This is a genomic window from Alsobacter sp. P4_H11 (assembly GCF_056400925.1).
On the sequence record NZ_JBFUKI010000003.1, the window covers coordinates 280,191 to 392,811 of the forward strand.

97 protein-coding genes and 1 pseudogene (2 of these 98 only partly in view) are annotated in these 112,621 nt (G+C 70.0%); 34 read left to right on the forward strand and 64 right to left on the reverse strand.

Annotated elements, in window-relative coordinates; genetic code table 11:
• Positions 1–86: the 3' end of an FAD-binding oxidoreductase gene (locus AC1DSZ_RS07025; RefSeq protein ID WP_476837653.1), read on the forward strand. The gene continues 1,522 nt to the left of window position 1, outside the view; only the last 86 of its 1,608 coding nucleotides appear in the window; its start codon lies off the left edge, out of view; its stop codon occupies positions 84–86.
• A gap of 10 nt (positions 87–96) precedes the next feature.
• Here AC1DSZ_RS07025 and AC1DSZ_RS07030 read toward each other — a convergent pair whose 3' ends face one another.
• The gene (locus tag AC1DSZ_RS07030; protein WP_476837654.1) at positions 97–879 is read right to left on the reverse strand and encodes a sulfite exporter TauE/SafE family protein; all 783 of its coding nucleotides are present in this window, start codon (positions 877–879) and stop codon (positions 97–99) included.
• Positions 880–1,203: 324 nt separating this feature from the next.
• Here AC1DSZ_RS07030 and AC1DSZ_RS07035 point away from each other — a divergent pair, with 324 nt between their 5' ends.
• The 3 genes from AC1DSZ_RS07035 to AC1DSZ_RS07045 are packed head-to-tail and all read left to right on the forward strand — an operon-like array spanning position 1,204 to position 3,640.
• Positions 1,204–1,794, forward strand: coding sequence for a hypothetical protein (locus AC1DSZ_RS07035; RefSeq protein ID WP_476837655.1), 591 nt, complete (start codon positions 1,204–1,206; stop codon positions 1,792–1,794).
• Positions 1,795–1,823: 29 nt separating this feature from the next.
• Positions 1,824–2,834 carry an ornithine cyclodeaminase family protein gene (locus AC1DSZ_RS07040; protein WP_476837656.1) on the forward strand — a complete coding sequence of 337 codons (1,011 nt, stop codon included), beginning with the start codon at positions 1,824–1,826 and terminating at the stop codon, positions 2,832–2,834.
• Entirely contained in the window at positions 2,831–3,640 is an 810-nt protein-coding gene (locus AC1DSZ_RS07045) for a phosphate/phosphite/phosphonate ABC transporter substrate-binding protein (RefSeq protein ID WP_476837657.1), read from the forward strand. Before AC1DSZ_RS07040 ends, AC1DSZ_RS07045 begins: the two co-directional genes overlap by 4 nt.
• Here the strand turns inward: AC1DSZ_RS07045 and AC1DSZ_RS07050 are convergent.
• The 6 genes from AC1DSZ_RS07050 to AC1DSZ_RS07075 form a co-directional block, all read right to left on the reverse strand.
• Positions 3,637–4,617, reverse strand: coding sequence for an ABC transporter ATP-binding protein (locus AC1DSZ_RS07050; protein WP_476837658.1), 981 nt, complete (start codon positions 4,615–4,617; stop codon positions 3,637–3,639). The two genes, AC1DSZ_RS07045 and AC1DSZ_RS07050, sit on opposite strands and share 4 nt — an antisense overlap.
• Before the next feature lie 16 nt (positions 4,618–4,633).
• On the reverse strand, positions 4,634–5,266 hold the full coding sequence (locus AC1DSZ_RS07055; RefSeq protein WP_476837659.1) for an ABC transporter permease: 633 nt from the start codon (positions 5,264–5,266) through the stop codon (positions 4,634–4,636).
• Between the two features lie 16 nt (positions 5,267–5,282).
• Entirely contained in the window at positions 5,283–5,912 is a 630-nt protein-coding gene (locus AC1DSZ_RS07060) for an ABC transporter permease (RefSeq protein WP_476837660.1), read from the reverse strand.
• Complete coding sequence (locus AC1DSZ_RS07065; RefSeq protein WP_476837661.1) at positions 5,909–7,423, reverse strand: HAL/PAL/TAL family ammonia-lyase; 1,515 nt, start codon at positions 7,421–7,423, stop codon at positions 5,909–5,911. Before AC1DSZ_RS07065 ends, AC1DSZ_RS07060 begins: the two co-directional genes overlap by 4 nt.
• A 45-nt stretch (positions 7,424–7,468) precedes the next feature.
• Positions 7,469–8,347, reverse strand: a complete 879-nt coding sequence (locus AC1DSZ_RS07070; protein WP_476837662.1) for a glycine betaine ABC transporter substrate-binding protein — start codon at positions 8,345–8,347, stop codon at positions 7,469–7,471.
• A gap of 91 nt (positions 8,348–8,438) precedes the next feature.
• Entirely contained in the window at positions 8,439–9,134 is a 696-nt protein-coding gene (locus tag AC1DSZ_RS07075) for a DUF1684 domain-containing protein (RefSeq protein WP_476837663.1), read from the reverse strand.
• A 197-nt stretch (positions 9,135–9,331) separates the two neighbouring features.
• Between AC1DSZ_RS07075 and AC1DSZ_RS07080 the strand changes: the two genes are divergently transcribed.
• The 7 genes from AC1DSZ_RS07080 to AC1DSZ_RS07110 all read left to right on the forward strand — a co-directional run bounded on the left by AC1DSZ_RS07080 (position 9,332) and on the right by AC1DSZ_RS07110 (position 17,399).
• Complete coding sequence (locus AC1DSZ_RS07080) at positions 9,332–10,999, forward strand: methyl-accepting chemotaxis protein (RefSeq protein WP_476837664.1); 1,668 nt, start codon at positions 9,332–9,334, stop codon at positions 10,997–10,999.
• Between the two features lie 4 nt (positions 11,000–11,003).
• Complete coding sequence (locus tag AC1DSZ_RS07085) at positions 11,004–12,566, forward strand: xylulokinase (RefSeq protein ID WP_476837665.1); 1,563 nt, start codon at positions 11,004–11,006, stop codon at positions 12,564–12,566.
• A 91-nt stretch (positions 12,567–12,657) separates the two neighbouring features.
• On the forward strand, positions 12,658–13,599 hold the full coding sequence (locus tag AC1DSZ_RS07090; protein WP_476837666.1) for an ABC transporter permease: 942 nt from the start codon (positions 12,658–12,660) through the stop codon (positions 13,597–13,599).
• A 30-nt stretch (positions 13,600–13,629) separates the two neighbouring features.
• Positions 13,630–14,574 (forward strand): sugar ABC transporter substrate-binding protein, encoded by a 945-nt coding sequence (locus tag AC1DSZ_RS07095; protein WP_476837667.1) that lies wholly within the window; start codon positions 13,630–13,632, stop codon positions 14,572–14,574.
• A gap of 412 nt (positions 14,575–14,986) precedes the next feature.
• A complete protein-coding gene (locus AC1DSZ_RS07100) occupies positions 14,987–15,754 on the forward strand; it encodes an ATP-binding cassette domain-containing protein (RefSeq protein ID WP_476837668.1) in 768 nt (255 codons plus the stop codon).
• Positions 15,754–16,677, forward strand: a complete 924-nt coding sequence (locus AC1DSZ_RS07105; protein ID WP_476837669.1) for a nucleoside hydrolase — start codon at positions 15,754–15,756, stop codon at positions 16,675–16,677. Before AC1DSZ_RS07100 ends, AC1DSZ_RS07105 begins: the two co-directional genes overlap by 1 nt.
• Before the next feature lie 197 nt (positions 16,678–16,874).
• Positions 16,875–17,399 carry a hypothetical protein gene (locus AC1DSZ_RS07110; protein WP_476837670.1) on the forward strand — a complete coding sequence of 175 codons (525 nt, stop codon included), beginning with the start codon at positions 16,875–16,877 and terminating at the stop codon, positions 17,397–17,399.
• Between the two features lie 12 nt (positions 17,400–17,411).
• Here AC1DSZ_RS07110 and AC1DSZ_RS07115 read toward each other — a convergent pair whose 3' ends face one another.
• From AC1DSZ_RS07115 to AC1DSZ_RS07125, 3 genes are all read right to left on the reverse strand, one after another.
• Complete coding sequence (locus tag AC1DSZ_RS07115) at positions 17,412–17,798, reverse strand: hypothetical protein (RefSeq protein WP_476837671.1); 387 nt, start codon at positions 17,796–17,798, stop codon at positions 17,412–17,414.
• 81 nt (positions 17,799–17,879) lie between these two features.
• Positions 17,880–19,277 (reverse strand): chromate efflux transporter, encoded by a 1,398-nt coding sequence (gene chrA / locus AC1DSZ_RS07120; RefSeq protein WP_476837672.1) that lies wholly within the window; start codon positions 19,275–19,277, stop codon positions 17,880–17,882.
• Position 19,278: 1 nt separating this feature from the next.
• A complete protein-coding gene (locus AC1DSZ_RS07125; protein ID WP_476837673.1) occupies positions 19,279–20,097 on the reverse strand; it encodes a chromate resistance protein ChrB domain-containing protein in 819 nt (272 codons plus the stop codon).
• A 233-nt stretch (positions 20,098–20,330) separates the two neighbouring features.
• Between AC1DSZ_RS07125 and AC1DSZ_RS07130 the strand changes: the two genes are divergently transcribed.
• Both AC1DSZ_RS07130 and AC1DSZ_RS07135 read left to right on the forward strand, forming a co-directional pair.
• Positions 20,331–20,864 carry a hypothetical protein gene (locus AC1DSZ_RS07130; RefSeq protein WP_476837674.1) on the forward strand — a complete coding sequence of 178 codons (534 nt, stop codon included), beginning with the start codon at positions 20,331–20,333 and terminating at the stop codon, positions 20,862–20,864.
• Positions 20,865–20,994: 130 nt separating this feature from the next.
• Positions 20,995–21,207, forward strand: coding sequence for a hypothetical protein (locus AC1DSZ_RS07135; RefSeq protein ID WP_476837675.1), 213 nt, complete (start codon positions 20,995–20,997; stop codon positions 21,205–21,207).
• On the opposite strand, the gene AC1DSZ_RS07140 is transcribed toward AC1DSZ_RS07135, so the two are convergent.
• The 4 genes from AC1DSZ_RS07140 to AC1DSZ_RS07155 all read right to left on the reverse strand — a co-directional run bounded on the left by AC1DSZ_RS07140 (position 21,191) and on the right by AC1DSZ_RS07155 (position 23,776).
• On the reverse strand, positions 21,191–21,469 hold the full coding sequence (locus tag AC1DSZ_RS07140; protein WP_476837676.1) for a hypothetical protein: 279 nt from the start codon (positions 21,467–21,469) through the stop codon (positions 21,191–21,193). The two genes, AC1DSZ_RS07135 and AC1DSZ_RS07140, sit on opposite strands and share 17 nt — an antisense overlap.
• A 92-nt stretch (positions 21,470–21,561) precedes the next feature.
• Positions 21,562–22,569 (reverse strand): ABC transporter substrate-binding protein, encoded by a 1,008-nt coding sequence (locus AC1DSZ_RS07145; protein ID WP_476837677.1) that lies wholly within the window; start codon positions 22,567–22,569, stop codon positions 21,562–21,564.
• Between the two features lie 157 nt (positions 22,570–22,726).
• A complete protein-coding gene (locus tag AC1DSZ_RS07150) occupies positions 22,727–22,954 on the reverse strand; it encodes a hypothetical protein (RefSeq protein WP_476837678.1) in 228 nt (75 codons plus the stop codon).
• A 564-nt stretch (positions 22,955–23,518) separates the two neighbouring features.
• Positions 23,519–23,776, reverse strand: a complete 258-nt coding sequence (locus tag AC1DSZ_RS07155; RefSeq protein WP_476837679.1) for a helix-turn-helix transcriptional regulator — start codon at positions 23,774–23,776, stop codon at positions 23,519–23,521.
• Between the two features lie 77 nt (positions 23,777–23,853).
• Here AC1DSZ_RS07155 and ybaL point away from each other — a divergent pair, with 77 nt between their 5' ends.
• Positions 23,854–25,584 (forward strand): YbaL family putative K(+) efflux transporter, encoded by a 1,731-nt coding sequence (gene ybaL, locus AC1DSZ_RS07160; RefSeq protein ID WP_476837680.1) that lies wholly within the window; start codon positions 23,854–23,856, stop codon positions 25,582–25,584.
• A 52-nt stretch (positions 25,585–25,636) separates the two neighbouring features.
• A complete protein-coding gene (locus AC1DSZ_RS07165) occupies positions 25,637–26,470 on the forward strand; it encodes a DUF1206 domain-containing protein (RefSeq protein WP_476837681.1) in 834 nt (277 codons plus the stop codon).
• A 3-nt stretch (positions 26,471–26,473) separates the two neighbouring features.
• Here AC1DSZ_RS07165 and AC1DSZ_RS07170 read toward each other — a convergent pair whose 3' ends face one another.
• Positions 26,474–27,172 carry a GntR family transcriptional regulator gene (locus AC1DSZ_RS07170; protein WP_476837682.1) on the reverse strand — a complete coding sequence of 233 codons (699 nt, stop codon included), beginning with the start codon at positions 27,170–27,172 and terminating at the stop codon, positions 26,474–26,476.
• Positions 27,173–27,338: 166 nt separating this feature from the next.
• Here AC1DSZ_RS07170 and AC1DSZ_RS07175 point away from each other — a divergent pair, with 166 nt between their 5' ends.
• Positions 27,339–28,169: a transporter substrate-binding domain-containing protein gene (locus AC1DSZ_RS07175; protein WP_476837683.1), complete on the forward strand. Its 831-nt coding sequence runs from the start codon at positions 27,339–27,341 to the stop codon at positions 28,167–28,169.
• Between the two features lie 385 nt (positions 28,170–28,554).
• Here the strand turns inward: AC1DSZ_RS07175 and AC1DSZ_RS07180 are convergent, their stop codons facing one another.
• Positions 28,555–29,589 carry a PdxA family dehydrogenase gene (locus AC1DSZ_RS07180; protein WP_476837684.1) on the reverse strand — a complete coding sequence of 345 codons (1,035 nt, stop codon included), beginning with the start codon at positions 29,587–29,589 and terminating at the stop codon, positions 28,555–28,557.
• 104 nt (positions 29,590–29,693) lie between these two features.
• Here AC1DSZ_RS07180 and AC1DSZ_RS07185 point away from each other — a divergent pair, with 104 nt between their 5' ends.
• Positions 29,694–30,671 carry an alpha/beta fold hydrolase gene (locus AC1DSZ_RS07185; RefSeq protein ID WP_476837685.1) on the forward strand — a complete coding sequence of 326 codons (978 nt, stop codon included), beginning with the start codon at positions 29,694–29,696 and terminating at the stop codon, positions 30,669–30,671.
• 74 nt (positions 30,672–30,745) lie between these two features.
• On the opposite strand, the gene AC1DSZ_RS07190 is transcribed toward AC1DSZ_RS07185, so the two are convergent.
• Together AC1DSZ_RS07190 and AC1DSZ_RS07195 are read right to left on the reverse strand one after the other, a co-directional pair.
• A complete protein-coding gene (locus AC1DSZ_RS07190; protein ID WP_476837686.1) occupies positions 30,746–31,093 on the reverse strand; it encodes an antibiotic biosynthesis monooxygenase family protein in 348 nt (115 codons plus the stop codon).
• The gene (locus AC1DSZ_RS07195) at positions 31,090–31,419 is read right to left on the reverse strand and encodes an NIPSNAP family protein (RefSeq protein ID WP_476837687.1); all 330 of its coding nucleotides are present in this window, start codon (positions 31,417–31,419) and stop codon (positions 31,090–31,092) included. Before AC1DSZ_RS07195 ends, AC1DSZ_RS07190 begins: the two co-directional genes overlap by 4 nt.
• Before the next feature lie 118 nt (positions 31,420–31,537).
• Between AC1DSZ_RS07195 and AC1DSZ_RS07200 the strand changes: the two genes are divergently transcribed.
• Positions 31,538–32,242 carry an ArsR/SmtB family transcription factor gene (locus AC1DSZ_RS07200; protein ID WP_476837688.1) on the forward strand — a complete coding sequence of 235 codons (705 nt, stop codon included), beginning with the start codon at positions 31,538–31,540 and terminating at the stop codon, positions 32,240–32,242.
• A gap of 21 nt (positions 32,243–32,263) precedes the next feature.
• On the opposite strand, the gene AC1DSZ_RS07205 is transcribed toward AC1DSZ_RS07200, so the two are convergent.
• The 3 genes from AC1DSZ_RS07205 to AC1DSZ_RS07215 are packed head-to-tail and all read right to left on the reverse strand — an operon-like array spanning position 32,264 to position 35,890.
• Positions 32,264–33,340 carry an isocitrate/isopropylmalate dehydrogenase family protein gene (locus AC1DSZ_RS07205; protein WP_476837689.1) on the reverse strand — a complete coding sequence of 359 codons (1,077 nt, stop codon included), beginning with the start codon at positions 33,338–33,340 and terminating at the stop codon, positions 32,264–32,266.
• A gap of 17 nt (positions 33,341–33,357) precedes the next feature.
• The gene (locus AC1DSZ_RS07210) at positions 33,358–34,470 is read right to left on the reverse strand and encodes an AbrB family transcriptional regulator (RefSeq protein WP_476837690.1); all 1,113 of its coding nucleotides are present in this window, start codon (positions 34,468–34,470) and stop codon (positions 33,358–33,360) included.
• Positions 34,471–34,477: 7 nt separating this feature from the next.
• A complete protein-coding gene (locus tag AC1DSZ_RS07215; RefSeq protein WP_476837691.1) occupies positions 34,478–35,890 on the reverse strand; it encodes an MmgE/PrpD family protein in 1,413 nt (470 codons plus the stop codon).
• Between the two features lie 189 nt (positions 35,891–36,079).
• On the opposite strand from AC1DSZ_RS07215, the gene AC1DSZ_RS07220 reads away from it, so the two are divergent.
• Positions 36,080–36,742, forward strand: coding sequence for an FCD domain-containing protein (locus AC1DSZ_RS07220; protein ID WP_476837692.1), 663 nt, complete (start codon positions 36,080–36,082; stop codon positions 36,740–36,742).
• A 360-nt stretch (positions 36,743–37,102) separates the two neighbouring features.
• Here the strand turns inward: AC1DSZ_RS07220 and AC1DSZ_RS07225 are convergent, their stop codons facing one another.
• The 14 genes from AC1DSZ_RS07225 to AC1DSZ_RS07290 form a co-directional block, all read right to left on the reverse strand.
• Entirely contained in the window at positions 37,103–38,824 is a 1,722-nt protein-coding gene (locus AC1DSZ_RS07225) for an ABC transporter permease (protein WP_476837693.1), read from the reverse strand.
• 72 nt (positions 38,825–38,896) lie between these two features.
• On the reverse strand, positions 38,897–39,940 hold the full coding sequence (locus AC1DSZ_RS07230; protein ID WP_476837694.1) for an ABC transporter substrate-binding protein: 1,044 nt from the start codon (positions 39,938–39,940) through the stop codon (positions 38,897–38,899).
• 17 nt (positions 39,941–39,957) lie between these two features.
• The gene (locus AC1DSZ_RS07235; RefSeq protein ID WP_476837695.1) at positions 39,958–41,019 is read right to left on the reverse strand and encodes an ABC transporter ATP-binding protein; all 1,062 of its coding nucleotides are present in this window, start codon (positions 41,017–41,019) and stop codon (positions 39,958–39,960) included.
• Positions 41,020–41,164: 145 nt separating this feature from the next.
• Positions 41,165–41,965, reverse strand: a complete 801-nt coding sequence (locus AC1DSZ_RS07240; protein WP_476837696.1) for a sulfite exporter TauE/SafE family protein — start codon at positions 41,963–41,965, stop codon at positions 41,165–41,167.
• Positions 41,962–42,720 (reverse strand): SDR family NAD(P)-dependent oxidoreductase, encoded by a 759-nt coding sequence (locus AC1DSZ_RS07245; protein WP_476837697.1) that lies wholly within the window; start codon positions 42,718–42,720, stop codon positions 41,962–41,964. The genes AC1DSZ_RS07240 and AC1DSZ_RS07245 overlap by 4 nt, the downstream gene beginning before the upstream one ends.
• Positions 42,717–44,105, reverse strand: a complete 1,389-nt coding sequence (locus tag AC1DSZ_RS07250) for an MmgE/PrpD family protein (protein ID WP_476837698.1) — start codon at positions 44,103–44,105, stop codon at positions 42,717–42,719. The genes AC1DSZ_RS07245 and AC1DSZ_RS07250 overlap by 4 nt, the downstream gene beginning before the upstream one ends.
• Complete coding sequence (locus tag AC1DSZ_RS07255; protein ID WP_476837699.1) at positions 44,102–45,598, reverse strand: tripartite tricarboxylate transporter permease; 1,497 nt, start codon at positions 45,596–45,598, stop codon at positions 44,102–44,104. The genes AC1DSZ_RS07250 and AC1DSZ_RS07255 overlap by 4 nt, the downstream gene beginning before the upstream one ends.
• 3 nt (positions 45,599–45,601) lie before the next feature.
• On the reverse strand, positions 45,602–46,090 hold the full coding sequence (locus AC1DSZ_RS07260) for a tripartite tricarboxylate transporter TctB family protein (protein WP_476837700.1): 489 nt from the start codon (positions 46,088–46,090) through the stop codon (positions 45,602–45,604).
• Between the two features lie 33 nt (positions 46,091–46,123).
• On the reverse strand, positions 46,124–47,089 hold the full coding sequence (locus tag AC1DSZ_RS07265) for a Bug family tripartite tricarboxylate transporter substrate binding protein (protein WP_476837701.1): 966 nt from the start codon (positions 47,087–47,089) through the stop codon (positions 46,124–46,126).
• Positions 47,090–47,161: 72 nt separating this feature from the next.
• Positions 47,162–48,574 (reverse strand): MmgE/PrpD family protein, encoded by a 1,413-nt coding sequence (locus AC1DSZ_RS07270; protein WP_476837702.1) that lies wholly within the window; start codon positions 48,572–48,574, stop codon positions 47,162–47,164.
• Positions 48,575–48,583: 9 nt separating this feature from the next.
• On the reverse strand, positions 48,584–49,264 hold the full coding sequence (locus tag AC1DSZ_RS07275) for an FCD domain-containing protein (RefSeq protein WP_476837703.1): 681 nt from the start codon (positions 49,262–49,264) through the stop codon (positions 48,584–48,586).
• 55 nt (positions 49,265–49,319) lie between these two features.
• Positions 49,320–50,549 (reverse strand): OpgC family protein, encoded by a 1,230-nt coding sequence (locus tag AC1DSZ_RS07280; RefSeq protein ID WP_476837704.1) that lies wholly within the window; start codon positions 50,547–50,549, stop codon positions 49,320–49,322.
• The gene (locus AC1DSZ_RS07285) at positions 50,533–52,137 is read right to left on the reverse strand and encodes a thiamine pyrophosphate-binding protein (RefSeq protein WP_476837705.1); all 1,605 of its coding nucleotides are present in this window, start codon (positions 52,135–52,137) and stop codon (positions 50,533–50,535) included. The genes AC1DSZ_RS07280 and AC1DSZ_RS07285 overlap by 17 nt, the downstream gene beginning before the upstream one ends.
• 16 nt (positions 52,138–52,153) lie before the next feature.
• Positions 52,154–53,488, reverse strand: a complete 1,335-nt coding sequence (locus tag AC1DSZ_RS07290) for a tetratricopeptide repeat protein (RefSeq protein WP_476837706.1) — start codon at positions 53,486–53,488, stop codon at positions 52,154–52,156.
• Positions 53,489–53,680: 192 nt separating this feature from the next.
• On the opposite strand from AC1DSZ_RS07290, the gene AC1DSZ_RS07295 reads away from it, so the two are divergent.
• Positions 53,681–54,541 carry a CE1 family esterase gene (locus AC1DSZ_RS07295; protein WP_476837707.1) on the forward strand — a complete coding sequence of 287 codons (861 nt, stop codon included), beginning with the start codon at positions 53,681–53,683 and terminating at the stop codon, positions 54,539–54,541.
• Positions 54,542–54,571: 30 nt separating this feature from the next.
• Here the strand turns inward: AC1DSZ_RS07295 and AC1DSZ_RS07300 are convergent, their stop codons facing one another.
• The 4 genes from AC1DSZ_RS07300 to AC1DSZ_RS07315 all read right to left on the reverse strand — a co-directional run bounded on the left by AC1DSZ_RS07300 (position 54,572) and on the right by AC1DSZ_RS07315 (position 58,632).
• On the reverse strand, positions 54,572–55,210 hold the full coding sequence (locus AC1DSZ_RS07300) for a hypothetical protein (RefSeq protein WP_476837708.1): 639 nt from the start codon (positions 55,208–55,210) through the stop codon (positions 54,572–54,574).
• 322 nt (positions 55,211–55,532) lie between these two features.
• On the reverse strand, positions 55,533–56,492 hold the full coding sequence (locus AC1DSZ_RS07305; protein ID WP_476837709.1) for an Hsp33 family molecular chaperone: 960 nt from the start codon (positions 56,490–56,492) through the stop codon (positions 55,533–55,535).
• Positions 56,489–57,421: an ornithine carbamoyltransferase gene (gene argF / locus AC1DSZ_RS07310; RefSeq protein ID WP_476837710.1), complete on the reverse strand. Its 933-nt coding sequence runs from the start codon at positions 57,419–57,421 to the stop codon at positions 56,489–56,491. Before argF ends, AC1DSZ_RS07305 begins: the two co-directional genes overlap by 4 nt.
• Positions 57,418–58,632, reverse strand: a complete 1,215-nt coding sequence (locus tag AC1DSZ_RS07315) for an acetylornithine transaminase (RefSeq protein WP_476837711.1) — start codon at positions 58,630–58,632, stop codon at positions 57,418–57,420. The genes argF and AC1DSZ_RS07315 overlap by 4 nt, the downstream gene beginning before the upstream one ends.
• Positions 58,633–59,100: 468 nt before the next feature.
• Here AC1DSZ_RS07315 and AC1DSZ_RS07320 point away from each other — a divergent pair, with 468 nt between their 5' ends.
• Positions 59,101–59,637: a GcrA family cell cycle regulator gene (locus AC1DSZ_RS07320; protein ID WP_476837712.1), complete on the forward strand. Its 537-nt coding sequence runs from the start codon at positions 59,101–59,103 to the stop codon at positions 59,635–59,637.
• 6 nt (positions 59,638–59,643) lie between these two features.
• On the opposite strand, the gene AC1DSZ_RS07325 is transcribed toward AC1DSZ_RS07320, so the two are convergent.
• The gene (locus tag AC1DSZ_RS07325; protein WP_476837713.1) at positions 59,644–60,249 is read right to left on the reverse strand and encodes a CDP-alcohol phosphatidyltransferase family protein; all 606 of its coding nucleotides are present in this window, start codon (positions 60,247–60,249) and stop codon (positions 59,644–59,646) included.
• A 111-nt stretch (positions 60,250–60,360) separates the two neighbouring features.
• Between AC1DSZ_RS07325 and apaG the strand changes: the two genes are divergently transcribed.
• Positions 60,361–60,753, forward strand: coding sequence for a Co2+/Mg2+ efflux protein ApaG (gene apaG, locus AC1DSZ_RS07330; RefSeq protein WP_476837714.1), 393 nt, complete (start codon positions 60,361–60,363; stop codon positions 60,751–60,753).
• Positions 60,754–60,776: 23 nt separating this feature from the next.
• Positions 60,777–61,928 carry an acetylornithine deacetylase gene (gene argE, locus AC1DSZ_RS07335; protein ID WP_476837715.1) on the forward strand — a complete coding sequence of 384 codons (1,152 nt, stop codon included), beginning with the start codon at positions 60,777–60,779 and terminating at the stop codon, positions 61,926–61,928.
• 3 nt (positions 61,929–61,931) lie between these two features.
• Here argE and phoB read toward each other — a convergent pair whose 3' ends face one another.
• The 5 genes from phoB to AC1DSZ_RS07360 form a co-directional block, all read right to left on the reverse strand.
• Positions 61,932–62,636: a phosphate regulon transcriptional regulator PhoB gene (gene phoB, locus AC1DSZ_RS07340; protein WP_188516205.1), complete on the reverse strand. Its 705-nt coding sequence runs from the start codon at positions 62,634–62,636 to the stop codon at positions 61,932–61,934.
• 90 nt (positions 62,637–62,726) lie between these two features.
• The gene (locus AC1DSZ_RS07345; protein ID WP_476837716.1) at positions 62,727–63,797 is read right to left on the reverse strand and encodes an ATP-binding protein; all 1,071 of its coding nucleotides are present in this window, start codon (positions 63,795–63,797) and stop codon (positions 62,727–62,729) included.
• A 10-nt stretch (positions 63,798–63,807) separates the two neighbouring features.
• Complete coding sequence (locus AC1DSZ_RS07350) at positions 63,808–64,887, reverse strand: lysylphosphatidylglycerol synthase domain-containing protein (protein WP_476837717.1); 1,080 nt, start codon at positions 64,885–64,887, stop codon at positions 63,808–63,810.
• Between the two features lie 94 nt (positions 64,888–64,981).
• Entirely contained in the window at positions 64,982–66,055 is a 1,074-nt protein-coding gene (locus AC1DSZ_RS07355) for a malate/lactate/ureidoglycolate dehydrogenase (RefSeq protein ID WP_188516202.1), read from the reverse strand.
• 201 nt (positions 66,056–66,256) lie between these two features.
• On the reverse strand, positions 66,257–66,514 hold the full coding sequence (locus tag AC1DSZ_RS07360) for a hypothetical protein (RefSeq protein WP_476837718.1): 258 nt from the start codon (positions 66,512–66,514) through the stop codon (positions 66,257–66,259).
• A 162-nt stretch (positions 66,515–66,676) separates the two neighbouring features.
• On the opposite strand from AC1DSZ_RS07360, the gene AC1DSZ_RS07365 reads away from it, so the two are divergent.
• Positions 66,677–67,684: an aldo/keto reductase gene (locus tag AC1DSZ_RS07365; protein ID WP_476837719.1), complete on the forward strand. Its 1,008-nt coding sequence runs from the start codon at positions 66,677–66,679 to the stop codon at positions 67,682–67,684.
• Positions 67,685–67,688: 4 nt separating this feature from the next.
• Here the strand turns inward: AC1DSZ_RS07365 and otsB are convergent, their stop codons facing one another.
• Complete coding sequence (otsB, locus tag AC1DSZ_RS07370) at positions 67,689–68,465, reverse strand: trehalose-phosphatase (protein WP_476837720.1); 777 nt, start codon at positions 68,463–68,465, stop codon at positions 67,689–67,691.
• 133 nt (positions 68,466–68,598) lie between these two features.
• On the opposite strand from otsB, the gene AC1DSZ_RS07375 reads away from it, so the two are divergent.
• A complete protein-coding gene (locus AC1DSZ_RS07375; protein WP_476837721.1) occupies positions 68,599–69,747 on the forward strand; it encodes an acyltransferase family protein in 1,149 nt (382 codons plus the stop codon).
• Here AC1DSZ_RS07375 and AC1DSZ_RS07380 read toward each other — a convergent pair.
• The 6 genes from AC1DSZ_RS07380 to AC1DSZ_RS07405 all read right to left on the reverse strand — a co-directional run bounded on the left by AC1DSZ_RS07380 (position 69,726) and on the right by AC1DSZ_RS07405 (position 78,516).
• Entirely contained in the window at positions 69,726–70,823 is a 1,098-nt protein-coding gene (locus AC1DSZ_RS07380) for a glycosyltransferase (protein ID WP_476837722.1), read from the reverse strand. The two genes, AC1DSZ_RS07375 and AC1DSZ_RS07380, sit on opposite strands and share 22 nt — an antisense overlap.
• Positions 70,823–72,316, reverse strand: a complete 1,494-nt coding sequence (locus AC1DSZ_RS07385; RefSeq protein ID WP_476837723.1) for an oligosaccharide flippase family protein — start codon at positions 72,314–72,316, stop codon at positions 70,823–70,825. The genes AC1DSZ_RS07380 and AC1DSZ_RS07385 overlap by 1 nt, the downstream gene beginning before the upstream one ends.
• Positions 72,317–72,330: 14 nt before the next feature.
• On the reverse strand, positions 72,331–73,107 hold the full coding sequence (locus tag AC1DSZ_RS07390) for a WecB/TagA/CpsF family glycosyltransferase (RefSeq protein WP_476837724.1): 777 nt from the start codon (positions 73,105–73,107) through the stop codon (positions 72,331–72,333).
• 14 nt (positions 73,108–73,121) lie between these two features.
• Positions 73,122–74,909, reverse strand: a complete 1,788-nt coding sequence (asnB, locus tag AC1DSZ_RS07395; protein ID WP_476837725.1) for an asparagine synthase (glutamine-hydrolyzing) — start codon at positions 74,907–74,909, stop codon at positions 73,122–73,124.
• 54 nt (positions 74,910–74,963) lie between these two features.
• Positions 74,964–76,310: a UDP-N-acetyl-D-mannosamine dehydrogenase gene (wecC, locus tag AC1DSZ_RS07400; protein ID WP_476837726.1), complete on the reverse strand. Its 1,347-nt coding sequence runs from the start codon at positions 76,308–76,310 to the stop codon at positions 74,964–74,966.
• A gap of 133 nt (positions 76,311–76,443) precedes the next feature.
• Positions 76,444–78,516 (reverse strand): GumC family protein, encoded by a 2,073-nt coding sequence (locus AC1DSZ_RS07405; protein WP_476837727.1) that lies wholly within the window; start codon positions 78,514–78,516, stop codon positions 76,444–76,446.
• Positions 78,517–78,737: 221 nt separating this feature from the next.
• Between AC1DSZ_RS07405 and AC1DSZ_RS07410 the strand changes: the two genes are divergently transcribed.
• On the forward strand, positions 78,738–79,844 hold the full coding sequence (locus tag AC1DSZ_RS07410) for a glycosyltransferase family 4 protein (RefSeq protein WP_476837728.1): 1,107 nt from the start codon (positions 78,738–78,740) through the stop codon (positions 79,842–79,844).
• Here the strand turns inward: AC1DSZ_RS07410 and AC1DSZ_RS07415 are convergent.
• The 3 genes from AC1DSZ_RS07415 to AC1DSZ_RS07425 are packed head-to-tail and all read right to left on the reverse strand — an operon-like array spanning position 79,841 to position 83,036.
• Positions 79,841–81,100 (reverse strand): glycoside hydrolase family 5 protein, encoded by a 1,260-nt coding sequence (locus AC1DSZ_RS07415; RefSeq protein WP_476837729.1) that lies wholly within the window; start codon positions 81,098–81,100, stop codon positions 79,841–79,843. The two genes, AC1DSZ_RS07410 and AC1DSZ_RS07415, sit on opposite strands and share 4 nt — an antisense overlap.
• Entirely contained in the window at positions 81,097–82,395 is a 1,299-nt protein-coding gene (locus tag AC1DSZ_RS07420; RefSeq protein ID WP_476837730.1) for a VpsF family polysaccharide biosynthesis protein, read from the reverse strand. Before AC1DSZ_RS07420 ends, AC1DSZ_RS07415 begins: the two co-directional genes overlap by 4 nt.
• An 8-nt stretch (positions 82,396–82,403) precedes the next feature.
• Positions 82,404–83,036: an exopolysaccharide biosynthesis polyprenyl glycosylphosphotransferase gene (locus AC1DSZ_RS07425; protein ID WP_476837731.1), complete on the reverse strand. Its 633-nt coding sequence runs from the start codon at positions 83,034–83,036 to the stop codon at positions 82,404–82,406.
• A gap of 288 nt (positions 83,037–83,324) precedes the next feature.
• Here AC1DSZ_RS07425 and AC1DSZ_RS07430 point away from each other — a divergent pair, with 288 nt between their 5' ends.
• Entirely contained in the window at positions 83,325–84,773 is a 1,449-nt protein-coding gene (locus tag AC1DSZ_RS07430; RefSeq protein ID WP_476837732.1) for a glucosamine inositolphosphorylceramide transferase family protein, read from the forward strand.
• Between the two features lie 70 nt (positions 84,774–84,843).
• On the opposite strand, the gene wecB is transcribed toward AC1DSZ_RS07430, so the two are convergent.
• Positions 84,844–86,022: a non-hydrolyzing UDP-N-acetylglucosamine 2-epimerase gene (wecB, locus tag AC1DSZ_RS07435; RefSeq protein WP_476837733.1), complete on the reverse strand. Its 1,179-nt coding sequence runs from the start codon at positions 86,020–86,022 to the stop codon at positions 84,844–84,846.
• Between the two features lie 212 nt (positions 86,023–86,234).
• Between wecB and cobU the strand changes: the two genes are divergently transcribed.
• On the forward strand, positions 86,235–86,771 hold the full coding sequence (gene cobU / locus AC1DSZ_RS07440) for a bifunctional adenosylcobinamide kinase/adenosylcobinamide-phosphate guanylyltransferase (protein WP_476837734.1): 537 nt from the start codon (positions 86,235–86,237) through the stop codon (positions 86,769–86,771).
• Here the strand turns inward: cobU and treZ are convergent.
• The gene (treZ, locus tag AC1DSZ_RS07445) at positions 86,768–88,666 is read right to left on the reverse strand and encodes a malto-oligosyltrehalose trehalohydrolase (RefSeq protein WP_476837735.1); all 1,899 of its coding nucleotides are present in this window, start codon (positions 88,664–88,666) and stop codon (positions 86,768–86,770) included. The two genes, cobU and treZ, sit on opposite strands and share 4 nt — an antisense overlap.
• Before the next feature lie 190 nt (positions 88,667–88,856).
• Between treZ and AC1DSZ_RS07450 the strand changes: the two genes are divergently transcribed.
• From AC1DSZ_RS07450 to AC1DSZ_RS07460, 3 genes are all read left to right on the forward strand, one after another.
• Positions 88,857–90,461 carry an alpha-amylase family glycosyl hydrolase gene (locus tag AC1DSZ_RS07450; RefSeq protein WP_476837736.1) on the forward strand — a complete coding sequence of 535 codons (1,605 nt, stop codon included), beginning with the start codon at positions 88,857–88,859 and terminating at the stop codon, positions 90,459–90,461.
• A 135-nt stretch (positions 90,462–90,596) separates the two neighbouring features.
• Positions 90,597–91,358: a nucleotidyltransferase family protein gene (locus AC1DSZ_RS07455; RefSeq protein WP_476837816.1), complete on the forward strand. Its 762-nt coding sequence runs from the start codon at positions 90,597–90,599 to the stop codon at positions 91,356–91,358.
• The gene (locus AC1DSZ_RS07460) at positions 91,351–92,079 is read left to right on the forward strand and encodes a metallophosphoesterase family protein (RefSeq protein WP_476837737.1); all 729 of its coding nucleotides are present in this window, start codon (positions 91,351–91,353) and stop codon (positions 92,077–92,079) included. The genes AC1DSZ_RS07455 and AC1DSZ_RS07460 overlap by 8 nt, the downstream gene beginning before the upstream one ends.
• A 42-nt stretch (positions 92,080–92,121) precedes the next feature.
• On the opposite strand, the gene AC1DSZ_RS07465 is transcribed toward AC1DSZ_RS07460, so the two are convergent.
• From AC1DSZ_RS07465 to otsA, 7 genes and pseudogenes are all read right to left on the reverse strand, one after another.
• On the reverse strand, positions 92,122–94,446 hold the full coding sequence (locus AC1DSZ_RS07465) for a methyl-accepting chemotaxis protein (protein WP_476837738.1): 2,325 nt from the start codon (positions 94,444–94,446) through the stop codon (positions 92,122–92,124).
• A gap of 83 nt (positions 94,447–94,529) precedes the next feature.
• Positions 94,530–96,779: a 1,4-alpha-glucan branching protein GlgB gene (gene glgB / locus AC1DSZ_RS07470; RefSeq protein ID WP_476837739.1), complete on the reverse strand. Its 2,250-nt coding sequence runs from the start codon at positions 96,777–96,779 to the stop codon at positions 94,530–94,532.
• Positions 96,779–100,039, reverse strand: a complete 3,261-nt coding sequence (gene treS, locus AC1DSZ_RS07475; RefSeq protein ID WP_476837740.1) for a maltose alpha-D-glucosyltransferase — start codon at positions 100,037–100,039, stop codon at positions 96,779–96,781. Before treS ends, glgB begins: the two co-directional genes overlap by 1 nt.
• An 11-nt stretch (positions 100,040–100,050) precedes the next feature.
• Positions 100,051–101,997 (reverse strand): annotated as a pseudogene (locus AC1DSZ_RS07480) (alpha-1,4-glucan--maltose-1-phosphate maltosyltransferase); the annotation flags it as partial.
• A 68-nt stretch (positions 101,998–102,065) separates the two neighbouring features.
• Positions 102,066–106,901 (reverse strand): malto-oligosyltrehalose synthase, encoded by a 4,836-nt coding sequence (treY, locus tag AC1DSZ_RS07485; RefSeq protein ID WP_476837741.1) that lies wholly within the window; start codon positions 106,899–106,901, stop codon positions 102,066–102,068.
• The gene (gene glgX, locus AC1DSZ_RS07490) at positions 106,898–109,039 is read right to left on the reverse strand and encodes a glycogen debranching protein GlgX (protein WP_476837742.1); all 2,142 of its coding nucleotides are present in this window, start codon (positions 109,037–109,039) and stop codon (positions 106,898–106,900) included. The genes treY and glgX overlap by 4 nt, the downstream gene beginning before the upstream one ends.
• Before the next feature lie 51 nt (positions 109,040–109,090).
• On the reverse strand, positions 109,091–110,563 hold the full coding sequence (gene otsA / locus AC1DSZ_RS07495) for an alpha,alpha-trehalose-phosphate synthase (UDP-forming) (protein ID WP_476837743.1): 1,473 nt from the start codon (positions 110,561–110,563) through the stop codon (positions 109,091–109,093).
• A gap of 226 nt (positions 110,564–110,789) precedes the next feature.
• Here otsA and AC1DSZ_RS07500 point away from each other — a divergent pair, with 226 nt between their 5' ends.
• The 3 genes from AC1DSZ_RS07500 to AC1DSZ_RS07510 form a co-directional block, all read left to right on the forward strand.
• The gene (locus tag AC1DSZ_RS07500; protein ID WP_476837744.1) at positions 110,790–111,728 is read left to right on the forward strand and encodes an NAD(P)/FAD-dependent oxidoreductase; all 939 of its coding nucleotides are present in this window, start codon (positions 110,790–110,792) and stop codon (positions 111,726–111,728) included.
• A 70-nt stretch (positions 111,729–111,798) separates the two neighbouring features.
• Positions 111,799–112,122, forward strand: a complete 324-nt coding sequence (locus AC1DSZ_RS07505; RefSeq protein ID WP_476837745.1) for a hypothetical protein — start codon at positions 111,799–111,801, stop codon at positions 112,120–112,122.
• An 82-nt stretch (positions 112,123–112,204) separates the two neighbouring features.
• Positions 112,205–112,621, forward strand: the 5' portion of a protein-coding gene (locus tag AC1DSZ_RS07510; RefSeq protein WP_476837746.1) for an NADPH-dependent FMN reductase. 135 nt of this gene lie beyond the right edge of the window; only the first 417 of its 552 coding nucleotides appear in the window; it begins with the start codon at positions 112,205–112,207; its stop codon lies off the right edge, out of view.

Below are 112,621 nucleotides of genomic sequence, written 5' to 3' on the forward strand. Positions count from 1 at the left end.
TGCTGCAGGACGTGAAGCGCGCGCTGGACCCGCGCGGGCTGATGAACCCGGGATCGCTGGGGCTGAGGGGCGGGCAGGTGCGGTGAGGCCGCCGCCTCAGGGCCAGAGCTCGTGCCCGCCGCGCGCGATGCTGCTGACCGCGATCACGACCAGGAGCGCGATGGCGATGAGCCGGTGCGTGCGTTCGCCGCCGTGGCGGGACGCGCGATTGCCCGCGTGCACGCCGAGCACCATCACGGGCATTCCGATCACGGCCAGCACCAGGGCGCGCTTGTCGGCGAGGCCGAGCCAGAGCGCGCTGGCGAGCGCGAGCGTGGACGTCAGAAAGAAGAACACCAGCATGGAGGCGCGCGCCTGCACGCGGCTGACCGGCGAGGCGAGGTAGTAGGCCACGGCGGGCGGGCCCGGCATGGCGGCCAGGCCGCTGAAGATCCCGGCGAGCAGCCCGGCCCCGAGCGTCACCGCCTTTCCGGGCATGGCGGCCAGCGCCGCGCCGCGCGCCAGCGACACCGCGGCGATCAGCGTGATTCCGCCGATCGCGATTCGGGCGATGGAGGCCGGGGCCACGCCCAGCAGGGCCATGCCGGCCGGCGACCCGGCGAGCGCGCCGGTCAGGAGCCAGCGCAACGACGGGCGGTGGCAGTCGCGCCAGGACCGGCGCAGGTCGATGAGCCCGCCCAGCGTCTGCATGCACAGCGACATCGTGACGGCGACCAGCGGCGGCACGACCTGGCTGAGCAGCGGCACCGCCGCGATCGCGAAACCGAAGCCCGTGAAGCCGCGCAGCACCGCCGCGCCCAGCACGACGGCGATCAGGATCGCGACGACGCCGGGGCTGAGCGCAAGCCCGGCCAGAGCCCCTTCCAGATACGCCGTCACGCCATCCCTCTTTCACGCTCGGCGACCGCGCGTGAATGGGTCGCGGCGCCCGCAACCGATCGGGCCAAGCGCCCGCCGCGTCAAGCCGCGTCCAGCGCCCGGCAGCGCTGCGCGAAGGGCGCGGATGGGATGCAGTGCCGCTGACCGCTGATGGAACACCATCTCGTCATCGGGGGCAGGAGGCTTCGCTCCGCTCGCAAGCGAGGCGGTCGAGAGAAAGAGTTCAACGACAAATCCGCCAATCCGATCAAAGCTGCGTGTGGTGGGGTGGCGCGACGCAGGCGGGCGGTCGAGGATGCGGCATCCCCCTCCGGAGCATCCCGCATGCGGTTTTCCTTCTTCCTCAATCTCACCCTCGCGACGGTCGGCCTCGCGGCGGTCACGGCCACAGGCGCGAGCGCCCAGACGGCGCGCCTGCGCGGCGCAATCGTGAGCGCCAACGCGAGCGTGCTCCAGGTTCGCACCCGAGAGGGCGCCACCGTGAACGTCCAGCTCCCGCCCAACCTGACGGTCGGCCGGCGCGTGCGCGCCGAGGCCAGCCAGATCAAGCCCAACGACTTCGTCGGCGTGGCGGCCGTGCCGGCGACCGGCGAGACGCTGAAGGCCGTGGAGATCTTCATCTTCCCGGCCGCCATGCGGGGAACCAGCGAAGGCCACTTCAAGTGGGACCTGCTTCCCGAGAGCACGATGACCAACGCCACCATGACGGAAACCGTCGACACGAGCGACGGCAAGGCGATGAAGCTGACCTACAAGGGCGGCGAGAAGACCATCGCGCTGACGCCCGACACCAAGGTGTTCACCTTCGCGCAGGGCTCGGCCGAGAACCTCGTTCCGGGCCGGCAGGTGACGCTGAACGCCGAGCAGAAGGGCGACCAGGTGACCACCGCCCGCGTGACGGTGGACGATCCGTAAGACGAACGAGAGAGCAGGAGCGCGCCGGCATGTCGAAGGCCGAGTTGTATATCGATTACCTGAACGCCATCGACGTGGAGGCGCTCCAGCTCACGGACGCCGAGATCATCGACGCCGTGGAGGCGGGCCTCGCCGCCCAGGGCCGCGGCGAGACCGTGATCGAGCCGCGCATGCACCTGATGCCGAACGCGGGCGCGAACGGCCACTTTAATGTGCTGCGCGGCGCCTTCCGGGCGCCCATCGCCCGGGCCGGCGTGAAGGTGATCGGCGACTTCGTGGACAATTACCAGCAGGGGCTGCCCTCCGAGATGGGGCTGCTCCTGCTGATGGATCCGCTGAACGGCGTCCCCAAGGCCATCGTGGACGGCAGCCACCTCACCGACATGCGCACCGGCGCGGTGACGGCGATCGGGGCCAAGCATCTGGCGCGCAAGGGCTCGCGGGTGCTGGGCCACATCGGCGCGCGCGGCACGGCCTACTGGAACGTGCGGCTGCTCGATTCGCTGTTCGACTTCGACGAAATCCGCGTCCATTCACGCCGGCCCGAGAGCCGCCACGCCTTCGCGGAGCGGTTGAGCGCCGATCTCGGCAAGCGCGTCGTGGCGACGCCGGACTGGCGCTCCTGCGTGGAGGGCGCGGACATCGTCGTGGAGGCCTCGCGCCTCAACGCGCCGGAGCCGCTGCTGAAGACCGAGTGGATCAAGCCCGGCGCCTTCGTGGTCCCGTACGGCACCATGAGCGCCGTGGAGCTGTCGCTCACCGACATCATGGCGAAGCTGGTGGTGGACGACTGGGGCCAGTGCAAGGGCGGGCCGTTCGGGGCCTTGCGCCCGCATGTGGACGCCGGCAAGCTCTCGGCCGAGACGCTCCATGCCGAGATGGGCGAGATTGTCGCCGGCCGAAAGCCCGGGCGCGAGAGCGACGACGAGACCATCCTGTTCTGGCACCGCGGGCTGTCGCTGTCCGACATCGCGCTCGGGCACTTCATGCTCGAGAAGGCCGGCCGGATGGGGCTTGGCCAGCGGTTGCGCTACGCGTGAGACTGGTCGCCAACGCGCGCATGTATGCGGTGAACGCCGCCGTGGCGGCGGCGTGGACGGCGCTGTTCGGGCGCATCGCCGCCCTGGCGGGCGTCCCGCTCGAGGTGATCCCCCACGCCGCGCCGGCGCCGCTGGAGGAGCTGTGGCGGCGGCCGGACCTCGGGCTCGCCTTCATCTGCGGCTTTCCGTTCGCGACGGGCGGCTTCGGGCTCCGGCCCGTGGCCGCGCCCGTTCCGGCCAGCGGCGACGGGAGCCCGCGCTACGCCACGCGGCTGATCGTGCGGGCGGACGGGCCGATCCGGACGCTGGAAGACAGCTTCGGCGGCCGCATCGGCTGGACGGCGGAGCACTCGCAGTCGGGCTTCCAGGCGCTGCGGACGCATCTGCTGCCCTTCTGGCAGGCCGCCGGCGGCCAGCCGCTCTACGCCGCGAGCGTCGGCGGGCTCCAGACGCCGCGCCGGGTGATCGAGGCCGTGCTCTCGGGCGGGGTCGACATCGGCCCGCTCGACTCGTTTTTCCACGACCTGCTGCTTGCGCACGAGCCCGAGGCCGCCGCCCTGCTCCGGGTCGTCGGCGCTACGGCCCCGCGCCCCATGCCGCTGCTCGCAGCGTCGCCGGGCGTCAACGCCGACGATCTCGACCGGCTGCGCGGCGCGGTGCTGGGGCTCCATGATGATCCCGAAGGCCAGGCGCTGCTCGGCCGGCTTCAGCTGTCCGGCTTCGCCGCCGCCGCGGCCGCCGATTACGCCGTTCTTCGGGACGAAGCCGCAGCCGCTGACCGCGCCGGCTACGGCCGGCCCGGCTAGGCCCGCGCCGTCCCTTCCGGATGCGGGTTGTCGAGCACGCTCAGGCGCTGGATGGCGGCGAGCGAGAGGTGTCCGGCCGGCCTCCCCTCCCCGTCCAGGATGATGGCGGCGTCCCTGCCCTCGGCCAGCAGGGCCGAGAGCACGTCGCGGGCCGAGAGGGAGCCCGGCAGCCGCAAGCGACCATTGTCCCCACCGCCGTCGCCCGGCTCCGCGACGTCGATGGCGCGCAGCAGCGAGAGGCGGCGCAGCGCCCGGTCGGCGCCGACGAAATCGGCCACGAAGGCGTCCGCGGGCGCGGCCAGCAAACGCTCGGGCGCGGCGTACTGCACGAGGCGCCCATCGCGCATGATGGCGACGAGGTCGCCCATGCGGATCGCCTCGTCGATGTCGTGCGTGACCAGGATCACGGTTTTCTTCAGCCGCCGCAGGATGTCGAGGAACTCGTCCTGCAGGCGCCCGCGCACGATGGGGTCGATGGCGCCGAACGGCTCGTCCATCAGCATCACGGGCGGATCGGCCGCGAGCGCCCGGGCGACGCCGACGCGCTGGCGCTGGCCGCCCGACAGGTGGCGCGGATGGCGCGACAGGAACTGCCCGGGCTCCAGCCCCACCAGCGACAGCATCTCGGCGCTGCGCTCGCGGATCCGCGCTTCCGGCCAGCCCAACAGCCGCGGCACGGCCGCGACGTTCTCGGCGATGGTCATGTGCGGAAACAGCCCGACCTGCTGGATGACGTAGCCGATGCGCCGGCGCAGGCCCACGGGGTCCACCGTAGTGACGTCCTCGCCCTCCACGATGATGCGGCCCGCGCTGGGTTCGATCAGCCGGTTCACCATCCTCATCGTGGTGGTCTTGCCGCAGCCGGAGGGGCCGATCAGCACGCAGGTGCGGCCGGCCGGCACCTCCAGGTCCAGCGCGTCCACGGCGGGCCGGGCCGCGCCCGGAAACAGCTTGCTGACACCTTCCAGCCTGATCACGCCCTTGCGCCTTTCATCAGTCGCGAAGCCCCGTGGAGCGCGTCATCAGCCGTTCCAGCCCGGCGAAGGCGAGCTCCACCGCCAGCGCCAGCAGCGCCACCGCGAGCGCGCCGGCCACAAGCTGCGGAAAGTTGAAGTTCGCCATCCCGGAGGTGATCAGCTCGCCGAGCCCGCCGCCGCCGATAAAGGCCGCCAGCGTGGCGGCCGAGACGATCTGCACGGCAGCGGTGCGCACGCCGGCGAACACCACCGGCAGCGCCAGCGGGATCTCGATGCGGGTCATGACCTGCCGGTCCGAAAAGCCCTGCCCGCGCGCCGCGTCGACGATGTCGCGGTCCACCTCGGTCAGGCCCGTATAGGTGTTCAGCAGCAGCGCCGGCAGGCCGTACAGCGTCAGCGCCACCACGGATGGCAGGAAGCCGGTGCCGAGCACCGGCAGCATGATCACGAGCAGCGCCAGCGACGGCACCGTGCGCAGCACGTTGACGACCCCGATCGCGGCGCCCGCGAGCGCGCGGCGGCGCGTCAGCGCCAGTCCAAGCGGCAGCGCGATCACGAGCACGGCCGCGAGTGCGGCGGCCGAGAGCCATAGGTGGTTCTGCAACGCCACCGTGAAGATGCGGGGATTGTCGGCGATCCATCGGAGCATCAGCGCGCACCCGCCATCACAGGGCGTCCGCCTGCGCGGCGCGCAGCCGCATCTCGATCCGGCGCAGCGCCTCGTCGCACGCCACCGCGAGCGCCGAGGTCGCAATGGCTCCGATCACGACCTTTTCGCCGAAGTCCTGCGTGATGCCCTGGAAGATGATGTCGCCCAGCCCGCCGGCGTTGATGAAGGCCGCCACGGTGGCGACCGAGACCTGCGTGACGACCGTGATGCGAATGCCCGCCACGATCACCGGCATGGCGAGCGGCAGCTCGATGGCGAAGAGCCGGCGCATCGGGCCGTAGCCCATGCCTTGCGCTGCGTCGAGAATGTCGGGCGAGACCTGCCGCAGGCCGGTCGAAACGTTGCGGATGATGATCAGCAGCGCGTAGGCGACCAGCGCCACGATGGCGGGCCAGAAGCCGAGGCCGAGATAAGGGATCAGCAGCGCGAAGATGGCCAGCGCCGGCACGGTGTAGAGCGCGCCCGAGACCAGCAGGATGAACACCGCGAAGCCGGGGCGCCGCGCCGCCACGACGCCGAGCGGCAGGCCGAGCGCGAGCGAGATCGCCAGCCCGACGCCGACAAGCTGGATGTGCTCCCACAGGGCGACCAGCAGCCGGTCGTAGTTCTCGACCAGCCAGCTCATGCGGCGCCGCCCGCCGGAGCGAGCCGCCAGGGCAGCTCGCCGTCGAGGATGCGCAGCGCCAGAGCCTCGTATTCGCGTCCCATCGGGCGGTCGTCGTCCAGCGGCGCCACGGCGGCGCGCACGAACCCATACGCAAGAGCCGCGCCATGGCCGAGCGTGGCGCTTTCGCGCAGGTCGACCGCCTGCGCGGCGACCACGAGCTCGATCGCGACGAGACGGGCGAAGCGGCGCACGGCCGCGTGCAGCTTGTCGACGATGGCGGGCGTCATCGGGGCGTAATCCTCGACGCCGTCCGCGACCGGGATCGTGAGGGCGCCGAGCGGATGCGCGAGATGCCTGATCTCGGCTTCCAGCGCGGAGGCAGTTTTCTGCGTGGTGGCGAAGCCAGAATGCGATCCGCCATGGCGGGTGAGAAAGCGCGGTAGGCCGCTCGCGCCCGGCGACATCAACTTGGTGATGCGGGCGGCCGAGATCGCGGCGAGATGGGAGAGCGCCAGACCGGCGGCTTCCAGCGCCAGCGCGAGCTCGGTGGAATCGAAATTGACGCTGGACAGCATGGCGTCCCGCCCGGGCAGCACAACCGGGCTGTCGCCGACGCCGTTGAGTTCGGCTGCCGCGACAGCCTCCGCGGCATCGCAGGCCCGCAGCGCGCAGCCGAACACGGGGGCGAAGGAGCGAAACGAGATCGGATCCTGCACGCGCGGGGCGGTTCCGGGGTGGAACAGGGCAGAGCCATCCAGCGCGGCCCGCAGCGCCCGCACGCCAGCAGCATGGCCGTCGAGGCGGCGCATGCGGCTGAGATCGGGATCCAGCGGCGACAGGTTGGCGCGGTAGCCTTCCAGCGACAGCGCGCCGGCGAGCAGGCCAACCTCCAGAACGGTGCGAAGGTCCGCCAGCGCCAGCGTGGCGAGGCCGATGCTCTGGGCGTTGCTGTTGAGCAGCGCCAGCGCGTCCTTGGGGCCAAGCGTCACGGGCGTGAGCCCGGCCGCCGCCATGGCGTCTGCGCCCGGCAGAACGACGCCGTCATGCTCCGCCTCGCCGTCGCCGATCAGCGGCAGGAAGGCCTGCGCGAGCGGGCTCAAATCCGCCTCGCCGAGCGAGCCGATGCGGCGCACGCGCGGCGTCACGCCCTTGTTGAGCAGGGCCGCGACAGCGTCCACGAGCGGCGGCGAAATGCCGGACGCTGCCTGGCAGAGCCCGGCCAGGCGGGCGGCCAGCATGGCGCGCACTTCATCGGGCGCCATGCACTCGCCCACCCCGACCGCCCTGGCCCGGATGGCGCGGGCCTGGAAGGCCGCGATCTGGCTCGCGTACAGCCGTGTATCGACGGCGGCGCCGAGTCCCGTGGTCAGCCCGTAGACGGCGTCGCCCCGCTCCAGCGCGCGATCCACCACGGCGCGGGCCGCCGCGAGGCGCGGCCCTGCGCTCGCGTCGAGGCGCACCGGCGCGGCGCGGCGCGCGACCGCGACGATGTCGGCGAGCGCGATGGCGCTTGCGCCGAACGTCACCATGTCGTGTTCAGGTTCCGCCCCCACGGACCTGGCCCGAGGCTCAGGTCACAGGCCCTTGCTCTTCAGGAAGTTGGCCGCAACCGTGCGGGGCTCCTTCTTGTCGACCTCCACCTGCCGGTTCAGCTCCTGCATGGTGGGATTGTCGAGCGCCGCGCCGACCTTCTCGAGCACGGCCACCACCTTCTCGTTGGCGGCGATGTCCGGGCGCACCACCGGGGCGAGGTAGTAGGGCGGGAAGAGCGACTTGTCGTCCTCGAGCGCGATGAACTTCTCGGCCGCGATCTGCCAGTCCGTCGAGAAGCCGTTGGCGACGTCGACCTGCTTCTGGGTGAGCGCGTCGTAGCGCAGGCGCAGGGCGGCGAACTGCTTGAATTCCTGGAACTCGGCCCCGTAGACCTCCTTCAGGCCCTTGATGCCGTCGCGGCGATCCACGAACTCGGCGCCGGCGCCGAGCTTCAGCTTCGAGGAGGCCTTGCCGAGGTCGCTCAGGGTCTTGAGCCCATACTCCTTGGCGGTGTCGGGCCGCACCACGATCGCGTAGCCGTTGTTGATGCCGGACGGCTTCAGCCAGGTGAGGTTGAACTCCTTCTCGTAGAAGGCCTTCACCATGCCGCGGACCTTCTCGGGATCCGTCTCGGTCACGCCCTGCGCCTTCATGACGGCGTTCAGGCCGGTGCCGGTGTATTCGGGATAAAGGTCGATCGCGCCGCTCTTCAGCGCCTCGTGGGCCACCAGCGTGCCGCCGAGGTTGATCTTGCGCTCCACCTTGAAGCCCGCGCCTTCCAGGGCGGCCGCGTAGAGCTCGGCGACCACGAACTGCTCGGTGAAGTTCTTGGAGCCGATCTTGATGGTCTGGGCCGACACGGCCGACAGGGAGGAAATGACGAAGGTCGCCGCAACGGCGAGAACAGGCGCGATACGCATCGGAAAAGCCCCTCGGAGGATCATGCCGTCAGGCTATCGGTTGAAAACCGGCGCGCAAGCGTTCAATGGCGGTAGGCTCATCAACTCGCCGTCAGACGAGGCGCAGCCCCGCCGGCTCGCGGCGCTCGTCCGGCGCGTCGCGCTCGCCGCCCGCGATGGCGCGCTTCAACCGGTTCTCGATCGGCGACAGCGGGCAGACCCAGGCCTCCGAATAGGCGCAGGACGGATAGTAGCTGAAGTTGAAATCGAGGATGAGCCGCCCATCCTCGGCCGCCCCGAGATCGGCGCTCTTGATGGTGTCGAGCAGGTAGCGCCCGCCCGCAAAGGTCGTCCAGCCATTGGTGGCGTCGTTGAAGGGCAGGAAGACCCCGCCCGCATAGCCGTTGATCCAGTAGAGCGTCAGCTCCTTGCCGAGCGGCTGCTCCAGCCCCTGCGTGAGCGCGAAGGGAACGAGCGTCATCAGCCCGTCCTTGCCGGCCTCGGCCTGCAGCGTCTCGCGCCCGTCGGCAGGCTGCAACCCCACGGTGAAGCGCAGCGCGGGATCATAGGGGAAGTAGTTCACGCCTTCGAACTGGGTCCGGCGAGCCTGCGACAGCGGCGACTGCGCGTGGCTGCGGAACAGGCGGTCGCGCGTGTCGCGCCACAACGCCCAGCCCTCCTCGGGCTCCATCATGCGGATGTCGGCGTAGAGGTCGCCGACCGTGCGCCGCCAGTCGAGGAGGCTTGCGTAGAGATCCAGCTTGGCGCGTGCGTCGCCGCGCTCCCGAGTGTGTTGTTCGTCCAGCATCGACGGGTCCCCGGAGCACGGCGCAGTTCGCGCCGGTCGAGAACGCACGTCGAACGGAAAGGGTTTCATTGCGAGGCGGCGCTTCGGGCCGGGCGCATCGACGGCGAAACCGCGCCGGCGCGCTCGCGATGGTCATAGTCGTAAAGGCAGTATTAGGACCGCTCTGCTTTGTGTTGAGGCAGAGGGAATTCTGCGCAATGTTTCGCTGGCTTCGAGGCGTATCGATCAAAACCCACGCGTCCGTGGTGGTGGGCGGCGTGGCGTTGCTGGCCCTTGCGGTGGGCGGATCGGCGATCATGTCGACCTACTGGCTGATGGCCAGCGTGGCGAGCACGCGGGAGTCGGCGCACAACCTCGAAGGTTTCTACCGCGGCGTGATCGACGTGCAGGCGTTCGACCGTCGCGTGATCCGCAAGGCGGTGGACCCGGCCGCCGGGGCGGCGGTGACGGACGAGGTCAGGACCACGCGCGAAAAGCTCAACGGCACGCTGCAGTTCCTGGCCAGCATCGATCCGGCTCTGGCTCCCGAGGTTCCGGTCCTGCGGGATCGGCTCGTCCAGCACATCGCGGATGGCTCCGCGCTGGCGGATCGACCTCCGAGCGACCCGGCGGACCTTCTCCGGCGCATCGACGGCTATACGGACGACACGCGACAACTCGGCCGCATGGCGGCGGAGCTGCGCGGCCAGATCGGCGACGCGCTCGACGCATCATCGGTGGGCGCGGCGAGCTTCGCCCAGCGTCTGCGCTTCGCCACCGTGCTGGCGCTCCTGGTCACCTTGCTGCTGGCCGGGCAGCTCTACCGCTACCTGACGCGCAGCATCTCGCGGCCGATCTCGCAGCATATCGACCTCCTTCAGCGGATCGCCAGCGGCGACACCTCGGTGGGCGTCCCGGGCCTGCGGCGCCCGGACGAGATCGGCACGCTGGCGCGCGTGGTGGAGGCGCTGCGGCTCCAGACCGAACTCAAGAACGAGCTCGACGCCAAGGTGCGGGCCGGCGCGGTCGAGAAGGAGCGCCAGACCCGCATCGAGACCGCCATCCACGAATTCAGGCTCCACGTGGCCTCCGCGCTGGAGCGGATGGGGGCCTTCACGGCGAGCTTCGAGGGGCTGGCGGGCGAGCTTACGCAGGCGGCGCAAATCGTCGACCAGCACACCCGCTCGGCCGCCATGTCGGCGGCCCAGACCTCCAAGGACGTCGGCTCTATCGACCACTCGGCCAAGCAGCTCGAGCAGTCGGTGGAGAAGATCGCGACGCAGATCGGCGAGGCCAGCGGCATCGTCCGCCGCGCCACCGAGATGACCACCGTAACTCAGGGCTCGATCTCCAAGCTGGCCGCCTCCGGCGCGCGCATCGAGAGCGTGCTGGCGCTGATCCAGAGCATCGCACAGCAGACCAACCTGCTGGCGCTGAACGCCACCATCGAGGCCGCCCGCGCGGGCGAGGCCGGCCGCGGCTTCGCGGTGGTGGCCGCCGAGGTGAAGTCGCTCGCGGCCGCGACCGCCAAGGCCACGGACGGCATCACGGGCACGGTCCACGACATCGTGGGCAGCGGCGCCCAGGCCGTGCAGGCCATGGCGGAGATCGACAGCATCGTGGCCGAAATCTCCGGCGTGACCGATCAGATCGCCGGCGCCATCGAACAACAGACCGTCGCGACGGCGGAGATTGCATCCAGCATCTCGAGCGCGGCGGCGGGCGCGGGCCAGCTCGACCAGTCGCTCGCGCTCACGGCCGGCACCGCGGACGGCACCAGCGTGGCCGCGCTGCGCGTGCTCGCGGACGCGCGCGAGATGGGCCAGCTCGCCTCCGAGTTCCGGACGTCGGTGGATCGGTTCTTGCGGGAAGTGCAGGCGGCCTGAGGCCATGGCGCCCGTGCATCACACGACGTTCGCGGTGGACCTGGGCGGCACCAGCCTGCGCGCCGCGCTGGTGGGGGGCGACGGCGAAGTGGTCGCGATGGCGAGCCGGCCGCAACCCTTCGGCCCGGCCGGAAGCCCCGACGCCGATCCCGAGACGTGGTGGACGCTGCTCGCCGACGCCGCCGAGGAGCTCGAGAGCGTGGCGAGGGCGGCCTTCGCCGCCGTCACGGCGGTTGCGATCACGAGCGTGACGCGCACGCAGGTGTTCGTGGACGCCCACGGCCGGGCGCTCGGCCCCGCACTGACCTGGGCGGACGCCCGCTCGGCCGCCGACGCGGATGCGCTCCGGGCGATGCTGCCGCAGGACCACCCCGAAACCCCGCTCGTGAACGCGTTTCATCCTCTGGCGCGGCTCGCCTGGCTGCGCCGGACAGCTCCCGATCGCGCCGCCGCGGTTGCGCGCGTGCTGGAGCCGAAGGACTGGCTCAACGCCCGCCTGACCGGCCGTCTCGCGTCGGACCCCATCGCGTCGGCCAGATTGGCCGCCTGCCGCCAACCGGTCACGGGCGGCGGCTCGCTCTTCGTGGCGGCGGGCCTCGCCGATCCCACGCCCGACCTGCCGGCCCCGGCCAGCGTCGTCGGAACGGTGCAGAGCGGCCTCCCCGGCGCGCTGGGCCGGCTTGCGGGCGCGCGGGTCGTGATGATGTCGCATGACACCTGGGCGTCCGTGCTCGGCCTTGGCGCGCTGCGCCATGGCGGCGCGTATAATCTTTCGGGCACCACCGAAGTCGTCGGGGTCTTCTCGACAACGCCCGCGCAGGCGCCCGGTCTCATGAGCGTCGACTGGGGCGGCCTCACGCATCTGGGCGGCCCCGGGCAGAACGGCGCGGACGCGCTGCGCTGGGCGCTGGACCTGCTGGGCTTTGGCGACAAGGCGACCGGCCCGGCGCTGGACCGCCTTCTGGCGGGCGAGCGCTTCGCCCAGCCGCTCCTGTTCCTGCCCTATCTGCAGGGCGAGCGGACGCCCTACTGGGACCCGCTGCTCCGCGGCGCTTTCGTGGGGCTCGATCGCCGCCACACCGCGACGGACTGCGCCTGGGCGGTGCTGGAGGGCGTCGCCTTCCTGAACCGGATCGTGTTCGAGCGCGCCGAGGCGGCGCTGGGGTTCCGGCCCGCCGAGATCCGCTTCGGCGGCGGCGGCTCGGCGAGCCCCGCCTGGGCGCAGGTGAAGGCCGACGTGTGCGGGATACCGGTGGTCACCGCCGCGCATCCGGAGCCCGGCCTGCTCGGAGGCGCAATCGCGGCGGCTGCGACCGCGGCGGCTGCGACCGCGGCGGCTGCGACCGCGGCGGCTGCGACCGTGGCGGCTGCGACCGCGGCGGCGGCGGCGACCGGCGGCGAAAGCCTGGAGGCCGCGCAGGAGCGCCTCGCCGCCCCGGCGGCCGTCTACAGCCCCGACCCTGGGCGCGCGGCGCGGCTGGACGCCGGCTATGCGCTTTTCCGGCAAGCCGAAGCGGCGCTCACGCCGATCTCACACGCGCTGGCGAAGTTGGGTCCGGCGCGATAATCGGTTGAATCGCCGCCCAAACCGGCTGGCGCAGAGCGGCAGCGCCTCCTAGTGTGAGCGCTCCGCACGGTTTGGCGCTCCCAAGTTCCCCATGAAGCCCATCATCGAGAGATACGGCACGGCCCTCGCCGGCTTGGCGATGGTTCTCGCCTTTGTGGTCTTTGCGCCGAACTTCGCCACCGCCGGCAACCTGCTGAACGTCGTCAAGGACACGAGCTTCCTCGCCATCCTGGCGTTGGGCTTCGGGCTGGCGCTGACCATCGCGGAGCTCGACTTGTCGATCGCCGAGGTCGCGAGCCTGTCGGCCGTAACGGCGGGCGCCCTGATCCAGGGCAAGTACGATCCGGGCCTCGCGGTGCTGGCCGGGCTATGCGTCGGGCTCGGGCTCGGACTGCTGAATGGCTTCACCGTCACGGCGCTGCGGGTGCCGTCCCTGATCGCGACGCTCGGAACAGCCGCGATCGCGCGCGGGCTCGCCTTCATGGAAACCCAGGGCGTCGCCTTCGTGGGCCGCTGGCCGACCGCGTTCACGGGCCTGTCGCGCGGGACGACGCTGGGCGTCTCCAACCTTGTCTGGTGGCTCGTGGCCGCCACCGCGCTCACCTATGGGCTGATCAAGTGGACGCGCACCGGCGCCCGCATGGTGGCCACCGGCGAAGCCGAGGAAGCCGCGCGCCTGTCGGGCATCGCGACCGGCCGGATGAAGCTTCTCGGGCTGGCGCTGTCAGGCCTGTTCGCGGGCGTCACGGCCGTGCTGCTGGCCGCCAACGTCTCGTCGGCCGCGCCCAACATGGCGGGCGACTATTTCCTCTACGCCATCGCGGCGGTGCTGCTCGGCATGACGATGTTCGAGCCCGGCCACCCCAACGTGCCCGGCACCGTGTTCGCGGCCTTCGTGCTGAAGGCGCTCGGCAACGGCCTCGTGCTGATGGGCGCCGCCTACTACGTCCAGGACATCATGCTGGGCGTCATCATCATCGGATCGGTCGCCTTCTCGGCCAGCGTGGTCAAGCAGGCGGCGTTCAAGGTATGATTCAACGATAAAACGGAGGGGAGACGCGTCATGACCACCCTGAAATCCGCCCTGCTGGGGACGGCCGCCCTGCTGGCCAGCTCCATCGCCGCCCAGGCCTTCGAGGTCGGCGTGATCGGCTTCCAGTTCTCGTCCGAAACGCATGCACGCGTCGCCAACGCGGCCGCGGCCGCCGCCAAGGAGAAGGGCTGGACGGTGACGCTGCTGAACTCCGAAGGCGCGCTGCCCAAGCACGCCGAGCAGTTCGAGACGCTGATCACCAAGAAGGTCGACGCCATCATCGTCGCGATGGGCAAGCCGATCGAGGCGGACGCCCAGTTCAAGGCCGCCAAGGACAAGGGCATCCCGGTGATCACCGTGCAGTCGGGCGGCAGCCCACACACGCTGTTCGACATCCAGCCCAATGAGTACAAGGTCGGCGCCGAGGCGGCCATGTTCCTGCTCGGGCAGATGGGCTACCAGGGCCAGATCCTTTCCGCGCGCTTCGACGGCAACGTGGCCTCGCGCATCCGCGGCAAGGTGCTGGACGCCGTGCTGTCCGAGAACCAGGCCGTCAAGGAAATCGGCAAGTTCTCGATGGCGCGCACCCAGAGCTGGCGCGACGACGTGAAGAGCGGCATGCAGGCGCTGCTTTTGCAAAACCAGGGCAAGGTGCAGGGCATCTGGGCCTCGTTCGATGGCCAGGCCTACATCATCGACGACATCCTGCAGCAGCAGGGCGTGAAAAAGGGCCAGATCCCGCTGGTGTCCGTGGACGGGGGCCAGGAAAGCTACCGCCGCATCGCCGACCCGGACAGCACCTTCCTGGCCACGGTGACGATCCCGTTCGAGGAGATGGGCAAGGCCGCCGTAAACGCCGTGGACGCCATCGTGGTGAAGAAGCAGCCCAAGGAGAGCGTCACCAAGGGGCCGTACCTCTATGTCGACGCCGTGCTGGTCGACCAGAACAATGTGAAACAGTACCTGAAGCAGTAACGGGAGGGTGGCCCGACTGTCCCACCGCCTCGCCGTCATCCCCGGCGACCTGCGCAAGCAGGTCGGGAAGGGGATCCAGAGGTGTGCGCCTTTGCTCTGGATCCCCTTCCCGGCGCTTCGCGCCGCCGGGGATGACAGGAGGGTGTGATGCAGTCGTCTAGCCGCCCGCCGTCATTGCGAGCCGGAGGCGAAGCAATCCAGCCTAACGGCCGGGCATCTAGACTGGATTGCTTCGCTGGCGCTCGCGATGACGGGAGGGTGGCCCCGCCTCTCCACCGCCTCGCCGTCATTGCGAGCCAGAGGCGAAGCAATCCAGTCTAACGGCCGGGCATCTGGACTGAATTGCTTCGCTGGCGCTCGCAATGACAGCGAGGGTGGTCAAGCTGTGCGGCTTACGAATGGACGAGACCCGATGACCGACACGACAGCCCCCATCCTCAGCCTGCGCGGCGTGTCGAAGTCTTATGGCGGCGTTCAGGCCGTGTGCGACATCGACCTCGACCTCCATCGCGGCGACGTGCTGGCGATCTGCGGGGACAATGGCGCGGGCAAGTCGTCGCTGATCAAGATCATCTCGGGCGCGCAGCCGCCCAGCAGCGGGACCATGACCCTGCGCGGCGAGCCGGTGCGGTTCGGGTCGCCGCACGACGCGCTGCAGAAGGGCGTGGCGACGATCTACCAGGACCTCGCGCTGGCGCCGCGGCTCTCCATCGCCGAGAACGTGTTCATGGGCGCGGAGCTGACGCGGCGCATCGGGCCGATCCAGCTCCTCGACAAGGCGCGCATGCGCTCGGAGGCGCGGCGCTACCTGTCGCGGCTGTCGGTGGACATCCCGGACACGCGCCGGCCGGTGCAGCGGCTGTCGGGCGGCCAGCGGCAGGCGGTCGCGATCTCGCGGGCGCTGCGCTGGGACGCCGAGATCATCATCATGGACGAGCCCACGGCGGCGCTGGGCGTGCGCGAAACCGCGCAGGTGCTGCAGCTCGTGCGCTCGCTGAAGGAGGACGGCCGCACCGTGATCCTGATCAGCCACAACATGCGCGACGTGGTCGCGCTGGCGTCCCGCGTCGTGGTGCTCAGCCGGGGCCGCAAGGTGGTGGACCGCCCGATCGACGGGCTGGAGCCGGACGATCTCAGCCACATGATCATGAACGGCGCGGAACGCGTCGCGGCGGCGTGATGACGGCGATCATCATCGACACCGATCCGGGGCAGGACGACGCGGTCGCGATCCTGCTGGCGCTGGCAGAGCGCGAGCGGCTCGATCTGAGGATGATCGGGGCCGTGGCCGGCAACGTGCCGGTGCGGCAAGCGGCTTTGAACGTGCTGAGGGTCTGCGACCTCGCCGGGCGACCGGACGTGCCCGTGCATGCCGGGGCGGCCGCGCCGCTGCTGTTTCCGCTCGAGACGGCCGAGTTCGTGTGCGGGCCGGACGGGCTCGCGGGGGCGGAGCTGCCCGAGACAACGCGCGCGCCGACGACCGGCCACGCGGTGGAGGCCATGATCGCGGCCCTGCGCGCCGCCCCGCCCGCCAGCGTCACCCTGTGCGCGCTGGGGCCGCTCACCAATCTGGCGCTGGCGTTCCGGCTGGCGCCGGACGCGCTGGCGGCCGTGAAGCGCATCGTCCTGATGGGCGGCGCGCTCGGGCTCGGCAACATGACGCCGGCGGCCGAGTTCAACGCCTATGTGGACCCGCACGCCGCCGCGGTGGTGTTCGGCGCGGGCCTGCCGATCGTGATGTTCAACCTCCACGCCACGCACCAGGCCGTGCCGTCCACCGCCGATCTCGACGCGATCCGGGCCGTCGGCAACGCCGCCTCGCGCGCCGTGCTCGGCATGATGACGCGCCCGCGCGCCGGTGGGCTCGGCACCGCCGGCCACCCGATGCACGACCCGCTGGTGATCGCCTGGCTGCTCTGGCCGGAGTTGTTCGAGGGACGCGACTGTTTCGTGGAGGTCGAGACCTCGGCGGGCCCGCTGCGCGGGCGCACCACCATCGACTGGAACAACCGCCTGAAACGCCCGCCCAACGCCTTCGTGGTGGACCACGTCGACGCACGCGGGTTCTTCGCCCGACTGGCGGGCTCTCTGGCGAAGCTTTGAGAAGGGCATTCGCGGGGACGCGAAAGCGCCGCAGCCGCAATGCGCCCCCTCTCCCCGGGACGGGGAGAGGGCTGGGGTGAGGGTGATCGGGCAGCTCCCCTCATCCGACCTCGCTTTGCTCGGCCACCTTCTCCCCGTGCCGGGGAGAAGGGTTCGCCCGGCGCCCCGGTCTCGTGTCAACCGAAGAAGGATTTCACATGCCCGATCTCATCGACGACCTGCAGGGCGAGGCGGAGGAGGCCATTGCGGCCATGCGGGAAGCCGCGCTCCATGCGCGGGCCTTGCATGCGCGGGCCGAGCTGCTCCGCCACATGCGGACGACCGCCGCGAAGGTGGCCGGGCGCGACCGGGACGAGGCGGTTGCGTTCGTGGTGCGCGAGTGGATGGCCGCCTGGGCGATGGACGACGCGACCGCGCCCGAGATCCGGCGCGACATGGAATGGTTCACGCGCGCGATCTGCGCGGCCGGGGACGAACCCGGCCCGTCAACCGACGCCGAACTGCGCGCCTCGCTGGCCGCGCTGGAGGCCGCCTGCGACCGCGTGGACGTGAGCCTCGCCGACCAGATGGCCTGGCGCTCGGAATGCGCGCATGGCTGGTGGGAGCTGGTGCGCCCGACGCCGGCCGACCTGCCCGGCCGCAAACCCCGGCCGAGCGTGCCGGCGCACCGGGCCGGGACGCCGTTCTGGGACGCCGGCTGCGCGCCTCACTGCAGGGGCTAGGCCCCGGGCGGGCTACTTCTTCGGCTGTGCGCCCGATTCCGAGTTGACCTGGCCATGGAGGCTGGTGGAGCCGCCCGCCCCGCCCTGGCTGGCGGCCGGCATGTTGGCCTCCGAGCTCTTGCCGGACTGCCCGGCGGGATCTTGAGCCTGCGCGCCGCCCACCTTGTTCTGCAGCTCCTGCGAGGCCTGCGAGGGCTGGCCGTGGCTGTTGACGCCCTGCGTCTGCGAGCCCGCGCCCATGTTGAGGCTGCCGCCCGACTGCGTGGGCGAGGACCCGGGCGCGTTGCCGGACGACCCGGTGGTGGGCTGGCCGGTGCTGGACGTCCCCATGTTGGTTTGGGCGACGACCGGGCCGGACGCCAGCAGGGCGGCGTAAAGCAAGACGAGCAGCGGCCTCATGAAACATCCTTTTTCGACGCGATGAAGATTTCCAACGTCGCCCCGGTGAGGATGTTCCGGCCGACGCCGGAGGGTGCGGGATCAGGCCAGCACGCCCGCAAGGCGCAGCAGAACACCCGCGGCCGCGCAGGCCGCCAGCGTCGGCAACATGCCGACCTTGAAGCGGAACATGGCCAGGCTCGCGGCCAGGGCCAGCGCCAGCGACCACGGGTCGACGCTGGCCAGCACCGGCCGGTCGAATTCGAGGCCGTAGGAGTCGAACCGGGCGACCTCGCGGAACAGCGTGTGGACGCCGAACCAGATCGCGAGGTTCAGGATGACGCCGACCACCGCGGCCGTGATCGCCGACAGCGCGCCCGCGAGCGCCTTCTGGCCGCGCAGGACCTCGATGAAAGGCGCTCCGAGGAAGATCCACAGGAAGCAGGGCGCGAAGGTGACCCAGGTGGCGAGCAGCCCGCCCAGAGCGCCGGCGAGCATGGGGCTGAGCCCGCCCGGCTCGCGGAACGCCGCCATGAAGCCCACGAACTGGAGCACCATGATCAGCGGGCCCGGCGTCGTTTCGGCCATGCCGAGGCCGTCCAGCATCTCGCCCGGCCGCAGCCAGCCGAGCGTCTCGACGGCTTGCTGCGCCACATAGGCGAGCACCGCATAGGCGCCGCCGAACGTCACCATGGCCATCTTGGAGAAGAACAGCGCAATCTGGCCGAAGACGTCGCCCGGGCCGAGCGTCAACAGAATGGCCGCGACCGGCGCCAGCCACAGCGCGCCCGCGATTGCGGCGGTGCGCAAGGACGAGGAACGGCTCGGCGCCGGCGGCCCTGAGCCGTCGTCGGCCAGCAGGTAGGCGACATGAGAGCCGTCGGCCTCCTTCTTGGGGCCGTGGCCGCCGCCGACCGCGAAGGCCGGAAGGCCCGCGCGCCCGCCCGCATAGCCGATCAGCGCCGCCGCGAGGACGATCAGCGGAAACGGCGCGCCGAAAAAGAAGATGGCCACGAAGGCGACCGCCGCGATGGCGACCATGACGCGGTTCTTGAGCGCCTTGGAGCCGACCCGCAACACGGCCTGGAGCACCACCGCGAGCACGGCGGCCTTGAGGCCAAAGAACAGCGCCGCCACCAGGCCGCCGCCGCCATAGGCCGCGTAGACGACGCTCAGCCCCATGATGGCGAGGACGCCGGGCAGGATGAACAGGCCGCCGGCCAGCACGCCGCCCCAGGCGCCGTGCATCAGCCAGCCCACATAGGTGGCGAGCTGCTGCGCCTCGGGGCCGGGCAGGAGCATGCAGTAGTTCAAGGCATGCAGGAACCGGTTGTCCGAGATCCAGCGCTTCTCGTCGACCAGGATGCGGTGCATCACGGCGATCTGCCCGGCCGGCCCGCCAAACGACAGCGCCGCGATGCGGGCCCAGACCGGGACCGCTTCGCGCAAGGTGGGGTGAGCGGGGCGCAGCCGGGCGGGCGCGTCGAGGATCGCGGTCATGTCAGGCGCCCTGGCGGTTCGACGGCCAGTTGTGGGTCTCGTCGGTCGCATCCCGACACCACCGATAGAAGGCATCGTAGAGCGTCATGCCGGCGTCCAGTTGCGCAAGGTCGTCGGCGAACATGCGCGACAGGCCGAGCGACGCGGCCAGCAGGCCGGGCGCTTCCGGCGCCAGCTCGGGGCGCGCCGTATCGGCGGCGCGAACGATCAGCGCGAGCTGGCGCAACGCCGGGGTGCCGAGCCCGAACTCCTCGACCATGACGTCGAAACTGCAAAGCTCGCCGCGGTGGCTCCAGAACACGCCTTCCACGTCGAACGGGGTTGCGCCAAAACGGTCAGCGACTCCGAGCACCTCGGAGGGCTTCACGAACAGGAACGCCGCCCGGGGGTCGACGAAGCGCCGGATCAGCCAGGGGCAGGCGATGCGGTCGATCTTGGGGCGCTCGCGCGTCACCCACACGGTGCGGCCCTGCCCGTCGCGGGCGGGCAACCTGGCGGCCGGAACCGCCGGCATGCCGGCCCGGAACCACGCGTCGCTGCCGCCGTCGAGGCTGTCGGCGTTTGCGCCGCCCTGACGCAACCAGGCCGCGACGCCGTGGCTGAGCTTCAGGCCCTTCTGGCAAACGACCACCACCGGGCGGCCGGCGTATTCGGCCGCCCATGAGGCGACGTCGCCATGCGGGCGACGCTCGGACGAGGGGACGAGCCGCGGCTCGGCGCCGAAGTCCTCGTCCGTGCGGACGTCGATTATGGCGGGGGAGTTCGGCGTGCCGATCAGGCGCGCGAGTTTATCGACCGAGATGGCGTTGATGGAGGGCATGGCGCGTCCCCGGATTGTTGACCTGGACGCGATGCTTCGGCCGGAGCCTCGTGGGGAGATCGCAGTCCCCAAGCCCCGAAGAGAGCGCATTCGCACTCCTGGTGTCAAGCATCGGCCCGGTCCATCAAGCCGCCCCGGCAGGACGAAGCAGCCGCAAGCCGCATTTGCACGCCGGTGAATCGGAACAGCTCGGGGGGTTGTCCGTTTCCAAGCTCCAGACATGGAGGCGAAACATGGCAGATGACAACACTCGATCGGGCGAAGGCGCCCTTGGCAACGTGACGGATATCGCCAGCAAGGCGGCCGATACGGCGCGGCAGAAAATCAGCGACGCCAGCGAGGCGGTGCAGAACATGTCGGCGCAGGACGCGACCCGCATGGCCAAGCAGGGCGGCGAATACGCCTATGACACCATCACGTCCCACCCCTTCGCGACGGCGGCGATCGGCGGGTTGATCGCGTATGCGCTGTTCGGCTCGCGCCGCAGCGACGACTACGGCCTGGACCGGGGTTATCGCCGGGCGCGCAGCATGGCGAACGACTACGCCGATACGGCCCGCGGCCGGTTCGGCGACTATGCGGGCGAGGCCCGCAGCTATGCGGACCAGGCCCGCAGCACGCTCAGCGACTACGATCTGGGCGCCGCTTACGACATGGGCCGCGACTATGCTCAGCGCCTCGGCGGGCAGGCCAGCCGCGAACCGCTCGCGACGGCCGTCGGCATCGGCCTCGTGGCCTGGATGCTGAGCTCGTTCATTCGCAAGTAATCCACGTGGGAGGCGAGCCATCCGGCTCGTCTCCCCGTCGTGGCGCGCCGCGCGGGTGCGCCAGCGCACCGCGCCGAAGACGCTTCCGGCTCACAAGGGTCGCACAGTCCCCTGGCCGTGGAGCCTCCCGATGTTTCAGGTCGTCAACCCGCAGCCCGACGACAACGAGATGGCCCGCATAGCGGCCGAGATGCGCCGCATGCTGGGTCCCCTGCCGGCCGGCGATCCCGCCGACTGGACCGTTCTGCTCGCGAAGCTGGATGACGCAGTCGTGACCTTGGCCACGCCCGGTCCAGAGCCCCGAACCGATCCGCTCACGCGCGATGTCACGGCAGCAAAGTGAGCCGGCGCACTTCGTAGAAGAAGCCCCACAGAAACGTCCCGAACACCAGCGTGGCGAAGACGAGCCCGCCCAGCCGCACGCCCTCGGAGCCCGCGATCAGGGCGATCAGCACCGCGGCCGGGACGCCGAGCACGATCAGCGCGGCGACGAGCGGGCCGCGCTCGATGCCGCCGGGCGCGCGCAGCTGGAGCCGTCGGGCGCCGTCCGGCGAACGCAGGCCGCCGCGCGGGACGCGATCGAGAAGTCGCCGGAAGTCGGGCATCGTTCATTCCCCCATGCGGTTCGTCCGGCGCGGCGCGCCGGACGTCGATATCGCAGCAGCAGCGTTTGGCCGAAAAGTGGCCAGGGCCGCTCTCAGTTCCCCGGCATGTCGTGCGCGATGGGAAGATAGTAGTCCTTCCACGAGGCCGGCATGGCCTTGAGCGAGCCGACCTTGTGAAGGTGCGCGGCGAATTTCATGGTTCCCTGGGGGTACAGGTTGAAATCCGCCATGCCGGGCTGCTTCATCAGGTCGACCAGCGTCTCGGTCGGAGTCTTGTCGTTGTTGATCTCCTTATAGGCCTCGACGCCCGCCTTCAGGTCGCCCTCGATCAGCGCCTTGGCCTCCTCGGCGGCCTTGCGGACGGCCTCGATCCATTTCGGGTTCGCGTCCGCGAACTTGGTCGTGGTGAAAAACTGGCCCTGCGACAGCGGCCCGCCGATGATCTCCGCGGAGGTCGTCACCTGGTGGGCGTCGGGCACTTCCTTGAGCTCGTAATAGTCGTAGGGCGGCGCGCCGAAGTGGCTGCGGACCTCGTGCGTGGGGTTCTTGAGCGCCACATAGGCGTCGGGGTGGCCGAGCTGGACCGTGTTGGCGTCGAAGCGCGCCCACTGGTCGGGGCCGAACATCTGGGCGGCCGCCATCTGCAGCAGGATCGCCTGGGTGGAGATCTTCACGGTCGGGACCGCGATGCGGTCGTTCGGGCCGATGTCGCCCAGCGACTTGATGCGCGGGTCGCGGCTCACGAATTTCAGCGGCGAGGCCGAGCTTGCCACGATGCCCTTCACGCCGCCTTTGGTGCGGTCGTTCAGCAGCAGCAGCTGCCCGGTTCCGGTGTTGACGATGTCGACATTGCCGGAGATCAGCGCGTCCTGCTGCGCGCCGCCATTGCTGAAGGACAGCCACTTCAGGGTCGCGCCCTTGATGCCGAGCGCCTCGGCGTGCTTCTCGATCAGCTTGTTCTTCTCGATCACGTGCAGCGGCATGTAGAGGATGCCGGGCTGCCGGCTGATCGTCAGCTCCGTCTTCGCCTGCGCAAAGGCCCCACGGGGCGCCGCGGCGAGCACGGCCGCGCCGGCGAGGATGTGGCGTCGATTCAACAAGGCGTTTCTCCGTTTTCGTTCGGTCGGCTTCGCAACCCTGGGGAGAATGAGCCCGTTTGGGTCGCGGAGCGCAAGACCATAAATGCCGAGGCGCAGCGGATGGGCGGCCGGGATCGTTGGTCGCCCCCGGCCGCCGGCGACGCTGGTCCCCGTCGGCTCACTCAGCCTGCGGGTCGATGTCGGCCGTTCTGGGCCGGGCGGCGTTTTCGGCCAGCTCGGCCCGGTAGGTCCCCAGCGCCAGCCAGCTTGCGCCGGCCGCGACGCCGACGCTGTAGACCGTCAACGCGAGGGTTTCCTCGAAGATGAGAACGCCGAGCGTTCCCATGCTGCCTGCGGCGCCGACGAACAGGACGGCGGCGCTGATCAGCGCACGGATGGATTTCATGATGCGATTGCCTTGGTGGGGCGCGCGCTCTCGCGAGCCGCGGTCGCCCGGGATCAGAACGGCGCGGAAGCGCCGGATGGGTTCAGGAACGAGACGGAGCCCGGGCTGCCATTCGCCCGACGGCCCTCATTTCAAGCAGCCGTGCGGCGTCGCACGACGTCCCGGAGGGCGCGGGGATGGGTGGCGTCTCAGCCGGACTTCAGGCCGGAAAGCCCGGAGGCGCACGGGGCCATGCGTCGGTCCGTTCGCCGAGGCGAACGGGCGACCGGCCGGGCCATTGAACCGTCTCGGCGGCCGGACTGCTTTGGAGACGAAGCGCCGCCGGCGCCAAGGCGACCGGGGCCGGGCCGTCGCGGCCGGGAATGAACGCAGCCTGGGACGCAGCCCGCGCCACGAGGGTCGGCGTCGCCGGCCTGACGCTTTCGACGGGGGCATGGCTGCGCCACGCGCTTGGACCATCGAGGGCGGGCGCGCGATGCCCATCGGCCGCCAGAGTGAACAGCCACGCCGCGCAGGCCAGCACGATCGCGAGCGGCAAGCTCCGCATGGCGGCCCGTTTGCGCGTCATGTGGAGCACGGCTTTGTGCCGACGTGAGCCAGGAGCCGGACCCCGGGGCCGCCCTCGCCGGCGGGGATCAACTCCACGCCCGCGCTCCGCAGCGCCGCCACGAGCAGGTCCTCGGACGACCGGTGCAGCACATGGCGACCCTTCTCGAAATCCCGGACGGTGCTGCGCGACACGCCGGCGCGCATGGCGAGATCCTCCTGGGTCCAATCCAGGAGGCCGCGGGCGGCACGCGAGATTTCAGGACAGAGCAGCACTTTATGTCCACCAAAAAGGTTGAAATAAGCGCAACCTGACCCCAAATCAAGGGACCCTTCGTCCCCCCGGAGCTCCGATGCCGCATCATACTTCGCTGATCGCCACCATTGTCGCAGGCCTCGGTCTGGCCTTCGTCTTCGGAGCGATCGCGAACCGGCTTCGATTATCGCCTCTCGTGGGCTACCTGCTGGCCGGCGTTCTGATCGGCCCCTTCACGCCGGGCTATGTGGCCGACCAGGCCCTCGCGCCGCAGCTGGCCGAGATTGGCGTCATCCTGCTGATGTTCGGCGTCGGCCTGCATTTTTCGGTCAGCGACCTGATGGCGGTGCGCACCATCGCGGTTCCGGGCGCGCTGGGGCAGATCGCCTTCGTGACGATGCTGGGCTTTGGCCTGTCGCACCTCATGGGCTGGTCGCCCGGCGCGGGCCTGGTTTTCGGCCTGTCGCTCTCGGTGGCCAGCACCGTGGTGGTGCTGCGAGCCCTGCAGGAGCGCAGGCTCGTCGACACCGAGCGCGGCAAGATCGCGGTGGGGTGGCTCATCGTCGAGGACCTCGCGATGGTTCTCGCCCTCGTGCTGCTGCCCGCCGTGTCCGGGCTTCTGGGCGGCAAGACCGCCGCCACGCCGGCGAGCGGACTGGCGGCCCTGCTGGAGCCTGGCTCCGTGTGGGCGGCGCTGGGGCTGACTGTGCTGAAGGTCGGCGCCTTCGTGGTCGTGATGATGGTGGTCGGCCGCCGGCTGATCCCGGCCGTGCTGCACTGGGTGGCGCATACGGGCTCGCGCGAGCTGTTCCGGCTCGCGGTTCTCGCCATCGCTTTGGGCGTGGCGTTCGGATCGGCGGAGCTGTTTGGCGTGTCCTTCGCGCTCGGCGCGTTTTTCGCCGGCATGATCCTGGCGGAATCGACACTCAGCCAACAGGCCGCGCAGGAGACGCTGCCGCTGCGCGACGCGTTCGCGGTGCTGTTCTTCGTGTCGGTCGGAATGCTGTTCGACCCCACCGTGCTGATCCGCCAGCCGCTGCCGGTGCTGGGCGCCTTCCTGATCGTGGTGGTGGGCAACGCCCTCGCGGCCTACGCGATCGTGCGGCTGTTCCGCCGGTCCCTGAAGACCGCCCTCACGATGGCGGCGAGCCTGTCGCAGATCGGCGAATTCTCGTTCATCCTGACCGGGCTGGGCGTCGATCTCGGCCTCCTGCCGGACGCGGGGCGCGACCTGGTGCTCGCGGCCGCGCTGCTGTCGATCATCGTGAACCCGCTGCTGTTCGTGGGGCTGGACGCCCTGGCGCCCTGGTTGAAGGGCCGCGAAGCTGCGCCCGAGGCCGGCAAGGAGCCGCCCGCGGCGGCCGCCGCCGAGAGCGACGAAGAGCCCGGCCTGGTCCCCACCACGCTGACGGACCATGCCGTGCTGGTGGGGTATGGGCGCGTGGGGCGTCTCGTCGGCGAAGAGCTCCTCGCCAAGGGCCAGCCCCTGCTGGTGATCGAGGAGCGACGCGAGGCGATCGAGGCGCTGCGGGCGAGCGGCGTGGAGGTCATCTCCGGCAACGCCGCCCAGGCGGGCTTGCTGGAGGCCGCCGGCATAGCGCAGGCGCGCTGGCTGATCAGCGCGATCCCGAACCCGTTCGAGAACGCCAATCTGATGGAGCAGAGCCGCACCGCCAATCCGTCCATCGAGATCATCGCCCGCGCGCATTCGGACGCCGAGGTGGACTACCTGCGCCGGTACGGGGCGAACTTCATCATCGTGGGCGAGACCGAGATCGCGCGCGGGATGACGGCCCACATCGCAAGCCGCCTCGCCGACCGGGGCTGACCGGAACGGCTCCTCGGCCGCCACGTTCTTTCCCGAACGAGGAAGGTGGTCGATGCAAGACAGCAACGCCGAACGCCTGGCGCGCGCCGGCTACGTGGCGCGCGGAGTGGTTTTCGTGATGGTGGGCGGGCTCGCGGCCCTGGCCGCCATGGGTGGGGGCGGGCGGACGCCCGACAGCCACGGCGCGCTGCGGACGCTGCTAGCGCAGCCCTATGGCGCCGTGATGCTGGGGCTCCTCAGCATCGGGCTGCTGTGCTTCGCGGCCTGGCGCGTCGCCCAGGCGGTGTTCGACGCCGATCATCTCGGGACCCAGCCGAAAAGCATCGTCCGCCGCATCGGCTACGGGGCGGGCGCGGTGGTGAACGGCGGCCTCGCGATCTCGGCGGCGTCGCTGATCTTCGCGTTCTCGGGCGGCGGCTCGGGCGGCGACCAATCCGCGCGCGACTGGACGGCCTACCTCCTGCAACTGCCGTTCGGCCCCTTCCTGGTCGGCGCCGCCGGCGCCATCGTGATCGGCGCCGGCTGCGCCGCCGCGGTGAAAGCCTGGAAGGCGAGTTTTTGTGAGCATCTGGCGTTGCGCGCGGGCGCGCGCGCGTGGGTGGTCCCGCTCGGGCGCCTGGGCTACGCGGCGCGGGCGGCCGTGTTCGGGCTCGCGGGCGCGTTCCTGCTGGCGGCCGCGTGGCACGCCAACGCCCGCGAGGCGCGCGGGCTCGCCGGCACGCTCGCGGCCCTGGAAGCGCAACCCTACGGCTGGCTCCTGCTGCTCGCGACGGCGGCGGGGTTGTTTGCGTTCGGGGCGTTTCAGTTCGTCGCGGCGCGCTATCGGCGGATCGATGCGCCGGATCTCGCGGAAGCCGGCGCGAAGCTGCGGCTCAACACGGCCTGAGCGTCAGAGCAGCTTGCGGCTGAACGCGAAATCGAGGCAGCCGGCGACGTGGCGCTCCAGGATCTCCTGCGCGGCGGGCGCGTCCCGGCGCAGCGCGGCGTCCAGGAGGGCGCGGTGCTCGTCGGCCGCCACGGCGCCGCGGAAGATCACGAACACCATCTGGTAGCGCAGGTAGCGGTCATAGACGCCGGCGTGCAGGTCCAGCAGCGCGCGGGAGCCGCAGGCCGACACAAGCGCCTGGTGGAACTCCCAATCGAAGCGCTTCCAGCGCTCTGCGTCGCCGTCCTGCCCGGCCAGCAGCCCCTGCTCCACCCGGGCGAGCTTGTGGTGCGCGGCGACGAGCCGGCCCTCCCACTCCACGTCCCCGGCCGCGAAGGAGCGCGCCATGGCGCTTTTCTCCAGCAGCAACCGGAGCGCCGCGACTTCGCGCAGGTTGTCGGCCGAACAGGGCGCGACGTGAAAGCCGCGCTGCCCCTCGGCGGTGACGAGCCCTTCGGGGGTGAGCCGGCTGAAGATCTCGCGCAGGGTGCCGACGCCCACGCCGTAGCGGGCGCGAAGCTTCTCCAGCGTGAGGCGCTGGCCCGGCGGCAGCCGGCCAACGACGATGTCGCTCCGGATCCGCTCATAGGCGCGTTCGCCCGCCGATAGGAGGTCGGCGTCCTGGTGCGGCGCGGCGTCTGGATCGGGGCTGGCCTGGAGCATGCCACACCGTAAAGCCGGAATTCCGGAATGGCCAGATCATCTGACAAAGACCGCTTCCATCCGATGATCGCATGATTCTCGGTTGCGAGCGGCCGCAATCGGTGAGAGGTTCACGCAGCCGCGCCTGCCGCGGGCCCAACCAAGAAGCCGGACCAGGGAGAACACCGTGACGGGATTCAGGATCAACCGCCGCAGCGCCATCGCGGCCGCTGCGCTTCTCGCAGCCGCCGCCACGCTGCCGCAGGCCGCCCAGGCGGTGACGCCCGCCGAGATCAAGGCGCGCGGCAAGGTCATCGTCGGCATCCAGGGCGACAACCCGCCATGGGGCTTCGTCAACAGCAGCGGCAAGCAGGAAGGCCTCGACGCCGACATTGCCGAGCTGTTCGGCAAGGAGCTCGGTGTTCCGGTCGAGTTCATGCCGCTCGAGGTGAACAACCGCATCCCGGCGCTCACCACCGGCCGCGTCGACGTGCTGTTCGCCACCATGGCGATGCTGCCCGAGCGCGCCAAGGCGGTGCAGTTCTCCAAGCCCTACGTGGCCAACACCATCGTGCTGATCGGGCCCAAGAACGCCGAGATCAAGAAGAACGAGGACATGGGCAAGTTCACCATCGGGGTCGCCAAGGGCGCGGCCCAGGACACCCAGGTGACCAAGAACGCCCCGGCCGGCACCACCATCCGGCGCTTCGACGGCGACGCCCCCTCCATCCAGGCGCTGGTGTCCGGCCAGGTCCAGGCGCTCGGCGGCAACATCTTCTACATGCAGCGCATCGAGCAGGCCCGGCCGGGCGAGTTCGAGAACAAGCTGGAGTTCCAGAACCTCTACAACGGCGCCTGCACGCGCCTTGGCGAGAAGGAGATGAACGCCGCCATCAACACGTTCATCGACAAGATCAAGGCCAATGGCGAGCTGAAGAAAGTCTACGACAAGTGGATGAAGGTGCCGGTGCACACCTTCCCGGAAAGCCTGGAAGGCATTCCGTTCTCGGCGAGCTGAGCGGCGCTTGGGCGGGGCGCCATCCCGCCATAGTCATCCCCGGGCTCGCCCCGGGGATCGACGCGCCGGGCTCCCGCGCCGGTGGCCGGGTCAAGCCCGGCCATGACGGGGAGACGGATTCGACGGCTTGGTCTGAACCACGTTTCAGCCCCCTCGCCGTCATTGCGAGCCGGAGGTGAAGCAATCCAGTCTAATCGCCTGGCGTTAGACTGGATTGCTTTGCTCCGCTCGCAATCACGGGAGGGTGGCACGGGCAGCTTGCGATCCGCCCTGCGCTGGCCTTTTCTGATGCCGATCTCCCAACCCCCCTCATCCTGAGGAGCGTCGCCCCTTGGCGATGCGTCTGGAAGGACGAGGGAGCTGAGGCAGTTGGGGTATGTGGGTTTCAGGCCGCCGCCTCCGCTCGCCAGCCTGAGCCGGCGGCGAGCTTGGCGGCGAGGCGGATGGCGCTTTCGATGGCGCCCGTGGAGGCGACGCCCTTGCCGACGATGTCGAAGGCGGTGCCGTGGGCCGGGGTGGTGAACACCGTCGCGAGGCCGGCCGTCACCGTGACGCCGCGGTTGAAGCCGCGCAGCTTGGTCGCGATCTGGCCCTGGTCGTGGTACATCGCGACCACGCTGTCATAGTCGCCCGCGAAGGCCTTGAGGTAGATCGTGTCCGCCGGAAACGGGCCGCGGCAATCGATGCCGGTGGCCGCCACGGCCTTCACGGTGGGGCCGATCATCTCGATCTCCTCCATGCCGAACAGGCCGTTCTCGCCGCCATGCGGGTTCAGGGCCGCCACGGCGATGCGCGGGCGGGCGACGCCGGCGCGCTGCATGGTGCGGTCCACCAGGCGGATGGCGTCCTCGATCGACCGGGGCGTGATCTGGTCGATGGCCTGGCGCAGGGAGACGTGCGAGGTCACGCGCGACATCCACTGTCCGTCCAGCACGTTCATTTCCGAGAAGTAGCCCTCATGCGCGAGCAGGTGTGCGAACATCTTGTGCTCGTCCGGGAAACGCCAGCCCCCCGCGTGGAGCGCCGCCTTGTTGAGCGGCGCGAACGACACGGCGTCGACCTGCCCGGCCTGCGCGAAGCTCACCGCCTTGGCGAGGGTGTCGCCGGTGAGCTTGCCGGATTTGGGAGACATCTCGCCCCGCGGCAGCGAGGCGGGATCGATGTTGCGCATGTCGACCAGCGGGACGGCGTCGCCGTCCCAATCGGCCTCGTCCGGCGAGGCCACGCGGGCGAAATCAAAGGACACGCCGGCGTCCCGCATGCCCTGTTCGAGCACGCGCGCGTCGCCTACCACGACGATGCGGGCGGCGTCGCGCAGCCGCCCGTCATGGAGGATGCGGGCGCAGAGCTCCGGGCCGATGCCGGTGCAATCCCCGAGCGTGAGGGCGATGCGCGGGAGAGCGGCGGAAGTGGACGGCATGAGGCCTCGCAAAAGCTGTTCGCCCGCATGGCGCCACGGCTCACGCCTAATGTCAATTGTTGACAATCTGCGATCCCGCTCTCAGTTTGCGAGGAGGCGAGAAGATGCGCGCCGCCCGAACGAGCGCGCCAAGGGAGTTGAACGCCATGCAGGCCATGCCGCCGCTGGAGAACCACGGGCCCACCCTGATGGCCGGCTTCGAGCGCCGCCGGATCCGCACGCGCGGCGCCGAGATCGAGGTGGCGGTGGCGGGCAGCGGCCCTCCCCTGCTGCTGATCCACGGCAATCCGCTGACGCTGGCGAGCTGGCACAAGATCGCGCCGACGCTGGCCAGGAGCTTCACCGTGGTGGCGATGGACCTGCGCGGCTATGGCGACAGCTCCAAGCCGGACGGCGGCGAGGACCACGCCGCCTACACGTTCCGGGCTATGGGCGAGGACGCGTTCGACGTCATGGACGCGCTCGGCTTCGAGCGGTTCGGCGTCGCCGGGCATGACCGCGGCGCGCGGGTCGCGTTCCGCATGGCGCTGGACAAGCCCGAGCGGGTGGAGCGCATGGCGGCGCTCGACATCGTCCCCACCCACACGGTGCTCACCCAGGTGACGCTGGGCTGGGGGCTGGAGAGCTACCACTGGTTCTTCATGGCCCAGAAGGCGCCATTCCCCGAGAAGCTCATCACGGCCGACCTCGACTATTACATCCGCTACAAGCTCAACAAAAAGGGCGTCGGGCTGGAGATCTTCACCGCCGAGGCCATGGCCGAATACGCGCGCTGCACCACGGCCGAGCAGATCCACGCCGTGTGCGAGGACTATCGCGCCACCGTGACGCTGGACCTCGCGATGGACACGGCCGACTTCGGGAAAAAGCGCATCACCTGCCCGACGCTGGTGCTGTGGGGCTCCAACAGCCATTGCGGCCGGCATTTCAAGCCGCTCGAAGCCTGGGGCGGCTGGTGCGACGACCTGCGCGGCTGGGCGATCCCGACCGGGCACTACCCGGCCGAGCACCGGCCGGACCTCGTCTACGGGAGCTTCTGGGAGTTCTTCTCCGGCCGCGAACCGACGGCCTACGTGGGCTGAGCCCGACCGTCCCTGCCATCCACAAGGCCCCTCAGGATGAGGGTATCGAGGGCTAAAGAGCTTGAGGTTTTTGGCTAGGCCCCGTGCGCGGCGCGGCTGTCGGCCGGCGCTTCGTCCCGCTCGTCCATGCCGTAATCGCGCAGCACCGCGGCCACCCTCAGGCGATAGTCCGCGAACACGCCGCCGCGGCCGCGCGCCTGGGTGGCGCGGTGCTTCTCGTGATTGCGCCAGGCCAGCACGGCCGCTTCGTCGCGCCAGAACGACAACGACAGCAGCTTGTCGGGATCCTTGATGCTGCGGAAGCGCTCCACCGAGATGAACCCGTCCATGCGCTCCAGCTCGCCCCGCAACGCCTCGGCGAGCCGCAGATAGGGATCGACCTGCCCCTCGGCGGGGCGGACTTCAAAGATGACGGCGATCATGGAAGCACCAGGGGGGCGTGAGGCATGGACGCGAGTCGCAGGAAAACACGATCCTCGCGCCGAATGAACTGCTCGCGTTTGGCAAACTGGAAGTTGTCCTGCCCGATCGGGTCGGCCTTCAGGCGCGCCCGGTAGTTCTCATAGGCGGCGAGGTTTTCGACCGAGTAGACGCCGTAAGCCGTGGTCGCCGAGCCCTCGTGCGGGGCGAAGTAGCCGATGAGATCAGCGCCGCAGCGCGGGATCGCCTCGCCCCAGGCGCGAGCGTAACGGTCGAAGGCTTCGACCTTGAAGGGATCGATCTCGTAGCGGATGAAACAGGTGATCATGGCCGAGGGCTCCGTTTGCGGAAGGCCAGGATCTAGCGGCAGGCGCTATCGGGATGCTTCGGGCGCGACCGTAGCATCCGGCCGCACGTACGGGCATCATGGCGCCCACGAGGACCCCATGACGACCATTTCGGCCATTGCCGCCACGGCGGCTCTCGTCGGCGAGCCCGCCCGCGCAGGCATGCTGGCGGCGTTGATGGACGGCCGCGCGCTGACGGCGTCCGAACTCGCCGCCGTGGCAGGCGTCACCCCGGCCACGGCGAGCGGGCACCTTGCCCAGCTGACCCAGGCCGGGATGCTCGCGGTGGAGAAGCAGGGGCGCCATCGCTACCACCGCCTTGCCTCCCCGCAGGTCGCCGCCATGCTGGAGAGCCTCATGGCGATCGCGGGCGGGCTGGAGAACGGCGCGGCGGCGCGGCGGCCCAGGGTTGGCCCGCGCGATGGGGCGCTGCGGCGCGCCCGAACCTGTTACGACCATCTCGCGGGCGAAATCGCGGTCGCAATCGCGGACAGCCTCGTTGCGCAGGGCCGCCTTGACTTGTCGGAGGACGGCGCGGCGCTGACGCCGGACGGTCTCGCGTTTCTGCGCGGCGTCGGGCTGCGGCTGGAGCCCCCCGCCGGCCCGACGCGCGGTCGTGTGTTTTGTCGGCCGTGCCTGGACTGGAGCGAACGCCGGCCGCACATCGCCGGGGCAGTGGGGGCGGCGCTCTGCCAATGGTGCCTCGACGACGGCTGGGTCCGGCGCATGGCCGGAACCCGCGCGCTCGAGGTGACGCCCAAAGGCGTTCAGGGAATGAGCCGCCAATTTGGGCTGAGCCTCTAGGGCGAGACGCGATCGACGTCGTTAGTTCCCCATTCCGGCGATGATGCCGCGCACCATGTCTGCCGTTCCGCCGGAGCCGCGGATGTCGCCCGTGCGGGTTTCCGGGTTGGCGAGCGCCGCCTCGATGCCGCGCCCCATGAGGGCGGCCGTCTCGACCGCCTGGGGCACGTTGCGGCTGCGGCCGAGCCAGTCGAACAGCATGCGGGTGGACTCGATCATCGCGTAAGGATTGGCGACGCCCTTGCCGGCGATGTCGGGGGCGGAGCCATGGGTGGCCTGCGCCATGGCGATGTTTCCCTCGCCGATGCACAGGCCCGGCGCCATGCCGAGCCCGCCCACGAGGCCGGCCGCCTCGTCGCTCAGGATGTCGCCGAACATGTTGGTGGTGACCACCACGTCGAAGGTTTGCGGATCGCGCACGAGGCGCATTGCGAAGGTGTCGACGATGACGTCGTCCACCAGCACGTCCGGGAAATCGAGCGCGGCCTTGCGGCACTCCTCCACGAACATGCCGCAGCCGAGCTTGAACACCGTGTCCTTGTGGATGATCGTGAGATGCTTGCGGCGGCTGCGAGCCAGTTCCAGCGCCGCGCGGGCGACGCGGCGGCTGCCCGTGCGGGTGATGACGCGCACCGAGATCGTGACCTCGTCGGTGGGGCGGAACTCGCCCGAGCCCGCCACCACGTTGCGGTCCGGCTGGAAGCCCTCATTGTTTTCGCGAACGATTACGAGGTCGACGTCGTCATAGAGGCAGCCGATGCCCGGGAAGGAGCGCGTCGGGCGGACATTGGCGAAGAGGTTGAAGTGCTTGCGCAGGATCGGGTGCGGGTTGATGGCGCCCGGGACCTTGGGATAGGCGCGGTGGCCGATGGGGCCCAGGATGAAACCATCGAAGCTTCCCAGCGTCTCCAGCGTGCCTTCCGGCATGGTGGAGCCATGCGTATCCAGCGCGCTGCGGCCGATAGGGGTGGGCCGCCAGTCCACGACCAGCCCGGTGCGGGCGACGGCCGCCTTGGCGACCTCCACGGAGGCCGGCACGATCTCGTGGCCGATGTCGTCGCCGTTCAGGACGCCGACGACGAGGTGGGCTTCAGGCATGCTGGGGCTCCATGGGATCAGGCGGCGTCCAGCCAGCCGGCGAGGCGCTCGTAGACGCGCAGGGTGAGCAGCGTTGTCGCCGTGATGGCGGCGATGCGCATGACGTGGAAGGCCGTGACGCTGGCGGTGTCGAGGTGCATCACCTTGGCGGTGAGCACCATCTCGGTGACGCCAGCCGGCGCGACGGCGAGGAAGCTCGTGCCATAGGACAGGCCCGTGGCGGCCGAGAGCAGGTAAGCGAGGCCAGCTGCGGCGGCCACGAGGCCGAGCGACACCGCGAAGGCGCAAGCCGCGACCTTGGGCAGGCGCATCATGAGGCTGCGCTGGAAGCGCGCGCCCAGCGCGACGCCGAGCGCCACCTGGGCGACGATCAGCAGCAAGGGCGGCATTGAGCCGGCCACGAGGCCGGAGGCCGCCAGCGCTAGGCCGAGGATCGCCGGGCCGAACAGCCAGGGGTTGGGAATGCGCGCCGGCCGGGCGAGCAACGCGGCCAGGACCGCGCCGGCCAGCATCAGGGCGAGCGGCAGCGGCGGCACGATGCCGCTCTGGCCGAGGTCCGGGATGCCGCCATCCGACCCAAAGGCGTAGACGGCCAGCGGTGCCACCGTCACGATGGTGCCGACCCGAATGGCGTGGAACACCGCGACGGCTTCGGAATCCGCGCCGCGGTCACGCGCCAGCATCGCCATCTCGGCCATGCCGGCGGCGGCGGTGGCGAAGAACGCCGTCTGGCGATCGAGGCCGATCATGGCGCGCACCGCGAGCGCGGCCGCGGTGGTGATGAGGATCACGCCCAGCGTGGCGACCGCCATGGCGGGCAGCAGCGTCGCCGTGGAGGCCAGGATCACGGGCGTGAAGCGCAGCCCGATGGCGAGGCCGATCACCGCCTGGCCGAACTCGCGGCTGCGCGGCGCCGGCGTGGGCGCCCAACCGAGCATCGCGCAGGCGGCCGTGGCCAGCATGGGGCCCAGCATCCAGGCGAGCGGGAGGCCGACGCGGCTCGCCGCCCAGCCGGCCGCGAAGCCCAGCGCCAGCGTGGCGACGATACGCACGGGGGCCCAGGGATCGCGCGGCGCGAGCCGGCCGAAGCGGCCGGCCTGCAGGGGCTCGCGTTGCGGCCTGTCGTCCACCGCGGCCTCAGGGGCGCAGGGCGGCGGTGAGGCGCTCGATGGAGCCGAGATCTTCCAGGTCGCGCACCATCGAGACCACGGTCTCGGCCTTCGCCTTATCGAAACGCGCGAACTCGACGCATTCGCGGAACTTGTCCGCGACCTCCTCGTAGCTCATCGGGTTGGAGGGGCTGCCCTTGCCGAAGTCGGCGCGGCCCGAAATCGTGCGGCCGTCCTTGAGGGCGATGTCGATGATGGTGGTCATGAGGTGATAGCCGGCGCGCTCTGCCTCGTCGTTCACGCCGAAGTCGACGCGCTCGATCATGGCGCGGACGTCGGGGCGCATCACCACCTCGTCGGTGAACTCGTTGAGCCCCGCCCTGCCCTCGATGAGCAGGATCGCCATGCAGAACTCCATCGAGAACTTGGCCTGCAGCTCGTTGGTGGGGCGGTGGTGGATCAGCGCGTTGGGCATGTTGGAGTTGGTGCCGACGCGCACGCTCTCCACCTGGTCGGCCTTGATGCCGTGCTGGCGGATGAGGCGCAGCATCTCGGTCATGCCCGGGTGGGTGAGCGAGCCCGACGGGTGCGGCTTGATGGAGACGCCCGGCTCCGCGAAGGTCCAGGGCGCGCCGAGCTTGCCCATGATGGCGTTGCGGTCGAAACCGCCGCCGGCGGCGCGGAAAAAGCCGCGCGGGGCCTCCAGGATCTTGTCCGTGGCCGTCCAGCCGTAGTCGGCGAACTGCGCCGCCGCGACGCCGCTCTCGGAGGAGCGGCCGGCGTGGAACGGCTTGGTCATGGTGCCGAAATTCTCGCGCAGGCCGGCCGACTGGCTGCCGGCGACCGACAGCGCGCGGGTGATCTGCTCGGTGGTCAGGCCCATCAGCTTCGACGCCGCCGAGGCGGCCGCGAAGGTGCCGCAGGTGGCGGTGGCGTGAAAGCCGGTCTGGTAATGGCGCGGGTCGATCGCCTCGGCGATCTTGCACTCCACCTCGACGCCGAGATGGTAGGCCAGCATGACGTCGCGGCCGCTGGCGCCCTTGGCCTCGCCCATCGCGAGCGCGGCCGGCAGCGCCGGCGCGGTGGGGTGCGTGAGCAGGCCGTAGACGCGGTCCGACGCCACCGCGAGCTGGGTGTCGTCGTAGTCGTCCGCATGCACGCCGACGCCGTTGGCGAAGGCCGCGAAGCGCGGCGCGACGCGGCGGTTGGTCCCGATCACGGTGGCTGGGCCGTCGCCGAGCGCGAGGTCGTCGAGATGTCGGCGGACCAGCTCGCCGCTGCGCGCCACCGAGCCGGACAGCGCCAGGCCGAGGCCGTCCAGGATCGACTTCTTGCCGAGCGCCACGACATCGGAAGGCAGGTCCGACGCTTGGGCGTCATGGACGAATTCGGCGACATACCATGTCGTGTCGGCGCGATCCGCGGCGGTTTTGGCGCTCATCTCGATCTCCTCCCTGGCGGTTCGCCAGGCCCTGCTGGGGCGAATGCTTCGCGCGGCTTGGCGCCGCGTCGTGCTCAGGCTCTTCGCCAGATTGTGAATTGTCAACAGTTTTTCGCCGCCGGATTTCGCTTGCGCGGATGTCGATCTGCGTTCAGGAAGATTGCTTCATTGGTCAATTGCGGAACGCCCGTGGACCCGACGCTCGCCCTGAAGATCCGCCGCACGGAGTCGCTCACCTCGCTGGTGCGCCGCGAGTTGGAGCGCATGATCGAGATGGGCGAACTCGCGGGCGGCGACCGTCTGAACGAGAATGCGCTCGCGACCCGCCTGGGCGTCAGCCGCGGGCCGATCCGCGAAGCCTGCCGGGGGCTCGAGCAGAGCGGCCTCGTCGAGGTTGTGGTCAACCGCGGCGTGTTCGTGCGCGAGCTCGACAACAAGGCGGCCGCCGAGCTCTACGACATCCGCGCCTCGCTGATGGGCATGGCGGGACGGCTGCTGGCGCCGATCATCACGACCGCGCAGGCGGCCGAGTTGCAGGCGCTGATCGGCGACATGGACAAGGCCGCCAAGGCCGAGGACCTGAACGCCTTTTACCCGCTCAACCTGCGCTTCCACGAGAAGATCGTCGGCTTCACGGGCAATGAGCGGCTGCTGTCGCTATGCAACGCCATCCAGCGCGAGGCCCACCTCTTCCGCCGCCGCACGCTGGACGCGCCCGGGCGCATGAAAGTCTCCAACGCCGAGCACCGGCGCATCCTCGCGGCGCTGAAAAAGCACGACGCCGAGGCCTCGCGACGCGAGATGGAGGAGCACGTGCTCACCAGCAAGGACGCGCTGTTCGGCAAGCCATGAGGCTGGATTCGGGATGGGGGTGACGGTTGGGGCTGGAACCGTTGGGCCCCGCTCCCGTCATTGCGAGCGGCAGCGAAGCAATCCAGCCTAACGCCTCGCCTTTAGGCTGGATTGCTTCGCCTCCGGCTCGCAATGACGGCGAGGCGTTTGCATTTTGGAGGCCATCCTCCCGTCATCCCGGGAGGCGCGCAGCGCCGGGAAGGGGATCCAGAGCAGCCGCGCTTCTGGCCTCTGGATCCCCTTCCCCTCCGCCGCTTCGCAACTCCGGCCGGGGATGACGGAAGGATTCAGGCTGCCCGCCCCGCCCTCCCCTCATCCGGCGCTCCGCGCCACCTTCTCGCCGCGCCGGGGAGAAGGAACTCACCGCAACGCCGTGATCCTCCGGCCGCCCAGCACCGGGAGCCGGTTCGCGAGCAGGACGATCGCGAAGGAGACGCCCAGCAGCAGGAGGCCGAGCACCGAGATGGCGCCGAGGTCGCCGCTTTCGTTGAGGTCGTAGATGATCACCGAGACCAGCTTGGTTTCGGCGGTGGTGAGCAGGATGGTGGCCGAGAGCTCCCGGATGGTGCCGATGAACACGAAGCACCAGGTCGCCACCACGCTGGTGCGCAGCAGCGGGGCGGTGATCTGGCGCAGCGCCATCATGCGGGTGGCGCCGAGGATGCGGCTCGCTTCCTCCAGCTCGGGATGGATGCTCTTGAACGCCGAGGAGAGCTGCTGGTAGCCGGCCGGCATCTCGATTGTCAGGAAGGCGATGAACAGGATCCAGATCGTGCCGTAAAGCATGAAGGGCGGGCTGGAATAGCTCAGGAACAGGCCGACGCCGAGCACGATGCCCGGGATGGCGACCGGCGCGGTGGCGAGGTAGCCGAGCAGCGACGCGCCCGCGACCGAGCGGCGGGCCACCAGGTAGGACACCAGCAGCGCGATGGCGGTGCCGGCGGTCGCGGTCATGACGCCGAGCACGAGCGTGTTCTGCAGCGCAAGGCGCGTGGCCGAGAACTCGAACAGCACGAAGTGGACGTGGTGCAGCGTGAAGCTCGACCAGGTGAGCGGCTCCGACACCGTGCGGGTCACGGCGGTCTTCAGCAGCGCCAGATAGGGCATGATCACCGTGATGCTGAGCACCACCGCAACGAAGGCCACCGCCACCCACCGGTATTGGCCGAGCGGCGTGATGCGGGCCGCGCCGCTCTTGCCGCCCACCGTGGTGTAGCCCCGGCGACCGATGATCCTGGCCTGCGCCCAGATCAGGAACACGGTTATCAGCAGCAGCGGCAGCGCGCTGGCGGCGGCCAGCCCGGGCTTGGGCGGATACTGGAACAGGCTCCAGATCTTGGTGGTGATGACGTGGAAGCCGGCCGGCAGCGCCAGGATGGCGGGCGTGCCGAACATGGTGAGCGCCTGCAGGATGGCGACGAGGCCGCCGGCCAGCATGGCGGGCAGCACCAAAGGCAGCGTCACCTTGCGCAGCGTGGTCCAGACGCCGCCGCCCAGCATGGCGGAGGCTTCCTCAAGGTCCGTCGGCACGCGGTCCAGCGCGTTGGCGACCAGCGTGAACACATACGGGAACGTGTAGCAGGAGAGCGCGAAGACGAGCCCCTCGAAGGTGTAGATGTCGAATAGGTACTCGTATTGCTCGAGGCCGAAGGCCCAGCGGTAGATCTCGTTCAGGATGCCGCTGTTGGGGGCGGCCAGGATCTCCCACGCGATGGCGCCCAGAAACGGCGGCGTCACGAACGAGGCGGTCACGAAGGCCCGCACCACGCCCCGGCCGGGCAGGTCGGTGCGGGCCGTCAGCCAGGCCAGCGGGGTGGCGATGAGGCACGAAAGCGCGCCGGTGGCGAGCGCCATCCCCATCGCGATCGCGTAGGGCTTGCGCAGGGTCGGGTCGGTGACGAGCGCGCGGAAGTTCTCCAGCGAGAGCGTCCCGTCCTTGGCGAGCACGCTGTAATAGGCGAGCCAGAACAGCGGCAGCAGGACGAGCCCGCCGAGCACGAGCACAAGGGAGATGAAAACGGGCTTCGACCAGTCGAAGGCGAAGCGCCGCACCGGCAGTGTCCGTTCGATCGCAACCGTCATTCCGGGTTTCCTCGCCCCTCGCCATCGTGAAGGACGCCCGGCGAACAGGCCGCCGGGCGCCGGAGTGCTGGACTAGGTCCCGAAATATTCCTCGTACTTCTTCTTGATCGTCTCGATCTGCTTCTCGACCTCGGCCGGGTCGGTGAACAGCACCTTGATCTTGGAGAGCGGCACGCGGCCCTCCTTCTCCTTTACGCCCGGGTGGAAGGAGCGCAGGCCGCCGACGTCGCTGGCGAGCTGCTGGGCTTCCTGCGTGTACATGAAGGCGTAGAAGAGCTTGCCGGCGTTGGGGTGCGCGGCGTTCTTGAGCAGGCCCGCATGCCCGATCGCGATGGGGCTGCCCTCGGTGGCGTAGACCACCTCGATCGGCACGCCGGTCTCGCGCAGCAGGAAGAGGTTGTATTCGTTGCCGTCCGCCATGATGGAGCGCTCGCCCTGCGCGAGCTTCTTCGGCGGTTCGGTGGAGGACTGGACCTGCATGATCTTCTGCTGGCCGAGCTTCTCGAAGAACTCCCAGCCAAGGAGCTTGCTCAGCGCCGCCGTGCCGGTCAGCACCGTGCCGCTGTAGCCGGGATGCGCCTTGACCATGCGGTTCTTCCACTTGGGAAGCAGCAGGTCGGCGTGGCTCTTGGGCGCGTCCTCGGCCTTCACCTGCTTGGTGTTGTAGCCGATCACCGACAGGTGGGCGCGGTAGGCCGCGTAGTATCCGTCGGGGTCCTTGGCCTCGGCCGGCCAGCTCTTGGCGACGTCGGAGGGCAGCGCCTGGGCGAGGATTCCCTCGCGCTTGAACACCAGGAAGTGCACGGCGTCCGATGTCTCGATCACGTCGGCGTTGTAGATCTTGCTGCCATATTCCTGGTTGATGCGCTGGTAGACGCGCTCGGCGCCGGAGCGCTCGACCTGAACGTCGATGCCCGGATACTTGGCCTCGAAGGCCTTGGCCATCTTCTCGGACACCTGCACGTCCGTGGACGTGTACCAGACGACCTTGCCCTCTTTCTTGGCGGCCTCGACCATAGCCTGGTCGGGCTCGTAGGGCGCGGGCGGGGCGGCCTGGACGGCATGCGGCGCGAGCCACATGACGGCTGCCGCCGCGGCGAGGACGAAATGCTTCATGATTTTTCCTCCTTGTCTTATTGAGCCAGCGCCCGGCAGTGCTCGGGGGGGAATTGGAGCCAGACTGGCTGCCCTTTCGGAATGGCGACGTCCGGCGGGGCGACCGCGCGCACCGTCTCGCCATTTGAAAGATCGATAAGGTAGTCCCGGTGCGAGCCGAGGAAGACCTGGCGCGACACCGCGCCCGGCGCCCAGTTCAGGCCGTCCACGGGCGCGTTGGTGGCGATGCGAATGTCGTGGTGGCGGATCGACACCGCCGTTTCATCCGCTGCCGCGAACTCGCCGTCGCCGCAGGTGAGCTTGATCCCGCCCCAGTCCACCGCCTGGTCGCCCGAGCGCCGGCCCTTGAGGATGTTGGTGCCGCCGATGAAGCGGGCGACGAACTCCGAGCGGGGCCGCTGGTAGATATCCTCGGCGGAGCCGGCCTGCTCGATGCGGCCCTGGTTCATCACCACGATCACGTCGGCGGTCGTCATGGCCTCGGCCTGGTCGTGGGTGACGTAGATGGTCGTGTAGCGATACTGGTCGTGGAGGCGGCGGATCTCGAAGCGCATCTCCTCGCGCAGGTTGGCGTCGAGATTGGACAGCGGCTCGTCGAGCAGCAGCGTTTCGGGCTCCACCACCAGCGCGCGAGCGAGCGACACGCGCTGCTGCTGGCCGCCGGACAGCTCCGACGGGTAGCGCTCGGCCAGCGGCGACAGCTTGGCCACGCTCAGGATGTTGTCGACGCGCGTCTTGATGTCGGCCTTGGACAGGCCCCGGATGGTGAGCCCGTAGGCGACGTTCTCGAACACCGTCATGTGCGGCCAGAGCGCGTAGCTCTGGAAGATCATCGACATGTTGCGGCGCTCGGGCGGCGTGGTGACGTCCGGCGCTGACAGCACCCGGCCGCCGACCCGGATCTCGCCGCCCGTGGGGTCGACGAAGCCGGCCACGAGACGCAAGGTCGTGGTCTTGCCGCAGCCCGAAGGACCGAGCAGGCACACCAGCGCGCCCTTCTCGATGGACAGCGACACGCGATCGACGACGGTCAGCTTCCCGTAGGATTTGGACAGCTGCGAAAGCTCGACGAAGGCCATGCGACCTCCTCCCGGTTTGTGAAGCGCCGCCTCGTCCCGCACGGGATTTCGGCGATCGCCTCCTGGCGCTCTGCGGCGCCGTGATGGCCACGATGGGCCAGGGTGGTTCAGATTGTCAACAATAGACTGTTTTCGAAAACGAGGGTCAGCCCTTGAGGGCCTGCCGGATGAAGCCGAGCGCGCCGAGCGCGATCACGCCGTCGATCATCAGGCCGTGGACGTGGAGCGACATGCGGGCGAGCAGCGATTTCGCCAACGTGACGCCCGGAACCATGCAGAGCCCGATCAGGAGGCCGAGGCCGAAGAGCTCCGCCGTGAGGGTGGCGGCCCCGCCGAACACGATCGCCTTGGTGAGCTGCAGCGCCAAGCCGACGGCAGCGTCCGTGGCCACGAGAGGAGAGCCCACAAGGCCGGCGGCGCCGAGGATCGGCAAGGCGAGCACGCCGCCGCCGATCGTCGCGCCCGAAAGCACGCCGAACAATCCGGACGCGCCGGCGAGCCCGGCCGGGCCGAGGCGAGCCAGACGCGACGCCGCGATGCGGGACGCCAACGATCGCTTCACGATCACGAGAGCGAGCAGAAAAACGCCCAGCACGGCCGCGATGGCGCGCTCGGGCAGCCAGGCGTAGACCACCGCCCCGATGGCGCAGCCCGGAACCGCGAAGCTCGCCATCATGACGGCGGCGCGACGGTCGATGCTGCGCCAGAACGCGACCACGCGCGCTACGTGGGTGATCAACAGCGCGACGCTGAGCGTCGGCACCAGCGCGGCGACGCCGATCACGGGCGCGAGCGCGAGCGACAGGATGATGGCCCCGCCGGAGCCCGTGAGTGCGCTGAACAGCGCCCCCAGAAAGGCCGCGAGCGCCACCAGGGCGGCGGTCGCCGCAAAGCCGGCCTCGGCGAAGCCGCCGACGCCAAGCATTGCGGGGTCCGCCGCCGTCACGGCAGGTAGGCTCCGCCATTCACGTGGATGGTCTGGCCCGTAATGTAGCGCCCCTGCGGGCCGGCCAGCAGGCGCACCATGGCGGCGACCTCCGAGGGCTTGCCGCGACGCCCGAGCAGGGTCGCGTGCGTCTTGTGGTGCGCGGGCTCGGCGGCGGATGTCGGGCCGCCCCGCACGGTGTCGATCAGGCCGGGCGAAACGAGGTTCACGGTGACGCCCCTAGGCGCGAGATCATGCGCCAGCGCCTTGGTGAGGCCGTCGAGCCCAGCCTTTGCGGCGACCACGTGGGCGCGGTCCTTTGCGCCCGTATAGGCCGTGAGCCCGCCGATGTTGATGATGGCCCCCTCCCCGCCTTTGGCGAGATGCGGCAGGCACGCCTGGCAACACAGAAAGGCGCCGTCCAGCGCGATGGACATGACCTCGCGCCAGCGCGCGAAGGTGAGGTCCTCGAAATGGGCCTCGTTGCGCACGGCGGCGTTGTTGACCAGCACGTCTACGCCGCCGAGCTGCGCGGCGGCGTCCTCGACCATGCGGCGGACGGCGGCCTCATCCGAAACATCCGCCAGCAGAACGACCGGGCGGGACCCGCCGGCGTCCTCGATTTCGCGCGCCACGGCTTCGAGGCCGGCGCGGTCCTGCCGGGCGACGAGCGCCACCTGCGCGCCGCCGGCCGCGAGATCGAGCGCGATGGCGCGGCCGATATTCTTGGACGCGCCGGTGACGATGACCTTGCGGGAGGCGAGTTCGCCATTCATGCGCGTGTTTCCTTCTGGCCGGCGCGGCCGGCTGAGAGATCGACCGCGCCGCCGGCCGCGATCCGGTCGAGCGCTTCGGCGAGCGCGGTGGCGTCCGCCCAGCCGCCGAAGCGGGCGTTGTCGTCGAACTTGGCGCGGATGTCGGCCGCGGTCAGGGGCTCGCGCGCGCCGCCGCGCATGTGGCCCTTGGTGACCTCCCGGACGCTGCCGTCGCGCAGCGTCGCGCGGATGTGGCCGGTGAAGTTGCGGGGATATTCGTCCGCCGGGTCCACCACATACGAGACCGTGGCGGCCAGCGCGAGGACGCGCTCGTCGCGCACGCGCTCCTCGGTGAACTGCTCCAGCCCGGCCTTGCCGTCTATGAAGCCGACCGCGATGCAGTAGGGCGTCGAGAACTTGGCCGCGTAGCCGTTGGGCGGGCGGCGCTTGAGGGCGATCGGGTCCCACAAGCGGTGCACCGTGCCCTCGCCGACGCGGCATTCCATGGCGACGACGTCCTCGGGGCTCACCCCTTGGGCGGCGAGCTTCACGGCGCAATCCACGAAGGGCTGCGTCATGGTTCCGCACGCATAGGGCTTGAACGCGATGTCGCGCAGCACCCAGCGCTCGCCGAGGCCGTCCAGCAAGGGCGTGAAATCCGGCGCGCGGGAGGGCGCGAAAGCCTTGTAGAAGCCGTGCTTGCCTTCCAGCACGGTGGACGGGCCGAAGAAGCCGCCCTCGGCCAGCAGGGCGGCGCGAATGCCGGCCTGCGCGGCCGCGCCGGCGTGGAGGCGCTTGGTCCAGCTGCCGTCCGACAGATACTCGATGATGCCGGACGCGAGGCTGCCGGAGGTCCCGATGGCGTTCAGCGTCTGCGTCTCGTCCAGTCCGAGCGCGGCGCAAACGGCGGCCGCGGCGGCGGGCGCGCCCAGCACCGCGGTGGGGTGGAAGCCCGCCTTGTGGATCGCCTGCGGGGCGACGAGGCTCAGGCGGCACATCAGCTCCGTGCCGACCGCGACGCCGCGCAGCACGGCGTCGCCCGAGAGCCCGCGATGCTCCGCGATCGCGAGCACGGCCGGGACCACCACCGCGCCGGCATGCACGGGCCCGCCCTCGAAGGTGTCGTCGAAATCTTCGCCGTGGGCCGCGAGGCCGTTCACCAGCGCGGCGTCATAGGGGCCGAGCCCGCCCGGATGGCCGAGCGCCGTGCAGCGCCCTTCGGACGCCACGCTGGCGAGGCCGGCGCTCACATAGTCGGTTCCGCGCGCCGCCAGGCACAGGCCGGCGACGTCCAGCAGCAGGAGGCGGACGGTTTCGCGCACCTGCGGGGGCAGCTCGGCGCGGCTGGCGGCGAAGCGGGCGAGCGAGGCCGCGATAGGCGCGTCGCTTTTCGAGGGGGCGTTCATGCGGGCTTCACCTCCGTCCGGCGCGCGACGGCGTCGCGCCACTCGCGCCAGAGCGACCAAGACAGGAACAGGACGGCCGTGATCAGGAAGCCGACCGCGATGGGGTCGTCGAGGAAGATCGAAAGGTCGCCGCCCGAGAGCAGCATGGAGCGACGGTAGTTGGATTCCACGATGGGGCCCAGCACCACGCCCAGTACGGCCGGCAGGAAGGGGTAGCCGAACGCCTTCATCAGGAAGCCGACGAGGCCGCCGAAGAGCACGATGCCGAGATCGAACAGGCTGCCGTTGATGGTGTAGATGCCGGACAGCACCAGCAGGTAGATGAAGGCCGCCAGATAGGGCCGTGGCCGGTTCACCAGCCACATGCAGACCGGCATGATGACGATGCCCACCGCGATCTGCGCGATGGTGGCGACCAGCGAGCCGGTGTAGAGGCCGAGCACCACGTCGGCGTTCTGCTCGAAGAGGCGCGGCCCGGGCAGCAGCCCGTGGATCAGCAGGCCGCCCAGCAGCACGGCGGCCGAGTTGGAGCCCGGAATGCCGAAGCTGAGCAGCGGGATCAGCGAGGCGCTCGCCACCGTGTTGTTGGCGGCCTCCGGGGCGGCGACGCCCTCCACGGAGCCCTTGCCGAACTCCTCGGGGTGCTTGGACCAGCGCTTGGCCTCGTTATAGGAGAAGAACGCCGCGATGGAGCCGCCGCCGCCCGGCATCAGGCCCTCAATGGTGCCCGTGATGCAGCCGATGAACTGCGGCTTGATCAGCCGGCGCATCATCGCGAGGTTCGGCAGGGTGATGCGCACCGATTGCTGGCCGAGCGCCACGCTCTTGCTGCCCGACTGGCGCAGGAGCTCGCTGACGGCGAACAGCGACACCATCACCATGATGGGCTTCACGCCGTTCAGCAGGTCCGCCTGGCCAAAGGTGAAGCGGTCGACGCCCGAGATCGGATCGATGCCGATGGTGGACACCATCATGCCCACCAGCGCGGCCGCGAGCCCCTTCAGGAGCGAGCCGCCGGACAGGGACGCGATGATGCTGAGGCCGAGCAGGCCCAGCGCGCAGTAGCTCATCGGCTTGAACGCCAGCGCTATGCGCGACAGCGGCTCGGTGAGGCCGATCAGCATCACGAGCCCGAACAGGCTGCCGATGACGCCCGACCAGAGCGAGATGCCGAGCGCCTCTCCGGCGCGGCCCTGGCGCTTCATCTCGTAGCCGTCCACCACGGTGGCGGCGGCCGAGTTCGTGCCCGGCGTGCGGATCAGGATGGCCGGGATGGAGCCGCCATACTCGGCGCCGATATACACCGAGGCCAGCAGCACGATGGCCACCATCGGGTCCATCGCGTAGGTGAAGGGCAGCACCAGCGACATCGTCACGGAGGCCGAGATGCCCGGCAGGGCGCCGCCGATGATTCCCCAGACGAGGCCGATGATGGCGGCCGGCACCAGCGGGGTGGCGACCAGCAGCGTGAGGCATTTCAGCAGCGTGTCCATGCCTCAGCCTCCGAACAGCACGCCGTGCGGCAGGTCGATGCCGAGCAGCTTCACGAACACGATCCAGAAGCCGACCGCGCCGCAGACCGCCAGCACGGCGAGGCGGGCCGACGGCCGGATGCCCTCGAACGTCGCCGTGGCGGCGAGCAGCACGATCCCGGCCGCCACGTAGCCGGCCAGCCAGGCCGCGCCGATGAACAGGACGCCGAGACCGAGGAAGCTCATGGCGCGCCAGGCAGGGGCGTCGGCCTCCTCGTCGTCGTCGGCAGGCGCAGGAGCGGCGAGAACGGCGGGCTGGGCCTTGCGGGCCACGAGCGCGCCGCGCGCCGCGATCAGCAGCCCGGTCAGGGCGAGGCCTATCCCGAGCAGATAGGGGATGCCGGTGGGTCCAACCTCGTCCGACAGCGTGGTCTCGGTGATGCCGCGCAGGCCCCAGAGATAGAGGAACCCGACGGCGGCCACCACGAGGCCGCTCTGGATGTCCTTATGCATGACCCGCGCTCCTGCGGCTCGAGGCGGCGGCGGCTACTTGGCCGCGCCCGCCTCCTTGAGGAAGGCCTCGGACTCGGCCGCGAAATCGTCGACGAGCTTGGTCGCGCCGGCGGAGCCCTGCACCTCGGGCACGAGGCTTTCGGCGGCGTAGACCTTCTTGTAGTCGGGGTCCGCGATCAGGCTGCGCATGGCGCGCTCCCAGATCGCCAGCACCTCGGGCGACTGGCCCTTCGGGCCCGCGAGGCCGCGGAACTTCTGCACCACCACGTCGAACCCCTCTTCCTTGACGGTGGGGACGTTGGGGTAGCCGTCGAGCCGCTTGCTGTTGAAGGTCGCGACGAGGCGCACCTTGCCGGCCTCCAGTTGCGAGCGTAGCTCCTGGATTTCGCCGACGCCGACATCCAGCGTGCCGTTGAGCACGTTGATCATCATGTCGCCGCCGCCCTCGTGCGAGACGATCGCGGCGTTGACGCCGGCGGCCTTCTTCAGGCGCTCGGCGGCCTGGCGCTCCAGCGACGCCGGGTTGGCGACGCCCCAGCGGCCGCGCTTTTCCCTGGCGTGCGCGATCACGTCCTTCAGCGACTTGAACGGGCCGTCCGTGCGGGTGAACAGCACCTCGGCGTCCGAGAACACGGTGACGACCGGCTGCATGTCCTTGTAGGTGCTCGGCACCTTGCTCATCAGCGAGGTGAACACATAGGTGGGCGTGATGGCGTAGAAGGTGGCGCCGTCGGGCTTGGCGGTCGCGACCTTGGACATGGCGCGCGCGCCGCTGCCGCCCTGCACGTTCTCGACCACGAATGTCGCGTCGATGTAGCGGTTCAGGTACTTGATCATCTCGCGCAGGAAGACGTCGCTGCCGCCTCCCGGGCTGGAGTGCGTCACCAGCGTGACGACCTTCTGCGGATAGGCTTCGGGCGCGGCCTGCGCCGTCCCGATCCCGCACGCGACAGCGGCCGCCGCCACGGCGAGCCGCATTGCTGCCTTGAGCTTGCCCATGACTTCCTCCCTCGGCGCATTCCCGGAGCGCCCTGCGGCCCTTGTGGGCCGCACCGTCGAGACGTCGTCGCCCTAGCGGGCGGCAGCGTCGTAGATCATCAGCTCGGCGAGCCTGGCGGCGTCGGCCGCCTTGTCGAGGCCGCGCACGGCTTCGAGCAGCTGGTCCTGCCGGGCGTCGTCGATGGCGCCCTCGGCGCACATGCGGAACTTGCCTTCGAGATCGGCGTCGCTGATCGGGTTCAGCGGCCCGCCGCGATAGCGCTCGTCCGCCCACTGCGTGAGGGTGCGCCCATCCCGGGTGTCGACCTCGATGCGCGAGCGGATCAGGTCGTAGCCCTTGGCGTCGATCTCCGGGTCGACGATCACCTGCGTGCGGCGCTGCATGTCCTGCATGGCGGCGCCGGCCACGAAGCGGTCCTCGAACTCGTGGTGGCTGGCCCGGCGGCAGAGCACGATCATGCATAGCAGCGCCGGCATGGAGAACTTGGCCTGCAGGTGGTTCTGCGCCACCGGGTAGCGGATCGGCTCGGTGATGTTCTTGCCGGCGTAGAAGCGGATGGTCTCCACTTGGTCGGGCTTGAGGTCGTGCTCACGCACGAGCTTCAGCATCGCGTCCATGGACTGGTGCGTGAGGATGCCGGACGGGTACGGCTTGATGCTGACGCCCGGGTCCACGATCGTGAGCGTCTTGCCGAAACCCTGCTCGAACTTGCTCTCGTCCGCGCCCTCGCCCATCACGGCCCAGAAGCCCCACTGCCCGTCCAGAGCCTCCGGATCGGCCGTGAAGCCGCGCGCCGCCAGCAGCGCCGCCGTGACGCCGTTCTCGGACGCCCGGCCCACATGCAGCGGCTTCGTCATGGTGCCGAAGTTGCAGCGGATGCCGGCCGCGAAGCTCGCCGCAATGCCGAGCGCATGCGCGAGCTTGTCGCCGGTGAGGCCGAGCAGCTTGGCGGCGGCCGTGGCGGCCCCGAAGGTCCCGACCGTCCCGCTGGTGTGGTGGCCGCGGCGGTAGTGGCGGTCCTTCATCCACTCCGAAATCTTGCACTCGACCTCGAAGCCCGCCTGGAACGCGAGCATGAACCGCTTGCCGTCGACGCCGCCGAGGCGCTGCGCCATCACGAGCGCGGCGGTGAGCGGCGGCACCGAGGGGTGCGTGAGCAGCCCGTAAACGTGGCGCGGGTCGTGCGACACCTGCGTGTCGTCCCAGTCATGCGCATGGCCGGCCGTGCCCAGCACACGGGCCGCCAAGGCCGCCGGGGCCTTCGCGTTTCCGCCCGCGATCACGTAGGCGTCCGGCCGCCCGCCATTCTCGATGGCGTCCGCCGCCAGCATCTTGACGGAGCCTTCCAGGCCGCCGGCCAGATAGAGGCCGAGCGTGTCGACCATGCAGCGGCGGCCGATGCGCAGCGCTTCCTCGGGCAGGTCCTCGTATCGGACCGTCTCGATAAAGCGGATCGCTTCCGCGGTCATGGGGCGCGACGTCATGGCTTGGCCTTATGTTGCGGCGTGCGCCGCCGGCGCGGCGCGAAGCCGGTCCAGCGAGCGCATCACGTGGTCGAAATGGGTGCGGTAGGCGGCTTCGGGATCGCGCGCCGCGATGGCGTCCACCATGGCGCGGTGCTCCTGGTTGGACACGTGCAAGCCGCCGCCCTGCACGAGGCTGCGCGCCCGGTATAGGTGGAGCTGCTTGATCAGGCTGGCGTATTGCGCCGCCAGCAGATGATTGCCGGACGCCGCCAGGATGGCCTGGTGAAAGGCGAGATTCAGCGGGTAGTAGGTCTCGAAGTCCCCCGCCTCGACGGCGCGGTCCATCTCGGCCACGAGCGCGTCGAGCTTGCCGATCTCATCCTCGCCGGCGCGCTCGGCCGCGCAGCGTCCCGCCATGCCGAACAGGGCGGCGCGGACCTCGTAGATCGCGCAGGCGGTGGCGAGATCGAGGCTGCGAACATAGACGCCGCGGTTGGGCACAAGCGCCACCAGGCCGCCGGCCTCCATGGAGCGCAGCGCCTCACGGATCGGCCCGCGGCTCGTGCCGAAGCGCAGCGCCAGCGCGTTCTCGTTGATGCGGTCGCCCGGCTTGATCTCGCCGGACATGATCATCCGCTCGATCTCGGGCTCGATCAGAACGCCCAGGGACCGGCTCTTCAGGAACGCGATGGCTTCATGCGCGGACATGGGCGCATCATGCCCGGTCGCTGTCGATTGTCAACAATCTTCAGACGACAGCAGTTTAACCGGGCGCCGCCGTCTGGGTAACCTGGGCGCCCTGCGCCGGCCGGGCGGCCGCATGCGCCGAGGTTCGACGATCCGGGACGGGCGGCTTGCGCCAGGGCGGGCTTTTCACCGCGGTGACGATCAGGGCCGCAATCAGCAGGATCACTTGGCCGGCGAGGTTCACCAGCAGCGCGGAGATCGGGCTTCGCCCGACGACGTCCAGGATGGCGCCGAGCCCCTGCGCGATCACCAGCCCGGTGAGGAAGACCGCCAGCGTCTGCTTGCCGATCATCCGGAGCACGTCCGGCACGCGACCGGAAAGGCGGCGCCCGCCCTCCCCTACGGCCAGAAAGGCCAGATAGGCGGTGGCGACGAAATGCAGGTAGCGCAGCGGACCGAGGTTGGTCTTCGCGATCAGGGGGCCCAGAGCCTCATGGGCCTCCCCGAGCGCCGGGAAAGCGCCGAAGCCCGCATAGCACTGGAACTCGTTCTGGCACCCGAGCGGGATCCCGACCAACACGAGCGCGACTGCGGCAAGCGCCAGCCGCCTGTCGCGCGGCGGGGCCGGCAGCCAGCCGCGCGCGAAGGCGAAGCCGGTGAAGAACAGGAGTTGCCACGCGAACGGGTTGAAGAACCACGGCCGGCCGGTGGACGCGTCGGCGGTGAGCTCCAGCACTCCGGCCTGCGCGCCGAGCCAGAGGCCCAAGGAGGCGACGCCGACCAGAGCGGGGCTCACGAGGGCGAGCGCCATCGCGACGGGCGTCATCGCGAGCACCACGAGGTACATCGGCAGGATGTCAAAATAGTTCGGGACGAAGCGCAGCGTCAGCAGGTTCACCAGATAGGTGCGCGGGTCGTCCAGCACCGGCTGCAGCTTCAGCTCCTCGCGGACGTAGTGGTCGACGTTCAGCCCATGATCGAGCGCGATCGCGAGCGTCAGCACGGTCACGAAGGCGCAGATGTGGACCCAGTAGACCTGCCAGAGCCGGTGCAGGATCCGGAACGTCCCGATCAGCCAGCCATGCTGCGCGAACACGCGCCCGAACGCGATGGCGGACGCCATGCCGGAGCAGAACACGAACATGTCGGCGGCGTCGCTGAAGCCGAAGCGGGCCGGGATCCAGTTGGTCCAGGGATTCCACGGAATATGGGCGATCAGGATGATGCACATGCCCATGCCGCGAAAGAAATCGAGGCGCGGATCGCGCGTCCGCGGCGAGGCGGGCGCGTCAGATACGGTCGACATAGGCCCTCGCGTCGATCGGGCATGTGATCAGCGTGAACGCCGGACGGCCGGCCGCCTCCGCGAGAGCCGACCGCACTGAGGCGCGGTCGCGGCATTCGACGCCAAGCCCTCCGAAGGCTCGCGCGACGGCGGCGTAGTCGGTGCGCCCCAGTGTGACCCCCGTGCGGGCGAGGCCGGCCGCCGCCTGCTTCAGCTCGATGAGGCCGAGGCTCTCGTCCTGCAGAACCAGGATGGTGATCGGCAAGGCCTGATCCCTGATGGTCCCGAGTTCCCCGAGCGTCATCTCCAGCCCGCCGTCGCCCAGCACCGCGACGGCGCGGCGGGAGGGCTCGGCCAGGGCCGCGCCGATCGCCAGCGGAATGGCGCTGCCCATGGTGCACCAGCCGGCCGACTGCAGCAGCGAGAGGGGCCGGGAGGCGCGCCACATCTGGCTCAGGAGAATGCGATGGGCGCCGCTGTCCACCGTGACGGTGGCGTCGCCCGCCGTTTCGGCGAGCGTCTCGAACACGGCGTGCGGGCCCCAGTGCGCCGGGGATGCAAAAGCGTGGGCCAGAGCCGCCCGGGCGTCCGCCACGGCGCGGCCGGGCCAGCTCTCGCCGGGGGCGCAACCTTGCGCGACGGCGGCGAGCAGCTGGGCGGGGTCGCCGCACAGGCGCAGCCCGGCCTCGTGCATGGCGTGATCGACCGGCCAGCCGAGTTCGACCACGCGCTCCGGATGGGGCGGGACGCCAAGCCAGCCGGGGCGCATCTCGATCGGGTCGTAGCCGGCGAGCAGCACGAGGTCGGCGTCGCGGACCATGCCCAGCAGCATCGTGTCGGCAAGGGGCGACAGCCCGGCCCCGCCGAGGCTGCAGGGGTGGTTCTCGTCGAGGACGCCCTTGGCCTTGTAGGTGGTGATCACCGGGATGCGCCGCGTATCCGCCAGCTTGCGAATGGCGGCGGCCGCCCCGCCCCGGGCGGCGTCGAAGCCGGCGATCAGCAGCGGGCGCTCGGCCCGGGCGAGGCGATCCCGCACGGCCGCGACTGCCGGGTCGGCCGGATCGGGCGCCAACAACTGGGAAGCCCCGTTGTGGGCCGCGGGCGCGCCCTGGGCCGGAAGCGCGGCCGTGGTGGGCGACAGGTCGAGATGCACGGGCCCGAAAGGCGGCGTGGCGGCGAGCCGCAGCGCGCGCGCGATCGTGGCCTCGGCGGTTTCGGGCTCGATCTCGAACGACGCCTTCACGAGGGGCCGCAGCATGGCGGCGTGGTCGACGACTTGGTGGGTGTAGCGGGCGCGGATCGCGCGCTCCACCACGCCGGAGATCACCAGCAGCGGCGTGCGCTCCTGCGCGGCGTCCGCGACACCGTTCACCGCGTTGGCGAGGCCGGGGCCGAGCGTGGTCACCAGCAGGCCCGGTGCGCCGCCGACCACGCTGGCGCCGGCGGCCATCATGGCGGCTGCGGTTTCGTTGCGGGCCAGCACGAAGCGGATACCTGCGCGCTCCAGCGCGTCCAGTAGGGTCACGACCTCGCCGCCCGGCATCCCGAAGGCGTGGCGGACGCCGGCGGCGTGGAGCGTGGCGGCGATGCGGTCTGCGATGCGGTTCATGAGGTCGACCTTGCGCTCAGGCGACGCGCTTGCGGGCGGCTTCGGCCCGCGCCAAGCGCTGATGCGCCAGTTGGCAGAACCGATCCTCCCGGCGCAAGGCGGCCCGGCAGCCCATCACGACCGCCATGGCGTCGCGCTCGCCGCGGTCGGCGGCCGCCAGCGCCAGCGTGCGCAGGAAGACGTCGCGCTGGGCGTGGCTGCCGCCGAGCAGCGGCAACGCGGCCGCCGCCCGGGCGATCGTGCCGGCGTCGCCGAGATCGAGGATGACTTGGGCGAGATCGCGCCCGACGCGGACGGCGACGGATGCCTGGTCATCGCCGCAGTCGGCGGGGGCTGCGATGGTGTTCGCCAACGCCAAGGCTTCGCCGTGCTGGCCGGCGCCGACCAGCGTCATCAGGTGGTGCAGGGAGGCGAATACGAGCGTCACGTCGCGCGTGCGGCGCCGGGACACGTCGGCGAGTTCCGCCCAGCGTTGGCCCACGTCCACGCCCTCCTGGGCGAGCCGCCACAACAGCGAGGCGGCGTTTGCGACGTCGCGGAAATCGTCGGTCTGGGTCGGCCGCACCTCGTCGTCATAGAGGCCGAGCACCCGCTCGACGCGCCCCTCCTCGAGCTCGAAGAGCGCAAGGTGCCAGGACATGTGGAAGCGGAAATTGTTGCAAGCCGACCAGCGCGGGCGCGAGCTTTCCAGCCACGCGACCCCTTCCCGGGTCCGGCCCTGCGTTTCGTGGACATGCGACACCGCATGCAGCCCCCAGGCGTCGCCCGGCTCCAGCGCGACGGCCCGCCTGCCGCACAGCTCCGCCGGCCCGAGCGCGCCGGCTTCCTCCAGCCCGAAGGCGTGGCAGCCGAGCACGAAGCCTGCGCCGGGACGCTCGTCCGTCCAGGCCGGCAGCACGTGGGAGGTCAGCGCGAGCATGCCGGGCAGGTCGCCGGACATGAAGCGCAGCGAATGCGACAGCTTCAGCGGCAGGAAATCCGCGGGGCAATCTTCGAGATGGAGGTCGAGCCGGTCGGCCGCCGCCAACAGGCGGCCTGCCCGCGCGTCCGCCAATGCGCGAACCAGCACGATCTCGGACGGCGTCGGGGCGCTGCGCCGGCACAACGCGTCCGACGCGGCAGCGTGGGCTGCGGCGGCGCCCGGCAGGCATTCGGCCCGAGCCAGGATCACGGCCGCGAAGCCTCGCAGCGCATGCGCGGCGATGAGATCCGGATCGGCCGCCAAAGCTGCGTCCAGCGCCTCGGCCGCGCCGGGCCGATGGCTGGCGACGCTCGCGATGGCTTGCTCGAAAGCCTTGACGGCGGCCGAACTGCCGGTGGAGTGCCGGCCCCCGTAAGCGTCAACGATCATGCGACAGATCTCCGGGGGCACGGTTCCGAGGAACTCGCTCTCACGAGAACCTTGCTCGCAGGGGACCTCGCGCCGGTGACCGACGCCACGAACAACCCCGTGAGCGGCCGACACGTTCACGTGATGCGGCCGTGAGCCCAATGACGGCCGCCGTCTTGGTGCTAGGCTGCCGGCCGATCAGGAGGAGCGCCCATGCGCGGATCCCTATGCGTACTGGCGGCCATGCTGGCGTCTTGCGCCTCGGGCGCCCTGGCGTGCGACGCCCGGAGCCCGTGCGCGGTGAGCGACGGCGTGTACTACGCCCGCGTTCCGCCGCGGTGGGACGGGCGCGCGCCGCTTCCTGTCGTGATGTTCTTTCACGGCTATTCGGGCTCCGCCGAAGGCGTGATGGCGGACGCCGCGCTCGCCGATGCGGTCGCGGGGGTCGGGGCCATCCTGGTGGCGCCGCAAGGGCGCGCCGAGAACGGGACGGCGCTGTCCTGGTCGTTTCAGTCCAAGGCGTTTCCGGGCCGCGACGACATCGCGTTCGTCGGCCGCGTGCTGGACGACGTCGAGCGCCGCTGGCCCGTGGACCACGGGCGAGTGTTGGCCACCGGCTTCTCGGTCGGCGGCTCCATGGTGTGGAACCTCGCCTGCCAGACGCCCGGCCGCTTCACGGCGTTCGCGCCCGTCGCGGGCGCGTTCTGGATGCCGGAGCCGGAGAACTGCCCGGGCGGGCCGGTGTCGCTGCGGCATGTGCACGGGCTGGCCGATCGCACGGTGCCGATGGCCGGCCGCGTGCTGCGCGGCGGCGCGCTGCAGCAGGGCGACGTGCTGCGCGGCATGGCGCTGTGGCGCAGCATCGACGGCTGCGCGGCCGAGCCGGACCAGGAGGCGCAGCAGGGCGCCCTCGCCTGCCGCACATGGTCGGCGAGCCACTGCTCCAGCGGGAGGGAGCTGATGCTGTGCCTCCACGCCGGCGAGCACGAGATCGAGGCGGGCTGGGTCGCGGATGCGTTCCGCTGGATGGAGAGCCTGCCGGCCCGCCCGAACGGCGCGGCCCTGAAGCCCTGAACGAGGCCGCCCCGAGGGCGGCCCCGCCGCTCAGGCGTGGCGCCCGGCTTTCATCTCGAACACCAGGGAGGCCACGAAGCCGAAGATGATGTGGCCGGCGTAGCTCATGAACGAGAGCCCGCCGCCCCATTCCAGCAGCAGGAACGGGAGACCCGCCAGCGGCGCCATGATGCCGAGCGCGTTGAACCAGGTGAACGAGCCCCAGCTCAGGCAATCCGCAAGGAGGCTGTTCGGGTTGATGAAGCGCGTGGCCGTGAGAGCGGTGACGAAGAGCCAGAACAGCACCAGCCCGCCCATGAGCCCGCCCGTAAACGCGACGCCGGCGATGTAGAGCGTGAACAGCGCCCAGACGCCGATATCGAGCACCAGCGCCCAGTTCTTCAGGCTGCGCGACACGATGTAGTAGAGCACCGGGTAGCCGACGATGCCGATGGTGTAGTGGGCGACCTCGGCCGGGAAGCGCGCCAGCTCGTAGCCGGTCCAGCGGCGCACGAGCGAGATCACCAATTCGGCCGGCTCCAGCGGCCCGCCCAGGATCAGCGGCGTGATGAACCGCGCCCAGATTTCCCAGGCCATGAGGCCGAGGAACCCGCCGATCAGAAGCCACGCGATCGCGCGCCGGCTCGGAATGGCCGGAAGCGCCGGCCGCAGCGTGGTGTCCATGGTCATGTGCGCCTCCCCGAGATGGGCCGAGCGGCTGTTGTCGCCGTCGCACGATCACGAAGACACGCCCGCCCGGCTTCGGCCAGAGGCGGCGGGATCACGAAAACCGGAGCAGGATGGGTGATGACGCGACGGCGCCGGGCGCCGGAGGAGGCGGTGTGAACAGCGCTGGGCGTCATTAAACCAGCGAAGTGCTTGCCGCGCTTACGCTTCAGCTTCGCCCGCTGGATTTCGCAGCTGGCTTCCGCCACGGCCGCCTCACGCGCCGGTGAACGCGCGGCGGGCGCGGCTCTCCGGCTTGTGATCGCTCAATTCGGCTCGAAGCCGCTCAGTCCTCGACGCCGACCTCGGCCGGCTCAACTTGGTAGTGCGTGGAGCAGAACTCGCACGTGATGCCGATGCGGCCGTCGTCGCCCACCATGGAGCGGCGCTCCTCCGGCGAGAACTGGCGCAGCATGCCGACGATGCGCTCGCGCGAGCAGCGGCAGCGCTCGATCACGGTCTGGGCCTCGAACACGCGCACGCCACGCTCGTGGAAAAGCCGGTAGAGCAGCGTCTCGCTGGTGAGCGTGGGGTCGAGCAACTCGTGGTCCTCCACGGTCTCGACCAGCGAGCGGGCTTCCACCCAGGCGTCGTCTTCGTCCACCACATGCGCAGTCGCGCCCTCGGGCGCATCGCCGGGCGGCAGGTCGGCCTGGCGCTGGCGCTCGGGCGAGGACGGCAGGAACTGCACCATCACGCCGCCGGCGCGCCAGGCATGGCGCCCGCCCGCCAGCGTCTCGCCCACCGCGATGCGGATGCGGGTCGGGATCTGCTCGGACTGGAGGAAATACTGGTGCGCGGCGTCCTCGATGGACTGGCCCTCCAGGGCGACGATGCCCTGGTAGCGCGACATGTCGGAGCCCTGGTCGATGGTAAGCGCGAGGTGGCCGCGGCCGAGCAGCGTCGCCGGATTGGCGTCGGCGGGCAGCGCGCCGAGGCGCTCGGCGTCGAAGCGCGCATAGGCGCGCACGCGGTCGGGCGCCTCGAAGTCCACCACCAGCATGTCGACCGCGCCGTCGGTGCGCGTCTGCAGCTGGAAGCGGCCCTCGAATTTCAGCGAGGTGCCGAGCAGCACAGCCAGCACCACCATCTCGCCGACCAGCCGCGCCACCTGCGGCGGGTAGGCGTGGCGCTCCAGGATCCGGTCCACCATCGGCCCGAGCCGCGTGATGCGGCCGCGGGCTTCGAGAGGTTCTACCGAAAAGGGCAGTACGAGGTCGTCGAGCTCTGGGTGCGTGTCAGTCATCGATCCAATGCCCCGAGGCACCAGGCCAGCACGCCCTTTTGGGCGTGCAGCCGGTTCTCGGCTTCGTCGAACACCACGGATTGAGGTCCGTCCATGACCTCGTCCGTCACCTCCTCGCCGCGGTGGGCGGGCAGGCAGTGCATGAAGATCGCCTTGTCGTCGGCGAGCTTCATGAGTTTGGAGTTCACCTGATATGGGGCGAGCATGTTGTGGCGTCTACCCGCGTCCTCGTCGCCCATCGACACCCAGCAGTCCGTCACGACGCAATCGGCGTCCGTGACGGCGTCCTGCGGATCCTCCATGGCGGCCACGCGGGCCCCTTCCCGCCGGGCCCAGGCCAGCAGGTCGGCCGAGGGAGCGAGCTGCTCGGGCGCGGCGATGTTGAGGCGGAAGTCGAAGCGCGCCGCGGCGTGCACCCAGGAGGCGAGCACGTTGTTGGCGTCGCCCACCCAGGCCACCGTCTTGCCCTTGATGGGCCCGCGGTGCTCCTCGTAGGTCATGACGTCGGCCATGACCTGGCAGGGATGCGACAGCTTCGTCAGCCCGTTGATCACCGGCACGGTGGCGTATTCGGCCAGCTCCGCCACCGCCTTGGCGTCGAGCATGCGGATCACGATCGCGTCGACGTAGCGCGACAGCACGCGCGCCGTGTCGGCGATGGTTTCGCCGCGGCCGAGCTGCATCTCCGCGCCGGTGAGCATGATGGTCTCGCCGCCGAGCTCGCGCATGCCGACATCGAACGACACCCGGGTGCGCGTCGAGGGCTTGTCGAAGATCATCGCCAGCGTCTTGCCGGCGAGCGGACGCCGGGCGGCGTGCTCGCCCTTGCGGCGCGCCCGCTTCATGGCGGCGGACGCGTCGATGATGGTTCTGAGCTCATCGCCCGGCAGGGCCGTGAGATCCAGAAAGTGACGGACCGGCGCGCTCATGCGGCCGCTCCCGTCTTCTGCCCGGCCTCAATCCGCACGCAGGCGCGGTCCAGACGATCGAACGCCTCCGCGACCTCGGCCTCCGTGATGGTAAGGGGCGGCAAAAGGCGCACGACGTTGTCGCCGGCGGGCACGAGCAGCAGGTGCTCCTCGCGCGCGGCCGCCGCGAACGCGGTGTTCGGCACGACCGTGCGGACGCCCAGCAGGAGGCCCTCGCCGCGGATCTCGGAGATCACCGAGGGGTGGCGATCCTTCAGCTCGGCGAGGCGCTGCTTCAGCACGAGGCTGATGCGCTCGACGCGCTGGAGGAAGCCCTCCTCGAGCACGACGTCCAGCACCGCGTTGCCGACCGCCATCGCGAGCGGATTGCCGCCGAAGGTGGTGCCGTGCGTGCCCGCCGTCATGCCCTTGCCGGCCTCGCGGGTGGCGAGGCAGACGCCGAGCGGGAAGCCGCCGCCGATGCCCTTGGCGACCGTCATGATGTCGGGCGTCACGCCGGCGCGCTCATGCGCGAAGAACTTGCCCGAACGCCCGACGCCGGTCTGGATCTCATCGAAGATCAGCAGCATGCCGTGTTCATCGCAGAGCTGGCGCAGGCCGCGCAGGCATTGCGGCGGGATGGAGCGCACGCCGCCCTCGCCCTGGATCGGCTCCACCATGATGGCGGCCGTCTCGGGCGTGATGGCGGCCTTGAGCGCCTCGTGGTCGCCATAGGGCACCTGGTCGAAGCCTTCGGCCTTGGGGCCGAAGCCTTCCAGGTACTTCTGCTGCCCGCCGGCCGCCAGCGTCGCGAGCGTGCGGCCGTGGAAGGCGCCTTCCACCGTGATGATGCGGAAGCGCTCGGGCTGGCCGTTCACGGCGTGGTACTTGCGCGCCATCTTGATGGCGGCCTCGTTGGCCTCAGCGCCCGAATTGCAGAAGAAGGCCGTGTCCGCGAAGGTCGCGTCCACGAGCCGCTGGGCGAGCTTCTCGCCTTCCGGGATGCGGTAGAGGTTAGAGACGTGCCAGACCTTCTGGGCCTGGTCGGCCAGCGCCTTCACGAGGTGCGGATGGGCGTGCCCGAGCGCGTTCACGGCGATGCCGGCGCCGAAGTCCAGGTAACGCTCGCCTCGGTCCGTGAAGAGCCAGGGGCCTTCTCCTCGCTCGAAGGAGAGGTCCGCGCGCGCGAAGTTCGGAAGCAGCGGCGACGGATGAAGGCTCTCTTCGGCCATGGCGAACGATCTTTCCTCGATTGAACCTTAGAAATAGGAAGCGCCGCCCGACCGGGGCGGCGCGGCCGAACTATGAGGACGGCCGCGTTTTCTGTCAATGAAACGAGCCGCAGCCTAGATCTTCGAAGGTTTTGGCGCCGATGCGCAACGCGCCGCGCAGGTCAACCCCGCGACCGACTCTTTCCTGCCACGATCCTTGTTGAAAACGCGCCTCGCCGCCGGCCGATACGCGCCGGACTCTTGCGGCAGAGTCACGCGATATCGTAGGTTTCCACTTGTCGGATACGACATGTGGTGCGGCAAACCACGTAGTTGGGTCGAAGTTGAGTCCCGTGCTCCGCCGTTGCGGAGCGGCGAACGCGGGAGGATTCGGCTGGCGAATGAACAGGCGGACGACGCGACAGATCGGCCTCAAGAGCCGGCGGCGAAGTCCACAGAGGCAACATTCAGATACGGAGACCGAGGCCGATGTCCTGGACCGATGAACGGGTCGAACTCCTTAAAAAATTGTGGAACCAGGGGCTTAGCGCCAGCCAGATCGCGGCGGAGCTGGCCGGGGGGATCACCCGCAACGCGGTGATCGGCAAGGTCCACAGGCTCGGCCTTTCGGGCCGCGCGAAGGCGCCGGCGCCCCAGCAGGCTCGTCCCCGCAAGGCGCCGACACGCGCGCCGAGCCATCCGATGAGCCACACGCATTCGGCTCCCGTGGTGCGCGGCAACCTGGCGGTGGCCCCCAAGGCCATGCAGATGGCGGCGCCCATCATGGAGCTCGCGCCCACGCCCATGACGGACGTGGTGATCCCCATGTCCGAGCGCGTCACCATCATGGAGCTGCGCGAGAGCATGTGCCGCTGGCCGCATGGCGACCCGACGAGCGAAGATTTCCGGTTCTGCGGGGCCAAGTCGCCGACCGGCACGCCCTACTGCAACTTCCACTCGCAGGTCGCCTACCAGCCTTCCATGGACCGTCGCCGCGCAGCGGCCCGGGCCGGGGGAATGCGCTAGGCGCCATTATCGGAACGTCCGCCAGGCGAGCAGAACGCGGCTGGCGGCCGTGACGAGGCACATGAGCGAGAAGATCACGGCCAGCGTCGGGAAGGCCTGGGGGAACAGCATCATCAGGGCGAAGAACCCGATGGTCTCGGCCCCCTCCGCCAGCCCGGCCGTGAAGTAGATGGACTTCAGGCCGCGCGACGTCGTCTGCAGCCCACGCTGCCCGGCGACCGTCGCGTAAGCCAGGAAGGTCGCGCCGTTCACGTAGAAGCTGAACAGCAGCGTGGCGGCCACGAGCGCATTGGCGTCGGGCGCGACAAACGCGAAGGCCAGCGGCACGGCGCCGTAGAAAACGAAATCCGAGACGATGTCGAGGAAGCCGCCCAGATCCGTGCGCCGGGTCTGACGCGCCACCGCGCCGTCGAGGCCGTCGCCGAGCCGGCCCAACGCCATAAGGACCAGCCCGAGCCCGAAATCACCCGCCGCGATCGCGGCAGCGCTCGCGACCCCGAAGCAGAGCGCCAGCCCGGTAATCGCGTCCGCGCCGAGGCCGAGGCGAATGCAGTGGCCCGCCATAAGCGCCAGGGGCGGGTCGATCAGCCGTCGCGCCATTCCGTCCAACATAGCTGCTCCACGCTCCCGAGGCCCGCCGGCGGAGCGAAGCCGATTCCACTTCGCGTCGAAATGCTTTAGGACGCGAGCGCTTCTCCCCCCCGCGCCGGAGTTCACGCGACGATGTATCGCGCCGTTACCCGCCAGATCCAGGTCACCGTCACGCCCGCCTACATGGCGGACCAGTCGACGCCTGAAAAGAAGCAGTTCTTCTGGTCTTACACGGTCGAGGTCGAAAATCTCGGAACCGAGACCGTGACCCTGCTGACGCGCTGCTGGCACATCCGCGACGCCACCGGGGCGGTGAAGGAAGTGCGCGGCGAGGGCGTGATCGGCAAGCAGCCGACGCTCGCGCCCGGCGAGACATTCAAATACACGAGTGGCTGCCCGCTGGAGACGCCCGAGGGCATCATGTCGGGATCCTACGGCATGAAGACGGAGGATGGAGCGAGCTTCGACGTGAGCATTCCGGCGTTCTCGCTCGATAGTCCCAATCGCCGCCGGGTGATGCACTGATGGCCGCCGCAAGAAAATCCGCGATGACGCCGCTCGCCCTGCTGGAGCGCCTCGTTTCGTTCGACACCGAAAGCTCACGCTCCAACCTGGAGCTGATCGCCTTCGTGGAGCGCTACCTCGCCGACCTCGGCGTGGCGTCGGTGCGCGTTCCCAACGAGACCGGCGACAAGACCGCCCTGTTCGCCACGATCGGCGCTACGGACCGCGGCGGGATCGTGCTGTCGGGCCACACCGACGTGGTGCCGGTCGCCGGCCAGACCTGGACCAGCGATCCCTTCACGTTGCGGGTCGCGGACGGCAAGGCCTACGGGCGCGGCGCGGTGGACATGAAGGCCTTCGCGGCCATCGCGTTGTCGCTCGTGCCCGAGATGCAGGCGGCGGCGCTGAAGACGCCCATCCACATCATGCTCAGCTACGACGAGGAGCTCACCTGCCTTGGCGTGGTGGACACCATCCGGCGCATGGGCGTGGACCTGCCGCGGCCCCAGGCCGTGATCGTGGGCGAGCCGACCGAGCTGCAGGTGGCCGACGCGCACAAGAGCGTGGTGACGTTCAACACCTATGTGCACGGCTACGAGGCGCATTCGGCCAAGCCCGAGCTTGGCTCCAACGCGATCTTCGCGGCCGGCTGGCTGCTGCAGGAGCTGGACCGGATCTCGGACGTGTACCGCGAGAAGGGCGACCCGACCGGGCGCTTCGACCCGCCCTATTCGTCGGTGCATGTCGGCACCGTGAACGGCGGAACGGCCCGCAACATCCTGCCGAAGATCTGCCACTTCCAGTGGGAGGTGCGCGGCGTGCCGGGGACCGACGAGGAAGAGGTCGCCCGCATGCTGGACGACTACGCGCAGCGCGTGGTGGTTCCGCGCCTGACGCGGTGGGGTTGGCCGGGCTCGGTGGAAACGCTGCTGGAGGTCGCGGTTCCGGGGCTCGCACCCGATCCGGGCTCCGCGGCCGAGACGCTGGCGCTGCGGCTCGCGGGCCGCAACCAGACCATGACGGTGCCGTACGGCACCGAGGCCGGGCACTTCCAGCGCAACGGGCTGCCCACCGTGGTGTGCGGGCCGGGCTCCATCAACCAGGCGCACCAGCCGGACGAGTACATCACGCTAGACGAAATCGAGCGCGGCGTCGGCTTCATCCGGCGGCTGATCGCGAGCTGCGCGGCGCAGTAGAGCCTAGCGGCGCGCGAAGGTCTCGTCGAAGGAGTAGCCCGAGCCGCGCACGGTGCGGATCGGGTCCTTCTCGCGCGGGCGGTTGATGGCCTTGCGCAGGCGCCCGACGTGGACGTCGACGGTGCGCTCGTCGATCTCGCTGTCGAGGCCCCAGACGCCGTCGAGCAGCTGCGAGCGCGTGAAGACGCGGCCGGGCTTCTCCATCAGGAATTCCAGCATCCGGAACTCGGTGGGCCCAAGGCGCAGCTCGCGGCCGCTGCGGCGCACCCGGCGGGTTTCGCGGTCGAGCGCGATGTCGCCGGATTCCAGCATGCTGGCGACCCGCTCGGGGGAGGCCCGGCGCAGCAGGGCGCGGACGCGGGCGACCAGCTCGGGCACCGAGAACGGCTTTACGACGTAATCGTCCGCCCCGGTCGCGAGGCCGCGAACGCGCTCGCTCTCCTCGCCGCGCGCGGTGAGCATGATGATGGGCAGGCGCTGCGTCTCAGGGCGCTGGCGCAGCCGCCGGCACAGCTCGATGCCGGAAAGGCCCGGCAGCATCCAGTCAAGGAGGATCAGGTCGGGGGTTCGCTCGCGGATGCGGATGTCGGCCTCGTCGCCGCGCGCCACGGCGTCGACCTGATAACCCTCGGCCTCGAGATTGTAGCGCAACAACAGCGTCAGCGCCTCCTCGTCCTCGACGATCAGGATGAATGGGGCGGACGCCATCACGCGGTCTCCGGATGCTTCACAGCCTGCTGTGTATGACCGGTCCATGACATTCATATTACACTCCGCAACCCTTGCGGGCGGAGCCGTCTAGGGATTCGACTGCGGGATCGTGACGCGGAAGGTGGAGCCCTCGCCGCGGCGGCTTTCCACCGCGAGGCGGCCGCGGTGGCGGGTCGCAATGTGCTTCACCAGCGCGAGGCCGAGGCCGGTGCCGCTCTTGTCGCCCGTTTCGGCGCGGTAGAAGCGCTCGGTGAGGCGCGGCAGGTCGGCTGGCGCGATGCCGGGGCCATGGTCGCGCACCGACAAGCGCCCGTGCGGCCGGCCGCCATCCTGCACGCTGTCGATCGTGATCTCGACCAGCTTGCCGGCCTGGCCATACTTGATGGCGTTTTCGACGAGGTTGTCGGCGACGCGCAGCAGCTCGTCCCGGTCCCCCGGCACGATCACCGGGCCGGGCGCGTGAACGCGGATCTCGACGCCCTTGTCCTCGGCCAGCGGCCGCAGCGTGTCGACCACCTGGCGGGCCACGGCGGCGAGGTCCACGGGCGCGTCGGGGTGGCGGTGCTCGCTCATCTCGATGCGCGACAACGACAGGAGGTCGTCGATCAGGCGCGACATGCGCTGCGCCTGGGCGCGCATGATGGCGAGAAAGCGCTCGCGCGCCGTGGCGTCGTTCTTGGCCGGGCCCTCCAGCGTTTCGACGAAGCCGAGCAGGGAGGCGAGAGGGGTGCGCAGCTCGTGGCTGGCGTTGGCGACGAAATCGACGCGCATCTTTTCGAGCCGGCGCGCCTCCGTCAGGTCGCGAAACGCGATCAGGGCGGCGGGTTCGCCGGGCTCCCTGGCGTCTCCCGGCAGGGCCGAGGCCTGGAAGGAGAACACGCGTTGAACGGGGACGCGTTCGTCGTACTCGTCGGAAATCGGCCCCTCGCCCCGCACAGCGGCTTCGGCGGCGCTGATGAGGGCCGGGGCGCGCAGCGCGAAGGACAGCGGCTTGCCGGGGGCGACGAAGCGCCATGTCCGCCGGGCGGCGGCGTTGCAAAGCACCACCGTGAGCACGGGGTCGACCAAGATCACGGGGTCGGGGATCGCCTCCAGCACGGACGCCACGAACGCGTCGCGCGCGGGCGGCGACGGTGGGTCCTGCGCGACGTCGTCCATCCCTCGCCCCTCAGCCCGATCCGACCTCGACCTCGTCGTCGTCCTCATCCTCGCTCTCGTCGGCCCGGAAGGCTTTCACCCGGCGGACGATCTCCATGGCGCCGAGCAGCGCCAGTGCGAGAACGAAGGGTATGAGGTAATAGCAGATCCGAAACAGCAGCAGCGCGCCGATCATGCCGCCATAGGGCAGGCGCCAGAAGGCCAGCAGCATGGTGCTCTCGAACACCCCAAGCCCGCCCGGAGCGTGACTGACGATGCCGAGGATGCACGCAAAGGCGTAAATGGCAGCCAGCGTCTGGAACTCGACACCGTAGCCGGGCGGCAGCAGCACGTAGAGCACCGCGCTGGCGCAGCAGACTTCCGCCGCGCCGAGCACGATCTGGGCGAGCGAGACGCGGAAGCTCGGCAGCTCCAGCCGCCAGCGCTGCACCCGCACGGCCCGCCGCTTGGCCCCGACCCAGAACAGGTAGCCGGCGATCACGGCCAGCACGGCCGCGCCGATGAGGCGGTTCGCGTTCACGGCCAGATGGTTGATATCCGAAATGGCCGGCGCCTGCCAGATCAGTCCGAAGCCTACGACCGTACCCATGCCGAGCAGGAAGGTGAGGCCCGCGATGGTGGTCAGGCTCGCGACCTTGCCGGGCGACACGCCGAGCGGCGCGTAGATCCAGTAGCGCACCGTGGCGGCGGTCACGAGCGGGAAGCCGAGCGTGAACGAGATGGCATAGCTGGTGAAGGAGCCCAGCGCGGTGGTGCGGAACGGGATACGCAGCTTGAGCTGGCGCAGCGCCAGCGCGTCATAGGCGGTAAGCAGCGTGTAGCTCAGCGTGACGAAGGCGAGCGCGATAGCGAGGTTCTCGAGCTCGGTCCTCGCGAAGGCGGCGCGCACGTCGGCGAGCTTCACCTCCGAGAGGATGCGCCAGAGCACCACGGCGGAGATCACGAACAGCAGCACGCTCGCGCCGGCGCCGATCCACGCCCAACGTCCCCGCGGCGCGTTCGGGCCGCCAAGCCTGCCGCTCGGCGAGCCGGCGACGACCGGGCCGGGCTCGGGCAGCTCGTCGCCCGAGCGCTCCTGCATGCGTGTCATTCCTGGGTCCATGCTGGGCCGCGGCCCTCGCGGCGGCTCCTTATGGCCGCACCGGACCGGCCCCGCAAGCCCCGGCGCGGGCCGGAGGCGCCGCTCAGGCCAGGCCGGCGAGCGCCTGCAACTCCTCGCGCGGCAGGCCGACGGCGTCCGCCGCCTGCCCGATCTGCTCCCAGGTGGTCACGTCCACCGGCACGCCGTCGCGCTGGCGTTCGGCGCGGGTGCGGCGCTCGGGTTCGCCAGCGATCAGCACGGAGGGATCGCGCCCGGGCGGGGGCGTGCGGGCCCACTCGATGAAGGCGTCGATCTGCGGAAAAAAGGTTTCGGCCGTGCCGACGGCGTCGGGCGAAACCACCACCGAGAACATGTTGTTGACGATCGCCTGCCGGCGCTTGGGGTGGTGCTGCGTGCCGCCGCCCGAGAGCGCGCCGGCCAGAAGCTCGCAGGCCAGCGCCAGGCCCCAGCCCTTGTGATCGCCGAAGGGCAGCAGCGTGCCGCGAGGCTCCTCGAACAATGCGGCCGGGCTCGTGGTGGGCTCGCCCTCCCCGTCCAGGAGCACGCCGGGCGCGACGTCGACGCCCTTGTTGTAGGCGACCCGCACTTTGCCGACCGCGAGCTTGCTGGTGGCGAAATCGACGATGATCGGCTCCTGGCCGCGGCGCGGAATGCCGATCGAAATCGGGTTGGTGCCGATGCGGGCGGCGCGGCCGCCGAACGGCGCCACGGCGGGATCGCTGATGACGTTGACGAAATGCAGCGAGACCAGCCCCTCGGCTGCGCATTGCTCCGACCAGTGGCCGATGCGGCCGATATGATGGCTGTTGCGCAGGGAGAGGATGCAGCTGCCGTTTTGCCTGGCGCGGTCGATCGCGAGCGCGACGGAATCATGCGCGATGGTCTGGCCGAGCCCCATGCCTCCGTCGCAGACCAGGAGCGAGCCGGTGTCGACCGCCACCGTCGGGGCGGCGTTGAGTTTCATCTCGCCGGCGGAGAAATTCGTGATGTAGGCCGGGATCATGCCGACGCCGTGCGAGTCATGGCCGCGCAGGTTGGCCTCGACCAGATGGTCCGCGACGAGGCGCTGCTCGCGCTCGCTCGACCCCGCCGCCGCAAACAGCGCGCGCACGGCGGCGCGCAAATCGGCGTCCTTGATCCTCAATTCCTGCGCCATCGGCGTCACCACCCTCGCGTCTGCCCTTGCCAGGGCTGTTTCGGCGCGAAGGTTACGGGGATGGAGCCCGTTGGCAAGGCTGGAAAAGCCCGCGAGGGGCCGCTCTGCGCGAGGCGCTTGGCAGAGGAATAGCCTGGCGGGGCGAGCCCCGGGTCCGAGGAGGACGGCGGACCCGGGGCGACCCGTTCCAGCTTCGCGAACTCAGAAACGTGTTCCGGGATCGGTCGGCTGGCCGGGCAAGTAGTCCGGCTCGGAGCCGGGACCTCGGGGATCGCCAATGGGCGTCTCCTCGGCCGGGTAGGGATCGTTCGGGCCGCTCGGCGGCGCGGGTTCGTCCGGGTCGGGCGCGGGCGGGGTCTCGGACGGAATGTTGCCGCCCGGAGCAGGATCGCGGCCGGGGATCACGCCCGGAATGGGCGGCGGCCCCGGCGAGGGAATGTCGATGGCGGGTTGCGGCATGGCGGCCTCCGTGTCGCGCAATCCTTGTCGTGTCGTGCTGGTCAATCCCGCCGCGCGGGACCGGTTCCGCCCTGCGTCAAATGGGCGGCTCGGGCGCGGCCGCATGCATTGCAAACGGACGCGGGTCGGCCGACCATCCGGCCGGGAACAAGGAGACGCGCCATGGACTACCGCACGCTGGGCCGCAGCGGCCTGAAGGTTTCGCCCCTGTGTCTGGGCACGATGATGTTCGGCGCGCAGACCGACGAGGCGACGTCCAACCGCATCGTCGCGCGCGGTCGCGAGGCCGGCGTCAATTTCATCGACACGGCCGACATGTATGCGGAGGGCCGCTCCGAGGAGATCGTCGGGCGCGCCATCAAGAACGAGCGCTCCTGGTGGGTGCTGGCCACCAAGGTCGGCAATCCGATGGGCCAGGGCCCGAACGGGCGCGGCCTGTCGCGCCGCTACGTGATGGAAGCCGCGGAGGCCAGCCTGCGCCGGCTCGGGACGGACGTGATCGACGTCTACTACCTGCACAAGGAAGACCACGACACGCCTCTGGAGGAAACCGTGCGGGCGCTGGGCGACCTCGTGCGGCAGGGCAAGATCCGCTATTTCGGCCTGTCGAACCATCGCGGCTGGCGGGTGGCGGAGATCTGCCGGATCGCGGACGAGCTCGGCATCGACCGCCCGGTCGTGAGCCAGCCCTACTACAACGCCATGAACCGCATGCCGGAGGTGGAGCATCTGCCGGCCTGCGGCCATTTCGGCCTCGGCGTGGTGCCCTATAGTCCGCTGGCGCGCGGCGTGCTGACGGGCAAATACGATCCCGCCCGGCCGCCGCCCGAGGGGACCCGCGCGGGGCGGCAGGACGCCCGCATGATGCAGACCGAATGGCGGCCGGAGTCGCTGGAGATCGCCCAGGAGGTGCGCCGGCACGCGGAAGCCAAGGGGGCGTCGGCGTCCCACCTGGCGATCGGCTGGGTGCTGAACAACCGCTTCGTCACGGGCGTGATCGGCGGACCGCGCACCGAGGAGCAATGGGCCGATTACCTCGCGGCGCTGGACTACCGCTTCACGCCCGAGGACGAGGCGCTGATCGACCGGCTGGTGCCGGCCGGCCACCCGTCGACCCCGGGCTACAACGATCCGGCCTATCCGCTCGAGGGGCGGCCGACGCGCGGTTGAGGCTCTAGACCTCGATCGGCGCGCCCTCGGCCCACCGGGTGAGCCGTTCGCGGAACGCCGTCGGGCTCGGCAGGCGGAAGGGCGCGATGGTGGGGCCGTCCCCGATCCGGATCGCGAGGCCGCCCAATTCGAGCACGGCCTGGAAGCCGTGCTCGTCCGTGACGTCGTCGCCCACGAAAACCGGGCGGCGGCCACGGAACGGGTCCATGTCGAGAAAGGCCCGCACGGCCCCGGCCTTGCTGGCGAAAGCGGGCAGGATTTCGAGCACGCTCTTGCCGGTCTGAATGCGCCAGCCCGGCCCGAGGCGCTCCATCGCGGCGCCCGCCTGGGCGACGGCCTCGTCCTCGAGCTCGGGCGCGAGACGCCAGTGGAGCGCGACGGAGCGGCCCTTGTCCTCCAGCAGCAATCCCGGGTGACGCTTGGCGAAGGCGCTGAGCCGCTCGGCTACGTCGCGCAGCACGGGATCGTCGGCGCCCGCGCCCGCGAGGAACTTGCCGGCATGGCGGGTCTCGACGCCATGCAGGCCGGCGGCGTCGAAGACGTGGGGAGCCAGGAACTCGTCCAGCACGGCGATCGGCCGGCCGCTCACAAGCGCGAGGGCGCCGCCGCAGCGATCGCGCAGCCGTTCGAGCGTCTGGCCGAGGCCCGCCGCGACCACAACGTCCTGCGGCCGGGGGGCGAGATCCACCAGCGTGCCGTCGAAATCCAGGAACAGCGCGAAGCCGTCCGCGTCCGGCCCGCCGGCGGGAGCGCGTGAGGGGCCGGGCTCGGACAGGGTCATGGCTTCAGGCTCTCTGGATGGGGTGGGCGCGGCGTCAACGCGCGAGGGCGGGCAGGGTTCGAAGCGAGCTTCGCTGTCGACTTTTGTGGTTTCTCAACCATGGGTTGCGATTGCGGGTCACCGAGAAGGGAATGTGAACGCCCCCGGCCTAGCCTGTCTGCTCATGGCGGACCAGCGCAATCCCTCAACGATACCGGGCCTCGACGGCCTGCGGGCGATCAGCATCCTGATCGTGATGATCTCGCATGCGGGGTTGCAAGGCCTGGTGCCGGGCGTGTTCGGCGTCACGGTGTTCTTCGCGATCAGCGGCTACCTGATCACGCGGCTGCTGCTGGACGAGGTCGACCGCACTGGCACGATCGCGATCGGGTCGTTCTACGCCCGGCGCATGCTGCGGCTCTATCCGCCGCTGATCGCCTATGTGGCCGTGATGGCGCTCGTCGGCTATGCGGCCGGCGAGCCCGTGGACCCGCTCGGTGCCGCCAGCGCGCTGCTGTATTTCGCCAACTACGTGAACATCTTCGCGCCGCACCGGCTCGACGGGATCGGCGGCCATTTATGGTCGCTGGCCGTGGAGGAGCATTTCTACGCGTTCTATCCGCTGCTGCTCCTTGCCGTGCTGGCCGCCGGCCGACGGCTCGCGCCCGCGCTGCTGGCGCTCTGCGCCGTGTCGCTGGCGGCGCGCATCGGCGTGTCGGCGGTCTGGCCGGCGGTCGCGGTGGACTACACCGGCATGGCGACCGAGTGCCGGATCGAGGGCATTCTGGCCGGCGCGCTCGCGGCGATCGTTCACCGCAGCCCGGCGGCGGGGCTGCCGGGGCTGTTGCGCGATCCGCGCGTCGCCATGCTGGCCCTCCCCGTGCTGGCGCTCACCTTCGTGATCCGCGACCCGTGGTTCCGCCAGACGCTGCGCTACAGCGTGCAGGAGATCGCCCTGGTCCCGATCATCCTGGCGGTGGTGTCGGCGCGCAGCGGCGGGATTGTTCAGCGCGTCATGAACAGCGCCCCGCTGGTCGCCACCGGCAAGCTCAGCTACTCGCTCTATCTGTGGCATTTCGCCGGCTACGAGATCGCGCTCGGCCTCGTGCCGGGCGGCGGCTGGCGGCTGGCGCTGGCCTATGGGCTCGGGATCGGGCTCGCCTTCGCGATTGCGTTCGCGTCCTACAGGCTCGTGGAGCAGCCCTTCTTCGCGCTGAGGCGCCGCTTCGGCTCGCATGTTCGTCCCGCCCTGGAGGACGAGGGCGCCGCGCAGGCGTCCGGTCAGGCGGCGAGATCGGCGTAGAGGCGGGCGTGATCCCGCAAGGTGGCGTCGATGCCGTAGCACTCGGCCGAGGCGGCGCCTTCCATCGCGAGGCTGCGCCTCAGCATCGGGTCGTTGGCCAGCCGCGCGAGGGCGTCCGTCAGGCCGCCGGCGTCTTCCGAGGCGAATAGGAGGCCGTTCACGCCTTCCTGCACAAGGGCGGCGAGGCCTCCCACACGGGCGGCCACGACCGGGACGCCGGCCGCCATGGCTTCCACGAGCGCCAGGCCGAAGCCCTCCGAGCGCGACGGCATCACGCAGATGTCGGCGTCGCGAAGCAGGTTTTCGACATCGGTGCGGCCGAACACGAACTGGACGCGGTCGGCGACGCCAAGCTCCTGCGCGAGCGCCTCCAACTCGGCGACCCAGGGATCCCGCGCGCCCAGCGTGACGCCCGCCAGCGTGCACGCGGCGTCGACGCCGCGGCTCTTCAAAATTGAAAGGGCGCGGATCAGGATGTCCTGCCCCTTCTCGGGATTGAAGCGCCCGACCTGAAGCAGGCGCAGCGGCCCATCTGCAAAGCGCTCGCGCCGGGCGCCGCGAAACCGTTCGAGTTCAACGCCGTTCGGGATTTCGACAAGGCGCCGCGCCCCGATCGCGCTGCCTTCGCGGGCCGTCGCCCGGGAGATCGCCACGGTGGCGTCCACGCCGGTGCGGTAGAGCTTTCGCGCCATGGCGCCGTAGCGCTCCGCCAAACCGAGGCAGTGCAGCGTGTAGACCACCTTGAGCCGCGGGCGGGCGAGCCGCAGCAGCATGGCCCATTTGCGGCTGCCTTCGTTGTGCGTGTGCACGACCTGGACGCCGTGACGCCGGACGATGCGCACGAGCTCCAGCATGTAGCGGGGATGTAGCCGCCCCTCCGGGCGTCCGAGGCGGTAGCAGGGGAAGCCGCACGCCTCCAGCTCGGCCATGAGGCCGGGGTCGATCTCGTCGTTCATGATGCAGACGACGTAGCGCGCCTCAGCGTCACGTCGGGCGGCCGACAGCAGCGACACCAGCATGCGCTCGGCGCCGCCGACGCGCAGCGACGAGATGAGGTGCAGGACGACGGGAGCCATCAGGCTCTCCCGCCAGCCGGCCGGATCGCGCCCAGGTCGGCGACGTCCTCGGGCTCTTCGCCGCCCTGGGCCCAGGGGGTGAGCAGGACGGAGCGGATCGAGAAGCCGAAGGCCATCAGGAAGGCCGCATAGACGACGCCGAACACGGTTCCGCCGGCTGCGAGCTGGACGAAGGGGCTGCCTGCCGCCAGCATGGTCTCCACGGCCATCAGCACCCCGCCGGCGATCCCGGCGGCCGTGAGCACCAGCGCGATGCGGGCGACCGGAAGCCGGAACGGCAGCACGCGGCGCGACAGAAGAAAGCTCGACAAGGTCGAGAGCGTGGTCGTGACCACGAAGCTCAGGCCCGCCCCGTCGATGCCCCAGCGCGAGATCATCGCCACCGATGTCACGGCCCCGACCACGGCCGGGATCGCCATCGAGATCAGGTAAAGGTCGTTGCGCTTGGCCGTGTAGAAGGCGTTGTCGAACACGAAGAACTTCAGCGAGATCATCACCGCGCCGAACACGATGGAGGGCAGCAGCGCCACGGCGTGCTCGCGGTAGGCCTCGGGCAGCAGCAGCCCGGCCAGTTGCGTATCCAGCACCGCAATCGCGACCGCGGCCCCGACGCACAGCACGCAGGTGGTCACCAGCATGCCGGCCTGGAATCGCCCTGCCCCGGCCGGACCCTCGGCCGCATAGCGGCGCACCAGCATCGGGAAGGTGTAGGAGTTCAGCGGCGCGATGAAGAGCTCGATCGGCTGCCGGCCGATCGCATAGGCGGCGGCGTAGAGGCCCACCGCGGCCGCGCCGGCGAAATGGTTGATCACGAGGCGGTCGAACCAGGTCATCACCCAGGTCAGCAGCGCGGTGACGATCAGCGGCGCGCCGAAGCGCAGGGCCGCGAGGTAGCCCACCGTGGGAAAGCGCGGCCGCGCCAGCGTGCGGAACGACGCCGCCAGGCTGGCTGCGGCCACGACGCCGCTGGCCAGCGACAGGGCCACCGAGGGGGCGAAGAAGCTGTGCGTCATGTCGGCCGTGACGCCGACCGCCGCCAGGATCGCGACGGCGCGAACGCCCTCCACGATGGCGATCTGCGAGTGGCGCTTGGCGATCTGCAAAAGCACGATGGCGAACCGCACCAGCCCGAGCCCGACCGTGTAGGCGACCAGCGCGATCCAGAACTCGAAGGTGCGCTCCGGCTCCGTCATCGTGGCGACCAGCCACGAGAGCGCGACGCCGATGCTGGTCGCTCCGCCGGAGAGCACCAGCAGCCGTCCGAGCCTGAGCGGCCGCAGGCCGTTGAGGCCCGCCTCGGTGCGCAGCGAATAGATGCGGATCCAGTTGGTGAGCGCCGTGTCGAGGATCTCGCCCACCGTGACGACGAGCACGAACAGCCCGTATTCGGCCACCGGCATCCAGCGCGTGAGCACGATCAGCAGAACGAACATGGCAAGGCGCGGCGCGAGCGTCGCGGCCAGGTAGAAGAAATAATCGGCGGGCTTGCGCATGGGGGAATGCTTGCTCAGGCGGCGCGCTTGCGACGGGCGGGCGAAAGGCCGCCGATCTTGTGCGCCACAAGCTCGCGAGCGAGCAGCACGGCGAACACCGCGTTGGTCTTGAGGTAGCGGCCGAGCATGCGGCGCGGCTCCTGCAGCATGCGGTGCAGCCATTCCAGGCCGAAGCGCTGCATCAGCGCCGGCGCGCGGGAGACCCGCCCGGCGACCACGTCGAAGCTGCCGCCAACGCCCATCAGGAACGGGGTTCCGAGCGTGTCGCGCCAGCGGCGCATGAAGCGCTCCTTGCGGGGCGTCGGCATGGCGATGAACAGGCAATGCGCGCCGCTGTCGCGCACGAGGTCGCGGATGCCTTCTTCCTCCTCCGGCTTGAAGTAGCCGTGGTGCGCGCCCGCGAAGACGAGGCCCGGATAGCGCCGCTGCAGTTCGACCTGCGTTTCGGCCAGCACATCCGGCTTGGCGCCCAGCAGAAACGGCTTGAAGCCCCGGCGGGCGCATTCGTCCATCATGCGCAGGAACAGGTCGATGCCGGTGACGCGCTCGGGGACGTCATGCCCCATCGCCTTCAGGCCGACCACGACGCCCATGCCGTCGAGGCCGATGATGTCGCTGTCGCGGATGTCCTGGGCGAGATCGGCGTCGGTGCGCGCATTCACGAGCTTGGCGACGTTCATCGCCACGTGCTGGCAGCGGCGGCCGGAGCGCATCGCCACCAGCGCGCGGTCCACGGTTTCGTCCATGGTGGCGATGTCCATGGGGGTATCGAGCAGGCGAACGCGGATCATGGCTTGGCTCCCCTTCAGCTGATGGCGCGCAGGGCGCGGACGTTGCGGTCGAGGACCACGAAGGCCCAGATCTTGTCGGCGTAGTCGGCCTTGCCGCTCATGTGCAGGTCGACGATGCGCTCCATTGCGCCGGGGCGCAGGAAGTCGCGCTGCCAGGTGTTGGCGAGCGTGTCGTAGACGACGTCGCGCAGGCGGCCGCGGAACCAGCGGCCGAGCGGCATGTCGAAGCCGACTTTGCGGCGCTCGACGCACTCGGCCGGCAGGTAGCGCAGCGCGAGCTGGCGCAGCAGGTATTTCTGCTTCGCGCCGCGCAGCAGCATGTCGTCGCCCAGCGAGGCGGCGAAGTCGCCGACGCTGCGCGTCACGAAGGGCACCCGCGCCTCGATGGAGGCGTGCATGGTGGCGCGGTCGGCGGCCGTGAGCATGTCGTCGGGCAGGCGCCGGCGCTGATCCAGGAACAGGGCCTGCCGCAGCGTGTCGACGCCGTATTCGCCGGTGTTCACGCCGGAGAACATCTGGCCGACGAGATGCGGCTCGAACGGCATGCTCGTGCCCGGGAAGCCCTGGCGGCCGGAGGCCTGGCGCAGAAAATGGGCGATGCGGCTGCGCGGGCCGGCGGCCTTCTCGGCCCAGCCGGCCAGCATCGGCACATGCGCGCCGAGCACGCTCAGGCGCTTGGCGAGGCGAAAGCGCCAATACTGGTTGTAGCCGCCGAAGAACTCGTCGGCCCCTTCGCCGGCCAGCACCACCTTGTAGCCGCTGTCGCGCGCGAACTGGGCGACCACGTATTTCAGCACCGAGGCGGGCTCGGCGTTGGCGTCGTCCATCACGCTGGGCCAGGAGTCGAGCAGGCCGAACACGGTCTCCTCGTTCATGAACTTCACCGAGTGCCGCAGCCCGTAGCGGCGGGCCACCGCCTGCGCGTAGGGGCTCTCGTCGAAGCGCTTGTCCTGGAAGCCGGCCGAGAAGCAGTGGAGATCGGGGGCGTATTGGGCCGCGATGGCGGTGATCAGGCCGGAGTCGATGCCGCCCGACAGGAGCGAAGCCACCGGCACGTCGGAGACGAGATGCGCCTTCACGGAGGCGTGCAGCACGGCGTCGAGCTCGGCGAGCAGGTCGGCCTCGGAGGCGCGGCTCACCGGGATGTCCCGGTCCTGCGCCCAGCGCTTCATCTCTACCGTGAACGCGCGCAGGTCGAACACCGCCATGCAGCCCGGCGGGATTTCGCGGATGTCCTGGAACATCGTGCGCGGCGCATGGGCGGCGCGGGAGGTGTAGTACTCCACCAGCGCCTGGCCATCGATGCGCTTGTCCGAGAACGGCATCAAGGCCTGCAGGGTGGAGCCGAACGCGAAGGCCTCGGCGGATTTCAGCACATAAGCCGGCTTGATGCCGTAGCGATCACGCGCGACGTAGAGCTTGCCCTGGGCCTTGTTGAGATACGCGAAGGCGAACATGCCGTCGGCGCGGTCCAGGAAATCGGGTCCCTGCGTGTTCAGCCCCTTCAACAGCACTTCCGTGTCGGAACGGGACGCATAGAGGGTGTTGGGCTGGCGCAGCTCCTCGTGATTATAGATCTCGCCGTTGAAGACGATGATCCCGGCCTCGTCCTCCATCGGCTGCAGGCCGCCCTCGGCGTCGATGATCGACAGGCGGGTGTGCACGAGATCGACCGCGCCCCGCCGCAGCGTGCGGGCGTCGTCGGGTCCGCGGCGCGCGAGCGATTGCAGCGCCAGCGCGCAAAACCGCTCGCTCACCTCGGGCGAGGGATTGCGCTGAACCAGACCGGCAAATCCACACATCGACGACGTCCTGATTTGGAGGGAGCGCGCGGCGGCCCGAGGGCCGCGGCCGGATCAGTTGGCGTCGGGCTGGAGCAGGCCGACGGTGTCGACCACGACGCGCGAGGCGAGCGCGGCCCGGTCGATCATCCGGAACTTGCTGTGCGCCACCAGGATGACGACGAGGTCGGCCTCCGCAACCGCGGCGGCGCAATCCACCAGCGCGACGTCGGGACGGCCGGCGAGCTCGTCCGGCAGACGGGAGATGTTGGGCTCGGCCACCAGCAGGCGCCCCACGTGGCGATCGGCCAGGATGCGGGCGATCTCGACCGCCGGGCTTTCGCGAAGGTCGTCTACATTCGGCTTGTAGGCGAGGCCCAGCACCGCGATGGCGGGCTCGCGGAAGCGCCTGGCGAGCTTCTGGACGCGGTTGGCGACGCGCTGGGGCTTGCCGTCGTTCACCGAACGGGCGGCCGCGATCAGAGGCGTCTCCTCCGGCATGGCCTGGTGGAGGAACCACGGGTCGATCGGGATGCAGTGACCGCCGACGCCGGGGCCGGGCGACAGGATGTTGACGCGGGGATGGAGGTTCGCCATGCGGATCACCGACCACGGGTCCACGCCCATACCCTCGCACAGGATCGAGAGTTCGTTGGCGTAGGCGATGTTGACGTCCCGGAAGGCGTTCTCGGCGAGCTTGGCGCACTCGGCCTCGCGGCTGGTGGCCAGCATCATCTGCCCCATCGCGAAATGCGCGTAGACCTCGCGGGCCCGCAACGCGCTGGCGTGGTCGAGCCCGCCGATGATGCGGGCGTTGTCGACCAGCTCGCGCAGGGTCTGGCCGGGCAGGATGCGCTCCGGGCAATATGCGACAAGGATGTCGGACTGCTCGGGAGCGTGATCCGGGAAGGTGAGGTCCGGGCGCAGGCGGCGCAGCTGCGCGGCGGCGCGCTCGGTAGTGCCCACCGGCGAGGTGGACTCGATCACGATCAGGTCGCCGCGCTTCAGCACGGGGGCGACCGACGCCAGGGCGGACTCGACGGCCCGCATGTCGGCCTTCTTGTCACGGGTGATCGGGGTCGGCACCGCAATCAGGAAGGCGTCTGCGGGCTTGGGGGCCGAGCAGGCCTCGAGCCGCCCGGCCTGCACCACCGCGCTCAGGATCATGTCGAGATCGGGCTCGGCGATATGCGCGCGGCCCTCGTTGATGCGGGCCACCGCCTCGGCCTTGAGATCCACGCCGATCACCTTGAGGCCGCGGGAGGCCAGCAGCGCGGCGGTCGGCAGGCCGACATAGCCGAGGCCCACCACCGACACGGTCTCGATCGGCCGGCGCCCGTTCGCGCCGACGCTCGTCGCGCTCTGGGCCGGGCTGCGGTCCGGGGCTTCGAAGGTCGGCTGGGGGGCGTTGAAGGGGGCCATGGCTCGCATCTCCTGACGTCGTGTCCCGCGGCGGGGCGGGGGTGTGGTGTTGCAACCTATGGTCGCAATCCCGGCGCCAGGGTTGTGCGTCCCGGCTTGGGACAATCCGGGATGCGCCGCGCCGGGGAGGCGGTCAGGCGAGGACGATTCCGCGGATCTTGCCGCGCACGGCGTCCAGCAGTTCGAGGGTGTCCTGTAGGGCGTCGCGCCGGGTCACGCCGGGGGTGGCGACCAGGATGATGTCGTCCGCCGCCGTCGCGAAGGACAGGGCCGCCGGGTGCGTGGCCGGCGTGCCGGCGTCGAGCACGAGCCGGTCGAAGCCGCGGGCAGGTCCCATCAGGGCGGACCCGACGAGGTCGGGCGACGGCCGGCCAAGGCCCGGCGCGGCGGCGAGCACGCCGAGCCCCGTCTCCTCGTCCACCACCACGGCGCGGTCGAGCGTGCAGCGCCGGCCGATCACGTCCGCAAGGCCGTGCTCGGGCATGGCCTCCAGGTCGCGGCTGAAGCCGGCCTCGCCATCGGCGTCGACCAACAGGACGCGGCCTTCGTCGCGCGCAGCTGCGGCCGCTAGGTTGAAGGCGAGTTGGGTGCGCTGGAAGTTCGGCTCCACGGACAGGAACAGGATGCTGCGCGAGGCGAGCCGCGACGTGCGGGGCGCGCGCGTCAGATCGAGCAGCCTGTAGACGAGCGCCGCCATCGCGCCGCCCGGCTCGTCGATCACGAGCGTGCGCAGCGCGCCTCGACGGCGCGCCTTGGCGTCCGCCGCGAGCACGCCCAGCACGGGCAGGCGCGACGCCGTCGCGAATTCGCTCTTGCGGTGCAGCGTGCCGTCCGTGAGCTCGCGCAGGAGGGCGGCGCCGACGCCCAGCATCAGGCCGCCGAACAGGCCGCCGGCGAGAATGAGAGAGCGCGACAGGCCGGTCGGGCTCTGGCTAGCGATGGCGGGCGAGATCACGCGGGAGTTGGAGGTGTCGATGCCCTGCTGCTCGGAAATCTCCTTGGCGCGCTGCAGGAAGGTGGCGTAGATCGCGCGGCTCGCCTCGGCCTGGCGCTCCAGCTCGCGCATGCGCACCATGGCCTCGCCGCTGTCGTTGGCGGCCGTCTTGAGCTTGTCGAGCGTGCGCGAGAGGCTGTCCTCGGCCTGCCGGGCGCGGTCGAAATCGGCCTCGGCGGCGCGCGCCAGCCGGGTGAGCTCGCCATCGAGCTGGCGGCGCACGTCCGCGACCTGCGCGCCGATGGCGGCGGCCTCGGGGTGGCGCGGGCCGAGCCTTGCGCCGATGTCGGCCTGCTGGCGGGTTGCGTCGGCGTACCGCCCCTTGAGTTGCGCCACCACGGCGGAGCCCGCCGCATCCGGCACGTCCCCCATGGCGAGCGGCTGGCGGCGGATCTGCTGCACCTGGTCGAAGCGGGCGCGGGCGTCGGCCGTGCGGGCGCGGGCCGACACGAGCTGCTTGCTGATCTCGGCGATCTGCTGCTCGGGCACGAGGCTGCCGCTGGCGCCGATGAGATCGTTGCGCGAGCGGTACTCGGCGACCAGGCGCTCGGCGTCCTGCACACGAATGCTCAGTTCGCCGATGCGCGACGCCAGTGCGCGCGAGGCGCGCTGCGAGGCCTCGACCTTGCCGGCGGCCTCCTCCTGCAGGTAGACGGCCGCGATCGCGTTGGCGATGCGGGCGGACTTGTCGGCGCTGAGCGTCCAGACCGACACCTCGACCACGAAGCTCTTGTCGGCGCGCTTCACGGCGACGCGCTTCTCCAGCGTGGTGAGCGCCGTCAGATAGGGTTCGGAGGTCGGCTTCTGGCCGATGAATTCGGGATCCTGGTCGAGGCTTTCGCGGGCCACGACCTTGCCGAGGATGCTCGACGAGCGCAGCACGCCGAGCGCCGTTTCGGCGTCCGTGGAGGTGAGCTCGGCCGCCTGCACGCGCAGGGTCGCGTCGGGGCGCACCACCTGCAGCTCGCGTGGGTCGGCCAGCAGCTGCACCGTGCTGGCGAAGCGGGGCTTCAGCATCGCGGCGCCGGCCGCCGCCGCGAACAGGCAGAGGAGCAGCGGCGCGAGCAGGTGCCATTTCCGCCGGAGCAGCATTCGCCCGGCGCCCCGCATGTCGATCGTGATCGCTTCGGCGACCCAGCCGCGCGAACGCTCGGGCTCCTGCGCGGGTCGCTCGGCGGCGGCCTCCCAGCGATGGTGCGTGACGATGCTCATGCGCGACGGCTCCGGATCGACAAGGTCCGGACCTCCAGGCCGCCCGTTTGCGCCAGGATGAGGCGGCTTCGTGCCAACCTGATGCGCGCGGGCGACCGCATGGAGATCCCATCGCGAGCGCAGCAAAGCGTATGCCTACCTCAGGTTGTCGTGATGGTTGCACGGCAACCCAACCTTAAGCACCAGCGTGCTAATCGCCGCGCCAAGGCAAGGCGAGGACGATGACGTCAGCAGAGCATGCCGCGAGACCCGTGCGGGTTCTCGTGGTCACCCCGACCGGCCTGGCGGGCCAGGGCGGCATCGACCGGCTGTACTTCTACCTGCGCCAGGTCGAGGCCGTTCGCGGCCCGCAGGGCGTCGAGATGCTGTATTTCGCCGCTCGCGGGCCTGCCGAAGGCTGGCGCTCGATGCTGGGTTTCCCGGCCCGGGTCGCGGCCTTTTTGTGGACCGTGGTGGTCGGCGGCATCGACATCGTCCACCTCAACCACTCCACCCATGGCAGCGTCTACCGAAAGGCCGTGCTGGCCATGCTGGCCGGGCTCGCGGGCCGGCGGGTGGTGATCCATTTCCACGGCATGGTGACGCCGCAGGACCAGGCGGCCCGGCCGCTGTGGTTTCGCATGCTGGGCTGGATGGCGCGCGACGCGGACCGCATCATCGTGCTCGGCCGCTATTTCGCGCCGTTCTTCTCGCGCGCGATGGGCGCGGCGCCGGAGCGCATCGTCGTGATCCCGAACGGCATCCCGGATTTCGCGCCCGACATTGCGCCGCCGAAGCCCCACCACGGCGCGCCGCTGATCCTCTTCGCCGGCGAAGTCGGCTCGCGCAAAGGCGCCGACCTCCTCGTGGACGCGCTCGGGAAGCTCGCCGCCATTACGCCGCACTGGCGCTGCGTGATGGCCGGCAACGGCGACGTGGACCACTTCCGCACGCTGGCGACGGAGGCCGGGCTCGCCGAGCGCGTGTCCTTCACCGGCTGGGTGGACAGCGACGCCGTGCACGCGCTGATGCGCGAAGCCGCCATCGTGGTGCTGCCGTCGCGGGTCGAGGGCCTGCCGCTAACCTTGCTGGAAGGCGCCTGCGCGGGCGCGGCGCTGGTCGCCTCGGATGTCGGCGCGATCCCGGACGTCGTGGTCGACGGCGTCACGGGCGCGATCGTGGCGCTCGAGCCGCAGCACATCGCGGCGCGCCTGGCCGAGCTGCTGCTCAGCCCCGAGCGCCTTGGCCGCGCGCAGGCCGCGGCGCGCGACTCCTTTGTGCAGCACTACGAGATCGGCCGCTTCGCCGACCGGTTGCGGGCTCTTTACCTGGAGATGACCCGCGCCTAGGCGCGCAATCCCAACGCCCGCAATTGCACGGCGTCGAACGTGGTGGCGTCGTCCGTCTCCACCAGCGCCATGCCGCCATAGCCGGTGACGGCCCAGAGCGCCCACGCGAAGCCGTTGGCCTCCGCCTCGACGCGCACGTCCGTGAGCCAGCGCTCGCGGGCGCCGTCGTCGGCCGCCCGGTAGGGGCCATAGGTGCGCGTGACGCCGAACTCGCCGAGCAGGATGCGGGAGCGGTCGACGCCGCTGCGCGCCGCCCAGTCCGACACGGTGCGGAAGTCGCGCCAGATCGCGGCGCGGTCGAAGCCGGAGTCGAGATAGGCCGTCGCGGCCGCCTTGGCCCCGCGCAGGGCCGCGCCGCGCTGGGCGGCGCTGAGGCCCGGCTCGGCCGCGATCTGCCGGGCGATGTGGTCCAGCGTGGCGGCGCGGTCCGCGCCGGCGGCCGGATATGGCAGGCTGGAGATGTAGCGCCAGAAGCGCGCGTCGCCCTGGTCGGCCTTCACGCCCTGATGCGTAAACACGTGCGGGGCGTAGTAGTGGAAGGTCCACCAGACGTCGCTGCCGCGAAACGGCGCTGTGTCGAGCGCCAGCAGCCCGTCCTTGTCCCCTCCCCGCGCGCCCGAGAGCACGATCGGCAACTTCGGTGCGGCTTGTCTCGCGCGCGCGTGCAGCTCCGCCAGCATGGCCTGCCAGCGCGCGGTCGAGCCAGCGTCCCAGCCATATTGCGGCTCGTTCATGAGTTCGAGCGCCACGCGCGGCGTTTCCAGCGCGCTGAGCCGGCCTGCGATGCGCGCCAGCATGTCCGCATAGGCGGTGAAGAGCGGCGAGCCCAGCGCCGCGGTGATGAGCTCCGGCGCGTAGGCGGGAACCTGGCTGACGGGATGGAAATCGACAATCACGCCGAAGCCGGCGTCGAGCAGCCGCCGCACCTGCGTGAGCAGCATGCCGTCGAGCGCGTCGCGCTTCTCGCCCTCGAACTGCAGAAAGGGACCGGGATCGATCGTCAGGCGGATGAAGTCGAAGCCGGCGCGCACGAGGTTGCGCAGAATGGCGTCCGGGGTCTGGTGCGCCGGCCCGGCGAAGGGCGGCCACGCGAAGCGGGTCTTGTCCGCAGGCTCCACGGTGGCCCAGTTCAGCAGGTTGTGGATGCTGGCGCCGCGGCGGAAAACGGGGCCTGCAGCGCGAAGCGGCGATGCGGCCGCGAGCGTCGCCACGCCGGCGGCGGCGGCCAGGAGCCCGCGTCGGGTGAGATGGCTCATGACGGGCGCCGCACAGGAGGGCCTGCCTCGCGCCCGTAGGCGAGCAGATAGACGATCATCATGAGCACTGCCTGGTTCTTGGATGCGAGGGTGTTGTTGGAGAGGGCGCAGAGCAGAAATGCGACGACGCCCATGGCGGCGCGCCAGTTCTGGCCGGCCACGAGACGCCAGAAGGTCCACAGGATCGTGCCGAACAGCACGGCCGCTCCGACTGCGCCGAACTGGAACACGAACATGATCACCGGGCTCTCGATGAACTCGAAGCCGAGCTTCTCGAAAGCGAGCTTCTTGATCCAGAGCAGGTCGGCGCCGAGCAGGATGTCGCGCCAGGTCACCATGGAGAACAAGCGGTAGATCTCGACGCGCGCATTGGCGCTGTCGTCCACATAACCGTCCGTGATGAACCGTTCGAGCAGGCCGAGCTGCGCCATGGCGAACAGCGCCACGGGCGCGAGCGCGAGCATGCCGAGCAGCGTGAGGCCGCGGATCTGCAGGCGCCGCGTGGGATTGGGATCGCGCATCGGCGCCGTGAGCGCGCTCACGACGGCGACGCCGGCGCAGAGCAGCGCCCCGGTGCGCGCGCCCGCCGCGAAGGCCGCCACCACCAGCAGGGCCATCGCGGCGGCCTTCGCCCAGGCGGGCCAGCGGGTCAGCATCACGAACGCGATCGATCCCGCGTTGAAGAGGCCGACGACCAGCGGATGGGAGGTGAGGCCGGTCGGCCGGAAGCCGTTTTCCTCATACGGGTAGGGCAGGAGCCGGTGCCCGGTGGCCTTTTCGGCGAGCACCACGAGCGAGCTCAGCAGCATGAAGGCCAGCAGCGCGTCGCCGACGCCGCGACGCCAGGCCGGCGTCAGCAGCAGCATCAGCGCGCCGGCCAACGCGGCGCTGACATAAGTGTCGACCAGGAAGCCGGCAGAGACGCTGTTGCCCGACAGCACCACGATGGCGGTAAGGCCGAACACCACCCCCACCAGGGCGCCCATCTGGCGCAGCACGCGGGCCTCGGCGGGCGAGAGCACGATCCGGGTCGTCAGCAGCGCGAAGCCGAACAGGGCGACGCCCAGATAGGTGCCGACGTGGATCTTCTCCACAACGGACCCGCCGTCGTTCGAGTAGTTGATCGCCGCGTTGAGAAGGTTCTCCGACAGCACGAAGCGCGACAGCAGCGCGGCCGCGATGCCCCAGGACAGCACAGCGCGCAGCAGCGGGCGATCCTCGGCCGGCGACCAGGGATCGGCCCCCGCCGACGCGGCGACGCCGGCGCTGTTCAACACGGGTTGGGGACGGGCCATGCGCCGGCTCAAAACGCGTTGCGGGAGGCGGCCGGAAAAGCCGTGAGGGCGAGGATCTTGAGGTCCAGCCAGAACGAGCGCCCATCCACATAGGCGAGGTCGAGCTCGACCCGGCGACGCATCTTGTCCACCGTTTCGGTGGGGCCGCGATGACCGTTGACCTGCGCCAGGCCGGTGATGCCCGGCGTGACGCTGTGGCGCCGCGCATAGCCGGGGATCAACGCCTCGTAGTACCGGTTGTGCGAAACCGCGTGGGGGCGAGGCCCGACCAGCGACATCTCGCCCATGATGACGTTGAAGAGCTGCGGCAACTCGTCGACGCTGGCGCGCCTCAACACGGCCCCCACGCGGGTAAGGCGCGGGTCGAGCCGGATGGCCTGGCGCACGTTTTCCTCGTCCTCCACGCACGTCATGGTGCGGAACTTCCAGATCCGGAAGGTGGCGTGGTCGAGCCCGTGCCGGGTCTGCCGGAAAAACACCGGCCCGCGGCTCTCCAGCTTGATCGCGATGGCGACCATGATCAGCGCCGGCGTGAGCAGGATGAGCCCGAGCGTGGCGAAGACGATGTCGAACAATCGCTTGGCGATCGATCTGCGCGATGTCCCGGCCACGCGGCGCACGCTGGGGCGGAGCGGTATCACCCGGGAGTCCTCTCTCGGAACATAGATTTCCGGTTGTGTTTTCTTTCGGAACGATGCGTCGCGAAAAGCAGCGTTGGGGCGTTCGGACATCGGACGTTTCCAGTTGCACTGCGGAGATTTGCAACCTCTGTGCCCGTATTGCGTGTGCTCCCGACCGAGCGCGACTTCTTAACCTTGGGACGCTGTAATGTTCGGCGCGGGCCCGTGCGCGATTGCGCCGGAGCCCCGTGTATCGAATTCTCATCAAATGACGCGAATTGCTCCGCGCTGCGTCCCGGAGAGGGGTGAATGAAGATCGCGCTGCGCCTGCCGGCGGGCCCTGCCCTGCGATGGCATCTGGGGCTGGCCGAGCGGCTGCGTTCGGCGGGGCATGGCGTCGTCGTCCAGCACGGGACGGCGCCGGCCAGCCTGCCCGCCGACCTCGCCGCGCTCGTCTGGTTCGAACGGCGCGTCTTCGGGCGCGCGCTCACGGCGCTGGACGCCGCGCCGGAGCTTCAGTCGGACCTTGGGGACGACGCTCCGGTCGATCTCGTCATGGACCTGACCGGGGGCGACCGGGCTGACGCAGGGCCGGCGCTGCGGCCCGAATTCGACGGCGCGCCGGGCTGGCCGGCCCTCTATGCGGCGTTGCTGGCGGAGCGATCGCCGACGCTTTCGGTGCGCCGCATTCCGACCGGGCGCATCGTGGCGACCGGGCTGGCGGCCCTGCCCCAGCCGGCGCTGTTGTCCTCCAGCCTCGAAGCCGTTCTGAACCGCCTGTCGCTTTTGCTCGTATCCGCCGTCTCGGCCTCGGGCGGCGCGGAGGCGGCTCCCGCCGCGCCTGCGCCGGGTCACAAAGGCGCGCTCGGATTCGGGGCGTCGCAGTTCGCGCGCGGGGTCGAGCGCAAGCTCCGGTCGCTAACCGAGCATCCGGCGCATTGGCGGATCGGCTGGCGCAAGGCGGGCGCCGGCGAGGACCTCTACGATCGGCCGGCCTGGCCCGCGGCCGGGTATATATGGCTGCAGCCGGGCGAGGGGCGCTACGTGGCAGATCCCTTCGTGATCAGCCGGGGCGGCCAGTTCTGCGTGTTCTGCGAGGTGTTCGACTACGCCGACCCGCGCGGCAAGATCGGCGTGTTCACGCTCGACGCCGAGGGCCGGGCGGGCCCGCTCAGCATCGTGCTGGAGCGGCCCTACCACCTCTCCTATCCGTTCGTGTTCGAGCGCGACGGCCAGGTCTGGATGATCCCCGAGACCTATGCGAACCGCAGCGTCGAGCTCTACCGGGCCGAGCGCTTCCCGGATCGCTGGGTGAAAGAAGCCGACATCCTGACGGGCGTGGAGCTGTCGGACGTGACGCTGGCCGAGCATGACGGCCGGTTCTGGATGTTCGCTGCCGACACGGCCGGCGGGCAGACGAGCTGGGACGCGCTGAGCCTGTTCATGGCGGACCACTGGCGCGGGCCGTGGACGCCGCATCCGCTGAACCCGGTGCTGGTGGACGCCCGCGCGGCGCGGCCGGCCGGCATGCTGGAGCGGCGGCGCGGGGCTCTGTTTCGTCCCGCGCAGGATTGCCGCGCCGGCTATGGGGCGGGCCTCTCGATCTGCCGCGTCGATCGCCTCGATCCGGAAGGCTTCAGCCAGACCGTTTTGGCGAGCCTGCCGCCGATGGGGCGTCGCGACACGGGCGCGCATACGCTGAATATCGGCGGCGGCTTCGAGGTGATCGACCATTGCGCGCCGATGCGGCGGCGCTAGCGCGGGGCTGTGATGAAACAAAAACCCCGGCGCGGGAAGCGCCGGGGCGTATGACGGCGGACTTGCACCCTCAGCCGATCGCCAGGGCGAGCTGCCCCATCTCGACGGCCGGGATCGGCAGGGGCGAGACGCCGGACTGTCCCAGCAGGTCGGCCACGATGCGGGCCGCAGCCTTGCCGTCGCCAAAGGGGTTCGCGCCCGTCGCCATGGCGGCGTAGCGGCGGCGGTCGCCGAGCAGGTCGGCGACATGTCCGACGATGCGGGCCGGATCGGTGGAGACCAGGCGGGCGACGCCGGCCTCCACGGCCTCCATGCGCTCGCTGGTGTCGCGCATCACCAGCACGGGCTTGCCCAGCGCGGGCGCTTCCTCCTGCACGCCGCCCGAGTCCGTCAGGATCAGGGACGCACGCGTCATCAGGTAGACGAAGCTGCGGTAGTCCTGCGGCTCGATCAGCGACACGTTGGGGACGCTGGCGAGCAGGTCGAACACGGGCTGGCGAACGTTCGGGTTCAGGTGCACCGGATAGACGATCTGGACGTCGTCGCGCGCGGCGAGCTGGCGCAGCGCCTCGCAGATGCCCAGGAAGCCGTCGCCGAAGCTCTCGCGGCGGTGGCCGGTGACGAGGATCATGCGCTTGGCGGGGTCGATCCAGTCGAAGCGGCCGTCGAGCTTGTCGCGGATCGGACCCGGCGTGGAGACCTCGTCGGCCACGTGCAGCAGCGCGTCGATCACGGTGTTGCCCGTGACCATGATGGAGGAGGCCGGATAGCCCTCGGCCAGCAGGGCGCGCCGGGCCTTTTCGGTCGGGGCGTAGTGGCGGTCCGTCACCACCGCGGTGACGCGCCGGTTGGCCTCCTCGGGCCAGGGGCTCAGGAGATTGCCGGTGCGCAGGCCCGCCTCGACATGGCCGACCCTCACCTTGTTGAAGAACGCCGTCAGCGCCGCCGCCGTGCTGGTGGCGGTGTCGCCCTGCACGAGCACGAAATCCGGCCGGTAGGCGCGCATGATCGGATCTAGGCCGGTGAGCACCCGGGCCGAGATGTCGGCCAGCGTCTGGTCGCCGGTCATGATGTCGAGGTCGTCGTCGGGCTTGATGTCGAAGATCGCGAGCGTGTCGTCCAGCATGCGCCGATGCTGGCCGGTGACGCAGACGCGGGACTCGACGCCCGGCATGGCGCGCAGGGCCATCACGATCGGTGCCATCTTGATGGCTTCCGGGCGGGTTCCAAAAACCGAGAGGATACGCATACGGGCCTCGCTGCTGCGGCCACGCGGGCCGTCTTGTCACAGCGTGAGGTGAGCAAGGCGGAGGCCACGCTTCAGCAGATTTGCAACCCCCGGTTGCGTATCGAAGCGCATCAACCTGTTCGTCTGACGGGTTCCGAACGGGACGGGCGCCCCAAACCGAAACAATCGCCGCCGGGGTGGACAGGGCGGCGGCGTTGCGGTTCATCTGCGGGATGAGCCTCCCTCCCCTCACGCTGGTCCTCGGCGGCGCACGCTCGGGCAAGAGCCGCCATGCCGAAGCGCTGGTCACCGCCATGCCGGCCCCCTGGCGCTATGTCGCCACCGGGCAGGCCTTCGACGCCGAGATGGAGGAGCGCATCGCGCTGCACCGGGCGCAACGCGGCGCGGGCTGGATCACCGTGGACGCGCCGCTGGAGTTGCCCGAGGTGCTGGAGCGGATCGGCAAGGCGCCGCCGCCGATCCTCGTCGACTGCCTGACGCTGTGGCTCACCAACCTCATGCTGGGCGAGCGCGACCTCGTGGAGGCGTTCGAACGGCTCGAGGAGGCGCTGGCGGCCAGCCGAGCTCCGATCGTGCTGGTGAGCAACGAGGTGGGGCTTGGCATCGTCCCCGAGAACGCGCTGGCGCGCCGCTTCCGCGACGAGGCCGGCCGGCTGCACCAGCGCCTCGCCGCCCGGGCGGACCGCGTGCTGTTCGTAGTGGCCGGACTCCCGATGACAGTGAAGGACGCGGCCAGCCCAGCCCGCTAGGGCTTCGCCGTGGCGGCGTCCGGCCGTTTCTCCGGCGCCAGCGCGACGGCCGCGTGGCCGGGGATGCGCCAGCCATTGTCGCCCTCGATCACGGGCGTACCGCCGCCGCCATAGTCCGCGTCGTCGCTGGACCACAGCCGGCGCCAGCCGCAGCCCTCGGGCGGGGCCGCAAGCGGCTCGGCGAGCGATGGCGCGGCGATGTCGCGGCCGAAATTCACCAGCAGCAGCCGGTCGTCCCCGTCCGGGCCGAAATAGCGCAGCAGAAACGCCTCCGGACCAATCACCGCGCCGTCGAGCCCGTCGCGGCCCTGCGCGGCGAAAACGGTATCCTGCCGGCGCAGCCGCAACAGGTCGCGGTGCAGCGCCAGCGTCTCCTGATTGCGCTCGCACTCGGCCCAGTCGAGCACGCAGGCCTTGAAGGTCTCGAGCGCGCCCGGGTCCAGCGTCCGCGCGCGCGGATCCTCGCCGATGCTCTGGAACTGGTCGAGAAAGGTGCGACGCCCCTTGCGGACCAGTTCGGCGAGCTCGGGCGTGTGGTGGGCGAAATACACGAACGGGTTGCTGGCCGCGAACTCCTGGCCCTGAAACAGCATCGGGGTGCCGGGCAACAGCAGCAGCAGCGCCGTGGCGGCGCGCAACTGGCCCGCGCCCGTGCGGCGCGACAGGCGATCGCCGGGCGCGAAGTTCGCAACCTGGTCGTGGTTCTCGAGGAAATTCACGAACTGCTCGGCGGCCATGCCGCGCGCCGGTATGCCGCGGCGCTGCTTTTGCCAGCCATAGCGCTGGCCCTGGAACAGGAAGCCGTATTTGGCCGCCGACACGAACTCCTGCGGCGCGCCGGCGTGGTCAGTGAAATAGGCCTCGGCCCGCCCGGTCAGCGCCACGATGGCGGAGTGGTGCCAATCGTCGTTCCAGAGCGCGTCGAACCCATGGCCGCCGTCCGAAATGGGCCGCGCCAGGGTCGAATGCTGGGGCTCGTTCTCGCCCACGATGATCACCGGCCGGCCGGGCGCCGCCTCGCGCGCTGCGCGGGTCAGCGCCGCCAGGATGTGCTCGGGGCTGTCGTCCACGAAAGCCTGCGTGGCGTCCACCCGCAGGCCGTCGAAGTGGAACTCGTCGATCCAGTAGGCCGCGTTGGCGAGCACGAACTCGCGCACGCCGGCGGAGCCCTCGCCGTCGAAGTTCACGGACTCGCCCCACTCGTTGGCGTGCTTGTCGCTGGTGTAGGGGCCGAAATGGGCGAGGTAGCAGCCGTCCGGCCCGAAGTGGTTGTAGACCACGTCCAGGATCACGCCGAGCCCGAGGCGGTGGGCCTCGTCCACGAAGGCGCGGAGGTCGTCCGGCGAGCCGTAGAGCTGGGTGGGCGCGAACAGGTCGACGCCGTCATAGCCCCAGCCGAAGCGGCCCGTGAAGGCGTTCACGGGCATCATCTCCAGCACGGTGACGCCGACATCCTTCAGGAAGGGCAGTTTCCGGGCTGCGGCCGCCCAGGTGCCCTCGGGCGTGAACGTCCCGACATGGAACTCGTAGACCACCTGCCCGCGCAGTTCGACGCCCTGCCAGCCGTCGTCGCGCCACCGGAAGGCGGTCGGGTCCACCACCGCCGAGGGACCATGCGGGCCGTCAGGCTGCGAGCGGGAAGCCGGGTCCGGGTAGGCCTCGCGGCCATCGATGCGATAGCGGTAGCGCGAGCCGACGCGGGCGGCCGCAGAGACCACTGAGAAATATCCATCGCCGTCCGAGGCCATCGGCTCGTCGGCCTGCCCCTCGATGGCGAGCGCCACCGCGGAGGCGCGGGGCGCCCACACGCGAAACGACACGCCGCCGTTCACCGGTTCCGCGCCCACAGGATAGCGGCGCGCACCGCCCTCTCGGGTCCCCCAGGCCATCGTCATCACGTCCACTCCGTCGCCGAGGCTTCTGGCCTTTTCTGGCGCGGATGAAACACCGCCGCGGCGGAGCGGTTCCGGCTCGGCGGGCGGGAACCGTCGCGGCGTTGAGGCATTCGCCCGGTACGCTGAACAGATCGACACATCGCCGCGCGGCGCGACCGCGTCGGCGTGGATTCGCGAGAGGGAGAGCCGCATGGCGGAACGGACGTGGTGGAAGCGCGGGATCGTCTACCAGATCTACCCGCGCTCCTTTCAGGACTCGAACCGCGATGGCGTCGGCGATCTCGAAGGCATCCGCCAGCGGCTCGACCACCTGACATGGCTCGGCGTCGACGCGCTCTGGATTTCGCCGATCTATCCGTCGCCGATGTGCGACGGCGGCTATGACGTCGCCGACTATCGCGACATCGATCCGCTGTTCGGCTCGCTGGAGAGCTTCGACCGGCTGATCGCGGACGCGCATGCCCGCGACCTGAAGGTGATCCTGGATTTCGTGCCGAACCACTCGTCCGACAAGCACGCATGGTTTCAGGAAAGCCGCTCGTCCCGCGACAATCCGAAGCGCGATTGGTACATCTGGCGCGATCCTGCGCCGGGCGGCGGGCCGCCCAACAACTGGATCAGCAATTTCGGCGGCAGCGCCTGGCAGTTCGACGAAGCGACGGGCCAATACTACTACCACGCCTTCCTGAAGGAGCAGCCGGACCTGAACTGGCGGAACCCGCAGCTGCGGGAGGCCATGTTCGACACGCTGCGCTTCTGGCTGGACCGCGGCGTCGACGGTTTCCGGGTCGACGTGATCTGGCACCTGATGAAGGACCCCGAGATGCGGGACAACCCGCCGAACCCGGGCTACGCGCCGGGGCAGCCGGACATCAACCGCCTGCTTCAGATCCACTCGGCTGACCACCCGGACATCTATGGCGTGCTCGCCGGCATGCGGCAGGTGCTGGACGCCTATCCGGACCGGGTGCTGATCGGCGAGATCTACCTGCCGATCGAGCGGCTGGTGACCTATTACGGGCCCGACCTCTCGGGCGCGCACCTGCCGTTCAATTTCCAGCTCATCCACGCCACGTGGCGGGCGCGCGACATCGAGGCGCTGGTGCGCGAATACGAGGAAAAGCTGCCGGAGGGCGGCTGGCCCAACTGGGTGCTCAGCAACCACGACCAGCCGCGCATCGCCACCCGGGTCGGCCAGGCGCAGGCCCGCATCGCCGCCATGATGCTGCTGACGCTGCGCGGCACGCCGACGCTCTACTATGGCGACGAACTCGGGATGCCGGCCGTCCACATCCCGCGCGACCGCGTGCAGGACCCCTGGGAGAAGAACGAGCCCGGCCTCGGCATCGGCCGCGATCCCTCGCGCACCCCCATGCCGTGGGACCGAAGCTTTAATGCGGGCTTCTCGGAAGTGGAGCCCTGGCTGCCGCTGAACCAGGACTGGCACACCCGCAACGTCGCCGTGATGAAGGAGGACCCGACCTCGACGCTGACGTTGACGCGCCGCCTGATCGCGCTGCGGAACGAGCGCAAGTCGCTCACGGTCGGACGCTACGCCCCCGTGCTGGCGGACGACCACGTGTTCGCGTACCGCCGCGAGGCCGGCGACGAGCAGGCGCTGGTGGCGCTCAACTTCTCGGGCGAGAACCAGACCGTCGCGTTGCCGCAAGGCGCGCAGCTCGGCGCGGTGCTGCTCTCGACGCTCGGCGGACGCGAGGGCGAGCGGACGGGGGCGACGCTCCACCTGCGCGGCCACGAGGGCCTCGTGATCGAGGCGCATCGCGAGCCGCACTGAGCCAAAGGAACCGGCGCCCGCCAGGGCGTGTTGTCGAACGCGGCCGGCTCAGCGCCGTGTTCGGGACACGCCATGGCGACGCCGCAGGATTCGAAGGTCCAGACCCCGCCCTCCGCCGATCACGTCACGCTGCCGATGGACGCCAAGGCGACGCCGGTGCTGAAGCACCCGGAGGCAGAGGCGTTCTACATCGAGGCCCTTGCGGAGCTCACCCGGCTTGGGACGCCCTATCTGCTCGCCGGCACCTACGCGCTCAGCGCCTATACGGGGATCTCGCGGCCCACCAAGGACCTCGACATCTTCTGCAAGGCCGGCGACTACCAGCGCATCCTCGCGCATTTCCAATCCATCGGCTATGCGGTGGAGATCGAGGACGAGCGCTGGCTCGGCAAGGTCTACAAGGGCCAGCACTTCTTCGACGTGATCTTCGCGTCGTCCAACAGCACGATGCCGATCGGCGACAGCTGGTTCGAGCATGCCCGCCAGATCGAGGTGATGGGCCTGCCGGTGCGGATCGTCGGGCCGACCGAGCTCGTCTATTCGAAGTGCTTCATCCAGTTGCGCCACCGTTATGACGGGGCCGACGTGGCCCACACCATCCTGAAGGCGCACGACCTGATCGACTGGCGCCGGCTGCTGGCCCACATGGAGGTGCATTGGGAGGTGCTGCTGATCCATCTCCTGAACTTCCGCTGGGTCTATCCGACCGAGCGCGACAAGGTCCCGAAATGGCTGATCGACGAACTGCTCGATCGGCTGGGCAACCAGCGCCAATTGCCGCCGCCCCAGATGAAGGTGTGCCGCGGGCGCATGTTCTCGCGCATCGACTACGAGATCGACGTCAAGGAATGGGGTTTCGCGGATGTCGGAGGAGAAGGCGAGTGGCGCAATGAGTAAGGGCGAGGACCGCAAGACCATCACGGTGGCGGCGATGGGCGACCTCCACGTGAAGGAGACGTCCGTCGGCGCCTATCGCGACCTCTTCGCCGAGGTGTCCAAGGTCGCGGACGCGCTGGTGCTCGCCGGGGACCTGACCGATCTCGGCAAGCCCAAGGAGGCCGAGGTGCTGGCCGCCGACCTCAAGGCCTGCTCGATCCCGGTGATCGCCGTGCTGGGCAACCACGACCACGAATGCGGCGGCGTCGACGAGGTGAAACGCATCCTGCGCGACGCCGGCGTCACCATCCTGGAAGGCCAGACCTGCGAGGTCGGCGGCGTCGGTTTCGTCGGCGTGAAGGGCTATGGCGGCGGCTTTGGCCGGCGCATGCTGGGCTCCTTCGGGGAGAGCGCCACCAAGAGCTTCGTCTCGGAGGCCATGAACGAGGCCATGCTGCTGGAAAACGGCCTGCGCCAGGTGCGCAGCGAGCGCGCCATGGTGGTGCTGCACTATGCGCCCATCGCCGAAACAGTCGAGGGCGAGCCGGAAGAGATCTTCCCGTTCCTCGGCTGCTCGCGGCTCGCCGAAACGATCGACCGCTTCAAGGTCACGACCGTGGTGCACGGGCATGCGCATCGCGGCCGCTACGAGGGCAGGACGCCGGCCGGTATCCCGGTGTTCAACGTCGCGATGCAGATCGAAAAGCCGAGCGGGAAACCCTACGCGCTGTTCGAGATCTGACGGGCCAAGGGTCAGCCAAGGGTCGGCTCAAACGATGGCCCGCTAGAACTCGTCCCAGTTCCCACCGACCGCCTTGGCGGGCTTCGGCGCGGCGGCGCGCGGCGCCGGGGTTGCGACGCGYGGCGCAGGCTTGGCGGCCGGCGCGCTCGGCCGGAAGGCCTTGGCGGGCGGGGTCGGCCTGGCCGGGGCGGCGCTTGAGCGGGCCGGCTTCTTCTCACCCGTGTTGAAGGCGTCCGCCAATCCGCGCAGCCGCTGCATCTCGGTGGAGAGCTGCCCCGAGGAGGCGGCGCTTTCCTCCGCCAGCGCGGCGTTCTGCTGCGTCATCTCGTCGAGCTGCGCCACCGAACGGGTGATCGCCTGGATGCCGCTCGCCTGGTCGCGAGCGGCGGCCGAGATCTCGGCGACGCTGGACGCCACCGTCGCGGAGGCGTCGACGATGCGCCCCAGCGTGTCGCCAGCGGCGCGCACCAGCCGCACGCCGTTTGTGACCTCGGCGTTCGATGTCGCGATCAGATTGGTGATGTCCTTGGCGGCGCCGCTGGAGCGCTGCGCCAAGGTGCGGACTTCCGAGGCCACCACGGCGAAGCCCTTGCCGGCTTCGCCCGCCCGCGCCGCTTCGACGGCGGCGTTCAAGGCGAGGAGGTTGGTCTGGAACGCGATGTCGTCGATCACGCTGGTGATCTCCGAGATCCGCCGGCTGGTCTGGTCGATGCGCTCCATGGCCTCCACGGCGTCGGCCACGATCACGCCGCCCTCGTGCGCGACCGATCGCGCCTGCTCGGCCATCGCGGCGGCGTGGCCGGACGCCTCGGCGCTGGCGCGCACCGACAGCGCCAGTTCGTCCACGGTTGCGGCGGTCTGCTCCAACGAATGCGCCTGGGTCTCGGTGCGCTGGGAGAGATCCACCGCGCCGCTGCTGATTTCACGCGAGGCGTCGGCGACCTCCGTCGACATGCGCTGGATTTCCGAGACGGTCTCGGCGAGGCGATCCACCGTCCGGTTGATGCTTTCGCTCAGCGCGCCCAGCCCGCCGCGGTAGTCGCGCCGCACCAGCGCGGTGAGGTCGCCGCTGGCGACGGCGCCCAGAACGGACGCAAACTCCTGCACGGCTTCCTCGACGCGCGAAGACAGCGCGTTCAGGCCCGAGCTCATATCCTTGGCGAAACCCTCCTTGTCGGCCAGCTGGATGCGCTTGGAGAAGTCGCCCTCCGCGGCCGCGCTGGCGAGTTCGGCCAGTTCCTGGTCGGCGGCGACCACCGAGGTCATGTCCTCCAGGATCAGCATGACGCCCAGGCGCTCGCCGTCCGGCTTGACGATCGGCGAGACCACGAAATCGAAGGTGCGCGCGCCGGCGCTGATGCGCGAGCGTCGGCCGCCGCGCGTCTGGCTGGTGTCGCGGTGGAAACCGTCCAGCCGGGAGCCGATCACGGCGTTGGGATCGAAGCCCGGCGAGAGCATGCGGAAGGCCGGCAGTTGATCGCGCATCAGTTGCAGGACGGCCGGGTTGGCGTAGACGATGCAGCCGTCATTGTCGGCCGCCAGCACGTTGATCGGGCAGGTGTCGAGCGCCGCGCGGACACGGGCGGCGTCGACGCCGTCGGCCCGGAAGGTCTGCATCGCGGCCGCGAGTTCGCCGAGCTCATTGCCGGCGTTGCGGCCGACGATGCGGCCGAGCATGGCCTCGCCGTCGCGCGCGACCAGCGACCGCGCCAGGGCTATCACGCCGTTGATTACCGAGAAGCGCAGCCAGAAGAACACGCCGGCCAGCGCCAGCATGATGATCGCGCCGGCCAAGCTCGTCTGCCACTGCAGCACGGTCTGGTGGCGAGCGGCGTCCTCCTCGGCCTCCTTGTTGGCGTCCTCGATGAGGTCGCCCATCTTGTCCATCGCGACCGCGAGGTCCTCGAAGGTGGTGGCGAAGCTGCCCAGGCGCGACTCGGCTTCCGCCGGGTTGGCGAAGGCCAGGTTCACGAGCTCCCGCGCCTTGCGGACATAGGCCCCGGTGAGGCGAACGAGATCGGGCTTGGCGGCCGTAACGGCCGGACCGAGATCGGTGTCGGGAATGCCCTGGATGCCGGCGTCCAGCTGCGTGATCGTCTTTTCGAGCTCCTTGACGGTGTCGCTGGAGTCAGCGGCCTTGCGCGCGCCGTCATGGAGCGCGACATAAACGATGGCGCGGATGCCGTCGTGATGCATGTCCGACAGGGTCTGGCGGCGCAGCACCCCTGTCATCTCGCGCATGCGTTCCACCGAGTGCTTGGTGGTCGAGACGCTGTAGATGGTCGAGAGACTCGAAGCCGCTCCCACGAAGGCGAGCGCCCCGAAAGCGAGCATGCTCACCGTTTTCAAGCTTAGATTCAGGCGCATGTTCGTCCCCGACAACCGTAGGTTTCGGGAACGATGACACTTGCGAGTTATCAAACTATAAAATGATAACTCATGCGCGGAATTTAGGTGGCGACCCGCTCCAGCACAATCGTTGCGAGCGGCGGGCAAGTCAGCACCACCGAGAAGGGCTGGCCATGGCTCTCCTGCTCGACGGCTTCGATACCGCCAAGATTGCCGAGCCCGCTGCCTCCATACATGTCCGCATCGGTGTTCACGACCTCGCGCCAGAACCCGCCGGCCGGCACGCCGATCCGGTAGCCTGCACGCGGCACGGGCGTGAAGTTGCAGACCACCACGGCGGGCTTCTCGCGATCCTTGCCGTAGCGCGCGAAGGCCAGCACGGAGTTGTCGCGGTCGTCCGCGACCAGCCACGCGAAGCCGGCGGCGTCGGAGTCGAGTTCATGCAGCGCCGGGATCTGCCGGTAGGCGCGGTTAAGGTCGCGGATCAGGGCCTGTACGCCCCGGTGCAGCGGGTCGGAGAGGAGGTGCCAGTCGAGGCTGGCGTCGTGGTTCCACTCCTTTTCCTGCGCGAACTCGCCGCCCATGAAGAGCAGCTTCTTGCCCGGATGGCCCCACATGAAGCCGAAATAGGCGCGCAAATTGGCGAAGCGCTGCCAGCGGTCGCCCGTCATCTTGCCGAGCAGCGAGCCCTTGCCGTGCACCACCTCGTCGTGGCTGAGCGGCAGCACGAAGTTCTCGGTGAAGGCGTAGAGCAGCCCGAAGGTGAGGTCGTGGTGGTGGTAGCGGCGGTGGATCGGCTCCTTGGACATGTAGCGGAGCGTGTCGTGCATCCAGCCCATGTTCCACTTGAAGCCGAAGCCGAGCCCGCCCGTGTAGGTGGGGTGCGACACGCCCGGCCAGGCGGTGGATTCCTCCGCGATCGTCATCGCGCCGGGCGCGACCGAATAGGCGGTCTCGTTCATGCGGCGCAGGAAATCGATGGCCTCGAGGTTCTCGTTGCCGCCATAGCGGTTGGGCACCCACTCGCCGGCCTTGCGCGAGTAGTCGAGGTAGAGCATGGACGCCACCGCATCCACGCGCAGGCCGTCGAGGTGGTAGCGCTCCAGCCAGAAGCGCGCGTTCGCGACCAGGAAGGACTGCACCTCGGCGCGGCCGAAATTGTAGATGTAGGTGCCCCAATCCTGGTGGAAGCCCTGCCGCGGATCGGCGTGCTCGTAGAGATGCGTGCCGTCGAAGCCGCCGAGCCCGTGCGGGTCGTTGGGGAAATGCGCCGGAACCCAGTCCAGCATGATGCCGAGGCCGGCCTCATGGGCGGCGTTCACGAAAAATGCGAAATCCTCCGGCGTGCCGAAGCGGCTTGTCGGCGCATAGAGCGACACCGGCTGGTAGCCCCAGGAGCCATCGAACGGGAACTCGGTGATCGGCAGGAGCTCGATATGGGTGAAACCCATGTCGCGCACATAGGGGACGAGGCGGTCGGCCATCTCGCGGTAGGTCAGGAAGCGATTTCCCTCCTCGGGAATGCGCGCCCATGAGCCGAGATGGCACTCGTAGATCGAGATCGGCTTGAAGCGCGGGTCGCATTCGCCGCGCTTGGTCATCCATGCGGCGTCGCTCCAGCTCTGCTCGGGCTGGCCATGCAGGATGGAGGCGGTCGCGGGCGGCTGTTCGGCCTGGAACGCGACGGGGTCGGCCTTCAGCGGCAGGAGCCCGCCATTGGCTGCGCGGATCTCGAACTTGTAGCGCCCGCCCGGCGCGATCTGCGGCAGGAACAGCTCCCAGATCCCGGCGCCGTGGCGAAGCCGCATGGGATGGCAGCGCCCGTCCCAGCCGTTGAAGTCGCCCACCAGGCTGACGCGGCTGGCGTTGGGCGCCCAGACCGCGACCGCGAAACCGTCGACGTCGCCGAGCTTGCGCGGATGCGCGCCGAGCGAGCGATAGATCGTGTCCCCGCCCGGATCGGCGATGTGCGTCAGGTCGTCGTCGCTGAGCACGTTCAGGAAGGAATAAGGGTCGTAGACCACGTCGGTCGAATCGGCGGTCTCGACGCGCAGGCGATAGCCCGGCCGTCCTCCCGACTGGAAGCGCCCGACGAAGAACCCTGCGGGATGCCGGCGCTGCATGGCGGCGAGCTCGGTCTGCCCGTCGAGGCCCACCACCCAGACGCGCAAGGCGCGCGGCAGCATGGCGCGGACCTCCCACAGGTCGGGGCCGACCTGATGCGGGCCGAGGATGCCGAAGGGGTCGCCATGCGACGCATGCGCGACGGCGGCGATCGCCTCGGGGGCGAGTTCGGCGGCTTGGACAGCCCTATCGGCGGCGGCTTCGGTCGTCGTGTTCCGGCCTGCCATCAGCGCACCACCTCTCCATCCAGGATGCTCAGGACGCCGCGGACCGGGATATCGATCCATTCGGGCCTGTTGTCGGCCTCGTAGCCGACCTCGTAGAGCGCCTTCGACAACAGTTGCAGGCGCAGCAGCGACGTGCGCGTCGCGTCGTCGCCCACCCACGCCCGGCCGCCCTGCGCGACTTCCGCATAGGCCGCCAGGAACACGCGCTCCACCAGCGTGAGCACGTCGTGCGCCGCCGTCTCGACGCGGCCGGCGCCATCCGGGAGCCGGCCCTGGATGTCGCGAAGCGACGTCTCCACCGCATACGCGAAGGACCGCAGCATCCCGGCGACGTCGCGCAGCGGCGATGACTTCATGCGCCGCTCGTGAACGGGCCGCGAAGGCTCGCCCTCGAAGTCGACAATCAGGATGTCGTCGCGCACGATCAGCACCTGGCCGAGATGGTAGTCGCCATGCACGCGGGTCTTGGTGGCCATCGAGGGTTCCCGGCGCAGCTTGTCGATCAGCGCGAAAACCTCGTCGCGACGCTCCCGCAACGCCGTGATGGCGGTCGCGGACGCATCCGTGACCGCAACCGTACGGCCAAGGCCCTCGAAAGCCTTTTCGGCCAGCCGCCGCGCGTCGTCGCAGATGTGCTCTACGTCCGCCATCGTCAGCGGCTCGGCCGCGAAAGCCTCGTCGTCCGTCTCGGTCGCGAAGGCGAGGTGCATCTCGGCCGTGCGGCGGCCGAGGATGCGCGCGTAGGGCAGATAGGCCGCGAAGGTCTCGTCCACCGGGTCAGCGACTTCGGGGGCGATCAGCGCGAGGTTCTCGAACTCGCGCCCCAGCGCGTTCAGGGTCCAGCTCCAGGCGTCGCCCTGGTTGCGGACGAAGCGCTGCAGGATGCCGAGCGAGGTGCTGGTCCCGTCCGCGTCGACCGCCTCGACGGAGCCAAGATATGGCGGCGTCGCCTCGAATCCCGCGACCTCGGTGAGGAAGCGCGCGACCTCGATCTCGGGGTGCACGCCCGGCTGGACGCGGCGGTAGATCTTGAGCAGCAGCTTGTCGTCGAACGCGATGGAGGAGTTGCTCTGCTCCGCGCCGAGGCGGCGGATCTCGAGCTGGTCCAGCCCCTGCTCCTCGGCGAGGGCCGGCGTTCCGATGAAGCGGATTTCCGCGCCCTTGTGGGTCTTGAGGCTGTCGCCGCGTTGCATCGCCTCCACCACGGCAAGCGCAAAGTCGGGCGCCGCGTCGGCGTCCACCACGAGGCCCGTGCGGGCGCCGCGGCGCACCTTGGCGACCGCATAGCCGAGCAGGTGCTCGTCCTCTCGGCCTTCCAGCACGGCCAGCGGCGTGAAGTAATGCTGCGTTTCTCCGCCCTTCAGCTCCACAGACAGGCGCGGCAGCAGGTAGCTGCGGCCGCCCCGCTCCATGAGCGCGTGGTCGGTGACCTCGACGCGGTCGATGCGCCGGCCCTTGCCGGCGAACCAGCGCCGGCTCGGAAGGAAGCCCGCCGCCACCGTGCGCTCGAAGGCGGCGCGCTCGCGGCCGGCCAGCAGGCTGTCGGCCGCGCCGGTGAGCACCAGCGTGAACAGCTCGGGCTGGGGCTTGGGACCAAAGCGCCCCTCAGCCGACGCCGCCTGGGGACGCAACTCGAACCAGTAGTAGCCATAGGCCGGCAGCGTCAGCAGGTATGGCAGGTCGCCCACCGGCGGGAACACCGAGCCCGCGCCCATCTCGACCGGGTTCGCGCCCTTGAACTCGGCGAGGTCCAGCTCCACGGCCTGCGGGGCGCGCGACACGTTGACGACGCACAGCACCTTCTCGTCGCCGAACTCGCGCAGATAGGCGAGCACCTTGCGGTTGCTCGGATAAAGGAAGCGCAGCGTGCCGCGGCCGAACACCTTGTGGGCGCGGCGCACCGCGATCATGCGGCGGGCCCAGTTCAGCAGGCTCGCCTGCGTGCCGAGCTGCGCCTCCACGTTCACGGCCTGGAAGCCATGCAGCGGATCCTGCACGGCGGGCAGGAACAGGCGGGCCGGATCGGCGCGGCTGAAACCGCCGTTGCGGTCGGGCGACCACTGCATCGGGGTGCGCACGCCGTCGCGGTCGCCGAGATAGATGTTGTCGCCCATGCCGATCTCGTCGCCGTAGTAGAGCACCGGCGTGCCCGGCATCGACATCAGCAGCGAGTTCATCAGCTCGATCTTGCGGCGATCATTCTCCAGCAGCGGCGACAGCCGGCGCCGGATGCCCAGATTGATGCGGGCGCGGCGCTCGGACGCGTAGAAGCTCCACAGGTAGTCGCGCTCCTGGTCGGTCACCATCTCGAGCGTGAGCTCGTCATGGTTGCGCAGGAAGATCGCCCACTGGGCGTTCTCGGGGATCTCGGGCGTCTGGCGCATGATGTCGGTGACCGGGTGCCGGTCTTCCTGCGCGATCGCCATGTACATGCGCGGCATCAGCGGGAAGTGGAACGCCATGTGGCATTCGTCGCCGTCGCCGAAATATTGCGCGGTTTCCTCCGGCCACTGGTTGGCCTCGGCCAGCAGCATGCGGTCCGGGTAGCTCTCGTCCAGCGCGGCGCGGATCTTCTTGATGACCGTGTGGGTCTCGGGAAGGTTCTCGCAGTTCGTGCCGTCGCGCTCGATCAGGTATGGGATCGCGTCGAGGCGCAGGCCGTCGACGCCCATGTCGAGCCAGAACCGCATCACGTCGATCACGGCTTCGAGCACGCGCGGGTTGTCGAAGTTCAGGTCCGGCTGGTGGCTGTAGAAACGGTGCCAATAATAGGACTTGGCGACCGGGTCCCAGGTCCAGTTCGACTGCTCGGTGTCGAGGAAGATGATGCGGGTGTCGACGTATTTCCGATCCGTGTCCGACCACACGTAGAACTCGCGGGCGGCCGAACCCGGCTTCGCCCGACGGGCGCGCTGGAACCAGGGATGCTGGTCCGAGGTGTGGTTGATCACCAGCTCGGTGATCACCCGCAGCCCGCGGTCATGCGCGGCGCGCACGAAGCGGCGGAAGTCGCGCATGGTCCCGTAAGCGGGGTTGATGTCGCGGTATTCGGCGATGTCGTAGCCGTCGTCCTTCAGCGGCGACGGGTAGAACGGCATCAGCCAGATGGCGGTGACGCCCAGGTCCTTGATGTAGTCGAGCCGCTTGGTGAGGCCCTCGAAGTCGCCGACGCCGTCGTCATTGGCGTCGAAAAAGGACTTCACGTGGACCTGGTAGATAATGGCGTCCTTGTACCATTGGGGGTCGTTACGTTCGATCATTCCGGCCCCTCTCAGCCTTGTTTTTTCAAACGCCAGACCGCGACCGAGCGGTCGTTCGGGTCCAGCGCGATCTGGTGTGTCTTGCCGTGCAGCCTGAAGCGGTAGCCGAGCAGGAGGTCCTCGACCTCCAGCGCGCCCGTGTCGGGCAGGCCGAAATCCCAGAGCGGGATCTCGTAGGCGCAGTCCTGGCGCGCGTGCGGGTCTAGATTGACCAGGCAGAACACGCATTCGCTCTTGTCCGGGGCCCACTTGGCGTAGGCCAGGATGTTGTCGTTCCAGGCGTTCAGGAAGGAGACGTTGCGGAAATCCTGCAACGCCGGGTTCTCGCGGCGGATGCGGTTGAGCGCCCGGATGTGGTCCTTGATGTGGCCGGGCTTGTCCAGATCCCAGGCCTTGATCTCGTATTTCTCGCTGTCGAGATACTCCTCCTTGCCGAGGATCGGCGTCGCCTCGCACACCTCGAAGCCCGAATACATGCCCCACACGCTGGAGAGCGTGGCGGCGAGCGTGGAACGCACGATGAAGCCCGGGCGACCGCTGGTCTGCAGGTAAACAGGGTTGATGTCGGGCGTGTTGACGAAGAAGTTCGGGCGGTAGTACTCGCCCATCTCGCCCGCGAGTTCGAGCGCGTATTCGGCGATCTCGCCTTTCAGGTTGCGCCACGTGAAATACGTGTAGGACTGCTGGAAGCCGATCTTGGCGAGCTTCTTCATCATCTTGGGCCGCGTGAAGGCCTCGGCGAGGAAGAGCACGTCGGGGTGGCGCTCGTTGATGTCGCGGATCACCCACTCCCAGAACGGGATCGGCTTGGTGTGCGGGTTGTCGACGCGGAAGATCTTCACCCCGCGCTCGACCCAGAACAGGAAGGCGTCGCGCAGCGCGTACCAGAGGTCCGGGAAGGACTGCCCGTAGAAGTGGACGTTGACGATGTCCTCGTACTTCTTGGGCGGGTTCTCGGCGAAGCGGATGGTGCCGTCCGGCCGCCACTCGAACCACTCCGGATGCTCCTTGATCCAGGGATGGTCCGGCGAGCACTGCACGGCGAAATCGAGCGCGATCTCGAGCCCATGCTCGCGGGCGGCGACCACGAGGCGATCGAAATCCTCCAGCGTGCCGAGCTCGGGGTGCACGGCCGTGTGGCCGCCCTCCGAGGCCCCGATCGCGTAGACGCTGCCGGGGTCGTTGGGGCCGGCGGTCAGCGAATTGTTGCGGCCCTTGCGGTTGGTGCGCCCGATGGGGTGGATCGGCGTGAAGTACAGCACGTCGAAACCGAGGTCGCGCACATAGGGCAGCTTGCCGATCACGTCGTCGAAGGTGCCGTGCCGGACGGGGTCGTCCGACTGCGAGCGCGGGAAAAGCTCGTACCAGGCCGAAAAGCGCGCCGCTGGACGATCCGCCACCACGGGCAGCATGCGGGGGTAGCGCGACAGGTTGGCGCGCTCGCCGAGGCGGTTCATCAGGGCGGCGGTCTCGGGCGCGAGCAGCACGTCGAGCCGGGCGGGATCGCCATAGGGGTGCGCCTCGAGCGCCGCCACGAGGCGGCCATGCGCTTCGGCGTCGGCCCCGGAGGCGTCCACCGAGCGCAGCATGGCCTCGCCCTCGGATAGCTCGGAGCCGACATCTTGGCCGGCGTCGCGCTTCTTGGCGACGTCGCGCGACCATGACGCATACGGGTCGCGCCAGGCCTCGATGGTGTAGAGCCAGCGCGCGTTCTGATCGAGCGTGAAGGCGCCGGTCCAGCGGTCGTTGATCACGAAAGTCATGGGCGCACGGCGCCAGCGGATCTCGTCGGCGCGCTTGAACATCAGTTCGGCGCGGACGATGTCGTGGCCGTCGCTGAAGATGTCCGCCTCGACGGTGAACACGTCGCCGACGACGCGCTTGGCCGGGCTTGCCCCGGCGTCGATCTCGGGCGCCACGCCCTCGATCACGACCCGGCCTTCGCCGCGCGGAGGCGTGCCCGCTTCGGCGCGCGGGGAGCGCACGGCGCGGGGGGTTGAGGATCGCGTCTGGCTACGGGGTGGCGTCATGATGGAGCTCTCAGAACTGCAATCGGAAAGCGGGAGAAGAGTTCCGGCAGTGGCAAGGGCTTGCCGGCCGAGCGCACGGTTGCGCCGGAGACGATGTCGCGCCATTCGCCCGGCGGGAGAATGACGCTGGTTCCCGCCCAAGCGGAGGGGCGCGGCGCCAATCCGTCAGCATCCAGCAGGGATCCGACGAGGCGCGGGACGAGGAGAACGACCTGCTCGCCCGCTCCCTGCCGCCGGAAGGCCAGCACGTTCGCGGAGCGTGCGCCCTCGACGGCGAGCGGCTGGTAGTCGCCGGACGCATAGAGGGCCGGGGCTGCGGCGCGGTCGGCGAGCAGCGCGCGAACGAGCGCCTGCTTGACCCGGCCGTCGGTCCAGTCCGCCACGAGATCGGGCGGCGATCCCGGCTTGGCGAGCGCCTTGGCGCGGGCGCGGTAGTCCACCGGGCGGCGGTTGTCCGGGTCGACCAGCGAGAAGTCCCAGAACTCCGTGCCCTGGTAGAAGTCCGGCACGCCCGGCATCACGCATTTCACCGCCGTGCGGGCGAGGCTGATCAGCGCGCCCCTGCGGGCGAGCCGGCGGGCCAGCGGCCGAAGGGCCTCCAGCGCCGGGCTCTTGGCCGACACGATGGCGGCGATCCAGTTTTTCGCCGCGGCCTCGTATTCGGCGTCAGGCTCCAGCCAGCTCGAGCGGCGCTTGGATTCGCGCAGCGCCTTTTCGGCGTAGCCGTCCAGCCGCTCGCGGAAGGTCTTGAGCGCCTTGCGGTCGTCCTTGTCGAGCAGCTCGACCGGCCAGGCGCCCAGGATCGACTGGAGGATCATCCAGCGGTCGTTGGCGTCCGGTGCGTCCCCGTTCCGGGCGACTGTTTCGGAGGTCAACCGCTCGGTTTCGGCCAGCGCGTCGGCCCACCCTTGCGGGTCGTCGGCCAGCGCGATGAGGCGCGAGCGGGCGTCCTCGCCGCGCTTGGTGTCGTGCGTGGCCGTGCCCGTCATGGCGTTCGGCCAGTCGGCCGCGCGGCTCTGCATGGCGGCGTGGAAGTCCTCCGGCGCAAGGGCGAAATGCGCCGGGTCGCCGCCCACCTCGTTCAGCGCCAGCAGGCGGACGTGGCGGTAGAACAGCGTGTCCTCCAGCCCCTTGGCCATCACGGGACCGGTGAGTTGCTGGAAGCGGCGGCGAACCGTGGCGGCCACCGCCGGCAGGCGCCGCGCCACCGCGCCGGCGTCGAGCAGCACCGTGCGGATGAAGTCGCAGGCCGCCTCGCCGGATGGCCCGAGCCGCCGCTTGGCCTCCGCGACCACGCCGTCCAGCAGGGCGACGTCGGCCGGGTCCGGGGCTTCGGCTTCGCCGCCCTCCCGCAGGTAGGTCCGGTATACCGGGAAGGCCGCCACCAGGGCGATCACGGCGCGGCGCAGGCGCGCGGCGACGAGGTCGCGCGTGTCGCGGTCGGCGCGCGCGATGGCGGCGAGATCGAGCACGATGGCGTCGCGCTCGCTCGCGAAGCTGGTTTCCAGCAGCTCGGCCTTGGCGGCGTAGAGCTGCTCGCCCGGCGCGCGCGGGTCGGTGCGGACCTGGTCGTAGAGCGCGTCCAGCTGCGCCTCGGCGGCGGGGTCGAGGAAGATGCCGTCCAGCGGGCCCATGACGTCGTAGCCGGTGGTGCCGGCCAGCGGCCAGCGCCGCAGCTCCTCGCCAGGCTCCAGGATCTTCTCGGCGACGATGTAGACGCCCGGGCCGGCGGCGCGTCGCAGCGTCTGGAGATAGCCCTCCGGATCGGCCAGCCCATCGATATGGTCGATGCGCAGGCCCTGGATGCGGCCCTCGCGCACATGGCGCAGGATGAGGTCGTGCGCCTTGTCGAAGATGCGCGGGATCTCGACCCGGAGGCCCGCCAGCGTGTTGACGTCGAAGAAGCGGCGGTAGTTGAGCTCGCTGGAGGCGAGCCGCCATTCGGCCAGCCGCCAGTTCTGGGCTTCGAGTAGCCGATGCAGGGCCTCGAACGAAGCCGCCTGCCCGGCCGCGCCGTTGTGGGCGTCCAGCGCGGCTTCCACGGCCTTGCGCAAGGCGCGCGATCCTTCCGCCTGGGCGACGAAGCCGCCCGCCAGCGCGGCGGCGCGCTCATAGATGGCTTCGCCGCGCGCGGCTTGCAGCGCCAGGCTGCGCAGCCCATCGGCGACGCCAAGCACGGCCTCGCGGTCGGCCGAGCCCTGCCGCAGCGCGGCGGCGGCGCTATCCAGCAGCGCCGGCCAGGTGAGCGGGCCGACCGGCATCCACTCGTCGTAGTAGGCGAGCCCGAAGCCGCCGCGCGCGGCCTCCCAGACGAGCTTCAGCTCGCCGGCCGCCAGCGCCGCGCCGTAGCCCTGGCCGAGCACGGGCAGCAGGATCTTGCCGTCCGCACCGGGGCGGTCCCAGTCGACGTCGAACGCCTGCGCGTCCGGGGAGACGCGGCCCCATGCCAGCATGGCCTGCCAGAGCGGGTTCTCCTTGCTGACCCCCATGTGGTTGGGGACGATATCCACCACCAGCCCGAGGCCGTGGCCCTTCAGCGCGTCCGCGAAGCGAATAAACGCCTCCTCGCCGCCGAGCTCGGGGTTGATCTCGCCATGGTCGACGATGTCGTAGCCGTGCGTGGAGCCCGGCCGCGCACGCTGGATCGGCGACGCATAGGCGTGGCTGATCCCGAGCGCGACCAAGTCCGGCAGGACCTTGATGGCGTCGTCGAACGTGAAGCCCGCATGGAACTGGAACCGATAGGTCGCGCGCGGCGCCGTCAGCGGGGCGCTGAGGCCCTGCCCCCGCGTTTCGCTGGCCATGGCGCGCGCGAGCTTCGCCATGGGGCCGTCCGGCGCCACCAGCTCGTCCACCGTCAGGGTTGAGCGGCGGCGCCAGTTCGGGTGGCCGTCGACGAGCCCCGGCATGTTGGCCTGGTTCATCTCCAGCGCGACATCCTCGACCTGCAGGGCGGCCAGGACCGAAGGCGTGCGGGCGAGGTAGCGGCAGGCGGCCTCCAACGGCGGACGGGCCGGCGGCTCGGCGTCGGGCAGCAAGCCCTCATTCGCGAGCGCTTCGGCGAAGCGCTTGCGCTCGTGGACGCGCTCGTCGCGGTCGCGGGCGGCGCGCTCGGCGTCGTAGATGCCGAAGGTTTCGCGCAGGTCGACGTCGAGCCCGCGCCACCAGCCCGCGAAGGTCGGCAGGTCGTGGGTGGAGAGCGCCGCCATGGCGGGCTGGGGATAAGCCTGCGGCTGCTTGAAGCCGTTCGCGTCCTGCTCGAAGAAGAACACGCGGTAGCTGAGCACGCCGGACGCCATGATGGCGTCCGAGAAGCCTTCAGGTGCGGTGCCCAGATCCTCGGCGATCACCAGGCACTCGGCCCGGTGGCTCTCGATGCGCAAGGCGGCGAGCAACGCCTCGAACGGGTATTCGAGATAGGCGCCGTCGGCCGCGCTCGCGCCGGGCGGGATCAGGAACAGCCGGGCGAGCTGGAAGGCGTGGTCGATCCTGATTGCGCCGGCGTGGCGCGCATTGGCGGAGACCAGCGCGCGAAAGCCTGCGAGGCCCTGCTCGGCCAGCGCCACCGGGTTGAAGGCCGGCAGGCCCCAGTTCTGCCCCTGCGGGCCAAGGAGATCCGGCGGCGCGCCGACGGCGAAATCCGGGATGTAGCGGTCCGGCGCGGACCAGACTTCCGAGCCATAGCGGTCCGGCCCCACCGCGAGGTCCCGGTAGAGCCCCAGCCCCATGCCGGCGTCGCTGGCGGCTGAGGCGGCGTCGCCGAGCTGCGTATCGGCCAGCCATTGCAGCCAGGCGTGGAACATGACCGCGCGTTCGTGCTCGGCCCGGAAAGCTTTTACGGCGTCCGAGCCGCAATCCTGCAGCTCGGGCTTCCAGCCGCCGGACCACATGACGCCCTCGTCACGGTGGTGCGCCGAGAGGGCCTCGAACGTCGCATGTGCTTCCAGCAGATGGCCGCCGCCCTGGCGGAAGGCGAGGAAGTCCGGGTCTTTCATCCAGGCGTCGACGCCCGCCCAGAGCGCCTCCAGCGCAACGCGGCGCTCGGCCCAGGCACGCTCATAGTCGACCAGCCCGGCCCCACGCGACGGCTGGGCGGCCTCGCGCGCCTTCGCGCCTTTTCGGCCGATGCCGGTTGGGTCGATATAGAGCGTCTCGAGAAACAGCCGCGACGACGGCGAATAGGGCGAGATCTTGGTCCGGTCGGACGCGAACAGCGCATGCACGGGGCTCAGTCCCAGAAAGGATGCGCCGTGCCGGGCCGCGCCGGCCGCGAGTTCGCCGACGGCCCGGTAGTCGCCCACGCCCGCGTCATGGGCGGCGCTGCGCAGGCCGTAGAGCTGCGCGGTCAAACCCCACCAGCGCTCGCCGCGGTCGAGCGCGCCCGGCGTCCAGCACCGGTCCGGCGCGGCCAGCACGGTGGCGCGATGGGTCGCCGCGCCGGCGCGGAGTTCGAGCGTGTGATAGCCGGCCGGCAAGGCCGGCATTGGGTTACCCGTGCGGCCTTGCCGGGTGGTTCCGTCCTCCAGCGTCAGAGACCATTCGGCCGCCTCACCGCCTCTGGTGTCGAGCGGCCATTCGCGCCCTACCGGCGCGACGATGAGCGACGGCGTCGGGCCGGAACGCAGGGCTTTCGCGTGTGCAAGGCTATCGCGCAGTTCGCCGGGCGATCCGGCCGGGAGGCCCAGCGCGGCCAGCAGCGCGCGTTGCGTGTCCGGCGGAACCGTAACGGGCGTGCCGTAAGCGTCGCTGTACTCGGCCGCAATGCCGGCCGCCTCCGCGAGTTGGGCGATGTCGGCGTCGAGGCCCTTGGGGGCGCGAGCTCGTCCCTTCACGGGACCTCCTGGACAGTTGGGTGAGGAGACGCGCCGGGCCCGGCAGGGCCGACGGCGTGCTGGAAGACCAAGAGGGAGCGGGCCAGGAGGTCGCAGGCGCCGCCGGGTTCGAGGATCGTGGAGGCGCGACGCACGAGACCGTCCGGAAGTTCCGTAGAGAACACTTTCACCCATCTGCCACCGCGCAGATGCGGGGTGAGATGGAACGAAACGTCCGCATCGGATGCGTTGAAGAGGAGCAGCAAGCGCTCGGACGGCTCCGCGTTACCGATCTGGACGCCGAGGGTCTTCAGCGTCGGCTCTGCCCAGTCGGCGCGCGTCATCTCGCGGCCGTCCGGCGTCAGCCAGTGCACGTCGCGCAGGCCCGTGTCGTGGCTCATCGCGCCACTCGGAAAGCTTCGGGGCCGCAGCGCCTCATGCCGCCGCCGGAACGCCGCGAGGTTCTGCACGAAGGCGGGCAGGTCGGGGTCCGCCGCGAAGCCGGCGCGCCAGTTGAACCAGCTCGTCTCGTTGTCCTGGCAATAGGGATTGTTGTTGCCGCCCTGCGTCCGGGACAACTCGTCGCCCATCAGCAGCATGGGAACGCCGATGGAGAGCATCACGGTGGCGAGCAGGTTGCGCTTCTGCCGGGCGCGCACCGCCAGGATGGCGGGATCGTCGGTTGGGCCCTCGACGCCATTGTTGGCTGAGAGGTTGTGCGGGTGGCCGTCCTGGCCGTTCTCGCCGTTGGCCTCGTTGTGCCGCTCGTCGTAGCTGACGAGATCCTGCAGCGTGAAGCCGTCATGCGAGCAGACGAAGTTGACCGACGCCCAGGGCTGACGACCCGCCGGCTCGAAGATCTCGCGCGATCCCATGATGACGCGGGCGAGATCGGGCAGCTTGCCCTCGTCGCCGCGCCAGAAGGAGCGCACCACGTCCCGATACTGGTCGTTCCATTCCGACCAGCCGGGCGGAAAACCGCCCAGGCGATAGCCGGCCTCGCCGAGATCCCAGGGCTCGGCGATCAGCTTGCACTGGCTCAGCACTGGATCCTGGCTGACGGCGCGCAGAAAGCCCGCGCGCTCCCAGAAGGCGTGGCTGTCGCGCGCCAGCGTGGATGCGAGATCGAAGCGGAAGCCGTCGACGTGGTAGGCCTCGACCCAGTGGCGCAGGCTGTCCATCACCATCTGCAGCACCCGCGGATGGCCGAGGTCGAGCGTGTTGCCGGTGCCGGTTGCGTCCCAGTAAAAGCGCCGGTTCTCGGGGGCGAGCTTGTAGTAGCTGGCGTTGTCTACGCCACGCCAGCACAGGGTCGGGCCGAGCTGGTTGCCCTCGGCGGTGTGGTTGTAGACCACGTCGAGCAACACCTCGATCCCGGCCGAGTGCAGGGTCGCGAGGGCGGCCTTGAGGCCGTAGACGCCGTCCTCGCTGAGGTAGCGCGGGTCGGGCGCGAAATAGGCCAGGGTCGAATAGCCCCAGTAGTTGCGCAGCCCCTTCTCGACCAGGAAGCGGTCGTCCGAGAAGGCGTGGATCGGCAGGAGCTCGACCGCCGTGACGCCGAGCTTGAGCAGGTGGTCCACCACCGCCGGGTGAGCGAGCGCGTCGTAGGTGCCGCGCAGGGTGAGCGGCGCCTCCGGGTGAAGCTGGGTGAGGCCCTTCACGTGCGCCTCGTAGATCAGGCTGTCGCGCATCGGCGTGCGCGGAGGCCGGTCGTCGCCCCAGGTGTAGGCCGGGTCCTCGACCACGCATTTCGGCATCATCGGGGCGCTGTCGCGCCGGTCGAAGGACAGGTCGGCGCGTTGCGCGCCGGTGCGATAGCCCGCAAGCGCGTCGTGCCAGCGGATCCGGCCGAAGAGCTGGCGCGCGTAGGGGTCGATCAGCAGCTTGTTGGGATTGAACCGGTGGCCGACGGCCGGCTCGTAGGGGCCGTGGACGCGGTAGCCGTAGAGCTGGCCGGGCCGCGCACCCTGCAAGTAGGCGTGGAACACCTGGTCGGTGCGCGCCGGCATGCGGATGCGGCGCGTTTCGCGCCGGCCGGTGGCGTCGAACAGGCAGAGATCGACCGCCGTCGCATGCGCGGAGAACAGGGCGAAGTTGACCCCGCGCCCGTCCCATGCGGCTCCGAGGGGCGTCGGCCGCCCCTCCTCGATCCGTATCATCCGCCTGCCCCGCGTCGCGCCTCTGCGATGCAGGAACGAACGACGGCGAGATCAGTTGCGCCGATAACCCGCCATGGGCTGACCAAAATGCGCCGCTTCGCGCCCGATCGGCGGTTCGGCCGGCGCGGCGTGGCCGTTTTCCGCGCCTTTCGGCACGGCGCAGTTCTGCTCCTGGGTGAGCACCGCCATGAAGTTCGCGCACCAATGGTCGACCGTGTTGGAGCGCAACCGCGCCATCATGGCCTTCCAGCGCTCCTTGCGCTCCTCCAGCGACATTTCCAGCGCCCGCACGATCGCGTTGGCGGTGGCCTCCGTGTCGTAGGGGTTCACCAGCAGGGCGGAATCGAGCTCCTCGGCCGCGCCTGCGAAGCGCGACAGCACCAGCACGCCCGGGTCGGTGCCGCGTTGCGAGGCGACGTATTCCTTGGCGACGAGGTTCATGCCGTCGCGCAGCGGCGTCACCATGCCGACGCGGGCCGAGCGGTAAAGGCCCGCCAGCGAGGTGCGGCTCACGGCCTTGTTGATGTAGCGCACGGGCGTCCAGTCGACGTCGCCGAACTTGCCGTTGGTCCAGCCGGCCTGCTCGGCCACCTCGTGCTGCATCTTGAGGTATTCGGGCACTTCCGAGCGCGATTTCGGGGTGATCTGCAGGAAGGTCACCTTGTTGCGCATGTTCGGGAAGCGCTCCAGCATGCACGAGAAGGCCTCGATGCGCTGGCGAATGCCCTTGGAATAGTCCAGCCGGTCGACGCCGATGATGAGGTGCTTGTCCTCCATGCTGGCGCGCATGCGGCGGACCAGCGAGTTCGACTTCGCCTCCCGGGCCTCCTGGCGGAACAGGTCCGTCTCGATGCCGATCGGGAAGGCGTCCACCTTGAAGACGCGGCCGTCCGCCTCCCAGCGGCCGTCGCCGAGGTCGCGGGCCATTTTCTCCTGCTCGAGGCAGCGGGTGAAATTCTCCACGTCGCGGCGGGTCTGGAACCCGACGACGTCGTAGCGCGTCAACCCGCTCAGCACGGTCTGGTAGGCAGGCAGCGCGCTGGAAACGTCGTAGGGCGCCCAGGGAATGTGGAGAAAGAACCCCATCCGGTTCTCGAAGCCCATCTGGCGCAGATAGGCGGCGAGCGGAATGAAATGGTAGTCGTGGATCCAGATCACGTCGTCCGGCTTCAGCAGCGTCGCGAGACGACGGGCGAAGAACTCGTTGACGCGGAAATACCCGGCCGTGTCGTTGGCCGAGATCTCGGTGAGGTCGAGCCGGTAGTGGCAAACTGGCCAGAGCGCCCGGTTGGCGAAGCCGGCGTAATATTCGTCGATGTCGCGCTGCGACAGGTCCGTGACCGCGTAGCTGACGCGGCCGAAGTCGTGCACCTGGAGCGGCGTCTCCTCCTCGGAGACGTTGCCGGACCAGCCGAACCAGAAGCCGCCGCGCTGCTGCAGGGCGGCGTTCAGCGCCACCGCTAGGCCGCCCGCGGCCGGAGAGCCGGAATCGCTCGGCACCGGAACCCGGTTCGAAACAACCACGAGACGACCGCCTGTCCCGGCCCGAGGCTTTGGAAAGAGCGGCTCGGTGGACGTTAGCGGTTCAAAGCGCACCATAGGACGGCCGTGATCTGCGGAGGTCATGCTTGCTTAACGCGGCACCCGAAGGTTCGTTGCAAAAAGGCGACGCTGGCGTGGCGAAAGGAAGGGCGGCGCGCCTTTTCGGGCTTTGAGGGAACCACCGGCAGGGCGCGTCGGTTCGCCGCGGATGAGCAATCCACCAAAGCCTGACGCCATCCTGGACACGCTGATCGTCGGGGCCGGCCCGGCCGGCCTCAGCGCCGCGCTGGTGCTGGGGCGCTGCACCCGGCGCGTGCTGGTGTGCGACTCGGGCGAGCCCCGCAACCAGGAATCCGCGCGCGTCAGCGGCTATCTCAGCCGCGACGGGTGCCGCCCCGCCGACCTGCGGAGCGTCGGGCGCCGCCAGCTGGAGCCCTATGCCAGCGTGGAGGTGCGCGACTGCGCGGTGGAGGACATCGAGGGCGAAATCGGCGCGTTCCGGGCGACGCTGGCGGACGGCTCCACCGTGACGGCCAAGCGCATCCTCATGGCGACCGGCCTGCGCGACACGTTTCCGCCGCTGGAGGGCGCCGAACGCCTCTGGGGCAAGGGCGTGTGGACCTGCCCGTATTGCGATGGCTGGGAGCTGCGGGACAAGCCCGTCGCGGTCTACGGCGCCGGCTCCGGCATCGTAGGCTTCGCCCTGGAGCTGCGGCTGTGGACGGCCGACCTCGTGTTGCTGACGCACGGCGATCCGAAGCTCGACGCCAAGGAACTCGCCGTGCTTGAGCGCGCCGGCATCCGCGTCATCGCGGATCCGGTGGAGCGCCTGGAGGGCGACGAGGCGCTGGAGCGCGTCCGCTTCCGCACGGGCGAGACCCTGGCGCGCGAAGCGCTGTTCTTTCTCGCGGATGCGCACCAGCGCTCTCCGCTCGTCGAGAAGCTCGGCTGCGAGCTCACCGAGCGCGGCACCGCCGAGACGTCGAGCTACGAGCGCTCCAACGTTCCGGGCGTCTATGTGGCGGGCGACGCGTCGCGCCGCGTGCAGTTCGCCATCGTGGCGGCGGCCGAGGGCGCGATGGCGGCTTTCGCCATCAACACCGAGCTGCTGCACGAGGAGCGCGCCGCGCTGGAAGCCGGTCTCTGACCTCGGCCGGGCGCGCCGGAACCCCGCGCCCCCACAACCGTTGCCGTCGAAATCGGAGCAAGAATCCTCGATGGCCGCCGCAGAAATGAACAAACCCGAAGCCCCGACGACCTCGCAGGTGCGCCACGCCATCGACAGCGGGCGGACCGGCGACAAGGTGGCGGCGAGCGATCCCGCCGCGGCCCCGCTCGGCGTGGACGACGAGGCCGCCGGCAAGCCGCCTTCCGCCCCCGAGCGCGCCCTGGCGCATCGCGAGGAGACCAAGACGCGCTGGAGCATCTGGAACAAGCATGACCAGGAGCATCGGCGCGAAGGCTACGTGACGCCGGTGTTCCTCGCCATCCTGGCCCTGATGGCGCTCGCGGTGGTGCTCGGCGCCTACAGCTTCGCCTGAACCCGATCGATTTGCCGTCCGGCCGCGCAGGCGTCATCCTGCGGGCGCTTTCACCATTGCGGTTCACCCCGGGAGTTTCATCATGGCCGTTACGGTGCTCGCGATTTCGGGCAGCCTTCGCAAGGCGTCGTATAACGCGATGGCGCTGCGCGCCGCGCAGGAGCTCGCGCCGGACGGCATGACGATCGAGGCCGCCGCCAGCATCGGCGACCTGCCGCACTACAATGACGACCTGCGGCAGGAAGGCTACCCGCCGGCCGTGCAGGCTCTGCGCGACGCCGTAAAGCGCGCCGACGGGCTGCTGATCGTCACGCCCGAATACAATTACTCGATCCCGGGCGTGCTCAAGAACGCCATCGACTGGGTGTCGCGGCCGCCCGAGCAGCCCTTCGACAACAAGCCGATCGCCTTCATGAGCGCCAGCCCGGGCATCTTCGGCGGCGCGCGGGCGCAGTACCAGATGCGGCAGATGTTCGTGTACCTGAACGGCCGCGTGCTG

Bases quoted from the DNA above. Each gene is read 5' to 3' on its own strand.
- AC1DSZ_RS07035 (WP_476837655.1), top strand. From the start codon at position 1,204: ATGCGGTTTTCCTTCTTCCTCAATCTCACCCTCGCGACGGTCGGCCTC.
- AC1DSZ_RS07040 (WP_476837656.1), top strand. From the start codon at position 1,824: ATGTCGAAGGCCGAGTTGTATATCGATTACCTGAACGCCATCGACGTG.
- AC1DSZ_RS07055 (WP_476837659.1), bottom strand. From the start codon at position 5,266: ATGCTCCGATGGATCGCCGACAATCCCCGCATCTTCACGGTGGCGTTG.
- AC1DSZ_RS07060 (WP_476837660.1), bottom strand. From the start codon at position 5,912: ATGAGCTGGCTGGTCGAGAACTACGACCGGCTGCTGGTCGCCCTGTGG.
- AC1DSZ_RS07065 (WP_476837661.1), bottom strand. From the start codon at position 7,423: ATGGTGACGTTCGGCGCAAGCGCCATCGCGCTCGCCGACATCGTCGCG.
- AC1DSZ_RS07070 (WP_476837662.1), bottom strand. From the start codon at position 8,347: ATGCGTATCGCGCCTGTTCTCGCCGTTGCGGCGACCTTCGTCATTTCC.
- AC1DSZ_RS07075 (WP_476837663.1), bottom strand. From the start codon at position 9,134: ATGCTGGACGAACAACACACTCGGGAGCGCGGCGACGCACGCGCCAAG.
- AC1DSZ_RS07080 (WP_476837664.1), top strand. From the start codon at position 9,332: ATGTTTCGCTGGCTTCGAGGCGTATCGATCAAAACCCACGCGTCCGTG.
- AC1DSZ_RS07085 (WP_476837665.1), top strand. From the start codon at position 11,004: ATGGCGCCCGTGCATCACACGACGTTCGCGGTGGACCTGGGCGGCACC.
- AC1DSZ_RS07090 (WP_476837666.1), top strand. From the start codon at position 12,658: ATGAAGCCCATCATCGAGAGATACGGCACGGCCCTCGCCGGCTTGGCG.
- AC1DSZ_RS07095 (WP_476837667.1), top strand. From the start codon at position 13,630: ATGACCACCCTGAAATCCGCCCTGCTGGGGACGGCCGCCCTGCTGGCC.
- AC1DSZ_RS07100 (WP_476837668.1), top strand. From the start codon at position 14,987: ATGACCGACACGACAGCCCCCATCCTCAGCCTGCGCGGCGTGTCGAAG.
- AC1DSZ_RS07105 (WP_476837669.1), top strand. From the start codon at position 15,754: ATGACGGCGATCATCATCGACACCGATCCGGGGCAGGACGACGCGGTC.
- AC1DSZ_RS07110 (WP_476837670.1), top strand. From the start codon at position 16,875: ATGCCCGATCTCATCGACGACCTGCAGGGCGAGGCGGAGGAGGCCATT.
- AC1DSZ_RS07115 (WP_476837671.1), bottom strand. From the start codon at position 17,798: ATGAGGCCGCTGCTCGTCTTGCTTTACGCCGCCCTGCTGGCGTCCGGC.
- chrA (WP_476837672.1), bottom strand. From the start codon at position 19,277: ATGACCGCGATCCTCGACGCGCCCGCCCGGCTGCGCCCCGCTCACCCC.
- AC1DSZ_RS07125 (WP_476837673.1), bottom strand. From the start codon at position 20,097: ATGCCCTCCATCAACGCCATCTCGGTCGATAAACTCGCGCGCCTGATC.
- AC1DSZ_RS07130 (WP_476837674.1), top strand. From the start codon at position 20,331: ATGGCAGATGACAACACTCGATCGGGCGAAGGCGCCCTTGGCAACGTG.
- AC1DSZ_RS07135 (WP_476837675.1), top strand. From the start codon at position 20,995: ATGTTTCAGGTCGTCAACCCGCAGCCCGACGACAACGAGATGGCCCGC.
- AC1DSZ_RS07140 (WP_476837676.1), bottom strand. From the start codon at position 21,469: ATGCCCGACTTCCGGCGACTTCTCGATCGCGTCCCGCGCGGCGGCCTG.
- AC1DSZ_RS07150 (WP_476837678.1), bottom strand. From the start codon at position 22,954: ATGAAATCCATCCGTGCGCTGATCAGCGCCGCCGTCCTGTTCGTCGGC.
- ybaL (WP_476837680.1), top strand. From the start codon at position 23,854: ATGCCGCATCATACTTCGCTGATCGCCACCATTGTCGCAGGCCTCGGT.
- AC1DSZ_RS07165 (WP_476837681.1), top strand. From the start codon at position 25,637: ATGCAAGACAGCAACGCCGAACGCCTGGCGCGCGCCGGCTACGTGGCG.
- AC1DSZ_RS07170 (WP_476837682.1), bottom strand. From the start codon at position 27,172: ATGCTCCAGGCCAGCCCCGATCCAGACGCCGCGCCGCACCAGGACGCC.
- AC1DSZ_RS07180 (WP_476837684.1), bottom strand. From the start codon at position 29,589: ATGCCGTCCACTTCCGCCGCTCTCCCGCGCATCGCCCTCACGCTCGGG.
- AC1DSZ_RS07185 (WP_476837685.1), top strand. From the start codon at position 29,694: ATGCGCGCCGCCCGAACGAGCGCGCCAAGGGAGTTGAACGCCATGCAG.
- AC1DSZ_RS07190 (WP_476837686.1), bottom strand. From the start codon at position 31,093: ATGATCGCCGTCATCTTTGAAGTCCGCCCCGCCGAGGGGCAGGTCGAT.
- AC1DSZ_RS07195 (WP_476837687.1), bottom strand. From the start codon at position 31,419: ATGATCACCTGTTTCATCCGCTACGAGATCGATCCCTTCAAGGTCGAA.
- AC1DSZ_RS07200 (WP_476837688.1), top strand. From the start codon at position 31,538: ATGACGACCATTTCGGCCATTGCCGCCACGGCGGCTCTCGTCGGCGAG.
- AC1DSZ_RS07205 (WP_476837689.1), bottom strand. From the start codon at position 33,340: ATGCCTGAAGCCCACCTCGTCGTCGGCGTCCTGAACGGCGACGACATC.
- AC1DSZ_RS07215 (WP_476837691.1), bottom strand. From the start codon at position 35,890: ATGAGCGCCAAAACCGCCGCGGATCGCGCCGACACGACATGGTATGTC.
- AC1DSZ_RS07225 (WP_476837693.1), bottom strand. From the start codon at position 38,824: ATGACGGTTGCGATCGAACGGACACTGCCGGTGCGGCGCTTCGCCTTC.
- AC1DSZ_RS07230 (WP_476837694.1), bottom strand. From the start codon at position 39,940: ATGAAGCATTTCGTCCTCGCCGCGGCGGCAGCCGTCATGTGGCTCGCG.
- AC1DSZ_RS07235 (WP_476837695.1), bottom strand. From the start codon at position 41,019: ATGGCCTTCGTCGAGCTTTCGCAGCTGTCCAAATCCTACGGGAAGCTG.
- AC1DSZ_RS07245 (WP_476837697.1), bottom strand. From the start codon at position 42,720: ATGAATGGCGAACTCGCCTCCCGCAAGGTCATCGTCACCGGCGCGTCC.
- AC1DSZ_RS07250 (WP_476837698.1), bottom strand. From the start codon at position 44,105: ATGAACGCCCCCTCGAAAAGCGACGCGCCTATCGCGGCCTCGCTCGCC.
- AC1DSZ_RS07255 (WP_476837699.1), bottom strand. From the start codon at position 45,598: ATGGACACGCTGCTGAAATGCCTCACGCTGCTGGTCGCCACCCCGCTG.
- AC1DSZ_RS07260 (WP_476837700.1), bottom strand. From the start codon at position 46,090: ATGCATAAGGACATCCAGAGCGGCCTCGTGGTGGCCGCCGTCGGGTTC.
- AC1DSZ_RS07265 (WP_476837701.1), bottom strand. From the start codon at position 47,089: ATGGGCAAGCTCAAGGCAGCAATGCGGCTCGCCGTGGCGGCGGCCGCT.
- AC1DSZ_RS07270 (WP_476837702.1), bottom strand. From the start codon at position 48,574: ATGACGTCGCGCCCCATGACCGCGGAAGCGATCCGCTTTATCGAGACG.
- AC1DSZ_RS07275 (WP_476837703.1), bottom strand. From the start codon at position 49,264: ATGTCCGCGCATGAAGCCATCGCGTTCCTGAAGAGCCGGTCCCTGGGC.
- AC1DSZ_RS07280 (WP_476837704.1), bottom strand. From the start codon at position 50,549: ATGTCGACCGTATCTGACGCGCCCGCCTCGCCGCGGACGCGCGATCCG.
- AC1DSZ_RS07285 (WP_476837705.1), bottom strand. From the start codon at position 52,137: ATGAACCGCATCGCAGACCGCATCGCCGCCACGCTCCACGCCGCCGGC.
- AC1DSZ_RS07290 (WP_476837706.1), bottom strand. From the start codon at position 53,488: ATGATCGTTGACGCTTACGGGGGCCGGCACTCCACCGGCAGTTCGGCC.
- AC1DSZ_RS07295 (WP_476837707.1), top strand. From the start codon at position 53,681: ATGCGCGGATCCCTATGCGTACTGGCGGCCATGCTGGCGTCTTGCGCC.
- AC1DSZ_RS07300 (WP_476837708.1), bottom strand. From the start codon at position 55,210: ATGACCATGGACACCACGCTGCGGCCGGCGCTTCCGGCCATTCCGAGC.
- AC1DSZ_RS07305 (WP_476837709.1), bottom strand. From the start codon at position 56,492: ATGACTGACACGCACCCAGAGCTCGACGACCTCGTACTGCCCTTTTCG.
- argF (WP_476837710.1), bottom strand. From the start codon at position 57,421: ATGAGCGCGCCGGTCCGTCACTTTCTGGATCTCACGGCCCTGCCGGGC.
- AC1DSZ_RS07315 (WP_476837711.1), bottom strand. From the start codon at position 58,632: ATGGCCGAAGAGAGCCTTCATCCGTCGCCGCTGCTTCCGAACTTCGCG.
- AC1DSZ_RS07320 (WP_476837712.1), top strand. From the start codon at position 59,101: ATGTCCTGGACCGATGAACGGGTCGAACTCCTTAAAAAATTGTGGAAC.
- AC1DSZ_RS07325 (WP_476837713.1), bottom strand. From the start codon at position 60,249: ATGTTGGACGGAATGGCGCGACGGCTGATCGACCCGCCCCTGGCGCTT.
- apaG (WP_476837714.1), top strand. From the start codon at position 60,361: ATGTATCGCGCCGTTACCCGCCAGATCCAGGTCACCGTCACGCCCGCC.
- argE (WP_476837715.1), top strand. From the start codon at position 60,777: ATGACGCCGCTCGCCCTGCTGGAGCGCCTCGTTTCGTTCGACACCGAA.
- phoB (WP_188516205.1), bottom strand. From the start codon at position 62,636: ATGGCGTCCGCCCCATTCATCCTGATCGTCGAGGACGAGGAGGCGCTG.
- AC1DSZ_RS07345 (WP_476837716.1), bottom strand. From the start codon at position 63,797: ATGGACGACGTCGCGCAGGACCCACCGTCGCCGCCCGCGCGCGACGCG.
- AC1DSZ_RS07350 (WP_476837717.1), bottom strand. From the start codon at position 64,887: ATGACACGCATGCAGGAGCGCTCGGGCGACGAGCTGCCCGAGCCCGGC.
- AC1DSZ_RS07355 (WP_188516202.1), bottom strand. From the start codon at position 66,055: ATGGCGCAGGAATTGAGGATCAAGGACGCCGATTTGCGCGCCGCCGTG.
- AC1DSZ_RS07360 (WP_476837718.1), bottom strand. From the start codon at position 66,514: ATGCCGCAACCCGCCATCGACATTCCCTCGCCGGGGCCGCCGCCCATT.
- AC1DSZ_RS07365 (WP_476837719.1), top strand. From the start codon at position 66,677: ATGGACTACCGCACGCTGGGCCGCAGCGGCCTGAAGGTTTCGCCCCTG.
- otsB (WP_476837720.1), bottom strand. From the start codon at position 68,465: ATGACCCTGTCCGAGCCCGGCCCCTCACGCGCTCCCGCCGGCGGGCCG.
- AC1DSZ_RS07380 (WP_476837722.1), bottom strand. From the start codon at position 70,823: ATGGCTCCCGTCGTCCTGCACCTCATCTCGTCGCTGCGCGTCGGCGGC.
- AC1DSZ_RS07385 (WP_476837723.1), bottom strand. From the start codon at position 72,316: ATGCGCAAGCCCGCCGATTATTTCTTCTACCTGGCCGCGACGCTCGCG.
- AC1DSZ_RS07390 (WP_476837724.1), bottom strand. From the start codon at position 73,107: ATGATCCGCGTTCGCCTGCTCGATACCCCCATGGACATCGCCACCATG.
- asnB (WP_476837725.1), bottom strand. From the start codon at position 74,909: ATGTGTGGATTTGCCGGTCTGGTTCAGCGCAATCCCTCGCCCGAGGTG.
- wecC (WP_476837726.1), bottom strand. From the start codon at position 76,310: ATGGCCCCCTTCAACGCCCCCCAGCCGACCTTCGAAGCCCCGGACCGC.
- AC1DSZ_RS07405 (WP_476837727.1), bottom strand. From the start codon at position 78,516: ATGAGCATCGTCACGCACCATCGCTGGGAGGCCGCCGCCGAGCGACCC.
- AC1DSZ_RS07410 (WP_476837728.1), top strand. From the start codon at position 78,738: ATGACGTCAGCAGAGCATGCCGCGAGACCCGTGCGGGTTCTCGTGGTC.
- AC1DSZ_RS07415 (WP_476837729.1), bottom strand. From the start codon at position 81,100: ATGAGCCATCTCACCCGACGCGGGCTCCTGGCCGCCGCCGCCGGCGTG.
- AC1DSZ_RS07420 (WP_476837730.1), bottom strand. From the start codon at position 82,395: ATGGCCCGTCCCCAACCCGTGTTGAACAGCGCCGGCGTCGCCGCGTCG.
- AC1DSZ_RS07430 (WP_476837732.1), top strand. From the start codon at position 83,325: ATGAAGATCGCGCTGCGCCTGCCGGCGGGCCCTGCCCTGCGATGGCAT.
- wecB (WP_476837733.1), bottom strand. From the start codon at position 86,022: ATGCGTATCCTCTCGGTTTTTGGAACCCGCCCGGAAGCCATCAAGATG.
- cobU (WP_476837734.1), top strand. From the start codon at position 86,235: ATGAGCCTCCCTCCCCTCACGCTGGTCCTCGGCGGCGCACGCTCGGGC.
- treZ (WP_476837735.1), bottom strand. From the start codon at position 88,666: ATGACGATGGCCTGGGGGACCCGAGAGGGCGGTGCGCGCCGCTATCCT.
- AC1DSZ_RS07450 (WP_476837736.1), top strand. From the start codon at position 88,857: ATGGCGGAACGGACGTGGTGGAAGCGCGGGATCGTCTACCAGATCTAC.
- AC1DSZ_RS07455 (WP_476837816.1), top strand. From the start codon at position 90,597: ATGGACGCCAAGGCGACGCCGGTGCTGAAGCACCCGGAGGCAGAGGCG.
- AC1DSZ_RS07460 (WP_476837737.1), top strand. From the start codon at position 91,351: ATGAGTAAGGGCGAGGACCGCAAGACCATCACGGTGGCGGCGATGGGC.
- glgB (WP_476837739.1), bottom strand. From the start codon at position 96,779: ATGGCAGGCCGGAACACGACGACCGAAGCCGCCGCCGATAGGGCTGTC.
- treS (WP_476837740.1), bottom strand. From the start codon at position 100,039: ATGATCGAACGTAACGACCCCCAATGGTACAAGGACGCCATTATCTAC.
- glgX (WP_476837742.1), bottom strand. From the start codon at position 109,039: ATGATACGGATCGAGGAGGGGCGGCCGACGCCCCTCGGAGCCGCATGG.
- AC1DSZ_RS07500 (WP_476837744.1), top strand. From the start codon at position 110,790: ATGAGCAATCCACCAAAGCCTGACGCCATCCTGGACACGCTGATCGTC.
- AC1DSZ_RS07505 (WP_476837745.1), top strand. From the start codon at position 111,799: ATGGCCGCCGCAGAAATGAACAAACCCGAAGCCCCGACGACCTCGCAG.